115 protein-coding genes (1 of these 115 cut by a window edge) are annotated in these 112,921 nt (G+C 72.5%); 52 read left to right on the top strand and 63 right to left on the bottom strand.

Annotation, left to right across the window (positions count from 1 at the left end; all coding sequences use genetic code 11):
• The 19 genes from K329_RS0110280 to K329_RS0110190 form a co-directional block, all read left to right on the top strand.
• Positions 1 to 126, top strand: the final stretch of a protein-coding gene (locus tag K329_RS0110280; RefSeq protein WP_043642987.1) for a hypothetical protein. It extends 417 nt beyond the left edge of the window; only the last 126 of its 543 coding nucleotides appear in the window; its start codon lies beyond the left edge, outside the window; it ends in the stop codon at positions 124 to 126.
• Complete coding sequence (locus K329_RS0110275; RefSeq protein ID WP_028472970.1) at positions 126 to 452, top strand: hypothetical protein; 327 nt, start codon at positions 126 to 128, stop codon at positions 450 to 452. The genes K329_RS0110280 and K329_RS0110275 overlap by 1 nt, the downstream gene beginning before the upstream one ends.
• Complete coding sequence (locus tag K329_RS0110270) at positions 449 to 802, top strand: phage head completion protein (protein ID WP_028472969.1); 354 nt, start codon at positions 449 to 451, stop codon at positions 800 to 802. Before K329_RS0110275 ends, K329_RS0110270 begins: the two co-directional genes overlap by 4 nt.
• Positions 802 to 1,167, top strand: a complete 366-nt coding sequence (locus tag K329_RS0110265) for an HK97-gp10 family putative phage morphogenesis protein (protein WP_028472968.1) — start codon at positions 802 to 804, stop codon at positions 1,165 to 1,167. Before K329_RS0110270 ends, K329_RS0110265 begins: the two co-directional genes overlap by 1 nt.
• Entirely contained in the window at positions 1,164 to 1,604 is a 441-nt protein-coding gene (gene gp17, locus K329_RS0110260) for a tail completion protein gp17 (protein WP_028472967.1), read from the top strand. Before K329_RS0110265 ends, gp17 begins: the two co-directional genes overlap by 4 nt.
• 1 nt (position 1,605) lies before the next feature.
• On the top strand, positions 1,606 to 2,022 hold the full coding sequence (locus tag K329_RS0110255) for a phage tail tube protein (protein WP_028472966.1): 417 nt from the start codon (positions 1,606 to 1,608) through the stop codon (positions 2,020 to 2,022).
• Positions 2,019 to 2,228 (top strand): hypothetical protein, encoded by a 210-nt coding sequence (locus K329_RS0110250; RefSeq protein WP_028472965.1) that lies wholly within the window; start codon positions 2,019 to 2,021, stop codon positions 2,226 to 2,228. The genes K329_RS0110255 and K329_RS0110250 overlap by 4 nt, the downstream gene beginning before the upstream one ends.
• Before the next feature lie 87 nt (positions 2,229 to 2,315).
• Positions 2,316 to 2,705: a hypothetical protein gene (locus K329_RS0110245; protein WP_028472964.1), complete on the top strand. Its 390-nt coding sequence runs from the start codon at positions 2,316 to 2,318 to the stop codon at positions 2,703 to 2,705.
• 17 nt (positions 2,706 to 2,722) lie between these two features.
• Positions 2,723 to 3,010, top strand: coding sequence for a phage tail assembly protein T (locus K329_RS0110240; RefSeq protein WP_052336699.1), 288 nt, complete (start codon positions 2,723 to 2,725; stop codon positions 3,008 to 3,010).
• A gap of 3 nt (positions 3,011 to 3,013) precedes the next feature.
• Entirely contained in the window at positions 3,014 to 5,299 is a 2,286-nt protein-coding gene (locus tag K329_RS29500) for a phage tail tape measure protein (RefSeq protein ID WP_028472962.1), read from the top strand.
• Entirely contained in the window at positions 5,296 to 6,090 is a 795-nt protein-coding gene (locus K329_RS0110230) for a hypothetical protein (protein WP_028472961.1), read from the top strand. The genes K329_RS29500 and K329_RS0110230 overlap by 4 nt, the downstream gene beginning before the upstream one ends.
• On the top strand, positions 6,087 to 8,327 hold the full coding sequence (locus tag K329_RS0110225) for a hypothetical protein (protein ID WP_028472960.1): 2,241 nt from the start codon (positions 6,087 to 6,089) through the stop codon (positions 8,325 to 8,327). Before K329_RS0110230 ends, K329_RS0110225 begins: the two co-directional genes overlap by 4 nt.
• A gap of 1 nt (position 8,328) precedes the next feature.
• On the top strand, positions 8,329 to 8,802 hold the full coding sequence (locus tag K329_RS0110220; protein WP_028472959.1) for a hypothetical protein: 474 nt from the start codon (positions 8,329 to 8,331) through the stop codon (positions 8,800 to 8,802).
• Positions 8,799 to 9,071 carry a hypothetical protein gene (locus K329_RS0110215; protein WP_157571670.1) on the top strand — a complete coding sequence of 91 codons (273 nt, stop codon included), beginning with the start codon at positions 8,799 to 8,801 and terminating at the stop codon, positions 9,069 to 9,071. Before K329_RS0110220 ends, K329_RS0110215 begins: the two co-directional genes overlap by 4 nt.
• Positions 9,068 to 9,754, top strand: coding sequence for a collagen-like triple helix repeat-containing protein (locus K329_RS29495; RefSeq protein WP_211225825.1), 687 nt, complete (start codon positions 9,068 to 9,070; stop codon positions 9,752 to 9,754). Before K329_RS0110215 ends, K329_RS29495 begins: the two co-directional genes overlap by 4 nt.
• Before the next feature lie 14 nt (positions 9,755 to 9,768).
• Entirely contained in the window at positions 9,769 to 11,607 is a 1,839-nt protein-coding gene (locus tag K329_RS0110205; RefSeq protein WP_028472956.1) for an SGNH/GDSL hydrolase family protein, read from the top strand.
• A gap of 101 nt (positions 11,608 to 11,708) precedes the next feature.
• The gene (locus K329_RS29490) at positions 11,709 to 12,473 is read left to right on the top strand and encodes a hypothetical protein (RefSeq protein WP_052336697.1); all 765 of its coding nucleotides are present in this window, start codon (positions 11,709 to 11,711) and stop codon (positions 12,471 to 12,473) included.
• A complete protein-coding gene (locus K329_RS0110195; RefSeq protein WP_028472955.1) occupies positions 12,473 to 12,745 on the top strand; it encodes a hypothetical protein in 273 nt (90 codons plus the stop codon). The genes K329_RS29490 and K329_RS0110195 overlap by 1 nt, the downstream gene beginning before the upstream one ends.
• Positions 12,746 to 12,849: 104 nt before the next feature.
• The gene (locus tag K329_RS0110190; RefSeq protein ID WP_028472954.1) at positions 12,850 to 13,230 is read left to right on the top strand and encodes a hypothetical protein; all 381 of its coding nucleotides are present in this window, start codon (positions 12,850 to 12,852) and stop codon (positions 13,228 to 13,230) included.
• Between the two features lies 1 nt (position 13,231).
• Here K329_RS0110190 and K329_RS0110185 read toward each other — a convergent pair whose 3' ends face one another.
• The 3 genes from K329_RS0110185 to K329_RS0110170 all read right to left on the bottom strand — a co-directional run bounded on the left by K329_RS0110185 (position 13,232) and on the right by K329_RS0110170 (position 14,988).
• A complete protein-coding gene (locus K329_RS0110185; protein WP_028472953.1) occupies positions 13,232 to 14,023 on the bottom strand; it encodes a tyrosine-type recombinase/integrase in 792 nt (263 codons plus the stop codon).
• 190 nt (positions 14,024 to 14,213) lie between these two features.
• Complete coding sequence (locus tag K329_RS0110175; protein ID WP_028472952.1) at positions 14,214 to 14,651, bottom strand: hypothetical protein; 438 nt, start codon at positions 14,649 to 14,651, stop codon at positions 14,214 to 14,216.
• Positions 14,652 to 14,775: 124 nt separating this feature from the next.
• Entirely contained in the window at positions 14,776 to 14,988 is a 213-nt protein-coding gene (locus K329_RS0110170; RefSeq protein WP_028472951.1) for a dodecin, read from the bottom strand.
• A gap of 81 nt (positions 14,989 to 15,069) precedes the next feature.
• On the opposite strand from K329_RS0110170, the gene K329_RS26020 reads away from it, so the two are divergent.
• Positions 15,070 to 15,417 (top strand): DUF3099 domain-containing protein, encoded by a 348-nt coding sequence (locus K329_RS26020; protein ID WP_084541183.1) that lies wholly within the window; start codon positions 15,070 to 15,072, stop codon positions 15,415 to 15,417.
• Positions 15,407 to 15,625, top strand: a complete 219-nt coding sequence (locus K329_RS0110160; RefSeq protein ID WP_028472950.1) for a hypothetical protein — start codon at positions 15,407 to 15,409, stop codon at positions 15,623 to 15,625. Before K329_RS26020 ends, K329_RS0110160 begins: the two co-directional genes overlap by 11 nt.
• 35 nt (positions 15,626 to 15,660) lie before the next feature.
• Here K329_RS0110160 and moaA read toward each other — a convergent pair whose 3' ends face one another.
• Positions 15,661 to 16,743: a GTP 3',8-cyclase MoaA gene (gene moaA / locus K329_RS0110155; protein ID WP_084541182.1), complete on the bottom strand. Its 1,083-nt coding sequence runs from the start codon at positions 16,741 to 16,743 to the stop codon at positions 15,661 to 15,663.
• Between the two features lie 45 nt (positions 16,744 to 16,788).
• On the opposite strand from moaA, the gene K329_RS26015 reads away from it, so the two are divergent.
• The gene (locus tag K329_RS26015) at positions 16,789 to 17,676 is read left to right on the top strand and encodes an SURF1 family cytochrome oxidase biogenesis protein (RefSeq protein WP_052336695.1); all 888 of its coding nucleotides are present in this window, start codon (positions 16,789 to 16,791) and stop codon (positions 17,674 to 17,676) included.
• 27 nt (positions 17,677 to 17,703) lie between these two features.
• Here K329_RS26015 and K329_RS0110145 read toward each other — a convergent pair whose 3' ends face one another.
• A complete protein-coding gene (locus K329_RS0110145) occupies positions 17,704 to 18,459 on the bottom strand; it encodes an SDR family oxidoreductase (RefSeq protein WP_028472948.1) in 756 nt (251 codons plus the stop codon).
• Positions 18,460 to 20,349 (bottom strand): ABC transporter ATP-binding protein, encoded by a 1,890-nt coding sequence (locus K329_RS0110140; protein ID WP_043642984.1) that lies wholly within the window; start codon positions 20,347 to 20,349, stop codon positions 18,460 to 18,462.
• Between the two features lie 80 nt (positions 20,350 to 20,429).
• On the opposite strand from K329_RS0110140, the gene K329_RS0110135 reads away from it, so the two are divergent.
• The gene (locus K329_RS0110135) at positions 20,430 to 21,992 is read left to right on the top strand and encodes an adenylate/guanylate cyclase domain-containing protein (protein WP_245596515.1); all 1,563 of its coding nucleotides are present in this window, start codon (positions 20,430 to 20,432) and stop codon (positions 21,990 to 21,992) included.
• On the opposite strand, the gene K329_RS0110130 is transcribed toward K329_RS0110135, so the two are convergent.
• The 12 genes from K329_RS0110130 to K329_RS26000 all read right to left on the bottom strand — a co-directional run bounded on the left by K329_RS0110130 (position 21,965) and on the right by K329_RS26000 (position 33,597).
• Positions 21,965 to 23,563 carry an ABC-F family ATP-binding cassette domain-containing protein gene (locus tag K329_RS0110130; protein WP_028472945.1) on the bottom strand — a complete coding sequence of 533 codons (1,599 nt, stop codon included), beginning with the start codon at positions 23,561 to 23,563 and terminating at the stop codon, positions 21,965 to 21,967. The two genes, K329_RS0110135 and K329_RS0110130, sit on opposite strands and share 28 nt — an antisense overlap.
• 104 nt (positions 23,564 to 23,667) lie before the next feature.
• The gene (locus K329_RS0110125) at positions 23,668 to 24,570 is read right to left on the bottom strand and encodes a phosphotransferase (RefSeq protein ID WP_028472944.1); all 903 of its coding nucleotides are present in this window, start codon (positions 24,568 to 24,570) and stop codon (positions 23,668 to 23,670) included.
• Positions 24,571 to 24,975: 405 nt separating this feature from the next.
• A complete protein-coding gene (locus K329_RS0110115) occupies positions 24,976 to 25,593 on the bottom strand; it encodes an acVLRF1 family peptidyl-tRNA hydrolase (protein ID WP_028472943.1) in 618 nt (205 codons plus the stop codon).
• Positions 25,594 to 25,609: 16 nt separating this feature from the next.
• Positions 25,610 to 25,915, bottom strand: a complete 306-nt coding sequence (locus K329_RS31675; RefSeq protein ID WP_028472942.1) for a metal-sulfur cluster assembly factor — start codon at positions 25,913 to 25,915, stop codon at positions 25,610 to 25,612.
• A gap of 233 nt (positions 25,916 to 26,148) precedes the next feature.
• A complete protein-coding gene (sufU, locus tag K329_RS0110105; protein WP_028472941.1) occupies positions 26,149 to 26,616 on the bottom strand; it encodes a Fe-S cluster assembly sulfur transfer protein SufU in 468 nt (155 codons plus the stop codon).
• A 2-nt stretch (positions 26,617 to 26,618) separates the two neighbouring features.
• Positions 26,619 to 27,887 (bottom strand): cysteine desulfurase, encoded by a 1,269-nt coding sequence (locus K329_RS0110100; protein ID WP_028472940.1) that lies wholly within the window; start codon positions 27,885 to 27,887, stop codon positions 26,619 to 26,621.
• 45 nt (positions 27,888 to 27,932) lie between these two features.
• A complete protein-coding gene (gene sufC / locus K329_RS0110095; RefSeq protein WP_028472939.1) occupies positions 27,933 to 28,691 on the bottom strand; it encodes a Fe-S cluster assembly ATPase SufC in 759 nt (252 codons plus the stop codon).
• Positions 28,692 to 28,748: 57 nt separating this feature from the next.
• Positions 28,749 to 29,084, bottom strand: coding sequence for a non-heme iron oxygenase ferredoxin subunit (locus K329_RS0110090; RefSeq protein ID WP_028472938.1), 336 nt, complete (start codon positions 29,082 to 29,084; stop codon positions 28,749 to 28,751).
• 3 nt (positions 29,085 to 29,087) lie between these two features.
• Positions 29,088 to 30,272, bottom strand: a complete 1,185-nt coding sequence (sufD, locus tag K329_RS26010) for a Fe-S cluster assembly protein SufD (protein WP_157571694.1) — start codon at positions 30,270 to 30,272, stop codon at positions 29,088 to 29,090.
• A gap of 108 nt (positions 30,273 to 30,380) precedes the next feature.
• Entirely contained in the window at positions 30,381 to 31,808 is a 1,428-nt protein-coding gene (gene sufB, locus K329_RS0110080) for a Fe-S cluster assembly protein SufB (RefSeq protein ID WP_028472937.1), read from the bottom strand.
• Positions 31,805 to 32,518 carry a helix-turn-helix transcriptional regulator gene (locus K329_RS26005; protein WP_043642979.1) on the bottom strand — a complete coding sequence of 238 codons (714 nt, stop codon included), beginning with the start codon at positions 32,516 to 32,518 and terminating at the stop codon, positions 31,805 to 31,807. The genes sufB and K329_RS26005 overlap by 4 nt, the downstream gene beginning before the upstream one ends.
• Positions 32,519 to 32,631: 113 nt before the next feature.
• Positions 32,632 to 33,597 carry a peptidoglycan DD-metalloendopeptidase family protein gene (locus tag K329_RS26000; RefSeq protein ID WP_084541180.1) on the bottom strand — a complete coding sequence of 322 codons (966 nt, stop codon included), beginning with the start codon at positions 33,595 to 33,597 and terminating at the stop codon, positions 32,632 to 32,634.
• A gap of 123 nt (positions 33,598 to 33,720) precedes the next feature.
• Here K329_RS26000 and K329_RS0110065 point away from each other — a divergent pair, with 123 nt between their 5' ends.
• The 3 genes from K329_RS0110065 to K329_RS25995 are packed head-to-tail and all read left to right on the top strand — an operon-like array spanning position 33,721 to position 36,435.
• Entirely contained in the window at positions 33,721 to 34,680 is a 960-nt protein-coding gene (locus K329_RS0110065) for an ABC transporter ATP-binding protein (RefSeq protein WP_028472936.1), read from the top strand.
• Positions 34,677 to 35,480, top strand: a complete 804-nt coding sequence (locus K329_RS0110060; protein ID WP_052336693.1) for an ABC transporter permease — start codon at positions 34,677 to 34,679, stop codon at positions 35,478 to 35,480. The genes K329_RS0110065 and K329_RS0110060 overlap by 4 nt, the downstream gene beginning before the upstream one ends.
• A gap of 4 nt (positions 35,481 to 35,484) precedes the next feature.
• Positions 35,485 to 36,435: a COX15/CtaA family protein gene (locus K329_RS25995; protein WP_043642976.1), complete on the top strand. Its 951-nt coding sequence runs from the start codon at positions 35,485 to 35,487 to the stop codon at positions 36,433 to 36,435.
• An 18-nt stretch (positions 36,436 to 36,453) separates the two neighbouring features.
• Here the strand turns inward: K329_RS25995 and K329_RS0110050 are convergent, their stop codons facing one another.
• On the bottom strand, positions 36,454 to 37,374 hold the full coding sequence (locus tag K329_RS0110050; protein ID WP_028472934.1) for a heme o synthase: 921 nt from the start codon (positions 37,372 to 37,374) through the stop codon (positions 36,454 to 36,456).
• A 426-nt stretch (positions 37,375 to 37,800) separates the two neighbouring features.
• Here K329_RS0110050 and tkt point away from each other — a divergent pair, with 426 nt between their 5' ends.
• The 5 genes from tkt to K329_RS25985 all read left to right on the top strand — a co-directional run bounded on the left by tkt (position 37,801) and on the right by K329_RS25985 (position 44,598).
• Complete coding sequence (gene tkt, locus K329_RS0110045; RefSeq protein ID WP_028472933.1) at positions 37,801 to 39,903, top strand: transketolase; 2,103 nt, start codon at positions 37,801 to 37,803, stop codon at positions 39,901 to 39,903.
• Between the two features lie 61 nt (positions 39,904 to 39,964).
• Positions 39,965 to 41,068 carry a transaldolase gene (gene tal, locus K329_RS0110040; protein ID WP_028472932.1) on the top strand — a complete coding sequence of 368 codons (1,104 nt, stop codon included), beginning with the start codon at positions 39,965 to 39,967 and terminating at the stop codon, positions 41,066 to 41,068.
• Between the two features lie 11 nt (positions 41,069 to 41,079).
• On the top strand, positions 41,080 to 42,723 hold the full coding sequence (locus K329_RS25990; RefSeq protein WP_043642974.1) for a glucose-6-phosphate isomerase: 1,644 nt from the start codon (positions 41,080 to 41,082) through the stop codon (positions 42,721 to 42,723).
• On the top strand, positions 42,720 to 43,466 hold the full coding sequence (pgl, locus tag K329_RS0110030; RefSeq protein WP_028472931.1) for a 6-phosphogluconolactonase: 747 nt from the start codon (positions 42,720 to 42,722) through the stop codon (positions 43,464 to 43,466). Before K329_RS25990 ends, pgl begins: the two co-directional genes overlap by 4 nt.
• A gap of 163 nt (positions 43,467 to 43,629) precedes the next feature.
• Positions 43,630 to 44,598: a type IV toxin-antitoxin system AbiEi family antitoxin domain-containing protein gene (locus K329_RS25985; protein ID WP_052336691.1), complete on the top strand. Its 969-nt coding sequence runs from the start codon at positions 43,630 to 43,632 to the stop codon at positions 44,596 to 44,598.
• 147 nt (positions 44,599 to 44,745) lie between these two features.
• Here the strand turns inward: K329_RS25985 and K329_RS0110020 are convergent, their stop codons facing one another.
• The 11 genes from K329_RS0110020 to uvrA form a co-directional block, all read right to left on the bottom strand.
• The gene (locus tag K329_RS0110020) at positions 44,746 to 45,105 is read right to left on the bottom strand and encodes an RNA polymerase-binding protein RbpA (protein WP_028472930.1); all 360 of its coding nucleotides are present in this window, start codon (positions 45,103 to 45,105) and stop codon (positions 44,746 to 44,748) included.
• Between the two features lie 7 nt (positions 45,106 to 45,112).
• Positions 45,113 to 45,355, bottom strand: coding sequence for a preprotein translocase subunit SecG (secG, locus tag K329_RS0110015; RefSeq protein ID WP_028472929.1), 243 nt, complete (start codon positions 45,353 to 45,355; stop codon positions 45,113 to 45,115).
• A 78-nt stretch (positions 45,356 to 45,433) separates the two neighbouring features.
• On the bottom strand, positions 45,434 to 46,237 hold the full coding sequence (gene tpiA, locus K329_RS0110010) for a triose-phosphate isomerase (RefSeq protein ID WP_028472928.1): 804 nt from the start codon (positions 46,235 to 46,237) through the stop codon (positions 45,434 to 45,436).
• A complete protein-coding gene (locus tag K329_RS0110005; protein WP_043642972.1) occupies positions 46,237 to 47,448 on the bottom strand; it encodes a phosphoglycerate kinase in 1,212 nt (403 codons plus the stop codon). The genes tpiA and K329_RS0110005 overlap by 1 nt, the downstream gene beginning before the upstream one ends.
• Positions 47,448 to 48,443, bottom strand: coding sequence for a type I glyceraldehyde-3-phosphate dehydrogenase (gene gap, locus K329_RS0110000; RefSeq protein WP_028472926.1), 996 nt, complete (start codon positions 48,441 to 48,443; stop codon positions 47,448 to 47,450). The genes K329_RS0110005 and gap overlap by 1 nt, the downstream gene beginning before the upstream one ends.
• A gap of 141 nt (positions 48,444 to 48,584) precedes the next feature.
• Positions 48,585 to 49,571, bottom strand: coding sequence for a DNA-binding protein WhiA (gene whiA, locus K329_RS0109995; RefSeq protein WP_028472925.1), 987 nt, complete (start codon positions 49,569 to 49,571; stop codon positions 48,585 to 48,587).
• 84 nt (positions 49,572 to 49,655) lie between these two features.
• Positions 49,656 to 50,666 carry a gluconeogenesis factor YvcK family protein gene (locus K329_RS0109990; RefSeq protein ID WP_157571669.1) on the bottom strand — a complete coding sequence of 337 codons (1,011 nt, stop codon included), beginning with the start codon at positions 50,664 to 50,666 and terminating at the stop codon, positions 49,656 to 49,658.
• Entirely contained in the window at positions 50,663 to 51,532 is an 870-nt protein-coding gene (gene rapZ / locus K329_RS0109985; RefSeq protein ID WP_028472923.1) for an RNase adapter RapZ, read from the bottom strand. The genes K329_RS0109990 and rapZ overlap by 4 nt, the downstream gene beginning before the upstream one ends.
• Positions 51,533 to 51,613: 81 nt before the next feature.
• Positions 51,614 to 53,599: an excinuclease ABC subunit UvrC gene (gene uvrC / locus K329_RS0109980; RefSeq protein ID WP_028472922.1), complete on the bottom strand. Its 1,986-nt coding sequence runs from the start codon at positions 53,597 to 53,599 to the stop codon at positions 51,614 to 51,616.
• 73 nt (positions 53,600 to 53,672) lie between these two features.
• Positions 53,673 to 54,086: a Rieske (2Fe-2S) protein gene (locus K329_RS0109975; protein ID WP_028472921.1), complete on the bottom strand. Its 414-nt coding sequence runs from the start codon at positions 54,084 to 54,086 to the stop codon at positions 53,673 to 53,675.
• On the bottom strand, positions 54,083 to 57,190 hold the full coding sequence (uvrA, locus tag K329_RS25980; protein ID WP_043642969.1) for an excinuclease ABC subunit UvrA: 3,108 nt from the start codon (positions 57,188 to 57,190) through the stop codon (positions 54,083 to 54,085). Before uvrA ends, K329_RS0109975 begins: the two co-directional genes overlap by 4 nt.
• A 171-nt stretch (positions 57,191 to 57,361) precedes the next feature.
• On the opposite strand from uvrA, the gene K329_RS0109965 reads away from it, so the two are divergent.
• The gene (locus K329_RS0109965) at positions 57,362 to 58,063 is read left to right on the top strand and encodes an MBL fold metallo-hydrolase (protein WP_043642965.1); all 702 of its coding nucleotides are present in this window, start codon (positions 57,362 to 57,364) and stop codon (positions 58,061 to 58,063) included.
• A gap of 13 nt (positions 58,064 to 58,076) precedes the next feature.
• Here the strand turns inward: K329_RS0109965 and K329_RS0109960 are convergent, their stop codons facing one another.
• Positions 58,077 to 59,579 (bottom strand): fused MFS/spermidine synthase, encoded by a 1,503-nt coding sequence (locus K329_RS0109960; RefSeq protein WP_028472919.1) that lies wholly within the window; start codon positions 59,577 to 59,579, stop codon positions 58,077 to 58,079.
• Positions 59,576 to 60,130, bottom strand: coding sequence for a flavin reductase family protein (locus tag K329_RS0109955; protein WP_211225823.1), 555 nt, complete (start codon positions 60,128 to 60,130; stop codon positions 59,576 to 59,578). Before K329_RS0109955 ends, K329_RS0109960 begins: the two co-directional genes overlap by 4 nt.
• A 130-nt stretch (positions 60,131 to 60,260) precedes the next feature.
• On the opposite strand from K329_RS0109955, the gene K329_RS25975 reads away from it, so the two are divergent.
• Positions 60,261 to 61,535 carry an alpha/beta hydrolase gene (locus K329_RS25975; protein WP_052336688.1) on the top strand — a complete coding sequence of 425 codons (1,275 nt, stop codon included), beginning with the start codon at positions 60,261 to 60,263 and terminating at the stop codon, positions 61,533 to 61,535.
• The gene (locus K329_RS0109945) at positions 61,532 to 62,203 is read left to right on the top strand and encodes a class I SAM-dependent methyltransferase (protein ID WP_245596513.1); all 672 of its coding nucleotides are present in this window, start codon (positions 61,532 to 61,534) and stop codon (positions 62,201 to 62,203) included. Before K329_RS25975 ends, K329_RS0109945 begins: the two co-directional genes overlap by 4 nt.
• A gap of 28 nt (positions 62,204 to 62,231) precedes the next feature.
• On the opposite strand, the gene K329_RS0109940 is transcribed toward K329_RS0109945, so the two are convergent.
• The 4 genes from K329_RS0109940 to K329_RS0109925 form a co-directional block, all read right to left on the bottom strand.
• A complete protein-coding gene (locus K329_RS0109940) occupies positions 62,232 to 63,356 on the bottom strand; it encodes a prenyltransferase/squalene oxidase repeat-containing protein (protein WP_245596511.1) in 1,125 nt (374 codons plus the stop codon).
• The gene (locus K329_RS0109935; RefSeq protein ID WP_028473220.1) at positions 63,356 to 64,069 is read right to left on the bottom strand and encodes a class I SAM-dependent methyltransferase; all 714 of its coding nucleotides are present in this window, start codon (positions 64,067 to 64,069) and stop codon (positions 63,356 to 63,358) included. Before K329_RS0109935 ends, K329_RS0109940 begins: the two co-directional genes overlap by 1 nt.
• Entirely contained in the window at positions 64,056 to 65,339 is a 1,284-nt protein-coding gene (locus K329_RS25970) for a glycosyltransferase family 4 protein (protein ID WP_052336686.1), read from the bottom strand. The genes K329_RS0109935 and K329_RS25970 overlap by 14 nt, the downstream gene beginning before the upstream one ends.
• 100 nt (positions 65,340 to 65,439) lie before the next feature.
• On the bottom strand, positions 65,440 to 66,195 hold the full coding sequence (locus K329_RS0109925; protein WP_028472915.1) for a response regulator transcription factor: 756 nt from the start codon (positions 66,193 to 66,195) through the stop codon (positions 65,440 to 65,442).
• A 144-nt stretch (positions 66,196 to 66,339) separates the two neighbouring features.
• Here K329_RS0109925 and K329_RS0109920 point away from each other — a divergent pair, with 144 nt between their 5' ends.
• From K329_RS0109920 to opgC, 5 genes are read left to right on the top strand one after another with little or no spacing between them, the layout of a single operon-like run.
• Entirely contained in the window at positions 66,340 to 67,563 is a 1,224-nt protein-coding gene (locus K329_RS0109920) for a PP2C family protein-serine/threonine phosphatase (RefSeq protein WP_084541178.1), read from the top strand.
• The gene (locus K329_RS25965) at positions 67,563 to 69,632 is read left to right on the top strand and encodes a glycosyltransferase (protein ID WP_084541177.1); all 2,070 of its coding nucleotides are present in this window, start codon (positions 67,563 to 67,565) and stop codon (positions 69,630 to 69,632) included. The genes K329_RS0109920 and K329_RS25965 overlap by 1 nt, the downstream gene beginning before the upstream one ends.
• Positions 69,629 to 69,961 carry an STAS domain-containing protein gene (locus K329_RS0109910; RefSeq protein ID WP_028472913.1) on the top strand — a complete coding sequence of 111 codons (333 nt, stop codon included), beginning with the start codon at positions 69,629 to 69,631 and terminating at the stop codon, positions 69,959 to 69,961. The genes K329_RS25965 and K329_RS0109910 overlap by 4 nt, the downstream gene beginning before the upstream one ends.
• The gene (locus tag K329_RS0109905; protein WP_028472912.1) at positions 69,954 to 70,403 is read left to right on the top strand and encodes an ATP-binding protein; all 450 of its coding nucleotides are present in this window, start codon (positions 69,954 to 69,956) and stop codon (positions 70,401 to 70,403) included. The genes K329_RS0109910 and K329_RS0109905 overlap by 8 nt, the downstream gene beginning before the upstream one ends.
• A complete protein-coding gene (gene opgC, locus K329_RS25960) occupies positions 70,385 to 72,949 on the top strand; it encodes an OpgC domain-containing protein (protein ID WP_052336681.1) in 2,565 nt (854 codons plus the stop codon). Before K329_RS0109905 ends, opgC begins: the two co-directional genes overlap by 19 nt.
• Here opgC and K329_RS0109895 read toward each other — a convergent pair.
• Genes K329_RS0109895 through K329_RS25955 form a run of 3 tightly spaced genes read right to left on the bottom strand, consistent with a single transcriptional unit; the run spans position 72,936 to position 76,860 of the window.
• Positions 72,936 to 74,240 carry an MFS transporter gene (locus tag K329_RS0109895; protein WP_245596510.1) on the bottom strand — a complete coding sequence of 435 codons (1,305 nt, stop codon included), beginning with the start codon at positions 74,238 to 74,240 and terminating at the stop codon, positions 72,936 to 72,938. The two genes, opgC and K329_RS0109895, sit on opposite strands and share 14 nt — an antisense overlap.
• A gap of 56 nt (positions 74,241 to 74,296) precedes the next feature.
• Complete coding sequence (gene uvrB / locus K329_RS0109890; RefSeq protein WP_028472910.1) at positions 74,297 to 76,420, bottom strand: excinuclease ABC subunit UvrB; 2,124 nt, start codon at positions 76,418 to 76,420, stop codon at positions 74,297 to 74,299.
• A 47-nt stretch (positions 76,421 to 76,467) separates the two neighbouring features.
• Complete coding sequence (locus K329_RS25955) at positions 76,468 to 76,860, bottom strand: response regulator transcription factor (protein ID WP_052336679.1); 393 nt, start codon at positions 76,858 to 76,860, stop codon at positions 76,468 to 76,470.
• Positions 76,861 to 76,982: 122 nt separating this feature from the next.
• Between K329_RS25955 and K329_RS0109880 the strand changes: the two genes are divergently transcribed.
• The 3 genes from K329_RS0109880 (at position 76,983) to K329_RS0109870 (ending at position 79,758) form a co-directional block, all read left to right on the top strand.
• A complete protein-coding gene (locus K329_RS0109880) occupies positions 76,983 to 78,203 on the top strand; it encodes a phospholipase D-like domain-containing protein (RefSeq protein WP_043642962.1) in 1,221 nt (406 codons plus the stop codon).
• A gap of 107 nt (positions 78,204 to 78,310) precedes the next feature.
• Complete coding sequence (locus K329_RS0109875; protein WP_043642959.1) at positions 78,311 to 79,201, top strand: SDR family oxidoreductase; 891 nt, start codon at positions 78,311 to 78,313, stop codon at positions 79,199 to 79,201.
• Positions 79,198 to 79,758 (top strand): carboxymuconolactone decarboxylase family protein, encoded by a 561-nt coding sequence (locus K329_RS0109870; protein ID WP_028472907.1) that lies wholly within the window; start codon positions 79,198 to 79,200, stop codon positions 79,756 to 79,758. Before K329_RS0109875 ends, K329_RS0109870 begins: the two co-directional genes overlap by 4 nt.
• Before the next feature lie 39 nt (positions 79,759 to 79,797).
• Here K329_RS0109870 and K329_RS0109865 read toward each other — a convergent pair whose 3' ends face one another.
• The 10 genes from K329_RS0109865 to K329_RS0109820 all read right to left on the bottom strand — a co-directional run bounded on the left by K329_RS0109865 (position 79,798) and on the right by K329_RS0109820 (position 89,955).
• A complete protein-coding gene (locus K329_RS0109865; RefSeq protein ID WP_028472906.1) occupies positions 79,798 to 80,889 on the bottom strand; it encodes an MlaD family protein in 1,092 nt (363 codons plus the stop codon).
• On the bottom strand, positions 80,886 to 81,950 hold the full coding sequence (locus tag K329_RS0109860) for an MCE family protein (protein WP_028472905.1): 1,065 nt from the start codon (positions 81,948 to 81,950) through the stop codon (positions 80,886 to 80,888). Before K329_RS0109860 ends, K329_RS0109865 begins: the two co-directional genes overlap by 4 nt.
• On the bottom strand, positions 81,947 to 83,056 hold the full coding sequence (locus tag K329_RS25950) for an MCE family protein (RefSeq protein WP_157571668.1): 1,110 nt from the start codon (positions 83,054 to 83,056) through the stop codon (positions 81,947 to 81,949). Before K329_RS25950 ends, K329_RS0109860 begins: the two co-directional genes overlap by 4 nt.
• Complete coding sequence (locus tag K329_RS0109850) at positions 83,056 to 84,045, bottom strand: MCE family protein (protein ID WP_028472904.1); 990 nt, start codon at positions 84,043 to 84,045, stop codon at positions 83,056 to 83,058. The genes K329_RS25950 and K329_RS0109850 overlap by 1 nt, the downstream gene beginning before the upstream one ends.
• The gene (locus tag K329_RS25945) at positions 84,042 to 85,058 is read right to left on the bottom strand and encodes an MCE family protein (protein WP_043642955.1); all 1,017 of its coding nucleotides are present in this window, start codon (positions 85,056 to 85,058) and stop codon (positions 84,042 to 84,044) included. Before K329_RS25945 ends, K329_RS0109850 begins: the two co-directional genes overlap by 4 nt.
• A gap of 1 nt (position 85,059) precedes the next feature.
• Positions 85,060 to 86,136 carry an MCE family protein gene (locus K329_RS0109840; RefSeq protein ID WP_028472903.1) on the bottom strand — a complete coding sequence of 359 codons (1,077 nt, stop codon included), beginning with the start codon at positions 86,134 to 86,136 and terminating at the stop codon, positions 85,060 to 85,062.
• A gap of 7 nt (positions 86,137 to 86,143) precedes the next feature.
• A complete protein-coding gene (locus tag K329_RS0109835; RefSeq protein ID WP_052336676.1) occupies positions 86,144 to 86,965 on the bottom strand; it encodes an MlaE family ABC transporter permease in 822 nt (273 codons plus the stop codon).
• Positions 86,966 to 86,976: 11 nt separating this feature from the next.
• Positions 86,977 to 87,810 (bottom strand): MlaE family ABC transporter permease, encoded by an 834-nt coding sequence (locus K329_RS0109830; RefSeq protein ID WP_245596509.1) that lies wholly within the window; start codon positions 87,808 to 87,810, stop codon positions 86,977 to 86,979.
• Positions 87,811 to 87,820: 10 nt separating this feature from the next.
• Positions 87,821 to 88,768 (bottom strand): SCP2 sterol-binding domain-containing protein, encoded by a 948-nt coding sequence (locus K329_RS29485; RefSeq protein ID WP_052336674.1) that lies wholly within the window; start codon positions 88,766 to 88,768, stop codon positions 87,821 to 87,823.
• Positions 88,769 to 88,998: 230 nt separating this feature from the next.
• Entirely contained in the window at positions 88,999 to 89,955 is a 957-nt protein-coding gene (locus K329_RS0109820) for a DNA-3-methyladenine glycosylase family protein (protein WP_028472900.1), read from the bottom strand.
• Between the two features lie 80 nt (positions 89,956 to 90,035).
• Between K329_RS0109820 and K329_RS25935 the strand changes: the two genes are divergently transcribed.
• Positions 90,036 to 90,773, top strand: a complete 738-nt coding sequence (locus K329_RS25935; protein WP_043642953.1) for a TetR/AcrR family transcriptional regulator — start codon at positions 90,036 to 90,038, stop codon at positions 90,771 to 90,773.
• 90 nt (positions 90,774 to 90,863) lie between these two features.
• On the opposite strand, the gene K329_RS0109810 is transcribed toward K329_RS25935, so the two are convergent.
• Positions 90,864 to 92,147 (bottom strand): acetyl-CoA C-acetyltransferase, encoded by a 1,284-nt coding sequence (locus K329_RS0109810; RefSeq protein WP_028472899.1) that lies wholly within the window; start codon positions 92,145 to 92,147, stop codon positions 90,864 to 90,866.
• Between the two features lie 193 nt (positions 92,148 to 92,340).
• On the opposite strand from K329_RS0109810, the gene K329_RS0109805 reads away from it, so the two are divergent.
• Positions 92,341 to 93,678 (top strand): 3-oxoacyl-ACP reductase, encoded by a 1,338-nt coding sequence (locus tag K329_RS0109805; RefSeq protein WP_028472898.1) that lies wholly within the window; start codon positions 92,341 to 92,343, stop codon positions 93,676 to 93,678.
• The gene (locus K329_RS0109800) at positions 93,675 to 94,595 is read left to right on the top strand and encodes a MaoC/PaaZ C-terminal domain-containing protein (RefSeq protein WP_245596508.1); all 921 of its coding nucleotides are present in this window, start codon (positions 93,675 to 93,677) and stop codon (positions 94,593 to 94,595) included. The genes K329_RS0109805 and K329_RS0109800 overlap by 4 nt, the downstream gene beginning before the upstream one ends.
• Before the next feature lie 63 nt (positions 94,596 to 94,658).
• Here the strand turns inward: K329_RS0109800 and K329_RS0109795 are convergent, their stop codons facing one another.
• From K329_RS0109795 to K329_RS0109760, 8 genes are all read right to left on the bottom strand, one after another.
• Positions 94,659 to 95,540 carry an acyl-CoA thioesterase gene (locus tag K329_RS0109795; RefSeq protein ID WP_028472896.1) on the bottom strand — a complete coding sequence of 294 codons (882 nt, stop codon included), beginning with the start codon at positions 95,538 to 95,540 and terminating at the stop codon, positions 94,659 to 94,661.
• Between the two features lie 73 nt (positions 95,541 to 95,613).
• The gene (locus K329_RS25930) at positions 95,614 to 96,567 is read right to left on the bottom strand and encodes a PAC2 family protein (RefSeq protein ID WP_043642951.1); all 954 of its coding nucleotides are present in this window, start codon (positions 96,565 to 96,567) and stop codon (positions 95,614 to 95,616) included.
• Between the two features lie 122 nt (positions 96,568 to 96,689).
• Positions 96,690 to 98,177 carry an amino acid permease gene (locus K329_RS0109785; protein WP_028472895.1) on the bottom strand — a complete coding sequence of 496 codons (1,488 nt, stop codon included), beginning with the start codon at positions 98,175 to 98,177 and terminating at the stop codon, positions 96,690 to 96,692.
• A gap of 79 nt (positions 98,178 to 98,256) precedes the next feature.
• A complete protein-coding gene (dxs, locus tag K329_RS0109780) occupies positions 98,257 to 100,161 on the bottom strand; it encodes a 1-deoxy-D-xylulose-5-phosphate synthase (RefSeq protein ID WP_028472894.1) in 1,905 nt (634 codons plus the stop codon).
• A 77-nt stretch (positions 100,162 to 100,238) separates the two neighbouring features.
• Positions 100,239 to 101,201, bottom strand: a complete 963-nt coding sequence (locus K329_RS0109775; RefSeq protein WP_043642948.1) for an SMP-30/gluconolactonase/LRE family protein — start codon at positions 101,199 to 101,201, stop codon at positions 100,239 to 100,241.
• Between the two features lie 30 nt (positions 101,202 to 101,231).
• The gene (locus K329_RS0109770; RefSeq protein ID WP_028472892.1) at positions 101,232 to 101,603 is read right to left on the bottom strand and encodes a hypothetical protein; all 372 of its coding nucleotides are present in this window, start codon (positions 101,601 to 101,603) and stop codon (positions 101,232 to 101,234) included.
• 52 nt (positions 101,604 to 101,655) lie between these two features.
• Positions 101,656 to 102,066, bottom strand: a complete 411-nt coding sequence (locus K329_RS0109765) for a secondary thiamine-phosphate synthase enzyme YjbQ (RefSeq protein WP_028472891.1) — start codon at positions 102,064 to 102,066, stop codon at positions 101,656 to 101,658.
• A 68-nt stretch (positions 102,067 to 102,134) separates the two neighbouring features.
• Entirely contained in the window at positions 102,135 to 103,373 is a 1,239-nt protein-coding gene (locus K329_RS0109760; protein ID WP_028472890.1) for an MFS transporter, read from the bottom strand.
• Positions 103,374 to 103,462: 89 nt separating this feature from the next.
• Between K329_RS0109760 and K329_RS0109755 the strand changes: the two genes are divergently transcribed.
• Positions 103,463 to 104,047, top strand: coding sequence for an ArsR/SmtB family transcription factor (locus K329_RS0109755; protein ID WP_028472889.1), 585 nt, complete (start codon positions 103,463 to 103,465; stop codon positions 104,045 to 104,047).
• Positions 104,048 to 104,118: 71 nt separating this feature from the next.
• Positions 104,119 to 104,904, top strand: a complete 786-nt coding sequence (locus K329_RS0109750; RefSeq protein ID WP_028472888.1) for a GNAT family N-acetyltransferase — start codon at positions 104,119 to 104,121, stop codon at positions 104,902 to 104,904.
• 29 nt (positions 104,905 to 104,933) lie between these two features.
• Here K329_RS0109750 and K329_RS0109745 read toward each other — a convergent pair whose 3' ends face one another.
• Positions 104,934 to 105,248 carry a thiamine-binding protein gene (locus tag K329_RS0109745; protein WP_028472887.1) on the bottom strand — a complete coding sequence of 105 codons (315 nt, stop codon included), beginning with the start codon at positions 105,246 to 105,248 and terminating at the stop codon, positions 104,934 to 104,936.
• An 83-nt stretch (positions 105,249 to 105,331) separates the two neighbouring features.
• On the opposite strand from K329_RS0109745, the gene K329_RS0109740 reads away from it, so the two are divergent.
• The 5 genes from K329_RS0109740 to K329_RS0109720 are packed head-to-tail and all read left to right on the top strand — an operon-like array spanning position 105,332 to position 108,847.
• A complete protein-coding gene (locus K329_RS0109740) occupies positions 105,332 to 105,568 on the top strand; it encodes a hypothetical protein (protein WP_157571667.1) in 237 nt (78 codons plus the stop codon).
• Complete coding sequence (locus K329_RS0109735) at positions 105,561 to 106,625, top strand: hypothetical protein (protein ID WP_028472885.1); 1,065 nt, start codon at positions 105,561 to 105,563, stop codon at positions 106,623 to 106,625. The genes K329_RS0109740 and K329_RS0109735 overlap by 8 nt, the downstream gene beginning before the upstream one ends.
• A 10-nt stretch (positions 106,626 to 106,635) precedes the next feature.
• A complete protein-coding gene (locus K329_RS0109730) occupies positions 106,636 to 106,881 on the top strand; it encodes a hypothetical protein (protein WP_157571666.1) in 246 nt (81 codons plus the stop codon).
• The gene (locus K329_RS0109725; protein WP_028472883.1) at positions 106,878 to 107,834 is read left to right on the top strand and encodes a hypothetical protein; all 957 of its coding nucleotides are present in this window, start codon (positions 106,878 to 106,880) and stop codon (positions 107,832 to 107,834) included. The genes K329_RS0109730 and K329_RS0109725 overlap by 4 nt, the downstream gene beginning before the upstream one ends.
• A 23-nt stretch (positions 107,835 to 107,857) precedes the next feature.
• Positions 107,858 to 108,847: a hypothetical protein gene (locus tag K329_RS0109720; protein WP_157571665.1), complete on the top strand. Its 990-nt coding sequence runs from the start codon at positions 107,858 to 107,860 to the stop codon at positions 108,845 to 108,847.
• Between the two features lie 695 nt (positions 108,848 to 109,542).
• Here K329_RS0109720 and K329_RS0109710 read toward each other — a convergent pair.
• The 4 genes from K329_RS0109710 to K329_RS31235 form a co-directional block, all read right to left on the bottom strand.
• Positions 109,543 to 110,172, bottom strand: coding sequence for a hypothetical protein (locus tag K329_RS0109710; protein WP_028472881.1), 630 nt, complete (start codon positions 110,170 to 110,172; stop codon positions 109,543 to 109,545).
• A gap of 232 nt (positions 110,173 to 110,404) precedes the next feature.
• A complete protein-coding gene (locus K329_RS29480) occupies positions 110,405 to 111,220 on the bottom strand; it encodes a hypothetical protein (RefSeq protein ID WP_028472880.1) in 816 nt (271 codons plus the stop codon).
• Positions 111,217 to 111,744: a SigE family RNA polymerase sigma factor gene (locus tag K329_RS25915; protein ID WP_043642940.1), complete on the bottom strand. Its 528-nt coding sequence runs from the start codon at positions 111,742 to 111,744 to the stop codon at positions 111,217 to 111,219. The genes K329_RS29480 and K329_RS25915 overlap by 4 nt, the downstream gene beginning before the upstream one ends.
• Before the next feature lie 454 nt (positions 111,745 to 112,198).
• Positions 112,199 to 112,921, bottom strand: a 723-nt coding sequence (locus K329_RS31235; RefSeq protein ID WP_043642536.1) for a hypothetical protein, incomplete at its 5' end; no start/stop codon positions are given.

The following is a 112,921-nucleotide window of genomic DNA, read 5'->3' as shown; positions in this document are numbered from 1 at the left end:
GGCGACCGCCGCCTCGGTGAGCTGCGGTCCCGCACCCTCGGCGACCGCTCCGAGTCGTGGCGCGACCACCTGACGACGAGCAGCCAGAGCACCGTCCAGACCTTCCGCATCTTGAGGAGCCGATGATGAGCCAGAACCGCGCACCCTCCACCGCGACGACCCGCGCGCCGCAGACGGCCGCCGCGCCGTCGCCGTCGAGCGAGGCCACCGCCCCGCAGCCCGAGCAGACCTCGGACGCCACGCCGACCGACGAGGGCACCACCGACGAGACGCCCGACGCGCCGCCGTCCGACGACCCGACCCCGGCGCTCGAGGTGAACGAGGCCAAGCCGCCCGCCGGCCGGACCTTCGTGCACGACGACGGCGCGGTCACGACGTTCGCCGGCAAGGTGCCGATCGGCGTCGAGCGATCGAAGCGCTGGACCGAGCAGAAGCCCGACCCGGTCCAGTGACCGACCCGTGGTACGACCGCCGCGTCGAGCTCTGGCGGCCGACGTCGGTGCCGGACGGGCGCGGCGGTCGTGCCACGACGATGGCCCGGGTCGAGATCCCCGGCGCCGCCGGCGACCTGCTGGCCGTCAAGATCGACCAGCCCTCCGCGACCGAGCAGCTCGTCGCTGCGCAGTCGCAGTCCCGCCACACCCACAACGTCTACACCGACGGCGACGCCGACGTGCGCCGCGGCGATGAGCTCCGCGAGGGCGAGCGCACGTACCGCGTCGAGGCCGTCGTGCGCCCCTCGGAGCCGGTCTACACGAAGGCGCTGTGCGAGCTCGACCAGCACGAAGGGCAGCGAGCCTGATGGCCCGCCAGACCGTCACCATCGTCGGGCTCGACGACGTCCTCGCCGATATCCGCTCCATGGCCCAGCACGTCCAGGACGCCGCCGTGGAGGCGATCGACGTCGAGGCCGAGGCCATGGCCGACGACATGCGCGCGAACGTGCGAGTCGCGTCGGGCGACCTCAAGCGCGGCATCGAAGTGGAGCGCGCCGACGAGTTCACCCGGCACGTCGGCGTCCACAAGCCCGGCCTCTACTACGTCCAGTACGAGGAGTTCGGCACCAGCCTGCAGCCGGGCCACCCGTTCATGCGCCCGGCCGCCGAGCGGTCCGCGCAGCGCGCCGGCGACCGGGTCGCCGAGGCGATCCGGAGGGAGCTCGGATGACCCTCGTCTCGATCGACACGGTCGGCCCCGTCCAGCTCGCGATGTTCGCCCGTATGGCCGACGACGAGCAGCTGCGCGACCTACTCGAGGCCACCGAGGACGACCCCCGGATCTTCGACGCGTGGGCCCCTGGCCGCGCCTTCGAGCGGTACGTGAACCTCGGCGGGTTCATCGAGAACCCCCGCAACTGGCACGGCGGCCTCGGCGCCGAGACCGTCGCCGTCGTCGACGTGTGGGTGCGAGCGCACACCGACGGCCCGGGCCGCTCCATCGTCGGCCGCGTCAAGGCGCTGTTCGACCACCAGCCGATCGACCTCGGACCCGGCCTCGACGCCGTGTCCGTCAAGCACGAGCAGACGCTCGACCTCCGGGACCCCGACCCGGACCTGCGCCGCTACCAGCTGCGCATCCGCCTCACCATCGAACAGGAGAACTGACATGAGCGGACTCGACGGTTTCGGGACCTCCCTGGCGCGCGGCAACGGCGCGACCCCGGAGGTCTTCACCGTGATCGCTGGCGTGACCAACATCGGTGCGCCCGGCCTCTCCCGCGAGACGCTCGACGTCTCCGGGCACGACTCGCCCGGCGGCTACCGCGAGCACCTCGGCGGGCTCAAGGACGGCGGCGAGATCTCGCTCGACGTCAACTACAAGCCGTCCGCGCACGACCTGCTCGTCGCCGATCTCGACGACGAGGAGGCCCGCCGGTACAAGCTCATCTACCCCGAGGGCACCGAGTGGGCGGTCGACCTGATCCTCACCGCCTTCGAGGCGACCGCCCCGTTCGACGACAAGCTCACCGCGTCGCTGACCTACAAGGTGTCCGGCAAGCCTGACATCACGCCCGGCTCGTGAGCTGGGAGCACGACGACATCGACCCGGTGCCCCCGGCGCCGCGGCCGACGCCGCCCGACCCGGTGCCGGAGACCTCTCCCGACGAGGTGGTCGAGGCGGTCACCGTCATCGGCGAGCTGCGCGCGATCCGACGCGAGCTCGAGCTCATCCGCTTCATCGCTGAGAAGGCCGAGCGCGACGCCGCTCGAGCTGCCCGGCACCACTGACCGGCTCGCGGCGCTGGACTGCAGGGGCCGGCGCCGCGAGCCGCACCACCACCCTGCACCCCTGCCACCCTGTGAAGGAGAACGACCATGACCCTTTTGACCCGCGACCAGATCCTCACCTCGAACGACCTCCCGTTCGAGGACGTCGAGTGCCCCGAGTGGGGCGGCACCGTCCGCGTCTCCACCATCGCGGCCACGCTGCGCGACGAGTACGAGGTCGCCCTCGCCCGCCTGCGCCACGAGAAGTCCAAGAGCCCCAACATCCGTGCTCGGCTCGTCGCGCTCTGCATCACCGACGAGAACGGCGCCCGGCTGTTCAGCGACGACGACGTGATCAAGCTCGGGCTCAAGTCGTCGAAGGCGCTCGACCGGGTCTTCGACGTGGCGTCCCGCCTGAACGGGCTCACCCCCGAGCAGGCCAAGGAGCTTGAGGGAAATTTCGACGACGCCCAGAGCGAGCGTTCCACTTCCGACTAGCCGCTCATCTGGGCGGCATGACCGTCCGCGAGATGCTCGACCGGTTGACGTCGTACGAGCTCGCGGAGTGGGCGGCGTACGAGAAGGTGTCCGGTCCTCTCGGCCCCGCGCGGCTCGACCAGCTGGCGGCGCTCATCGCCTCCACGATCGCGAACGTCAACCGCGGCAAGAACAAGGCGCCTCACAAGCTGTCGTCCTTCGTCCCGAAGTGGGATCGGCCCCAGCAGTCGTGGCGCGAGCAGCTCTCGATGGCCCACCAACTCAACAGCGCGTTCGGCGGAACGGTCGCCGGCAAGGAGGTGTGACCCGTGGGTCTTCTCCAGAACCTCGTCATCGGCATCGGGCTCGACCCGGCCGGGATCGAGGAGGGCGCGTCTGAGGGCGAGGGCATGCTGCGCTCGGCCGCCGCCAAGTTCGCGGTGGCCGGCGCAGCGATCGGGGCGGCCACGGTCGCCGGGATCGTCGGCGCGATGAACATCGAGGCGGCGAACGACAAGCTCGCCGGGCAGCTCGGGCTCACCGAGGCGCAGTCGGCTCGGGCCGGCTCCGCTGCGGGCGCCGTGTACGCCGGCGCGTACGGCGAGTCGATGGAGGAGGTCAACACCGCGATCGGGTCGGTGATGTCGTCGATCGCCGGCATGCGCGACGCGAGCACCGCCGACCTCGAGGCCATGACCGAGAAGGCGCTCAACTTCGCGACCGCCTTCGAGGTCGACGTCGCCCGCGGGACCGAGGTCGCCGGACAGCTCATCACCAACGGGCTGGCGAAGGACGCGACCGAGGCGTTCGACCTGCTGGTCGCCGGCCTCCAAGCGGTGCCCATCGCGGCACAGGAAGGCGTCATCGACGCCGCGTCGGAGTACGGGACGTTCTTCAAGCAGGCCGGCATCGACGGTCAGGCGATGTTCGAGCTCCTCGCGCTCGGCGCGCAGCAGGGCGAGATCGGCATCGACAAGACCGGTGACGCGATCGGCGAGTTCACGAAGCTGATCACGGGTGACATGGCCCGCACCGAGCCGGTGATCGAGGGGCTCGGCCTGAACTACGGCGAGATGGCGAACGCGCTCGTCGCTGGCGGCGACCAGGCCGCGAGCGCCACCTCGGCGATCGTCGACGGCCTCCTCGGCATCGAGGACCCCGCGGCCCAGACCCGCGCCGCGCTCGAGCTGTTCGGCACACCGCTCGAGGACCTCGGCACCGACAAGATCCCCGCCTTCCTCAACGCGCTCTCCGGCGGGTCCGGCGCCCTCGATGACTTCACCGGCGCGGCCGACCGGCTCGACGAGGGCCTCGGCGGCAACGCCTCCGCTGCGCTGACCTCGTTCAAGCGCCAGGTCGAGGTCGCCTTCGTCAACTTCGTCGGCGGCAAGGCGCTGCCCATCGTGACCACGATGGCCCAGTTCCTCGCGGAGGAGTTCGGGCCCACCCTCAGCGCAGTCGCCGGATTCATGCGCGACGACCTCATGCCCGCCGCCGAGACGTTCTTCGGCTTCCTCTCCGAGCACCAGACCACCGTCACGGTCATCGCCGGCCTGATCGGCGGCGTCCTCGGTACGGCGCTGACCGTGTGGGCCGTGCGCTCGGTCGCGTCCGCCGCCACGAACACGATCGCGTGGTTCACGACCGCGACCGCGTCGACGGCAAGCGCCACCGTTCAGTCCCGCTCCGCGATGCAGGTCGTCGTCGGCTGGCTCTGGATGGGCACGCAGTCGCTCATAGCCGGCGCCCGCGTGGCCGCCGCGTGGGTCGTCGCGATGGGCCCGATCGGGTGGGCGATCGCCGCCGTCGTCGGTCTGGTCGCCCTCGTCATCTGGAAGTGGGACGAGATCAAGGCCGCCACCGGCAAGGTGTGGGACTGGTTCAGCGCCAAGATCACCGCCGTGTGGAACGCCGTCACCGGCTGGATCGGTCGGAAGGTCGGCGAGGTCGTCGGCTTCGTCGCTCGAGTGGGCGCCGTCCCCGGGATGGTCGGCGGCTACTTCGGCGACATGAAGGACCGCGCGATCTCGAAGGGCGCCGAGCTGGTCGCGTGGGTCGCCGGGATGCCGGGCTCCATCGTCTCGGGGGTCGGCGATCTCGGGGGGCTACTCCTCGACGCCGGCGCCGACATCGTCCGAGGTCTCTGGGACGGCATCTCCGGGATGGGCGACTGGATCGTCGGGAAGCTCGGCGACTTCGTCTCCGACGTCATCCCCGGCCCGATCAAGGACGTGCTCGGCATCGCGTCCCCGTCGAAGGTCACGGCCGAGCTCGGCCGCTGGACCGGCCGCGGTCTGGCCGACGGGCTGCTCGACACCGCGGGCGACGTGACCGCAGCGAGCAGCGCGCTCGCCGCGGCGGCCGTCCCCGAGCTCGCCTCCGTCGGCGCGTACGACATGCCCACCGCCCGTGTCGACGGCATGCGGTCGATCGACGGCGGCGGGCCCGGGGGCACCTCGAGCGGCGGGTTCACCGACGAGCAGATCGAGCGCATCGTCGCCGGGTTCCGCGAGGCCCTTGAGGACCTCGACATCGAGTCGCCCGTCTACGTCGGGGCCCGCGACGCCGGCCGCATCTTGCAGGTCGGTCAGACCGAGTTGGAGGCGAGCGAGTGATCACCGTCCCCCCGCAGCGCAGCACGGTCGGAGGCGGCCCCGACGTGCTCGACACGCAGTCGCCGTTCTACCTCCGGCTGTTCGGGCAGTGGCTCCACCTGCAGGGCATCAGCACGGGCTCGCAGCTCAAGCGGGACCGGGCGTCCGACGCGATGGTGTCGGTCGACGGCTACCGCACCGAGACGGCCGCACCGTCCGGGCCACGGACGTGGAGCATGTCGATGAGCTACGCGACCCCGGTCGGGACCATCGCCGCGCTCGAGCTGGCCTCAGCGAACCCGGGTGACGTGTGGTTCGTCGACCGCTCCCTGACCCGGCAGAACACGCTCGCCCCGGCCGACTGCCACGGACTCTGGGCGCCGGGAGCGACGGTCATCCTCGCCGGCGGCATCCCGCTCCCCGTGCTGGCCGCCGACCGCACCGTCACGATCCCGGTCCGCGCCGGCGTGACGACGTACGCCGCGCTCTGGACCACCCGTCCCGCCGGCACCGTCGTCGGCTCCGCAACCTGGCCCGGCGGCACCGCGGCGCTGACCGCACCAGGTGGCACCGCAGCGCAGCGCGCCGAGGTCGCGCTCACGCCCGACGCCGACGGGGTCCTCGAGCTGGCCGCGGTCGCCGGCACCACGGGCCTGCAGGTCACCGAGGACTACCTGCCCGACGTCTGGCACCCCGGCCAGCGGATGCCGACGCAGGTCGCCGTCGCCGACCCGGCCCGCACCCTGCAGCTGCTCGGCGAGCTGCGCCACGGACGGGCGTCGTACGCCCTCGAGGTCCGGGAGGTCGGATGAGCTGGACCGACCCCGGCCCGTCGTCGCTCGCGCCGACCGTGGTCGTCGACCTCGGTGCCCCGCTCGGCGTGCGCAACGTGACGTCGTACGACATCGAGCACGAGCTGCAGGGCGGCACCCTCACGGCCGCGACCCGGGCACGGTCCGGGTACTCCGTCGGCGCCGCGTCGATCACGATCGCGGTCGACCCGATGAGCAAGGTCCCGTGGTCGAAGGGCGCCGACCGGCTCCGCGCCGGCGGGGACGCCACGCTGCGCGCCGAGTGCCCCGGCCTCGAGCCGTTCCCCCTCGGCGCGTGGGTCGTCGCCCCCGTGTCCGGCTCGCTGACCAAGGTGGGCCGCACGGTCACCCTGCGCGAGAAGCAGTACGCCGGCCGGAAGGTCGCGAACCTGCTCCCCGCGCTGGCCGACAACGACGCCGACCCGGCGTGGATGATCGACACCCTCGCGCGGCAGTGCGGGTTCTGGTCAACGCCGGCGCCGGTCGAGTCGTGCGTGCTGTCGCTCCCTCTGAACGGCGCGGTCTGGGCCGAGGTCGGGAAGGACGCCTACCCCTCGACGAGCCCCGCCCGGTGGGGCGCCCTCGGCGGCGTCGTGGGCCCCACCGGTGGACCGTGGGGCGCCGAGGCCGGGTTCACCCCCGGCAGCGAGTGGGGGTCGACGCAGGGGTTCACGTGGCGCCTGTCCCGCGCGCTGCTCCACTCCGGGACGTCGCTCTACGTCACCGGCACCTTCGACGGCACCGCGTCGCTGCGGTTCCCCTCCTCGAGCGTGCAGGTCGAGATCCGCGCCGACATCGGGCAGGTCGCCGTACGCGGTCACTCCTCGCAGCCGTGGGCCACGACGTCGTACATGCCGGGACTCGACCCCCGACACCCGCAGCGGGTACAGCTCGAGATCCAGCGCGACGGCACGGTCACCGACCCGATGACCGACACCAACTCCGGGACCTTCGGGCCGACCCGGGTGCGGGCACGGTCCGCGCACGGCACCGCGTGGTCACCGTGGGCCGTCGACGTCTCGACCCGCTCGGACTACATCGCCCGGTCGATGTGGATCGAGGGCCCGGCCGACGCGACCGCCGGCGGCGTGCAGTGCACCCTCGCCGCCGACCCCGCGCTGTGGGCCCCGGTCACCGCGGACATCGACCCGCTCGGCGGCGTCGTCACCGCGCCGTGGCTGCCGGGCGACCTCGACCCGTGGTCGGGCATCCAGCAGGTCGCCGAGAAGTGGCTCGCCGGCGTGTGGCCCACCCGCGACGGCGTGCTCGTCGGCCGGGACCGGCACTACCTCGCGGGCGGCACCCCGGTCGTCGAGACCATCGACGTCGGCCGCCGCGTCGAGGACCTCCCGTGGACGATCGACCCGGCGAACGCGGCCGACCGCCTCGAGGTGACGTGGTCCCCGCCCGACGTCGTCGAGACGTCGTACGAGACCGAGGTCTTCGAGTCGCCCGAGCTCTGGTCGGCCGACGAGGCGATCCGCCTCAACCCCGGCCAGGTCGTCGAGCGGGTCGTCGACCTCGACCGCCTCGGCTTCATCAACGAGTTCTCGCAGTGGCGCCCGGTCTGGCAGTCGCCCCACCTCACGTCCCCGACGTGGGACGCCCGCTTCCAGCGAGGCGGCGGGGGCGGGCAGGTCCCGGCCGACGCGCTCGCCATCAGCACCCGGCAGGTGTCGGCCGGGCGGCTCATCATCCGCATCCGCAACCAGACCAACTCCGTGCTCTGGACCGTCGACGCCGAGGGCAAGCCCGCCCTCGTGCAGCGCGGTTACCGCCGCATCGACCAGGCGCAGCAGCTCATCGTCGAGCGAGGCGCCTCCGAGCACGACGCCCTGAACACGCTGACCGTCGACCTCGGTCGCCACGTGCAGCGCCGCCAGGACGCCGAGGAGATCGCCGACTTCGTGTGGTCGCGGGTGCAGACACCCGGCTACCGGGTCGACAACGTCCGCGTCGTACCCGACTGGACCCGGCACCCCGGGCAGGTCATCTACATCGCGCACGGCCGCTCGGGGCTGGCGTCGAAGGCGCTCGTCGCGAAGGTCCACCGGACCGGCGAGGCGGGCAAGGCCCGGCAGCACCTCGACCTCGTGCTGCTCGTCCCGACGTGGGCCGACTTCGCGGCGGTCTGGGCGGGCCGCACGTGGCACGAGTTCGCCGGGTTCTGGACGGGCCGCGCGGACAACGAGTGGTCGGCCTTCGCCGACGACCCCCTGCTGACGATCGGAGCATGACGTGCCCTTCACCCCAAACGGGATCTGGTATCCCGACGGCCAGGAGGGCGGCGACCCCGTCCGGGGCGCCCCCGACTTCGAGCAGCTCGCGAAGTCCGTCGACGCAGCGATCTCCCAGAGCGTCGTCGAGTCCGGTGCGGCGGCCGGCGGATGGGCCGCGACCGTCACCGTGCAGAAGTCGGGACGCCTCGTCACCATCGCGGGCGGCGTCCGGCCCTATCTCGGCCACCCCACGACGACGTACGTGACAGCGGCGTACCTCCCCGAGGGACACCGGCCCATGGCGAACGTCGCCACCCAGGCCGCGCCCGTCTTCAACAGCACGATCAACTACAGCTTCGTGTTCCAGCCCGACGGCCACATTCGGGTCCGGATCTCCGGCGCGCTGACCGGCGACCCCATGCCGACGCTCGTGTTCCCGCCCTCGTCGTGGCTCACCGCAGAGCCGGGGATTCCGGCGGGGGTTCCGGCATGAGCGAGCAGCCATCGGTCGGCGAGCTTGTGCGCCGCATGGAGGAGCAGGCGAAGTCCGTCGAGCGGCTCGTCGAGAAGGTCGACAACCTCGTCGAGAAGCTCTCCGACGACTACGTGTCGCGGCGCGAGCACGACCTCCGGGTCGGCCCTCTCGAGAAGCGCCTCGACAACGCCGACGCGTTCCGTCGGCAGGTCATGGCCGGCGCCCTCGTGGGGCTCATCGGCTACATCATCACGCTCGTCGTGCTCATCCCGGGAGTGCCGTCATGATGAAGATCAAGCCGCCCGTCCCCTCGTCCCGCACGATCTCCGTGCTGGCGTGGGTCACTGGCCTGTCGGCGCTCTGCCTCGTCGTGTGGCTGCTCGTCGAGCTCGGCCAGACCAACCAGCGGTTCGAGGTGGGCGCCGCCGACCGGCGCGACCTCCGCTCCCAGCTCGTCGACCAGCAGTCCGCGTCCGCCGCGCTGGCCGACCAGGTCGTCGACCTCGGCGAGGAGCCCGTCGTCGACCCCGCCGAGCCGCCGTCGGTGGCGACCCTGCTGCAGGGCTTGACCGGCGAAGTCGGCGCACGCGGCCCGGCCGGTCCGCGCGGTCCCATCGGTCCCATCGGGCCGCCCGGGGTGAGCGTGCCCGGCGAGCCCGGTGCGGCTGGTGAGCCCGGTCCCACGGGCGCCGCCGGGGTGCCGGGCGAGTCCGTGCAGGGCGCCCCCGGGGAGACGGGCCAGCCGGGCGCCACGGGCCCTGCAGGGCCGCAGGGAGAGCCCGGCCCCGCCGGAGCCACCGGAGCGCCAGGAGCGGCCGGCACGAGCGTCGTCGGCGTCTCGTGCTCGGGCGGTTCCGGCACGTTCGTCTTCACCTACTCCGACGGCACCACCCAGACCGTCACGTGCGCCGAGCCCGAGCCGGAGCCCGACCCCACCGACCCGCCGGGCCTCGACCCGGTCCTGCCCTGAGGAGCGACACCACCATGGCTCGACACACCTTCGGCGGCACGCTGGCCGACGTCGCCACCGCGCACGTCTCCGGCTTCCTCAAGCCCGCCGGCCCGATCGCCCTGTCACTCTGGTCGGCCAAGGTCGGCGGCGCGCCGGTCACCGACTTGCTGCTCGACGGCCAGCCGGTCACCGTCGTACGCGCAGGGTCGGAGGGCGACGTCCCGGCGTTCGAGGGCCCCGACGGCGTGACCCGTCTGTGGGTGCAGGTCCCCGGTCGCAGTGCGCGCCGGCTGCTGGCCGCCGCTGGCCTGCCCGGGGCGGACGGCCTCCCGGGCGTCAACGCGGTGCCCGCCGACCAGGCCGTTGGGACGTACCTGACGACCGATGGCAGTGCTGCGAACACGGCCCTGCATGGCGCGGTCGACGACGCGATCGACGAGGGTATGGCCCCTGGCGGCGTCATCCTTGAGGGCGTCACGCCGATCGCCCAGGCCGCCGCCTCGGACGCGATCGCGAACAACCCGAACGTCGTCACCCAGGCCGGGGCGGCGGCCGCCGCGGCCGCGTCGACCGCGGTCACCATCGCGGGCGTCTCCGACGGCTACACCGCCCCGCCCGCCACCCCGACCGTCACCCTCGGCACCCTGAACCCGGTAGCCGCGAACTTCGCTGGCGGTCGACGTGTCCTCATCGCGGTAGCCGACACCCACAAGATCACGCAGCCCTCGGTGCTCCGGTCGATGTCCGGCCGGGTCGCCAACGACGAGGCCGCCCGCACCATCGAGTTCTACGTCTACCGGCCCAACGGCTCGGGCGGCTACACGGTGGTCTACCGAGGCGGCGCCCAGGCAGCGGCGACGGCGGGGACCTACACGTGGACCCCGACGTCGTACCTACGGCTCCTGCCTGGCGACGTGCCGGGTGTCTGGACCGCGACCAACGTCGCTGCGAACGGCCTCTACTGGGCGGGCTCGGGTGGCCCCGCCATCGGGTCGGTCCTCTACCAGCCTGCCGTCAACTTCCCCGCCCCGGCGGTCGGGGACACCATCACCCCCGGCGCAGGGGCCAGCGACCCGAAGGTGCAGACGCAGTACCTCCCCGCGCTCACGTGGACCACCAGCCACGAGGCCGTCGTCGTGGCGTCGCGGTGGGCGAACCTGCCGGGCGGCTACCCGCGCCTCGACGCGGGCGGGAAGGTGCCCGCCAACCTGCTCCCCGGTGCCCGCGTCACCGGCCTGCCGATGATCGCGCTCGGCACGTCGGTGGTGGCCATCGCCAACTCCTACGTCACCCAGGCCGCTGCACAGTCAGGCGTGGCGCTCGACAACCAGGCCGTCGGCTCGTCCGGAATCGTGTGGGACGGCACCCGCGACCGCTCGCTCTCCGCGACCAAGGCCGAGCTCGAGGCCGCGTTCCCCGGGTGGGGCGGTCAGTCCTACGAGGCCCGGATCATCGACCGCATCGCGAACATCAAGCACCTGCACTTCGCGCACGGCTACAACGACCGTGACAAGCCGATCGGCACGCCCACCTCGACCGACCGGGCCACGCTGTACGGGGCGTACAACTACGTGCTCGGCAAGGTCTTCGAGGCCAAGCCCTCGATCACCGTGTCGTTCGAGACCCCCCACAGCCTCTACACCCCGGCCAACGAGGGCTACCACGCCACCACCGCGGCGGTGCGTACCGCGATTCTCGAGATCGGCCAGCGCTACGGCGGCCCCGTCTTCGACCTCACGCAGCACGGCCAGCTCGGGCAGTCCGGCGCGACCACCCGAACCACCGACGGCGTGCACCCGAACGCCGCGTGGAACGCCATGCTCGCGCCCGTGCTGGCCGCGTGGTGGAACGAGCACCTGCCGGTCGGCTGACCCGGCCCATCTGCACGGTTAGTCCGGCTCCACCCCACCCCACGGCCGCCCGGCCAGCACGACCGGGCGGCCGTTCCCATCCCTGCCTGAGGAGGCACCCCGTGACGATCCTCAACCTCGGCCAGGACACCTCCGGCCGCGACCTCCGGCTCGACGACACCACCCACCAGCGGATCCGGTGGGCCGAGAACCGCCTCGGCATCAAGCTCGTCATCGTCCAGGGCTCCTACGTCGAGGGCACCGAAGCGTCCGCCGGCACCCACGACGGCGGCGGCGTCGGCGACGTCCGCTCCAGGAACTTCTCCCACGAGGTGAAGCGGAAGGTCCTCACGGCGCTCCGCGAGGCCGGCCTCATCGCGTGGCTCCGCACCCCCGCCCAGGGCTTCGACGAACACATTCACTTCGTCGAACTCGCCTCGAAGACCCTCGCCCCGTCCGCCGCCCGCCAGGTGACCGCCTACCTCGCCGGCCGCAACGGGCTCAAGGACAACGACCCCGACGACGGCCCCGACGTCGAGGTCCCGACCGCACTCCCCACCGACGTCCAGGAGGACGACATGTCGCAGTACGAAGACCAGCTGAACGAGCTCCTCACCCTGGCGAAGCGCACCGACGCCCGGGTGCTCACCACCCAGGGCGCCGTCGAGAAGATCCACGGTCTGGTGCGCGACGTCGCGAAGGCCATCCCCAACATGAGCCGGTGGCTCGGCTACCTCATGAAGGGCGTCGAGGGCCAGGGCGCCAGCCTCACCGCGCTCGCCGCCCAGGTCGACGCCGCGCTCGCCTCGACGAGCGACCCGGCGCTCGTCGCCCAGCTCGAGCAGATCCGGACCGAGCTCGACGACGTGATCAAGGCGGCGAGCTGATGGGCCTCGGAGGGCTGGTGCTCGACCGGCTGCAGCGGCTGTCCCCGCACGCCCGCGCGGTCGTGTACGACGGCGTGCTCATCGTGGCTGGTCTGCTCGCGCTGCTGGTGTGGGTGCTCCCGGTCTTCGAGGTCGACGCGATCGGGCCCGTCGATCTCGACGAGCTCGGCAGCGTCGGCGTCGCCGCGGCGGCCGTGGCCGCGCTGCTCGCCCGGGCGAACACCCCCAAGCCGACCGGCGGCGACCACCGGGCGGACGTCCCGCCCGCCTGACCGCCGTACGCCACGAGCTGCGCCCCGTCCCCTCACGCAGGGGGCGGGGCGCTTTCGTGCGTTCCCGGCGCGGCGGCCACCCAGGGCCGCTAGCGTTGCCCGCCGTGAAGACCCTCTCGCGGACCGCCATTACCCTCACCGCCCTGCTCGCCCTCACCAGCTGCAGCGGAGGCAGCGACGAAGACACGACCGCCGACGAGTCCGGCCCCACGCTCCCGGACTGCACCTCGACGTGGGAGACGGGCGCCGTGCTCCCCGACCCCTACGAGGGCTGCGACGACGACGGCGAGACGGTCGCCCCGAAGTTCCTCGACTGCACGAACGGCAACGGCCGGTACGTGCAGTGGGACGGCGGCGTGGCGTACGCCCGCGAGGGCGCGCCCGTGATCGACCGCGCCGGCCAGCTCGCGATCATCTGCGACCCCGGGAACGAGGCGGGCGCCTACGCCACGCCCACCCCGACGGACGACTTCACCCGCGGCTGACCTACGCCGCGAGCGACCCGATCGCGTCACGCAGCTCGTCGTTCGTCACCCCGAGGTAGTGCTGCGTGGTCGCGACCGACGCGTGCCTCATCAACTGCTGGATCACGCGGATGTTCTTCCCGTTCCGGAGCAGGTTCGTCCCGAACGTGGCGCGGCACCGGTGGATCGAGCCGGTGAGCCCGAGGTCCCGGAACAGGTGCCGCACCCGCAGGCCCACCAGCTGCGCCGACACGTGGTCGCGGGCGTGGTGGGGCGACGGGAACCAGTAGCCGGCGCGCGGGTAGTGCTGCGCCAGCTCCCACAGGACCTCGTGGGTGGGGATCGCCTCGTCGGTGCCGCCCTTCCCGACGACGTACAGCATCGACTCTGTGATGTCCTCGCCCCGGAACTTGGCGATCTCGAACGACCGCAGACCGGCGTACGACCCCAGCAGAATCCAGGCGCGCAGGTTCCCCTCGGTCGCGCCGAGCACCAGCATGAGCTCCTTCTGCGACAGCGGCTTCGGCTTCGGTCGGGGACGGGGCCCGCGCCGGACCCGCGCGATTGGCGAGGCCTCGATCTGGCCGGTCTCGAGCATCCACCCGTAGACGCTCGTGAGGTGGTTGACGTACGTCGAGCGGGTCCACCCGGAGTGGGCGCCGACCCATCCGGCGGCGATGTCGGGGCCGACGTGCAGGGTGCCCCAGTCTCTCAGGCGGCCCTCGGCGAAGGTGCGGCGCTGCTTGATGGTGTTCTCGCTGAGCCCGCTTCCCCGCATCCAGCGTTCGAACTCGTCTAGGTCGGTGATCGTCATGTGCGCACCCCCGTGCGTCGCGGCGCCCTCGTGCCGGACGCCTCGGGATGCAGCGGGGACAGGCGTCAACGAGGTAACGATGCGCATCGTTACGACACGCGGGGGCGCTCGGGCGTGTCGCGGCGTGTCGCGACCCACGCGACGACCGGCGCCCACGCCAGGGCGAGCACGACGAGCACCAGGAGCGCGCTCACGCCGACACCGCCGCGAGATCGCGTGCAAGGCGCTCACGCCGCTCGTGGAGCTGGGCAAGCTCGGCGATGCGGGAGTCCGAGGGGAGGCGAGTCGCGAGGGGCGTGTTCACGACCGCGCCGTCCGTGGTCGACTCGCGGCGCAGGGGGTCGATCCGGTTCAGCCGAGCCTCGACCTCCTCGAGCTCAGCTGCGAGGGCGACACGGCGCGCGGGCGCGGCGGCCTGGGCCTTGGCGCGGCGAGCGTTCTCCCGCTCGACGGCCTTCTCGACGCGGGCGCGGGCAGCCTTCTCGTGACGGGCGCAGAGGTAGGTGGCGGGCTTACCGCACACGCGGTCTGCGGCATCCATCCACGCGACGCAGGTGCCGGCAGGGTAGTCGTCGGGGTGGCGCAGAGCGACGTGCGACGCGAGCGCCAGCAAGGTCGGCGCGCTCATGCCGCGACCGCCGTGAGCTGCGGGAGCGCACCGATCCGGCCGACCGACTTACTTCCGCGTACGCATAAGCGGACGCGCCGGGAGGCGGTGCTCCCGCGCGTCCGCCGCACGGCGGCGAGGAGGATCAGTCGTCCTCGAGGCGGAAGCCGACCTTGAGGGACACCTGGAAGTGGTCGACCTGACCGTCCTTCACGTGGCCGCGCACCTGGCTGACCTCGAACCAATCGAGGTGGCGGAGCGTCTTGCCCGCCCGCTCGACGCCGTTGCGGATCGCCTGGTCGATGCCCTCGGGCGACGTCCCGACGATCTCCGTGACGCGGTAGGTGCGGCTGCTCATCGCTGGCTCCTCGTTGGTGGTGCGGGTGGCGGCGCGGCGGCCGACCGGGATGGTTGATGCTAGCGACGTACAGTCGAGGGCATGCCGCCGCGCCCACGGAAGTCCACCAAGAACCGTGAGGTCCCCGTCCGCATCACGTCCGCGGGCGAGGCGCCGGAGGAAGAGCTCGACCACCGCCAACGCCGCTACATCATCGCGATGACGGTGCGCACGCTGTGCTTCCTCGGTGCGGTCGCGGTGGGCCCGGGCTGGCTGCGGTGGGTCCTGCTCTCCGGCGCGGTGTTCCTCCCCTACATCGCGGTCGTCATCGCCAACACGACGTCGCAGCGCACGGACACCTTCGAGGTCGAGGGCGTCGACGTGGCGGCCCTGCCGCCGGCGGCGACGACGTACCGCATCGAGAGCTCGGACGACCGCGGTGTTCTCTGAGTCCGACGGTCCCGACGAGGCGACCTGCTCCGCGCGGGGCTGCAAGCTGCCCGCGGTGTGGGGACTGCGCTGGAACAACCCCAAGCTCCACAGCCCCGAGCGGCGCAAGGTCTGGCTGGCGTGCGACGACCACCGGGCGTCGCTCTCGGACTTCCTCGGCGCGCGCTCGTTCCTCAAGGACGTCGTGCCGTACGGCGAGCTGGGCTGAGCCCCGCTCCCCCGCTCCGGACCGTCGGTGCGGCGTCAGCCGCCGATGGCGGACATCGGGCGCGTCGGCTGCAGGAAGCTCGGGTCGTCGATGCCGTGGCCCGGGGCCTTGCCCCACATGGCCGTACGCCAGCGGTCGACGATCTCGTCGTCGGACGCCCCGCCGCGCAGCGACGCGCGCAGGTCGGACTCGGTGCGCGCGAAGAGGCAGTTGCGCACCTGGCCGTCGGCCGTGAGACGCACGCGGTCGCAGTCGCCGCAGAAGGGGCGGGTGACCGAGCCGATCACGCCGACCCGTCCGGCGACGCCGTCGCCGGTGTCGACGAGGAACCGCTCGGCGGGCGCGCTGCCGCGGGCCTCGCCGTCGGGGCGCACGTCGTACACGGCCTCCAGCGACGCGAGGATCTCGTCGGCCGTGATCATGTGCTCCCGGGTCCAGGCGTGCTGGGCGTCCAGGGGCATCTGCTCGATGAACCGCAGCTCGTAGCCCCGCTCGAGCGACCAGCGCACCAGCTCGGGGGCCTCGGTGTCGTTGAGGCCGCGCAGCAGCACCGCGTTGATCTTGATCGGCGTGATGCCCGCGGCGACCGCGGCCTCGATGCCGGCGATCGCGTCGTGCATCCGGTCGCGCCGCGTGATGGTGGCGTAGGTCTCGGCCCGGATGCTGTCGAGGCTGACGTTCACCCGGTCGAGACCCGCCTCGGCGAGCGCGTCCGCCGTGCGGGCGAGGCCCAGTGCGTTGGTGGTGAGCGACATCTCGACCTCGGCCGAGCGCTCGCGCACCTGGCGCACGATGTCGACGAGGCCCCGCCGCACGAGCGGCTCGCCGCCCGTGAAGCGGACCTCCCGGATGCCGAGCCGCTCGATGCCGAGCACGACGAGGCGCACGACCTCGTCGTCGGTGAGGGTCTGCTCGGTGGCCATCCAGTCGAGGCCCTCGGCCGGCATGCAGTAGCTGCAACGGAGGTTGCAGCGGTCGGTGAGGGAGACCCGCAGGTCGGTGGCCACACGACCGTGCTGGTCGGCCAGCGGGGAGGCGCCACCGAGCGCGGTGGGAGGGAGGGAGGAGGGGAGGGTCGGCACGGGGAGGTGCACGACCTCGTCAGCGACGCCGGACATGCTGCCGAGTCTAGGTGGCACCCGGTCGCCGGATAGCCTCGACGCGTGGGCTCCTTCCGCTTCCTGCTGAGCCGGCGCTGGATCCTGTTCGGGATCGCCGTCGTGCTCCTCACCTACCTGGCCTGGATCCTCGGCCAGTGGCAGTTCCACCGCCTCGACGACCGCCGCGACCGCAACGCGGTCGTGGAGCGCAACGAGGGCGTCGACCCGGTGCCCGTCGAGGAGGTCCTCTCGCCCGACGAGCCCGTCGGGGCGGACGAGGAGTGGACCCACGTCAGCGTGACCGGCACCTACGTCGTCGACGACACCGTCGTCGTGCGCTACCGCACCCGCGACGGCGAGCCGGGCGTCGACCTGGTGGTCCCGGTCGAGCTGCCGTCGGGCCGGAGCGTGCTGGTCGACCGCGGCTGGCTCTCCACCGACAACAGCGGCAGCCTCAACGGCACCGACCCGAGCGCCCTGCCGGCACCCCCGTCCGGGGAGGTGACCGTGACCGGCTGGGTACGGCGTGACGCCGAGGGCAGCTCGACCAAGGTGACCGACCAGTCCACGCGCGCCATCTCGTCGGCCGTCATCGGCGAGGCGCTCGACCGTGACGTCCTCACCGGGTTCGTCGACCTCGCGGAGGAGAGCCCGGAGGCCGCCGAGCCGCTCTCCCCTCCCCCGCTGCCCGACCTCGACGACGGCCCGCACTTCTTCTACGGCCTGCAGTGGTGGTTCTTCGGGTTCCTCGCCGTCTTCGGCTTCGGCTACCTCGTCTTCGACGAGTGGCGCGGGGGCCCCGCCCGGCGCGACCGGCTCCGGGCCGAGCGCCGCCAGCGCGCCGAGCGGATGGAAGAGGCCCAGGCCGCCGCCCAGGCGCGCATCCTCGCCGAGCGCCGGGAGGCCCAGGCCCGGGCCCGCGACGCCCAGGAGACCCGCGAGGACGCCTGACGCGCCCCACGGCCGTCCCGCGCGGCGTCAGATCGTACGGAGCAGCCCGCCGTCGACGGGCAGCGCCACACCGGTCACGTACGACGCGGCCGGCGACAGCAGGAACGCGGCCGCACGCCCGAACTCCGCCGGGTCGCCGTGGCGTCGCAGCGGGATGGCCGCGAGAGCGGCCTCACGGTCGGCCGGGTCCTCGCCCCGGGCGGCCGCCAGCTCGACCAGGCGCTCGGTCTCGATGCGTCCGGGCAGCAGGGCGTTCACCCGGACGCCGGCCGGCCCGAGCTCGTCGGCCAGGTTCTTCGCCACCATCGCCAGCCCGGGACGCAGCCCGTTGCTGATCGCCATCGCCGGCAGGGGGCTGCGCACGCTGCTGGAGAGCACCAGGGCGAGCGCCCCGCCGTCGGCGAGGGCGGCACCGATCGTGCGGGCCAGCCGGACGGCACCGAGGAAGACCGTCTCGAAGGAGCGCGTCCAGTCGTCGTCGGTGGTGCCCAGCACGGTGCCGGGGGGCGGCCCGCCGACCGAGACCAGCGCACCGTCCAGCCGTCCCCAGCGCTCGAGGGCCGCGTCGACGAGGCGCTCCGGGGTCGCGGGGTCGCCGTTGTCGGCGACCACGCCCGTCGCGCCCTCGCCCAGCTCGGCGAGGGCCGTCTCGAGGGCGTCGCTCGAGCGGCCGGAGACGACGACCCGCGCACCGTCGGCGACGAGGGCGTCCGCGGTCGCCCGTCCCAGGCCCCGGGTGCCACCGGTCACGACGTACACGCGGTCGCGCAGCCGCAGGTCCACTCAGGCCTCCGTCTCGTGCAGGTCGTCGACGAGCTGGGTGCCGTGCAGCGTGGCGTAGAGCCCGCCCCGGGCGAGCAGCGTCGTGTGGGTGCCGCTCTCGACGATCCGGCCGTCGTCGACCACGAGGATCTGGTCGGCGTCGCGCACGGTGGAGAGCCGGTGGGCGATGACGAGCGACGTGCGGCCCGCCAGCGCGGCGGCCAGCGCCCGCTGGACGGCCTGCTCGGACTCGCCGTCGAGGTGGGCCGTGGCCTCGTCGAGCACGACCAGCGGCGGGGCCTTGAGCAGCAGCCGGGCGATGGCCAGGCGCTGCCGCTCGCCGCCGGAGAGGCGGTAGCCCCGGTCGCCGACGACGGTGTCGAGCCCGTGGGGCAGCGACCGCACGAGGTGGGCGATGCGGGCGGCCTCGAGGGCCTCCCAGACCTGCTCGTCGGAGGCCCCGGGGCGCGCGTAGCGCAGGTTCGCACCGATCGTGTCGTGGAACATGTGCGCGTCCTGGGTGACGTAGCCGACCGCGTCCTCCAGCGAGTCCAGGGTCAGCCCCCGCACGTCGTGGCCCGCGACCCGGACCGTGCCCTGCGTCGGGTCGTAGAGCCGCGCCACGAGGTGCGTGATCGTCGTCTTGCCGGCCCCGGACGGGCCCACCAGGGCGACCATCTGGCCGGGCTCGGCGACGAAGGTGACGTCGCGCAGCACGGGCTCGCCCTCGCCCGCGCGGTCGGTCGCCGCCACCTTCTCCAGCGTGGCCAGCGTCGTCGACGACGCGGAGGGGTAGGCGAACCCGACGTGGTCGAGCTCGAGCCGCACGCCCTCGACGCCGGCGGGCACCTTCAGCGGTACGGCGTCGGCGCGCTCGACCACGGTGGAGGGCAGGTCGAGCACCTCGAACACGCGCTCGAAGCTCACGAGGGCGGTCATGACGTCGATGCGCACGTTGGAGAGCCCCTGGAGGGGGCCCAGGAGGCGCAGGAGCAGCGTGGCGAGGGCGAGGAGCGTGCCGAGCGTCAGGTCGCCCTGGATCACGAGGTAGCCGCCCACGCCGTACACGAGCGCCGCCGCCAGGGCGGGCACGAGCAGCATGACGGAGGCGAAGAGCCGCGTCAGGAGCGAGATGCGGACGCCGAGGTCACGCACGACGGCGGCCTTGACGGCGAAGGACTCGTCCTCCTCGCCCCGGCGGCCGAAGAGCTTGAGCAGCATCGCGCCGCCGACGTTGAAGCGCTCGGTCATGGTGTTGCCGAGGTCGGCGTTGCCGTCCATCTGGCGGCGGGTGAGGCCCGCCAGCCGCGCCCCGACCCAGCGTGAGGTGGCGAAGAGGATCGGGAAGGTGACGAGGCACAGCAGGGTCACCTGCCAGCTGAGCGCGAGCATCGTGACCCCCACGACGATCGCGGCCACGCCGTTCGAGACCGTGCTGGAGAGCACCGTGGTGAAGGCCCGCTGGGCGCCGACCACGTCGTTGTTGAGGCGGGAGACGAGGGCGCCGGTCTGCGTGCGGGTGAAGAACGCGATGCCCTGGCGCTGCACGTGGGCGAAGACCCGCGTGCGCAGGTCGTAGATGAGGCCCTCCCCCACCCGGGCGGAGAGGTAGCCGCCGACGACGCCGAACAGGGCGTCGACGAGGGCGACGCCCACCATCGCCAGCGCGACGCCGACCACGACGTCCACGTTGCCGGCGACCACCCCGTCGTCCACGAGCTTCTGCACGAGGAGCGGGGTGACCACGACGAGCATCGCGTCGAGCACGGTGACCACGCCGAAGGCACCGAGGATCTTCTTGTGCGGGCGGGCGAATCCGAGGACCCGCCGCACCACGGCGGGATCCACCCGGTTGTCGACCGCCGAGCGGTCGGTGCGCAGGTGCCGCCAGGCCGCACCCATCCCCGTCATCCCAGACACAGCTCTCCCAACCGTCCGTCGCTCGTCGCTGTTCCCGGACACCGGGAGCGCGGAGCCCTACGATGCACCACGTGTCCAGCCGGAGTCCCTACGGTTCGTGGCTCCTGGGTGGTGCCGACCAGAGCCGGCGGGCCCTGCGCGTCCGGATCCAGCTGCTCCTGACGACGGTGCTGGTCGCCACCAACGTCATCGGCGCCCTCGTGGTCGGGGCCGTGCTGCTGCTCGTGAGGCCCGACGAGCCGCTCGACGGCGGGCTCCGGCTCGCGATGGCGATCGCGCTGCCGGTGTACGTCGGGCTGGCCGTCCTCCTCGGGGCCACCGTCATCACCCGACGCGTGCTCCGCGTGCTGCAGTGGGCCCGCGACGGCCGGGAGCCCGACGAGAAGCAGCGCCGGCGCGCGGTGCTCGTCCCCCGCTACGTCACGGCCCGCCAGGCCGGCCTCTGGTTCGTGGGCACCTGCCTGTTCACCGGCCTGGCCCTCGGGCTCCAGCCCAGCCTGGCGCTGACCATCGGCGTCGCCGTCGGGATCGCGGGCGTGGTGGTCTGCGCGATCGCCTACCTGCTCACCGAGTTCGTGCTGCGGCCCGTGACGGCCCGGGCCCTGGCCTCCGGGGTGCCGCCGGCCGGGCGGGGTTCCGGCGTACGTCGCCGCATGATCACGTTCTGGGTCCTCGGCACGGCGGTGCCGCTCAGCGGGCTCCTGCTCGTCGCGATCCTCGCGCTGGCCGGCGACGACCAGGTGAGCCGCACCCGGCTCGCGGTCGTGGCCCTGGTGCTCGGCGCGGTCGTGCTGCTCTTCGGGCTCCTCATCACGGGGCTCAACGCCCGCGCCGTCGTCGGCCCGCTCGCGTCGGTGCGCGACGCCCTGCGCCAGGTCGAGTCGGGCCGCTTCGACGTGGAGATCCCGGTCTACGACGCCACCGAGCTCGGCCTCCTGCAGGCCGGGTTCAACCGGATGGCCGCCGGGCTGCGGGAGCGCGAGCGCATCCGGGACCTCTTCGGGCGCCACGTCGGTCTCGACGTGGCCGAGGCGGCCCTGGGGAGCGACGTGGCCCTCGGGGGCGAGACCCGCACCGTCTCGGTGCTGTTCGTCGACCTGATGGGCTCGACCACGCTCGCGACCGAGCGCTCGGCCGCGGAGGTCGTCGACCTCCTCAACCGCTTCTGCGCCGTCGTCATCGACGAGGTCGACCGCCAGGGCGGGCTGGTGAACAAGTTCATGGGCGACGCGGTGCTCGCCATCTTCGGCGCCCCCGTCGAGCGGCCCGGCCACGCGGGGGACGCGCTCCGGGCGGCGCGGGCGGTGGCGCGTCGCCTGGCCGACGAGCTGCCCGAGATCCGCGCCGGGGTGGGCGTGGCCACCGGCGAGGCCGTCGCCGGCAACGTGGGTGACGAGCGCCGGTTCGAGTACACGGTGATCGGTGACGCCGTGAACCAGGCGGCCCGGCTCACCGAGCTCGCCAAGGCACGGCCCGGCCTCCTGCTGGTGTCGTGCGAGAGCGTCGACGCCGCGGACCCCGACGAGGCCGCCCGGTGGCGACCCGCCGGGTCCGAGGTGCTGCGCGGACGCAGCGAGCCGACGCCCCTCGCCGTACCGGCCGAGGATCAGGCCAGCGAGACCAGCTCGGCGTAGGACTCGTTCCAGAGGTCCTCGACGCCGTCGGGGAGGATCAGCACGCGGTCCGGCTCGAGCGCGCGCACCGCGCCCTCGTCGTGGGTGACGAGGATGATCGCGCCCTCGTAGCGACGGATCGCGTCGAGCACCTCCTCGCGCGACGCCGGGTCCAGGTTGTTGGTCGGCTCGTCGAGCAGCAGCACGTTGGCGCTGGAGACGACCAGCGACGCCAGGGCGAGACGCGTCTTCTCGCCGCCCGACAGCACGGCCGCGGACTTGTTGGCGTCGTCACCCGAGAACAGGAACGACCCCAGCACGGTGCGCGCCTCGGTGTCGGTGAGCTGCGGAGCGGCGCTCTGCATGTTCTCCAGCACGGTGCGCCCGGTGTCGAGCGTCTCGTGCTCCTGGGCGTAGTAGCCGACCTTGAGCCCGTGGCCCGGGATGACGGTGCCGGTGTCCGGCGGATCGACGCCGGCGAGGATCCGCAGCATCGTGGTCTTGCCCGCGCCGTTGAGGCCGAGGATGACGACGCGGGAGCCGCGGTCGATCGCCAGGTTGACGTCCGTGAACACCTCGAGCGAGCCGTAGACGCGCGACAGCTCGGCCGCGGTCAGCGGCGTCTTGCCGCACGGGGCGGGCGACGGGAACTTGATCTTGGCGACCTTGTCGGCGACACGCTCGCCCTCGATGCCGGCCATCATCTTCTCGGCGCGCTTGAGCATCGACTGCGCGGCCTGCGCCTTGGTGGCCTTGGCCCGCATCTTGTTGGCCTGGTCGGTGAGGGTCTTCGCCTTGTTCTCGGCGTTCATGCGCTCGCGCTTGCGGCGCTTCTCGTCGGTCTCGCGCTGGGTCAGGTAGTGCTTCCAGCCCATGTTGTAGACGTCGATCACGCAGCGGTTGGCGTCCAGGTGGTAGACCTTGTTGACCGTCTCGGCGAGCAGCGCGTTGTCGTGGCTGATGACGATGAAGCCTCCCTTGTGGGCCTTCAGGAAGTCGCGCAGCCAGATGATCGAGTCGGCGTCGAGGTGGTTGGTGGGCTCGTCGAGGATGAGCACCTCGGCGCCGGAGAACAGGATGCGCGCGAGCTCGACCCGGCGGCGCTGGCCGCCGGAGAGCGTCTTCAGCTGCTGGCCCAGGATGCGGTCCTCGATGCCCAGGCTGGCCGCGATCGTGGCGGCCTCCGCCTCGGCGGCGTACCCGCCCCCGGCGTGCAGCTCGGCGTCGGCGCGGGTGTAGCGCTTCATGCCGCGCTCGGCGACGGCGGGGTCGTCGGAGGCCATCTGCTCCTCGGCCTCGCGCAGGCGACGTACGGCGTCGTCCAGCCCGCGGGCGGACAGGATGCGGTCGCGGGCCAGCACCTCGGGGTCGCCGATGCGGGGGTCCTGGGGCAGGTAGCCCACGTCCCCGTTCGACACGACCTTGCCGGAGGCGGGCAGCGCGTCGCCGGCGAGGATCTTCGTGAGGGTGGTCTTGCCGGCGCCGTTGCGGCCCACGAGGCCGACCTTGTCGCCGGCCGCGACGCGGAACGAGACGTTCTCCATGAGGAGGCGGGCACCCGCACGGACTTCGACGTTCTGTGCGGTGATCATCGGGAGAGGACTCTACGGCGCGCCGCCGGAGGGCCCCGCATCCCGGAACGTGACGTGGGGCGCATCACGGGGACGTCTGCGTCACGCCGGCGGGACGTCCTCGGTCAGAGCAGGGCCTCGAGGTGGCCGAACTGGCGCTGCAGCGCCCGCAGGTACGGCGCCACGCTGGGGTGCCGGAACTTCCCCGCCAGCGCGCCCTCCCCGTCGGCCGCGCGGGCCAGGGCCCACTCGGCCCGGTTCAGCACCGTGTAGACGGCCGTCACCCGCGCGCCGAGGAGCGCCTGCTCGCGGGTCGCGAGCCCGGCCGGGAGCGCGGCGACGTACGCGTCCAGGAGCACGTCGAGCTCCTCGGGCGAGGAGAGCGCGAGGTAGCCGAGGTCGCCGCCCACCGGGCCGGTCCCGAGGGTCGACCAGTCGAGGGTGAGGATGTCGTCGCCGTCGCGGGCGGCGAAGTTCCCGGCGACCGGGTCGCCGTGCTGGAGCACCTGCGGCAGCGCTGCGAGCCGGCCCAGGTAGGTCGCCCGTCGCGACCAGAGCCGCTCCGCGACGTCGGCCACGGTCGTGCGGCCCAGGGTCCGCCAGCCCCCGTGGCGCTCGACGCGCCGCAGGCGGTCGTCGAGCTGTCCGCGCGCGAGCCACGGCACGTCCGGCACGGGGGTCGCCGCGAAGGCGCCGAGCCGGGAGGCGACGAACAGGCGGGGCAGGGTCTCGGGCGGCACCCAGGCGGTGCGGAGCGTGAGCCCCTCCGGGTCCTCGGCCACGTCCAGCACCGGGACGGCGCGGAGGCCGGCGGTCCGGTCGACCACTCCGGACACGGCCACGGCCCCGGCGCGGCGCCACCAGGCCGCGTGGGCCGGGTCGGAGAGCTCGGGGACCTCGTCGTCGACGGGCGCGACCAGGCGCTTCACCACGCTCGGCGGGTGCGTCGTCCGGTCGATCCAGACCCCTGCGGTGGAGGGGCCGAGGCCGCCGGGCAGCACCTCCCAGCCGTCGTCGGGCTGCCACATGCTCCGCAGTCTGGCAGAGCCAGGGGGCCGCCACCGCCCGGACACGCTGCCTGACCTGCGGTTTCGCCGCTGCCACGACGGGTACGACGGGGTCCGTGCGCTCCTCCACCCCTCGTCCGTCGCGTGTCCGCCGTCGACCGCTGGTGCTGGCCGCCGCGGTGCTGCCGATGGGGGCCCTGCTCACCGCCTGCACCGGCGACGGGTTCTCGGTCGGCGACGCCGTCGAGGGCCTGCCGACGGGCGACCACGAGGAGTTCGCCGTCGTGGTCGGTGACGTCGACCGGGCCGCCGAGCTGGCCGACCTGGACCGCCCGGCTCGCAGAGGGCGCCGTCCCGGCCGTGGTCTGGAGCATCCCCGCCCGCCGCGACCCGCTGTTCAGTCACACCGGCTGAGCACGAGGGTCGTCAGGACCCGTCGGCGTTCACGACCTCGACCCGAAGCCCCAGGGCCGAGGCCACCGCGCCCTCGAGCTCGGCACGTCGCGGCTCGGGCACGGGGAGCCACGGGTCGACCACGGCGTGCCGGGCGAGGCGCCGGTCCTCCAGCACGAGGGCGATCGCGGCGCGGTCTCCGCCCGTCACCAGGGGCAGGGGGCGCTCACCGAGCACGGCCACGGCGTGGTCGGTGGCGGCGTCGTACGCGGCCCGCGCCTGGTTGTCGCGCCGTCGGGCGAAGCGCTGCTGGCTCTGGCCGCCGGCCTTGCTGCGCCCCTGCACGTGACGCCGCCCGACCTTGCTCGCGACAGTGCGAGCGGCGGCCAGACGGGCAACGGCGAAGCCGCCCTTGCGGACGAGGAGCACGCCCCACGTCTCGGGCGCCTCCGCGGCGGTTCGGAACGCCGCGGCGTCCGCGGGGCCGGCGTACGAGCGGCCGAAGGGCAGGGCGGCGGCGAACGTCGACCCGTCCTCGCCGGTGCCGGCGAGACGGCCGTCGACGACCTCGGTCGTCACTCCCCCGTGGCGCTCGCCGAAGTTGGCCAGCCAGCGGTCGAGCCGCTCCGGCGGGACGACGACGTCGACCACGAGGGGGTCGCGTCGCTCAGACGTTGAAGCCGAGGGCGCGCAGCTGGTCGCGGCCGTCGTCGGTGATCTTGTCCGGGCCCCACGGCGGCATCCACACCCAGTTGATGGCCACGTCGTTGACGAGGCCCTCGAGCGCGGAGTTGGTCTGGTCCTGGATGACGTCGGTCAGCGGGCAGGCCGCCGACGTGAGCGTCATGTCGAGCACCGCGTTCGACTCCTCGTCGAGGTGCACGCCGTAGACGAGGCCGAGGTCGACGACGTTGATCCCGAGCTCGGGGTCGACGACGTCCTTCATGGCCTCCGTGACGTCCTCGATGCTCACGCTGCTGGAGCGGCTCGTGGACGTGCCGTTGGGGCCGTCGACCGTGACCGTGGTGGCCTCGGGGACGTCGGGCAGGTCGCTGTGGTCCGGGGCCGCGACGGCGGCCTCGGCCGGGGCGTCGGCGGACGGGGTGGCGGCGCCGCCGGAGGTCTCGAGCGCCTCGGCGGACGCGTCGGTCACCTCGCCGGTGACGGGGCCGTCCACGTTGGCGACGGTCTGCTGGTCGGGCTGGGTCATGATGCCTTCTCCTGGATGACTCGGGCCGTCGCGTCCTTCCACGCCATCCACGAGAGGAGGGCGCACTTGACGCGGGCAGGGAACTTGGCGACACCGGCGAACGCGATGCCGTCCTCGAGCACGTCCTCGTCCGGCTCGACGTTGCCACGACCCTGCATCAGGGTCAGGAACGACTCGTGGATCGCGAGGGCCTCGTCGACCGGCTTGCCGATGACGAGGTCGGTGAGCACCGACGCCGACGCCTGCGAGATGGAGCAGCCGACCGAGTCGTAGGACACGTCGGCGACCGTCTCGGCGCCGGGCTCGCCGGTGAGGTGCACCCGGAGGGTCACCTCGTCGCCGCAGGTCGGGTTCACGTGGTGGACCTCGGCCTCGTGCGGCTCGCGGAGTCCCTTGTTGTGGGGGTTCTTGTAGTGGTCGAGGATGATCTCCTGGTAGAGGGCATCCAGCTCAGTCGCGCTCACGCTCAACCCAACTTGAAGTAGGAACGGGTGTATTCCAGGGCCTCGACGAGCGCGTCGATCTCCGACGGCGTCGTGTAGAGGTACGACGACATCCGGGTCGACGACTGGACGCCGTACCGGGCGTGCGCCGGCTTGGCGCAGTGGTGGCCGGCGCGCACCGCGACCCCGCGGGAGTCGAGCACCTGGGCGATGTCGTGCGGGTGCACCCCGTCGACCTCGAAGCTGATCGCACCGCCGCGCTGCGTGGCGTCCAGCGGCCCGAGGACGGTCAGGCCGGGCACGGTGGCGAGGCCCTCGAGCGCGTACGCCGTGATGGCCTGCTCGTGCGCGTGCACCGCCTCCATCCCGAGGTCGGAGAGGTACTCCACCGCCGCGCCCAAGCCGACGGCCTCGACGATCGGCGGGGTCCCGGCCTCGAAGCGGTGGGGCAGACCGGCGTACGTCGACCGCTCCATCGTCACGGTCTCGATCATCTCGCCGCCGCCGAGGAACGGGGGCAGCTGCTCCATCAGGGTGCGTCGGCCCCACAGCACGCCGATGCCCGTCGGGCCGACGACCTTGTGGCCCGTGAACGCGATGACGTCGGGGCGCTCGGCCTCGTCCATCGCCGCCAGGTCGATCGGCAGCTGCGGCGCCGCCTGCGAGGCGTCGACGACGACGACCGCGCCGACCTCGTGCGCCTTGCGGGTGATCGCGGCGATCGGGTTGACGGTGCCGAGCATGTTCGAGACCCACGTCAGCGACACGATCTTCGTGCGCTCGGTGATGAGGTCGTCGATGCCCTCGAGGTCGAGGTGGCCGTCGTCGGTGAGGCCGAACCACCGCAGCGTCGCGCCCGTGCGCTGCGTGAGCAGCTGCCACGGCACGATGTTGGAGTGGTGCTCCATCTCGGTGATGACGACCTCGTCGCCCTCGCCCACCGCCAGGTCGCCACGGGCCCACGCGAACGTGTTGGCGACCAGGTTCAGCGCCTCGGAGGCGTTCTTCGTGAAGATCACCTCGTCGCGCGACGGGGCGCCGATGAACGCCGCCACCCGGTCACGACCGGTCTCGAAGGCCTCCGACGCCTCCGCGCCGAGCTGGTGCATCGCCCGCGCCACGTTCGCGTTGTGGCGCTCGAGGTGGTCGACCATCGTGTCGATCACGCACTGCGGCTTCTGCGACGTGTTGGCGCTGTCGAGGTACACGAGGGGCATGCCGCCCGCGAGGGTCCGCTCCAGGATCGGGAAGTCCTTGCGGACGACCTCGAGCTGCGGAAGCAAGCCTTCCATGGTGTCTCCTTCGATCCCGGGACTTCTCGGACGTGGTGGACGGACTCAGACGGCGGCGTTGACGTACTTGTCGTAGCCCTCGGCCTCGAGCTGGTCGGCCAGCTCGGGGCCGCCCTGCTCGGCGATGCGGCCCGCGACGAACACGTGCACGAAGTCGGGCTTGATGTAGCGCAGGATGCGCGTGTAGTGCGTGATGAGCAGGACGCCCTTGTCGCCGGCCTCGGCGAAGCGGTTGACGCCCTCGGAGACCGTCTTCAGGGCGTCGATGTCGAGGCCCGAGTCGGTCTCGTCGAGCACGGCGACCTTCGGGTTCAGCAGGTTGAGCTGGGCGATCTCGTGGCGCTTCTTCTCGCCGCCGGAGAAGCCCTCGTTGACCGAGCGCGTCGAGAACGTGGAGTCGAGACCGTTCTCGGCCATAGCCGCGTTGACGTCCTTGACCCACGTGCGCAGCTTGGGCGCCTCGCCGTCGATGGCGGTCTTCGCGGTGCGGAGGAAGTTCGCGACCGAGACGCCGGGCACCTCGACCGGGTACTGCATGGCGAGGAACAGCCCGGCGCGGGCGCGCTCGTCGACGCTCATCTCGAGCACGTCGTCGCCGTCGAGGGTGACGGTGCCGCTCGTGACCGTGTACTTGGGGTGGCCGGCGATCGAGTAGGCGAGCGTCGACTTGCCCGAGCCGTTGGGGCCCATGATCGCGTGGGTCTCGCCGTCCTTGATGGTCAGCGTGACGCCCTTGAGGATCTCCTTGGGGCCGTCCTCGGTCGTGACCGAGACGTGCAGGTCCTTGATCTCCAGCGTGCTCATATCTCTCTCATCTCCAGCTTCGGCAGTTCTCGGGTACGGCGCACGCGGCGCCGGTGGTCAGCTCGGCGTGACGCCGTTGAGCGTGGTGGCGACGTCGACGTACACGTCGCTGCCCCGCACCTCGACCGGGTAGGTGGCCACCGGCTCGGTGGCGGGGAGGCCGGTGGGGGCACCGGTCTTCAGGTCGAACAGCGAGCCGTGCAGCCAGCACTCGATGTGGCAGTCCTCGACCTCGCCCTCGGAGAGGGCGACGGCGGCGTGGCTGCAGAGGTCCTCGATGGCGTAGAAGTCGTCACCGTCGCGGGCGACCGCCACGTCGAGGTCCCCGACGGTGACGGCGTGGGCGGAGTCGCCCGCCACGTCGTCCACCGCGCAGACGCGCTCGAAGGCCATGCCTCAGCCGACCTTGTCGGCGAGCACGTGGCGCTCGAGCTCGGACTCGACGACCGCCAGCAGGCGCTCCTCGAGCTCGGGCACGCCGACCCGACGGATCAGGTCGTTGAAGAACCCGTGCACCACGAGACGTCGCGCCTCGGACTCCTCGATGCCGCGCGAGCGCAGGTAGAAGAGCTGCTCGTCGTCGAAGCGGCCGGTCGCGGACGCGTGGCCCGCTCCCTCGATCTCACCGGTCTCGATCTCGAGGTTCGGCACCGAGTCGGCCTGGCAGCCGTCGGTGAGCACGAGGTTGCGGTTCTCCTCGTACGTCTCGATGCCCTCCGCGACCTTGCGGATGAGGACGTTGCCGATCCACACCGTGTGGGCGCCCTGGCCCTGGAGCGCGCCCTTGTAGACGACGTTCGACTTGGTGCGGGGCGCGGTGTGGTCGGCGAAGATGCGGTGCTCGATGTGCTGGCCGGCGTCGGCGAAGTAGAGGCCGAGCAGCTCGGCGTCGCCGCCGGGGCCGGCGTACTCGACGTTCGTGGCCGTGCGCACGAGGTCGCCACCGATGGTGAACTCGCTGGCGCGCACGCGGGCGTCGCGGCCGACGCGGATGCCGGTCTGGCCGGCGTGCACCGAGCCGTCGGCCCAGTCGTTCACGGTCACGAGGTCGAGCTGGGCGCCGTCGCCGACGAGCACGGACGTCGCGTGGCTGTAGCGCGTGGCGCCCGCGTGCTCGATGAGGATGGTGGCCTTGGCGTGGCGACCGACGCGGACGACGAGGTGACCCCAGACGATCTGGTCGAGGCCGGTGCCCGTGAGGTTCAGGCGCACCGGCTCGTCGAGCTCGGCGTCGGCGGGCACGTCGAGGAGCATCGCGCCGTCACCGTGGGCGATCGCCAGGGCGGCGAGGCGGTCCGACGGCAGGAACTCGTCCAGGTCGCGCGCCTCCTCGGCCGTGATCGGCGTGAGGGTCACCCCGGCGGGGAGCGTGGACGACCACTCGAGGTGGGCGTCCGAGGCCTCGTCGTCGAGCAGCCCGCGCAGACGCTTGAGCGGCGTGAACCGCCAGATCTCCTCGCGACCGGTCGGCACGGGGTGCGCGGCCAGGTCGTACGACGGCTCGGGGTGGAGGTGGCTCAGCACCTTGCCGGTCTCCACGGCGTTGGACACGGCCTGCGCGTCGGCAGGCGTCTCGTCGATCACAGTCACGTCTCTCGTCTTTCGAACGTTGCGGGTGGGGCGGGAGGGCGCGGGACGCGCCGAGGGCGGGCACCCCGACCGAGGTCGAGGTGGCCCGCCACCGGTGCGTCAGCCGACTGCGCCCTCCATCTGCAGCTCGATGAGCCGGTTCAGCTCGAGGGCGTACTCCATCGGGAGCTCCTTCGCGATCGGCTCGACGAAGCCGCGCACGATCATGGCCATCGCCTCGTCCTCGGCCAGGCCGCGGCTCATCAGGTAGAACAGCTGGTCCTCGGAGACCTTCGAGACGCTCGCCTCGTGGCCCATCGAGACGTCGTCCTCGCGGATGTCGACGTACGGGTACGTGTCCGAGCGGCTGATCTGGTCGACCAGGAGCGCGTCGCACAGCACGTTCGACTTCGAGCCGTACGCACCCTCGTTGACCTGGATCAGGCCGCGGTACGACGTACGACCGCCACCACGGGCGACCGACTTCGAGAGGATCGAGCTCGAGGTGTGGGGCGCGGCGTGGACCATCTTGGCGCCGGCGTCCTGGTGCTGGCCCTCGCCGGCGAACGCGATCGAGAGGGTCTCGCCCTTCGCGTGCTCGCCCATGAGGTAGATGGCCGGGTACTTCATCGTCACCTTGGAGCCGATGTTGCCGTCGACCCACTCCATCGTCGCGCCGGCGTCGCACGTGGCGCGCTTGGTGACGAGGTTGTAGACGTTGTTCGACCAGTTCTGAATGGTCGTGTAGCGGACGCGGGCGCCCTTCTTCACGATGATCTCCACGACCGCGGAGTGCAGCGAGTCCGAGCTGTAGATCGGCGCGGTGCAGCCCTCGACGTAGTGCACGTACGAGTCCTCGTCGGCGATGATCAGGGTGCGCTCGAACTGGCCCATGTTCTCCGTGTTGATGCGGAAGTAGGCCTGGAGCGGGATGTCGACGTGGACGCCCTTGGGCACGTAGATGAACGAGCCGCCGGACCACACGGCCGTGTTCAGCGCGGAGAACTTGTTGTCACCGACGGGGATGACGGTGCCGAAGTACTCCTTGAAGAGCTCCTCGTGCTCCTTCAGCGCCGTGTCGGTGTCGACGAAGATGACGCCCTTCTCCTCGAGGTCCTCGCGGATCGAGTGGTAGACGACCTCCGACTCGTACTGCGCGGCGACGCCGGCGACGAGGCGCTGCTTCTCGGCCTCGGGGATGCCGAGCCGGTCGTACGTGTTCTTGATGTCCTCCGGCAGCTCCTCCCAGCTGGTGGCCTGCTTCTCGGAGGAGCGCACGAAGTACTTGATGTTGTCGAAGTCGATCGTCTCGAGCTCCGCGCCCCACTTGGGCATCGGCTTGCGGCCGAAGAGCTTGAGGCCCTTCATCCGCTGGTCGAGCATCCACTGGGGCTCGCTCTTCTTGCTCGAGATGTCGGCCACCACGGCCTCGTTCAGGCCGCGCTTGGCGGTCGAGCCGGCAGCGTCGCTGTCGGACCAGCCGAACTCGTAGCGGCCGATGCCGTCGAGGCCGGGGTTGAGCTCGTCGATGCTCGGTGAGGTCGTCATGCGGACGCTCCGTTTCGCTCGGGTTCGGTGGGACTGCTCGCGCGGGGGACCGCGGGGGGACGGGGGATGCAGGTGGTGCAGACACCGTCGCCGTGGGCGATGGTGGCGAGACGCTGCACGTGGCGGCCGAGGACGGCGCTGATGGCCTCCGTCTCGGCCTCGCACAGCTGGGGGAACTCGTGGGCCACGTGGGAGACGGGGCAGTGCTGCTGGCACAGCTGCTCGCCGATGGGCGACTCGCGCACGCTGGCGGCGTAGCCCTCGTCGGTGAGGACGGTGGCCAGCACCTCGGCGGGGCTGAGGTCGGGCGCCTCGTCGCGCACGCGGGCGAAGTCGCGCTCGATGAACGCGACCCGTCGGCGGGCGAACTCGAGGACGGCGTCGTCGCCGCCCGTCTCCGCCAGGAAGCGCAGGGCCTGGACGGCGAGGTCGTCGTAGGTGTGGTCGAACTGCTCCCGGCCGGTCTCCGTCAGGGCGAAGACCCGGGCGGGACGGCCGCGGCCGCGGGCACCACGGATGCGCTGCTCGCTCGCCACGACCACGGCCTCCTCTACCAGCTGGTCGAGGTGACGACGTACGGCGGCCGGCGTCAGGTCGAGCGCGGCGGCGAGGTCGGCCGCGGTGGACGGGCCGTTCTGGAGGATCGTCTGCACGACGCGCGCCCGGGTGGGTGCGTCGGCCTCGGCGCCACGGGCAGAACCCGCTCGCACCTGTCCTCCACTGATTTGCACAACACGAGTGTGACGTTAATGGGAGGGTGTGTTCAAGCAAGGGTGGCCTAACCCTCCTGCCTGGTCAGGGCACCCGGGAGCCGCGGCCGGACTCAGTCGTAGGAGTCGGCGTTCACCCAGCGGGCCACGCCCCGCCAGGACTCCGGTCCCATCGCCCCGTCGACGGGACCCGTGTAGCCGTGCGCGCCGGCGAGCCGCTGGAGCGCGGCGTACGTCTGGGACCCCGGTACCCCGTCGATCGGCCCGCCGTACCCGTGGTGCGCGGCGAGGTGCCGCTGCAGCGCCGACCACGTCTGGACGCCCGGGTCCCCGTCGATCGGGCCCGAATACCCCTCCTCGATCCGCATCGCGTTCTGGACGCGCCGCCAGAAGACCGTGCCGGGGACGCCGTCGGTGGCGGTGCTGGTCTTCGGGAGCCCGCCCCCGCCCCCTCCCCCGCCGAGCAGCTCGAGCGGGTTCCGCCGGACGCCGGACGGGTCGATCATGTGCCAGTGCACGTGCGGGCCGGTCGACGAGCCCGACCCCGGTGCGCCCGGTGCGCCGCCGGAGAGACCGACGACGTCGCCCTGGGCCACGGTCTCGCCGTTGCTCCGGCTGAACGCCGAGAGGTGCATGTACTGGGTCTTCCAGCCGTCCGCGTGCGTGATGGTGACCGTGTGGCCACCCGTGCCGTTCTCGGGGATGTTGCCGATCGTGCCGCCCGCGGAGGCGGGCAGCGCCGTACCGACGCCCATGCCGTAGTCGATGCCCCCGCTGGACCCCCGGGCCAGGTGCTCGGCCCACGTGCCGGTCACCGCGTAGCCCGCGAAGGGGTTCATGATGGCGACGGCGAAGGCAGGAGACGGAGCCAGGAGGCGGCCTCCCGCCCAGACGGCCACGGCGGCGCTGCCGACGCGGGCGGCCCCAGTGAGGAGCCCCCGGCGGGTCAGGGGCCGGACGGACCCCGCCCGGCCGGCGTCGGGAGCGGGGCCGTGGTCGCCGCAGGAGCACGGGCCCGGCGGCGGGACCTCGGCGGGACTGCTCGACGGGTGGGTGGGCAGGATGGTGCGCTTCCTCATGAGGACTCCCGAGAAGGGTCGTGGCGAGGTCGGTGGTGCGCCGTGCGGGCGCCCACCACGGTCCTGCTCCACCCTGCCGAGGCTGGGGCCCGACCACAACCCCTCGGCTCCTACACTTGCCCGGTGCCCGCCCCTGCTCCCGCCGTCGAGATCGACGGCCTGGTGATGCGGTACGGCGGGACCGCCGCGGTGGACGGCCTCTCGCTCACCGTCGCCACCGGCTCCATCACCGCGGTGCTCGGACCCAACGGCGCCGGCAAGACGACAACGCTGGAGACCTGCGAGGGCTACCGCCGCGCCCAGGAGGGCACCGTCCGCGTCCTCGGCCTCGACCCGGTCCGCGAGCGGCGCGCCCTCCTCCCCCGCATCGGCGTCATGCTGCAGGCCGGTGGCGCCTGGTCCGGCGTCCGCGCCGACGAGATGCTCCGCCACATGGCGTCGCTGCACGCCCACCCCCTCGACGTCGCCATGCTCGTCGACCGCCTCGGCCTCGGCGAGTGCGGGCGCACGCCGTACCGGAGGCTCTCGGGCGGCCAGCAGCAGCGCCTCGGTCTCGCCATGGCGCTGGTCGGCCGACCCGAGCTGCTCTTCGTGGACGAGCCGACCGCGGGCATGGACCCCGCCGTGCGGCGCACGACGTGGGAGCTGCTCGAGGAGATGCGCGACGCCGGCGTCACCACCGTGCTCACCACCCACTACATGGACGAGGCCGAGCACCTGGCCGACCAGGTGCACGTCATCGACCACGGTCGGCTCGTCGTCAGCGGCTCCCCGTTCGAGCTGACCCGGGCCACCGGCGCGTCGACGATCCGCCTCGTCGTGACCGAGCCCTTCCCGCCCGAGGCCCCCGCGTCGCTGCAGGAGGCGCTCGGCCCCGCGACGGAGGTGACGGCCATCGGTCCGCAGAGCCTGCTCATCACCGGGCCTGCCGACGCGTCCACCCTCGCGGTCGTCTCCGCCTGGTGCGAGCGTCACGGGGTGCTGCCCGAGTCGCTCTCGCTGGGCCAGCGCACTCTCGAGGACGTCTTCCTCCAGCTCACCGGGCGCGAGCTCGGCGACGAGGCCCTGGAGACGGCCCGATGACCCCCGCGTCCGGTGGTCCCGGCGCGGTGACCAGCCCGTTCTCCCCGGCGCCCGGCGCCGCGCCGTACCTGCGGCAGGTGCGCGCCCAGGCGCGCATGGAGACGCGGCTGATGCTCCGCAACGGCGAGCAGCTGCTGGTCGCGCTCGTCATCCCGATCCTCGCCCTCGTCGGCGGGGTCGTCGGCGCGGAGCGCGGCGGGATCGAGCTCGACGGCCGGGCGGTCGACGTGCTGACGCCCGGCGTGCTGGCCCTCGCGGTGATGTCGACCGCCTTCACCTCGCTCGCGATCGCCACCGGCTTCGAGCGGCGCTACGGCCTGATCAAACGCCTGGGGGCGTCGCCGCTCCCCCGCTCGGGCCTCCTGCTCGGCAAGATCGGGGCGGTGCTCACGGTCCAGGTCGTGCAGGCCGTCGTCCTCGTGGCCGTGGCCCTGGCGCTCGGCTGGAGCCCGTCGGGCGGCTGGGTCGCCCTGCCGCTCGCCCTGCTCGCCGCCGTGCTGGGCACCGCGGCCTTCGCCTCGCTGGGCCTCCTGCTGGCCGGGACGCTGCGCGCCGAGGCGACGCTGGCGATCGCCAACCTGGTCTACCTGCTGCTGCTCGTCGGCGGTGCGGTGCTGCTGCCCCGCTCGTCGTACGGTGGGGTCGGCGAGCTGCTGGCGGTGCTGCCGTCGGCCGCGCTCGGCGACGCCTTCCGCGCGGCCCTGGTCGACGGCTCGCTCGCCGCCGGTCCGCTTCTCGTCCTCGTCGTCTGGGCGCTCCTCGGCGCCACCGCCGCCACCCGTCTGTTCCGCTGGGAGTGACCGCATGACCTCGTCCACCACCGAGCGCCGCGACCGTCCGAGCGCCGGCCCGGGTGGTCCGACCTTCCTGGACCGCGTCGACGCCGCCGCCGCTCGGGGGCTCGTGCCCCTGGCGATCGCCAACCTCGTCGCGAACATCGCGATCGTGCTGACCGGTGGCGTCGTGCGCCTCACGGGCTCGGGGCTCGGGTGCCCCACCTGGCCGCGGTGCACCGACGAGTCGTACGTGCCGCACGGCAGCCTGGGCATCCATGGCGCGATCGAGTTCGGCAACCGCCTGCTCACCTTCGCGCTGGCGCTGATCGCGCTGCTCACCTTCCTCGCGGCCTGGCGCGCCCGTCGCCGCCGCGCCGCGAAGGTGGCCTTCGTCATCGGTCTCGGGATCCCCGCCCAGGCCCTGATCGGGGGCGTGACGGTGCTCACCGACCTCAACCCGTGGATCGTCGCGTTCCACCTGCTCGTGTCGCTGGCGATCGTGGCGCTCTGCGTGCGCCTGCTCGATCTCCTGCGCCACCCGGACGCCGGGACCGTCCAGCCGCCCCACGCGCCCGTCGTACGACGCACGGCGCTCGCCGTCTTCGTCTCCGGGTGGGTCGCGCTCTACCTCGGCACGGTGGTGACCGGCAGCGGTCCCCACGCCGGTGACGTGAACTCGCCCCGCACGGGGCTCGACCCGCAGCTCTTCTCGCACGTGCACGCGGCGTCGGTGTACGTGCTCGTCGCGCTCACGGGGCTGGCCCTCGTGGTCGCCCGCCGCAGCGGCGACGCGCGCCTCGTGCGGGCCGTCGTCGTCCTGCTGGGCGTGCTGGTGGCGCAGGGGGCCGTGGGCCTCACGCAGTACTTCACCGGGCTGCCCGAGGTGCTCGTGGCGATCCACCTCGTCGGCGCGGGCGTCTGCTCCGCCTGCCTGGCGTGGGTGCTGGTGCGAGCCACGCGTCGTACGACGCCTGCCTGACGCCGGGCCGCCGCTGCCTCAGAAGGGCAGCAGCGGGTCGATCGCGATGGCGACGAACAGCAGCGACAGGTACAGGTTCGACGTGTGGAAGAGGCGCATCGGCTTGATGACGCCGAGGTCCTCCGTGCCGCGCGAGCGGGCCCACATGCGGTGGGCCTCGACGAGGAAGACGGCGGCGAGCACGACGGCGGCGACCGGGTAGAACAGGCCCGTGTCGGCGACCGGCCACAGCAGCAGCGAGACGCCGGCCATCACCCAGGAGTAGAGGACGATCTGGCGGGCCACGACGTTCGCGGGCGCGACGACCGGCAGCATCGGGACGGCGACGTTCGCGTAGTCCTCGCGGTAGCGCAGTGCGAGCGCCCAGGTGTGCGGGGGCGTCCAGAAGAAGACGACCAGGAAGCAGATGACGGGCGCCCACGCGAGCTCGTTGGTCACGGCGGTCCAGCCGATGAGCGCGGGGAAGCAGCCGGCCGCGCCGCCCCAGACGATGTTCTGGGTCGTGCGGCGCTTGAGCACCATCGTGTAGACGAGCACGTAGAACGCGTTCGCGGTCACCGAGAGCGCGGCGGAGAGCGGGTTGACCCACACGAACAGCACGACGGTCGAGACGACGCCGAGCGTGAGACCGAAGACGAGCGCCGCGCGGGGCGTAACGATGTGGCGGGGCAGGGCCCGTCGCCGGGTGCGCCGCATCTGCTCGTCGATGTCGCGGTCGTAGACGCAGTTGAGCACCGACGCGGAGCCGGCCGAGAGGGCACCGCCGACGACCGTGGCGAGCACGAGGCCGAGCGGGGGCACGCCGCGGGCGGCGAAGAACATCACGGGGACCGTGGTGAGCAGCAGCAGCTCGATGACCCGCGGCTTGGTGAGGCCGACGTACGCCGCGACGACGTCCCGGAACGACGGCTTGCCGCTCGGAGCGGGCTCGTCGCGCACGCCGAGGTCGTCGGCGGTCTCCTCGACGCCCGCCGCGAGGGGGGCCGCCGGCAGGTCGTGGCGACCGTGGGCAGCGTCGTGGGCACGCTCGTCGGAGCGGTGGTCGTCGGTCACGGGATGCCCCGGTTCGGTGGAGGTGTGGGCGTCCGTTCCGTCGGTCGACCCGCCCGCGCGAGAGGCGGAGGAGGCCGACTGGCCGGTGTACGTCACGTAGGTCCTCAGGAGGGCTGCGCCCGGCCGGATCCCCGGGTGGGGTCCAGTGGGCGAACGGGTCGAATGCGGGGTCGAGTCTAGACCTTGCCACCAGTAGGCTCGGCATCACCCGTCGGTGCGCCCCACCGGTGGCCCGTCACGACGACGGGTACCGCCCTGGTGCCGGCAATCCGACCGCAGCGTCACCACCCCGCACCCCCCGAGAGGATCCTCGTGACCGAGACGAAGCTGGACTGGACCGACCTCGACCGCAAGGCGGTGGACACCGCCCGCGTCCTGGCGATGGACTCCGTCCAGAAGGTCGGCAACGGCCACCCCGGCACGGCGATGAGCCTGGCCCCGGCGGCGTACCTGCTCTTCCAGAAGGTCATGCGCCACGACCCGTCCGACCCGAGCTGGATCGGGCGCGACCGCTTCGTCCTCTCCGCCGGTCACTCGAGCATCACGCTCTACACGCAGCTCTTCCTCGGCGGCTTCGGCCTGGAGATCGAGGACCTGAAGGCCCTGCGCACCTGGGGCTCGAAGACCCCGGGCCACCCGGAGTACGGCCACACCGCCGGCGTCGAGGTCACCACCGGCCCGCTCGGCCAGGGCGTCGCGAACGCCGTGGGCATCGCGATGGCCGCCCGCCGCCAGCACGGCATCCTCGACCCCGAGGCCGCGGCCGGCGAGAGCCTCTTCGACCACCACGTCTACTCGATCTGCTCCGACGGCGACCTGCAGGAGGGCGTCAGCGGCGAGGCCAGCTCGATCGCCGGCACCCAGCAGCTCGGCAACCTCGTCGTGATCTACGACCGCAACCGCATCTCCATCGAGGGCGACACCGACGTGGCGTTCAACGAGGACGTCGCGAAGCGCTACGAGGCCTACGGCTGGCACGTGCAGACCGTCGACTGGACCAACGGCGGCGACCACTACGAGGAGGACGTGCCCGCGCTGTACGACGCCGTCCAGGCCGCGCGAGGCGTCACCGACCAGCCGTCGCTCATCGTGCTCGACACGATCATCGCCTGGCCCGCCCCGAACGCGCAGGGCACCGAGAAGGCCCACGGCAGCGCGCTCGGCGACGACGAGGTCGCCGCCACGAAGACGATCCTCGGCTGGGACCCCGAGCAGAAGTTCCAGGTGCCGACCGACGTGCTGGAGCACACCCGGGCCCTCTCCGAGAAGGGCGCCGCCTGGGGCCGCGAGTGGGACGAGAAGTACGCCGCCTGGGCGGAGGCCAACCCCGAGCTCGAGAAGCTGCTCCACCGCCTCAAGGCGCACGACCTGCCCGAGGGCCTGGTCGACGCGCTGCCGTCGTTCCCGGCCGACCCGAAGGGCGTCGCCACCCGTGCCGCGTCGGGCAAGGTCATCAACGCGCTCGCGCCGATCATGCCCGAGCTGTGGGGCGGCTCGGCCGACCTCGCCGGCTCGAACAACACCACCATCTCCGACGCCCCGTCGTTCATCCCCGCGTCGCGCTCGACGCGCGACTGGACCGGCGACCCGTTCGCCGGCCGCGTGCTGCACTTCGGCATCCGTGAGCACGGCATGGGCGCGATCATGAACGGCATCGCGGCCGACGGCCTGACCCGCGTCTTCGGCGGCACGTTCATGACGTTCTCCGACTACATGCGGGGCGCGGTCCGGGTGGCGGCGCTCAGCAAGCTGCCCGTGACGTACGTCTGGACCCACGACTCCATCGGTCTCGGCGAGGACGGCCCGACCCACCAGCCGATCGAGCACCTCGCCGCGCTGCGCGCGATCCCGGGCCTGGACGTCGTGCGCCCCGCCGACGCCAACGAGACCGCCGCCGCCTGGGCCGCGATCCTGGGCCACGACGACCGTCCGGCCGCCCTGGCGCTGTCGCGCCAGAACCTGCCGGTCTTCCCGCGCGGCGAGGACGGCTTCGCGACCACCGACGGCGTCGCCCGCGGCGCCTACATCCTCAAGGACGTCGAGGGCGGCGGTCAGCCCGACGTCGTGCTCGTCGCCACCGGCTCCGAGGTCCAGCTGGTCGTCGCCGCGGCCGAGCGCCTCGCCGAGGACGGCGTGCGCGCCCGCGTGGTCTCCGCGCCGTGCCTGGAGTGGTTCGCCGCCCAGGACGTCGCCTACCAGGAGAGCGTGATCCCGCCCACCGTGAAGGCGCGCGTCGCCGTCGAGGCCGGCATCGCGATGCCGTGGTGGCGTCTCGTGGGCGACCACGGCAAGGTCGTCTCGATCGAGACGTACGGCGCCAGCGCGTCGGCCGAGCGCCTCTTCGAGGAGTACGGCTTCACCACCGAGGCCGTGGTCAACGCGGCGAAGGACAGCCTCGTCACCGTCCAGGGCTGACCCGTCGGGCTCACGGCCCGGCCCCCCATCTGCACGTCCGCACCCCATCCAGGAGGCAGCAATGTCCGACCGTCTCAAGGCACTCGCTGACGCGGGTGTGTCCATCTGGCTCGACGACCTCTCGCGCGAGCGCATCGAGACCGGCAACCTCGCCGAGCTCGTGAAGGAGAAGTCGGTGGTGGGCGTCACCACCAACCCGTCGATCTTCGCGTCCGCCCTCTCCGACGGGGAGCGGTACGACGAGCAGGTCCGCCAGCTCGCCGCCGAGGGCGCCGACGTCGACACCACCGTGTTCGCACTGACGACCACCGACGTGCGCGACGCGTGCGATGTGCTCGCCCCGGTCTACGAGGCCTCGGGCGGTCAGGACGGGCGCGTGTCCATCGAGGTCTCCCCCGACCTCGCCTCCGACACCGACGCCACCTTCGCCTCGGCGAAGGAGCTGTGGGCCACCGTCGACCGCCCCAACGCGATGATCAAGATCCCGGCCACCACGGAGGGCGCGCCCGCGATCACCGACACCCTCGGTGAGGGCATCTCGGTCAACGTGACGCTGATCTTCGGCCTCGAGCGCTACCGCGCCGTCATGGAGGCCTACGTCACGGGCCTCGAGAAGGCCCGGGCGAACGGCCACGACCTCTCGAAGATCCACTCGGTCGCGTCGTTCTTCGTCTCCCGTGTCGACAGCGAGATCGACAAGCGCCTCGAGAAGGCCGACGCCGACAAGGAGCTGTTCGGCCGGGCCGGCGTCGCGAACGCCCGCCTCGCCTACCAGGCGTTCGAGGAGTTCTTCACCGGGGAGCGCTGGGAGGCGCTCGCCGCGGCCGGCGCCCACCGCCAGCGCCCGCTGTGGGCGTCGACGGGCGTCAAGAACCCGGACTACCGCGACACGATGTACGTCACCGACCTCGTCGTCGGCGACACCGTCAACACGATGCCGGAGAAGACGATGGACGCCTTCGCCGACCACGGTGAGGTCGAGGGTGACCTCGTCACCACCCGGTACGACGACGCGAAGGCCGTCATGGACGCCATCGCCGCCGCGGGCGTCGACTACGACGACGTGATCTCCGTGCTCGAGAAGGAGGGCGTCGACAAGTTCGTCACCTCCTGGAACGAGCTGCTGGAGACGGTCCAGGGCCAGCTCGACGGCGCGAAGTCCTGACGGGCGCGACGATGACGGACTGGAGCAGGGCGACCGGCACGACGTACGACCTCACGTTCGGCTACCGCGACGAGGCCCGCCTCGCCGAGGTGGTCGGCGAGCTCGCCACGGACCGCGTCGCGTCGCGGATCGCCGCGAAGGACGCCACGCTGTGGGGTCCCGAGGCGGAGGAGGAGTCGGCCAAGCGGCTCGGCTGGGTGGCGCTGAGCACCGCCTCCCGCGAGCTGGTGCCGCAGATCGAGGCGCTCCGCGAGGAGCTCCGCTCCGCCGGTGTCACGCGCGTCGTGCTGTGCGGCATGGGGGGCTCGTCGCTGGCGCCCGAGGTCATCTGCGGCGCCGCGGGTGTCGACCTCGGGGTGCTGGACTCGTCCGACCCCGACTTCGTCCGCTCCTTCGTGGGTGACCGGCTCTCCGAGACCGTCGTCGTCGTGTCGTCCAAGTCGGGCGGCACCGTCGAGACCGACAGCCAGAAGCGGGTCTACGAGCAGGCGTTCCGCGACGCCGGCATCGACCCCGTCGGCCGCATCGTCGTCGTCACCGACCCGGGCTCGCCCCTGTTCGAGTCCGCCACGGAGGCCGGCTACCGCGTGTTCGTGGCCGACCCGACGGTCGGCGGTCGCTACTCGGCCCTCACGGCGTTCGGCCTCGTGCCGTCGGGTCTCGCCGGGGCCGACATCGGCGGCCTGCTCGAGGAGGCCGAGGCGATCCGCCCCGCGCTCGAGGAGGACTCGGTCGACAACCCCGGGCTGCGGCTCGGCGGCCTGCTCGGCGCGGCCAACCTCGAGGGCGTCGACAAGCTCGTGCTCGCGTCGGCCGGGTCGTCCTACCCGGGCCTGGGCGACTGGATCGAGCAGCTCGTCGCCGAGTCCACGGGCAAGCACGGCAAGGGCATCCTGCCCGTGGTCGTCGAGTCCGTCGATGCGCCCAACTTCGCGCCCAGCACCCGGGACGAGGTGCTGGTGTCGTTCGGTCCGGACCTCGTGTTCGACACCCGTCCCCCGGCCTCCGGCTGGGGCGCCGCGGTGGACGCCTCGCTCGGTGCCCAGATGCTGCTGTGGGAGTACGCCACGGTCACGGCCGGCCGCGTCATCGGCATCAACCCGTTCGACCAGCCCGACGTCGAGAGCGCCAAGGCCGCTGCGCGGAGCATGCTCGACGGCGGGGGCGATGAGCGTTCGCCCGCGTTCGAGATCGGCGACGTGACCGTTTTCGCCTCCCCCGGCTGGCTGCCGGCGGGCGTCGGGTCGGTCGACGGTGCCGTGAGCGCGCTCCTGGCGCACCTCGACGGCGTCACGGGATACGTCGCGGTGCAGGCCTACCTCGACCGGTTCCGCGACGCGGACCTGGCCGAGGTGCGGGGCGGCCTCGCGGTGCGCACGGAGCGGCCGGTTACCTTCGGCTGGGGACCCCGGTTCCTGCACTCGACCGGGCAGTACCACAAGGGTGGCCCCGACACCGGGGTCTACCTGCAGATCACGGGGACGCCCGCGGAGGACCTCGCCGTGCCGGACCGCCCGTTCACCCTCGGCGAGTTCATCACCGCGCAGGCGGTCGGTGACGGCCAGGTGCTTGCCGACAAGGGCCGCCCGGTGCTCCGGCTGCACGTGACGTCGCCGAACGGCCTGGCGACGGTCCGCCAGGCGCTGGCGCCGTGACCGCGCCGCGTCGCGAGGTCTCTCCCGACGCCGGCGCCCTGGCGGCGACGGTGGCGACCGCTCTCCTCGAGCGGCTCGCCGCCGTCCAGGCCGAGGGGCGAGAGCCCCATGTCGGCCTGACGGGGGGAACCATCGCCGAGGCGATCCACCGCGAGGTCGCCCGGCTCGCGTCGGATGCCGGCGTCGACTTCGCCCGGGTCGTGTTCTGGTTCGGCGACGAGCGCTTCGTCGCGGCGGACTCACCCGAGCGCAACGCCGGCCAGGCGCGGGCAGCGTTCCTCGACGCGGTGGGCGCGACCCAGGTCCACGAGGTGCCGTCGTCCGACGACGCCGCCTCGGTCGAGGAGGCCGCAGCGGCGTACGGCGCTGCCCTGCGCGCCCACGGCGGTGGACGGTTCGACGTGCTCATGCTCGGCGTCGGGCCCGACGGACACGTCGCCTCGCTCTTCCCGGGCTACCCGCAGCTGGAGGCCACCGACGCGATCGCCGTCGCGGTCACCGACTCCCCCAAGCCCCCGGCGGAGCGTGTCACCCTCACCTTCGAGGCCCTCAACCACGCGTCGGCGGTGTGGTTCCTCGTGAGCGGCGACGGCAAGGCCGACGCGGTGGCGCAGGCCTGGGGCGGTACGGCGACGCACCCCGAGCCCGCCGACGCGAGCGCGATCCCCGCGGTCGGCGTGCGCGGCCACGACGACACCGTGTGGTGGCTCGACGAGGCAGCGGCCAGCCTGCTCTCACCCTGATCCGGCCCGAGTTGTCGGGTTTGCACGGTCCAGCGGTGCCGAGTTGTCGGGTCTGCACGGTCCAGCGGTGCCGAGTTGTCGGGTCTGCACCGGCCTCCGGGGAGTTGTCCACAGCCCGTGAACTCCTGGTGTCGGCGCTGCCTGCCTTGCGCAGCCTGTGGGCATGGCTCTCCACGCTCTCCAGTCCGCGCCCCTGCTCGACGACAGCTTCCCGATGCCCGTGACGTCGCCGTTCACGCCGCAGGCTGCGCGGCGGGAAGGCATCCCGCGCTCCTGGCTGACTCAGCTCGTCCGCTCGGGCCATCTCCGCCGTGTGGTGAAGGGCGTTTACGTCGCCGCCCAGGTTCCCGACAGCACGCATCTCAGGGTGCAGAGCCTCGCCCTCGTCGTGCCCCCGGATGCGATCGTCTGCGACCGCCACGCGGCCTGGCTCCATGGTGCACCGATGGTGCTCGCGCCGAACGAGCACCTCGAGCTGCAGCCGATTCGAATGTTCCGTCCGGCGGGTCACGAGCGGCTCAGGTCGACCCTCGCCGACAGCGGTCAGCGGGCCTTCTCCGCCGGTGACGTGGTCGACGTCGAAGGGCTCAGGGTCACGAGCGCGCTGCGTACGGCGTGGGACCTCGGGAGGGTCCGTCAGCGCGAGCACGCGTTGAGCGGTCTGGACGCCATGCTCAGGCTGGGGGTCTTCCCGAGGGACGAGCTGCTCGACGGGGTGGAACGGTTCAGGGGTGAACGGTGGATCACCCACCTCCGTGAGCTCGCACCGCTGGCCGACGGGCGGTCGGAGTCGCCGGGTGAATCGGTCTGTCGGCTGCGATGGATCGACATGGGCCTCGAGCCTCCCGACCTCCAGATCGAGATCCGCGAGGTCGGCGTGGTCGTCGTACGCCTGGATCTCGGCCGGAAGGCGGTGCGCTTCGCGGTCGAGTACGACGGGGAGGAGTGGCACTCGTCGGCCGAGCAGGTCGAGCACGACCGGGTACGGCGGACCTGGATGGCCGAGCACCACGGATACCTGGTGGCCCCGGTCCGGGCGAAGAACGTCTACGGGCCCGAGCGTGACATCGAGAGGATCATCGACGACGGGCTCGTGGCGGCGCGTGCTCGGTCAGGACGACGAGCTGCATAGAGCGACACGCCTACGCCACATCGTGCAGACGCGACAGCTCGGCACGATCCGAGCGTGCAGACGCGACAGCTCGACACGATCCGAGCGTGCAGACGCGACAGCTCGACACGATCCGAGCGTGCAGACGCGACAGCTCGGCCGAGGGCGTCAGAAGATCAGGTCGCCGTTGGCCCGGCGCGTGCGCAGCGTCGTGACCGCCTCGTCGAGGAGCACCTGGGCCTCCTGGTCGGAACGGCGCTCCTTCACGTAGGCGAGGTGCGTCTTGTACGGCTCGTTGCGCGGTGCCGCCGGTCGGTTCTCCGAGTCGAGGCTGGCGGGGAGGCCGCACTTGGGGCAGTCCCAGGACGCCGGGGCCTCCGCCTCGATCGCGAACGTGATCACCGAGCGGTGGTCGTGCGCACAGAAGTAGGTGACGGTCTGACGAGGGGCTGCCTCGCCGCGCTCCGCCTCGCCCATCGGTCCGGAACCGATGCGCATGCCTCGGACGGCGCCGCCGCTCCTGCCCATCGGGGCCTCAGACCTGGCCGTCGTAGGCCAGGAGCAGCCCGAGGGCGATGACGCTGGCGAACCAGATGATGCCGATGCCGATGGTGTAGCGGTCGAGGTTGCGCTCGGCCACCGACGAACCGCCGAGACCGGTCGAGACGCCGCCACCGAACATGTCGGAGAGACCGCCACCGCGACCCTTGTGCAGCAGCACGAGCAGGATCATCAGAGCGCTGGTGACCATCAGCACGATGGTGAAGAGGAGTGTCACGGTGGGCAACCTTACGTCACGAGCGGTGGTGGTCGGGCAGCGCACACGCGCTGCCCGACCACCTCCTGCGGAGCTGGGTCAGAGAACCGGCATGTCGTAGAACCGGCAGACGCCGCCGAACTCGTCGGCCTGCAGGCTGGCACCCCCGACGAGGGCGCCGTCCACGTCGTCCTTGACCATGATGCCGGCGATGTTGCCCGCCTTGACGGACCCGCCGTACAGCACGCGGACACCGTCGGCCGCCGCGTCGCCGTGGAGCTCGCGGATGCGGGCACGGATCGCCGCGCACACCTCCTGCGCGTCCTCCGGCGTCGCGACCTCGCCCGTGCCGATGGCCCAGACGGGCTCGTAGGCGACGACCAGGCCGGCGACCTGCTCGGCCGTGAAGCCCGCGAGCGAGCCCTCGACCTGCGCGAGCGTGTGGGCGACGTGCTCGCCCGCCTGGCGGACGGGCAGGCCCTCGCCGACGCAGACGATCGGCGTGATGCCGGCCGCGAGCGCCTTGACCGCCTTGGCGTTGACGACGGCGTCGGACTCGGCGTGGTACTCACGCCGCTCCGAGTGGCCCACCACGACGTACGAGCAGCCGAGCTTCGCGAGCATCCCCGCGGAGATCTCGCCCGTGTACGCGCCCGAGTCCTGCGTCGAGACGTCCTGGGCGCCGTACTTGATCTTCAGCCGGTCACCGTCGACGAGCGTCTGCACGGACCGCAGGTCGGTGAACGGCGGGACGACGACGACCTCGGCCTTGTCGTAGTCGTGCTTCTTGTCCGACAGCGTCCAGGCGAGCTTCTGGACCAGCGCCACCCCTTCGAGGTGGTTCAGGTTCATCTTCCAGTTGCCCGCCATGAGCGGCGTGCGGCCCTGCTTCTTCGCGGCCATCAGTCCTCCAGAACCTTCACGCCGGGGAGCTCCTTGCCCTCCAGGTACTCGAGGCTCGCGCCCCCGCCCGTCGAGATGTGGCCGAAGGCCGCCTCGTCGAAGCCGAGCGTGCGGACGGCCGCGGCCGAGTCGCCACCGCCGACGACCGTGAGGCCGTCGACCTTCGTGAGCGCCTCGGCGACCGCCCGGGTGCCGCCCGCGAAGGCCGGCACCTCGAACACGCCCATGGGTCCGTTCCAGAACACCGTCCGCGCGTCGGCCAGGGCCGCCGCGAACGTCGCGGCCGAGTCGGGCCCGATGTCGAGACCGAGCGTGCTCGCCGGGATGTTCGACGCCGGGACCACGATCGGGTCGGGGTCGGTCGCGCCCGTCGGGAACTCGCTGTCGACGACGATGTCGGACGGCAGGAGGATCTCGACGCCCGACTCCTCCGCGCGCCGCAGGTACTCGCGGCAGACGTCGAGCTGGTCGTCCTCGAGCAGGCTGCGTCCCACCTCGTGGCCCTGGGCCTTGAGGAAGGTGAAGACCATGCCGCCGCCGATGAGCAGCTTGTCGGCCTTGCCCAGCAGGTTGTCGATCACGCCGAGCTTGTCGGAGACCTTCGACCCGCCGAGCACGACGACGTACGGACGCTCGGGGTTCTCGGTGAGGCGACGCAGGACGTCGATCTCCGTGCCCACGAGGGTGCCCATGGCGTGCGGCAGGCGCTGCGCCACGTCGTACACGCTCGCCTGCTTGCGGTGGACGACGCCGAAGCCGTCGGAGACGAACGCGTCGGCGAGGGCCGCGAGCTGGTCGGCGAACGCACCGCGCTCCGTCTCGTCCTTGCTGGTCTCGCCCGCGTTGAAGCGGACGTTCTCCAGCACCGCGACGTCACCGTCGGCCAGGCCGGCGACGACGCCCTGGGCGCTCTCCCCCACCGTGTCGGTGGCGAAGGCGACCGGGGCGCCGAGCAGCTCGCCCAGGCGGGCGGCGACGGGACCGAGCGAGTACGCCGGGTCCGGCGCTCCCTTCGGCCGACCGAGGTGCGCCGTCACGACCACCCGGGCGCCCGCACCCGCGAGCGCCTGGATGGTCGGGACGCTGGCGCGGATGCGACCGTCGTCGGTGATCGTCGTGCCGTCGAGCGGCACGTTGAGGTCGGACCGGACCAGCACCCGCTTGCCCTGGACGTCGCCGAGGGCGCCCAGGGTGCCGTCGAGAACCGCCATCAGAGGCTGGTGCCGACGTGGCCGATCAGGTCAACGAGGCGGTTGGAGTAGCCCCACTCGTTGTCGTACCAGCCGACGACCTTGACCTGGTTGCCGATCACCTTGGTGAGCGGCGCGTCGAAGATGCACGACGCCGGGTCGGTGACGATGTCCGAGGACACGATCGGGGCGGTGGAGTACTTGAGGAAGCGACCGTCGGCGGCCTCCTCGATCACCGCGTTGACCTCCTCGACCGTCGTCTCGCGGCCGGCCTCGAAGGTGAGGTCGGTGGCGGAGCCGGTCGGGACGGGCACGCGCAGCGCGTAGCCATCGAGCTTGCCCTTGAGCTCGGGGAGCACGAGGCCGATGGCCTTGGCCGCACCCGTCGAGGTCGGGACGATGTTGAGCGCGGCGGCGCGGGCGCGACGCAGGTCCTTGTGGATGTTGTCCTGCAGGTTCTGGTCGGCCGTGTAGGCGTGGATCGTCGTCATGAGGCCCTTGACGATCCCGAACTCCTCGTGGAGCGCCTTGGCCATCGGGCCGAGGCAGTTCGTCGTGCACGACGCGTTGGAGATCACGTGGTGCGACGCCGGGTCGTACAGCTCGTGGTTGACGCCCATCACGATCGTGATGTCCTCGTTCGAGGCGGGGGCCGAGATGATGACCTTCTTGGCGCCGGCGTCGATGTGCGCCTTGGCCTTCGTGGCGTCCGTGAAGAAGCCGGTGGACTCGACGACGACGTCGACCCCGAGCTCGCCCCACTTCAGGTCCGCCGGGTTGCGCTCGGCGAACGCGTGGATCTCGCGACCGTCGACGACGATCGCGGACTCGGTCGACGACACCTCGGCGTCGAGGCGCCCGAGGATCGAGTCGTACTTGAGCAGGTGGGCCAGGACCGAGTTGTCGGTCAGGTCGTTGACACCGACGATCTCGATGTCGGCGCCCGAGGCGCGGACGGCCCGGAAGAAGTTGCGGCCGATGCGGCCGAAGCCGTTGATTCCAACGCGAACAGTCACTGCTTCTCGACTCCTAGAGGTGTGCACCTGGTTCGTGGCGGCTGCCGTTCGGCACCCTACCGCGCACCCCGTGGACCTCGAGGGTCCCGTCCGTACCCGTCCGTAGCCGGCCCGGGGGCCGCCTCTCGGTCGAGCGGACGGTCAGGCCTCCTCGGCCAGCATGTCGGGCGTCAGCGACGACTCCGTGTCGGGGATGCCCAGCTCCTCCGCGCGCTTGTCGGCCATCGCGAGGAGACGGCGGATGCGGCCCGCGATGGCGTCCTTCGTCAGCACGGGCTCGTGCAGCTGGCCCAGCTCCTCCAGCGACGCCTGCTTGTGCTCGAGGCGCAGGTGGCCGGCCAGCTTGAGGTGGTCGGGCACCTCCTCGGCCAGGATCTCCAGCGCGCGCTCGACGCGCGCACCCGCGGCGACGGCAGCGCGCGCGGACCGGCGCAGGTTCGCGTCGTCGAAGTTGGCGAGGCGGTTGGCGGTCGCACGGACCTCGCGGCGCATCCGCCGCTCCTCCCACGCCATCAGCGCCTCGTGGGCACCGAGCCGCGTCAGCAGCGCGCCGATGGCGTCACCGTCGCGCACGACGACGCGGTCGACGCCGCGCACCTCGCGGGCCTTCGCCTGGATGCCCAGCCGACGGGCCACCCCGACGAGCGCGAGGGCGGCCTCGGGGCCCGGGCACGTGACCTCGAGCGAGGACGACCGGCCGGGCTCGGTGAGCGAGCCGTGGGCCAGGAACGCGCCGCGCCACGCGGCGACGGAGTCGCAGCCACCCCCGGAGACGACCTGGGGAGGGAGGCCCCGGACCGGGCGGCCACGGGCGTCGAGGAGGCCCGTCTGCCGCGCCAGTGCCTCGCCGTCCTTCACCACGCGCACGAGGTAGCGGCTGCCCTTGCGGATGCCGTTGCCCTGCACCAGCACCACGTCGGAGTCGTGGCCGTAGACCTCCTTGACGTCCTTGCGGAGGCGTCGGGCGGCTGCCCCGGTGTCGAGCTCGGCCTCGACGACGATGCGTCCGGCGACGATGTGGAGGCCGCCGGCGAACCTCAGCAGCGACGCCACCTCGGCCTTGCGGCAACACGTCTTGGTGATGTGCGTGTTCGAGAGCTCCGCCTTCACCTGAGCCGTCATCGCCATGGGGCGCATCTTGCCACGGCGGTCAACGATCCTCCGCCTCGCACGGAGGCCCGTGGTCTGCACCACGGAGCCGACGACGACGGCTCAGGAGGTGGCCGGGCCCATCACCCGGGCGAACACCTCGGCCAGGCGCCGCGGGTCGTGGCGCGGGGTGCCGTCGCCGACCGCCACCGGCGCGACCTCGAGCCGGGCGCCGACGTCGGCCACCAGGCGCTCGAGGCGGTCGAGGGCCGCCGCGTCGGCCACGGTCGCCGGGTCGGCCACCACGACGTCGACGCGGAGGTCGGGCGCGTGCTCGAGCAGCGCGGCCAGGTGGTCCTCCGGGCCGTAGCCCGCCGTCTCGCCCGGCTGGCCCTCGAGGTTCAGCACCACCGCCACCTGGGCGGGCGTCTGGACGAGGGCACGACGCAGGTCGGGCACCATCAGGTGCGGGATCACCGACGTGTACCAGGAGCCCGGCCCCAGCACGACCCAGTCGGCGGCGCCGACGCTCGCGAGGGCCTCGGGACAGGCCTCGGGGTGCTCGGGGTCGAGCTGGATGCCGACGATGCGGCCGGCGGTGCTCGCCACCTCGACCTGGCCGCGCACGCGTCGTACGTCGTCGGGGGCCGACGGGTCGGCCCCGCGCACGTCGGCCGTGATGTCCATCGGGGTCACCGCCATCGGGAGCACCCGGCCCTGGGCGCCGAGGAGGCGGCCCACCCAGTCCAGGGCACGCACGTGGTCGCCGAGCTGCTCCCACAGCCCGACGATCAGGAGGTTGCCCACCACGTGGCCGTGCATGTCGCCGTCGCCGGCGAACCGGTGCTGCAGGAGGTCGGCCCACGTGCGGCCCCAGTCGTCGTCGCCGCAGAGCGCCGCCAGGGCCATCCGCAGGTCGCCGGGAGGCAGGACGCCAAACTCGCCGCGCAGCCGTCCGGACGAGCCGCCGTTGTCGGCGACCGTGACGACCGCCGTCAGGTCGCCCACGACCCGGCGGAGCGCCGAGAGGGAGGCGTGCAGGCCGTGGCCGCCGCCGAGGGCGACGACCGCGACGTCGGGCAGCAGCGCCGGCGCCGGTCCGAGGGACGGGCCGGCGGGCGTACGGCGGGTCACTCGCGTCCGAGGTCGCGGTGGGTGGCGCGCACGTCGTACCCCCGCGCGCGCAGCCGGGCCGCGATCTCCTCGGTCATCGCGACGCTCCGGTGCTTGCCCCCGGTGCAGCCGACCGCGATCGTCATGAAGCGCTTGCCTTCCGCCAGGTAGCCCTCGGCGACGGTCTCCAGCACGGGCAGGAACTGCTCGAGGAACTCCTCGGCCCCCGGCCGCCCCTTCACGTAGGCCGCCACGTCGTCGTCCTGGCCGGTCAGCGCCCGCAGCTCGGGCACCCAGTGGGGGTTGGGCAGGAAGCGCATGTCGGCGAGGTAGTCGGCGTCGACCGGGATGCCGTACTTGAACCCGAAGCTGACGACCCGCACCTTGAGGCGCATGGTGTCGGGAGTGCCGAACGCCTGCGCGACCCGCTTCGTGAGCTGGTGGACGTTGAGGCTGCTGGTGTCGATCACCAGGTCGGCCTCGGCGCGCAGCGCCGCCAGGACCTTGCGCTCGCGGTGCAGGCCGTCGAGCAGCCGGTCGCTGCCCTGGAGCGGGTGCGGACGGCGCGCGGCCTCCTGGCGTCGGACGAGCACCTCGTCGGAGGCCTCGAGGAAGACGAGCGTCGCCTGGCGGCCCGTCGCTCCCTCGGCCAGGTTGACCTGGAGGGTGTCGAAGAAGGAGCCCGACCGGACGTCGACGACGACGGCGATCGGCTGCTGCGAGCCCCGGTTTTCGTCGACGAGACGCACCACGTCGCGCAGCAGCGTCGGCGGCAGGTTGTCGACCACGTAGAAGCCGAGGTCCTCGAGCTCCTTCGCCGCGGTGCTGCGACCGGCACCGGTCATGCCTGTGACGACGACGAGCTGCCCGGACCCGGCCGGGAGCACGGTGGGCGCGGTCGCGCCGCTGGGCGTGGTCGCCCCGTCGGTCGTCGGCGTGCTCCGCGGGCCCTGCGTCTGCTCGCTCACTCAGCTCTCCTCGATCTCGCCCGTCGCGGTGTTGACCCGGACATTCTTGCCGCTCGCGCGACCGCGCGCGTCGTCCGCGGCCAACGCGTCCTTGATGGCCGCGGCCGTGGCCGGCCCCACGCCGGGCACCATCGCGATCTCGTCGACCTCGGCGGCGCGCAGCTTCTTCAGCGAGCCGAAGTGCTTGATCACGCTCTTGCGACGCACCTCGCCGAGGCCGGGCACGTCGTCGAGCACGCTCTCGACCATCGACTTCGAACGTCGCGAGCGGTGGTGGTTGATCGCGAAGCGGTGGGCCTCGTCGCGGATGCGCTGGAGCAGGTAGAGACCCTCGCTGGTGCGGGGCAGGATCACCGGGTCCTCCTCCCCCGGCACCCACACCTCCTCGAGCCGCTTGGCGAGACCCACCACGGGGATGTCGTCGATGCCCAGGCCGTCGAGCGCCGCCTGGGCCGCGGCGACCTGCGGCGGACCGCCGTCGACGACCACCAGCCCCGGGGCGTAGGCGAACTTGCGGGGGCGCCCGGTGTCGGGGTCGACGAGCATCGGACCGGAGGTCTCGTCGCCCGGCTTGATCTCGCTGGTGGCCTGCTCGTCGAGCAGCCGACGGAAGCGCCGCGTGATCACCTCGTGCATGGACGCGACGTCGTTCTGGCCCTCGACGCCCTTGATGACGAAGCGCCGGTACTCGCCCTTGCGGGCCAGCCCGTCCTCGAACACCACCATCGACGCGACGACCTCGGTGCCCTGCAGGTTGGAGACGTCGTAGCACTCGATGCGCAGCGGCACGTCGGACAGCTCGAGCGCCTGCTGGATCTCCTCCAGCGCCCGGTTGCGGGTGGTGAGGTCGCTCGCCCGCTTGGTCTTGTGCAGCGCCAGCGACTGCTGGGCGTTGCGGGCCACCGTCTCCTGGAGGGCACGCTTGTCGCCGCGCTGCGGCACCCGGATGGTCACGCGGCTGCCGCGCAGCTCGGTGAGGAGCGCCTCGACGGTGGCGACGTCGGGCGGCAGCTCGGGCACGAGCACCTCGCGGGGGATCGCGTCGCCGCGGTCGCCGGCGTACAGCTGGAGCAGGAAGCCCTCGACCAGCTCGGGGGTGCCGCCCTCGTCCATGCGGTCGGCGACCCACCCGCGCTGGCCGCGGATGCGGCCGCCGCGCACGTGGAAGATCTGGACGCCCACCTCGAGCGGGTCCTCCGCCAGGGCGACGACGTCGGCGTCGGTGCCGTCGCCGAACACCACCGCCTGCTTCTCGAGCGCCCGCTCGAGGGCTCCGAGGTCGTCGCGCAGCCGGGCCGCGCGCTCGAACTCCATGGCCTCGCTCGCGGCGTACATCTCGCGCTCGATGCGCTTCGTGAACGCCGCGGTCTGGCCGCCCATGAACGCGCAGAAGTCGTCGACGATGGCCCGGTGCTCGTCGGGGCTCACGTTGCCCACGCAGGGCGCCGCGCACTTGTCGATGTAGCCGAGCAGGCAGGGCCGCCCCACCTGCTGCGACCGCTTGAACACGCCGTTGCTGCAGGACCTCATCGGGAACACGCGCAGCAGCGTGTCGACCGTCTCCCGGATCGCCCAGGCATGGCTGTAGGGACCGAAGTAGCGGGTGCCCTTGCGCTTCGCGCCGCGACCGACGGTCACGCGGGGGAACTCGTCGGACACGGTGACGGCGAGCCACGGGTAGGACTTGTCGTCGCGGTACTTCACGTTGAAGCGCGGGTCGTACTCCTTGATCCAGGAGTACTCCAGCTGGAGCGCCTCGACCTCGGTGCCCACGACCGTCCACTCGACGCTGGCGGCCGTGGTGACCATCGTGGCCGTGCGGGGGTGCAGGTTCGCCAGGTCCTGGAAGTACGACGACAAGCGCGCGCGGAGGTTCTTGGCCTTGCCGACGTAGACCACGCGGTGCTTCGGGTCGCGGAACCGATAGACGCCGGGCTGCGTCGGGATCGAGCCCGGCGCGGGGCGGTAGGTGAGCGGGTCCGGCACGTCTACGACCCTACGTGCGGGCGCCGACAGCGACCGAGGTGTGCGGGGCCGACAGTGGGGACCGGTACGGCGCTCAGGCGAACACGACCTGGTCGCCGTCGAGCATGACCTCGACCGACGGCAGGGGCTCGTCGGCCGGACCCGACACCACGGCGCCGTCGGTGAGCGTGAACCGGCTCATGTGGCACTGGCAGACGATCTCCGTGTCGACGTTCGTCACGGTGCAGCCCTGGTGCGTGCAGATCGCCGAGAACGCCTTGAACGTTCCTTCCTCCGGCTGCGTCACGACGACAGCGGGATCACCGTCGACGATGACGCCGCCGCCGACCGGCACCTCGGCCGCGGGCACGATCGCCTCGCCGCGGGCCCCCTGGGGAGCCGAGACCTCCTCCTCGCCGCCGCAGGCGCCGAGCAGGGGGACCATGACCGTCGTACCGGCGGCCACCTGCACGAAGCGCCGACGGCCGAGCCCGCCCACGCCGCTCATGCCCGCCCCGCGGTGGTCGTGGACGCGGCGGCCTTGCGGGCCGTCGTCCCCTTCGCCGAAGTGGCCTTCTTCACGGTCTTCCTCGCAGTCTTCTTGGCGGTCTTCTTCGCCGGGGTCGTCGCTGCCTCCGCGGCCCGCGCCAGCACGGCCGCGTCCTCGGCCGCGGCCGCCTTCTTCGCCGCCGCCTTCTTGGCCGCCTTGCTCATCGGGATGCGCTCGACCGGGGCCGGCGGGTCGACGTCGGCGGAGGCCGTCGCCTCCTTGCCGGCGAGCAGCGTCTTCAGGAACTGGCCCGTGTGGCTCGCCTCCACACCGGCGACGTGCTCCGGCGTGCCCTCGGCGACGACGGTGCCGCCCCGCGAGCCGCCGTCCGGGCCCATGTCGACGAGCCAGTCCGCGGTCTTGATGACGTCGAGGTTGTGCTCGATGACGAGCACGGTGTTGCCCTGGTCGACCAGCCGGTCGAGCACGATGAGCAGGCGCCGGATGTCCTCGAAGTGCAGACCGGTCGTCGGCTCGTCGAGCACGTAGACCGTGCGCCCCGTCGAGCGGCGCTGCAGCTCCGTCGCGAGCTTCACCCGCTGGGCCTCGCCGCCCGACAGCGTGGTGCCGGGCTGGCCCAGGCGCACGTAGCCGAGACCGACCTCGACCAGCGTCTTGAGGTGGCGGTTGATCACCGGCACGGCGGCGAAGAACTCCACCGCCTCCTCGATCGGCATGTCGAGGACCTCGGCGATGGTCTTGCCCTTGTAGTGCACCTCGAGCGTCTCGCGGTTGTAGCGGGCGCCGTGGCAGACCTCGCACGGCACGTAGACGTCGGGCAGGAAGTTCATCTCGATCTTGATCGTGCCGTCGCCCGAGCACGCCTCGCAGCGGCCTCCCTTGACGTTGAACGAGAAGCGGCCCTGCAGGTAGCCGCGCACCTTCGCCTCGGGGGTCGAGGCGAACAGCTTGCGCACGTGGTCGAACACGCCCGTGTAGGTCGCGGGGTTGGACCGCGGGGTGCGACCGATCGGCGACTGGTCGACGTGGATGACCTTGTCGACGTGCTCCGTGCCGGTGATGCGGCGGTGGCGCCCCGGGACCGTCTTCGCGTTGTAGATCTGCTTCGCCAGCGACGTGTAGAGGATGTCGTTGACCAGCGTCGACTTGCCGGAGCCCGAGACCCCCGTGACGGCGACGAACATGCCGAGCGGGAACGTCACGTCGACGCCGCGCAGGTTGTTCTCCCGCGCGTCGACGACCGTCAGCTCGCGACCGCGGGTGCGCGGGCGTCGTACGGCGGGGACCGGGATCTCGCGGCGGCCGGAGAGGTACTGGCCCGTGATCGAGTCCGGGTGGTCGTAGAGGCCCTGCACGCTGCCCGAGTGGACGATCTGGCCGCCGTGCTCGCCGGCGCCCGGGCCGACGTCGACGACCCAGTCGGCCACCTTGATCGTGTCTTCGTCGTGCTCGACGACGATGAGGGTGTTGCCGAGGTTCTTGAGGCGCACCAGCGTCTCGATGAGGCGCTGGTTGTCGCGCTGGTGCAGGCCGATGGACGGCTCGTCGAGCACGTACAGCACGCCCACCAGCCCGGCACCGATCTGCGTGGCGAGCCGGATGCGCTGCGCCTCGCCGCCCGAGAGCGACCCGGAGGGCCGGTCGAGCGAGAGGTAGTCGAGGCCCACGTCGAGCAGGAAGCGCAGCCGCTCCTGGATCTCCTTGAGCACGTTGGCCGCGATCTGCTTCTCCCGCGTGCCCAGCTCGAGCGCGGCGAGGAAGTCGAACGACTCGTTGATCGGCATCGCGCAGACCTCGGCGATGTTGCGGCCGCCGAGGGTCACGGCCAGCACCACCGGCTTGAGGCGGGCACCGTTGCAGGTCGGGCAGGCGACCTCGCGCATGAAGCCCTCGAACCGCTCGCGGCTCGTGTCGGACTCCGCCTCCCGGTGACGGCGCGACACGTAGGCGCGCACGCCCTCGAACTCCGCGTGGTAGGACCGCTCCCGGCCGTAGCGGTTGCGGTGGCGCACGTGCACCTTCGTGCCGTGGCCGTCGAGGATCGCCTTGCGGGCGCGCTGCGGCAGCTCGTCCCACGGGGTGTTGAGGTCGAAGCCCATCTCGTCGCCCAGGGCGCCGAGCAGGCGGAGGAAGTAGTCGGCGACGTGCGCGCCCGTCCACGGCGCGAGGGCGCCCTCCCCCAGGGTCGCCGTCGGGTCGGGCACGACGAGCTCGGGGTCGACCTCCATGCGGGTGCCGAGGCCGGCGCACTGGGGGCACGCGCCGAACGGGGCGTTGAACGAGAACGAGCGCGGCTCGAGCTCGTCGAGCTCGATGGTGTGCTCGTTGGGGCACGCCATCTTCTCGGAGAACCGCATCTCGCGGCCCGGGTCGTCGTCGTCGAGGTCGACGAAGTCGAGGAGGACGAGGCCGCCCGCGAGACCGAGCGCGGTCTCGACCGAGTCGGTGAGCCGGCGCTTCGCCGACGCCTTGACGGCCAGGCGGTCGACCACGACCTCGATCGTGTGCTTCTTCTGCTTGTCGAGGGTCGGCGGCTCGTCGAGCGAGTGCGTCTCGCCGTTGACCCGGGCCCGCGAGAAGCCCTGCGTCTGCAGCTGGCGGAAGAGGTCGACGTACTCGCCCTTGCGGCCCCGGATCATCGGGGCCAGCACCTGGAAGCGGCGGCCCTCCTCCAACGTCAGCACCTTGTCGACGATCTGCTGGGGCGTCTGCCGCTCGATGGCCGAGCCGCAGACGGGGCAGTGCGGCTTGCCGGCGCGGGCGTAGAGCAGGCGGAGGTAGTCGTAGACCTCGGTGATGGTGCCGACCGTCGAGCGCGGGTTGCGCGAGGTCGACTTCTGATCGATCGAGACCGCGGGCGAGAGGCCCTCGATGAAGTCGACGTCGGGCTTGTCCATCTGGCCGAGGAACTGCCGGGCGTACGCCGACAGCGACTCGACGTAGCGGCGCTGGCCCTCGGCGAAGATCGTGTCGAACGCGAGGCTCGACTTGCCCGAGCCCGAGAGGCCCGTGAACACGATGAGGCTGTCGCGGGGCAGGTCGACCGAGACGTCCTTGAGGTTGTGCTCACGGGCGCCACGGATGATCAGCTGGTCGGCCACAGTGGTCCTTCGTCGAAGAGGTCGGTGGTGCCGCGGAACGCAGCCGTCGAACAAGTGTTCGGCACGTGCGGAGGAAATTCAACTCCTCGCACAGCTGTCCAGTTTCGCACGCGCGGACAAGGGGAGGTGCCCAGGTGCGCCACCGGCATGCGGGTGCCTAGCATCACGAGCATGACCTCCACCGACACCGCCGCCGGCCGCCCGCCCTACACCGGCGAGGTCGCCCCGGGCGGGGCCCCCGACGTGCGGGAGCTGCCGGGACTCACGATCACCAAGGTCGCCGTCGACCCGAAGATGTCGAACAACGCCTACCTCCTGCGCTGCACGGCCACCGGCTCGCAGGTGCTCGTCGACGCCGCGGCCGAGCCCGAGCGGCTGCTGCCGCTCATCGGCGAGAACGGCCTCGACGCCGTCGTCACGACCCACCAGCACTGGGACCACCACCGGGCCCTGGCCGACGTCGTCCGGGCCACGGGTGCCGCCACGTTCGTGGGCGCGGCCGACGCCGACGCGGTGACGGAGCAGACGGGCGTGCCCGTCAGCCGGCGCCTCCAGCACGGCGACGTGCTGCACGTCGGGAAGCTCGACCTCGGCGTCATCGCGCTGGCCGGCCACACCCCCGGCTCCGTGGCCCTCGTGTACGACGACCGCTCGGGCACCCCGCACCTGTGGACGGGCGACTCCCTCTTCCCCGGCGGCGTGGGCAGCACCTTCGGCGACGCGGACGCGTTCGCGATGCTCGTCGACGAGGTCGAGAACAAGGTGTTCGGCACGCTCCCGGACAGCACGTGGTTCTACCCCGGCCACGGCAACGACTCCACGCTCGGCGCGGAGCGTCCGCACCTCGCGGAGTGGCGCGCCCGGGGCTGGTGAGCCGCGCGGGTCGTCAGCTCGAGCGGTACGGCGTGAGCAGCTGGTCGACGGGCGCGTCGTCGTCGGTGAGCACCTCGGCGTCCCCCACCCAGTCGTCGAGGTCGCCGTCGCCCACGACGCGCCAGGAGCTCTCGCGCTCCCCCAGCCGCGCCTCCCAGGCGCGGAGGTCGAGCGGCTCCTGCGACGCCGCGACGACCAGGTTGCCGCCGTCGGTGCCGTCGAACGCGCCCGGCTCGGCGGCGACGGCCACGTGCGCGAACCGCTCGCGGAGCGTCGCGACCTCCGCCCGGGCGAACCCGAGCGGGCCGTGGTCGATCACGTTGAGCACGTAGACGCCCTCGGGTCGCAGGAGGCGATCGACCGCGGTGACGGCCTCCCGGGTCGTGAGGTGCCACGGCACGCTCACCCCGCCGAAGGCGTCGCCCACGACGAGGTCGCGCGACCCCGCCTCCACCCGCCCCAGGCCGAGCCGGCCGTCCTCGACGCGGACGTCGATCGACGCGTCGGGCTCGATCCCGAGCCGCTCGCGCCCGACCCGGATCACGCCCGCGTCGATCTCCGAGACCAGGCTCCGCGACCCGGGCCGCTCGGCCGCCAGGTAGCGCGGCACCGTCAGCGCCCCGGCGCCCAGGTGGTAGGCGTCGAGCGGCTCCTGGGCCGGGAAGCCCGTGTCGACCAGCGAGGCGATGGCCTCGACGTACGCGAAGTGCAGGTAGGTGGGGTCGTCGACGTCGACGTACGAGTGGCCGAGCCCGTCCAGCACGAGGAGGCGCCCGCCGTCACGCTCGGGGTCCGCCTGCACCTGGGCGCAGTGGTAGGTCGTCTCGGCGTCGCAACCGCCCGGGGCCACCTGGGTCAGCGCCGTCGCCCCGCCGAGGACGAGCACCAGGACCAGCGCCTCCCGGGGACGACGCCACCCGCGCACCCGCAGGTCGACGGCCACCGCCGCCAGCACCAGGAGCACGCCCAGGCCGAGCAGGATCGCGCTGACCGGCACCACCGAGATGAGCACGAAGCCCGTCACGACGGTGCCCGCGATGCCGCCCGCCGTGCCGATGCCCGAGAGCCGGCCCACGACGGCACCGGTCTCGGCCAGGTCGGTGAGCAGCAGCTTCGTCACCATCGGCGTGACGGCGGAGAGCAGGGCGGCCGGGACGAACAGGCACAGCGCCCCGGCCAGCAGCACCAGCGCGCCGTCGGCAGCGCCGCCGAGGCGGACGACGAGGGGCGTCACCCCGACCGCGAGGCCGGAGACGCCCAGCAGCGGTCCCAGGGTCCGTCGTGGCTCCGTCACGTCGGCCGCCCGACCCCCGGCCCAGGAGCCGAAGGCGATCGCGGAGAGGGCGATCCCGATGACGAGGGTGTTGGTCTCGAGGGTCAGCCCGATGTACGGCGCCAGCAGCCGCAGCGCCACGAGCTCGACGACCAGCACGGCCGCCGACGAGCCGAAGACCAGGACGGCACCGGTGCGCGGGGCGAGCGGGCGGTGCGCGGGGGCGGTGACCTCGTCGGTCACCGGGCGCTCTCCTCGCCGAGGATCCGGGCGTAGCGGCCCTGGTGGTAGAGCAGCGGGCCCGCGCCGGCGCCCGGACGGCCGTGCTCGACCGCGTGCACCCGTCCGACGACGACGTCGTGGTCGCCGCCCGCCTGGACGCTGACGACCGTGGCCTCGACGTGGGCGAGCGCACCGGCGAGCCGGGGTGCGCCGTGGCGTCCCGGGGTCCAGTCGAGGCCCTCGAACCGGTCGACCACGCCCCCGGCGGCCATCACGGTCGCGACGTCGGCCTGGTCGTCGGCGAGCACGTTCACGCAGAACGAGCCGACCCGTCGGATGCGCGGCCAGGTCCGCGAGGTGCGCGCCGGGCAGAACACCACCAGGGGCGGGCGCAGCGAGAGGCTCGCGAACGACTGCACGGTGAGCCCCACCGGCGTGCCGTCGGGCTCGACGGCCGCCACGACCACCACACCGGTCGCGAACGTGCCCATCACCTCGCGGAACCGGGGCAGGGACACGTCGGAGCCCGTCGGGCGACGCGGCGGGTCGGACGCACGGGGGCTCGGGGTCACGGCGCCATTGTCGCGCCCGCGGTCAATCGCCCCTCGCCCGACCCGTCCCCCGGTCGTCGCGGCGGCGGCCCGCGCCCACGGAGTGACCCGTGGGTAACAAACGGCCCGCGGTCGTCCTAGAGTCCTTCCCGTGGGACTCCTCCGCCGCCAGCTCGCCCTCGCCGCCCTCAGCACGAACGCGTTCCGGCCGCCGCACGGCATCCGGTCCGGCATCGGGGGGTTCGCCCTCGGCTGGCTCACCACCGAGCTGGCCCCCCAGCTGCTCGCCGTGACCGCCCTCGACGCGGCCACCCACACCCGGGGCGCCACCACCGACCGCCACCGCGCGGCGGGCCTCGCGCTGGCCGCGGCCAACGCCGCCGCCCTCGGCGTGATGGTCGTGCAGGCGCAGCGGGTGAAGCCGGCGGTCGAGGACGCCCTCGTCGAGGCGCTCGGCGTCGACTACGTCGAGCAGCTCGACGAGGCCCCCACGCCCGCCGACCTCGCCGTGCCGTGGCGCTCCCTCGTCAACCCCTTCCGCGTGCGCACGCCCGGCGTGCGCGTCGAGCGCGACATCGCGTACGCCGACGCCGGGCGCCGCACGATGCTCGACGTCTACGGCCCCGAGGAGCCCGTCCACCCCGACGGCGCACCCGTGCTCCTCCAGGTGCACGGCGGGGCGTGGGTGCTGGGCGCCAAGGAGGGCCAGGCCGTCCCGCTGATGAAGCACATGGCGGCCAAGGGCTGGATCTGCGTCTCGATCAACTACCGCCTCGCGGGCCGCGACCCGTTCCCGGCGCAGGTCGTCGACGTCAAGCGCGCGATCGCCTGGATCCGCGAGCACATCGGCGCGTACGGCGGCGACGCGTCCTACCTCGCGATCACGGGCGGCTCCGCGGGCGGCCACCTCGCCGCGCTCGCGGCCCTGACGCCGAACGACCCGGCGTACCAGCCGGGCTTCGAGGACGCCGACACCAGCGTCGCGGCCGCGATCCCCCACTACGGCGTCTACGACTTCGCCGGCGCCACCGGACTGCGGAACGCCGTGGCCATGCGCGACGCCTTCCTCGCCCCCAAGGTGGTGCACCGGCGCTTCGCCGAGGCGCCCGAGGTCTTCGAGGCCGCCTCCCCCGTGCTCCGGGTCAGCGCGGACGCCCCCGACTTCTTCGTGCTGCACGGCACCACCGACACGATGGTCTCCGTGACGCAGGCGCGGGCGTTCGTCGAGCGGCTCCGGGAGGTGTCCGAGCGCTCGGTCGTGTACGCCGAGCTGCCCGGCGCCCAGCACGCCTTCGACACGTTCCCGTCCATCCGCAGCGCCCACGTCGTCCGCGCCATCGACCGCTACCTGCACTGGCACTGGAACGGCTGGCGCGGGCACCCCGTCGGGGACTCCCCCGCCGAGGTCGCGGAGGAGCAGTCGTGAGCGCCCCGGCGGCGCCGGACGGGATGCCCGCCGACCTCCTCGAGCACGCGCTCGCCGCCACGGGCTTCATGCCCCCCGACGAGGGCCTGCTGCTGCACCGCTGGGCGCGCGAGCAGCTGCCGCACGGCGTCGTGCTCGAGATCGGCTCCTACTGCGGCAAGTCCGCGATCTACCTCGGGGCGGCGGCCCGCGAGGTCGGCGGCACCGTGGTGACGGTGGACCACCACCGCGGGTCGGAGGAGAACCAGGCGGGCTGGGAGCACCACGACGCCAGCCTCTTCGACGCCGAGTCGGGGCTCATGGACACGCTGCCGGTGTTCCGGCGCACGCTGGAGCGGGCCGGGATCGAGCACCTCGTCGTGCCCGTCATCGGGCGCTCGACGACGGTGGCCGCGTTCTGGCGCACCCCGCTGGCCCTGGTCTTCGTCGACGGCGGCCACGCCGAGGAGCACGCGCACAACGACTACACGGGCTGGGCGCGCTGGCTGGCCCGCGACGGTGTCCTCGTCATCCACGACGTCTTCCCCGACCCCGCCGACGGCGGACGCCCGCCGTACGACGTCTACTGCCGGGCCCTCGACTCCGGCGACTTCGTCGAGGTCGAGGCGCTCGGGTCGATGCGGGCGCTGCGCCGCGTGCGCGGGGACGCCGGGGACGCGGTGCGCTGACCGCGGGTCGCCGGCTGCCGAGGGCGGATCAGCAGCCGCAGTCGCCGACGACCTCGGCCGGGTGGGGTCCGAACGACGAGCCGTGCATGATGTCGGCGCCCGGCGTGGTGCCGCTCAGGGCGTCGGCGGCGAGGACGACGGCCGCCGCGGTGTAGGTGGTGCGCTCGTGGGGCCAGAAGACCTCGTCGGGCCAGACGTAGCCGGTGAAGTAGCCGCCGTCGTCGGCGCGCAGGTGCTGCATGTCGGCGAAGAGCACGAGGGCCCGCGCGCGGTCCCCGACCGCGTCGAGCGCCATCACCAGCTCGCAGGTCTCGGCGCCCGTCACCCAGGGGTTCGTGTCGACGCAGCGGATGCCGAGTCCCGGCACCACGAAGTCGTCCCAGCGGCGCGCGAGCATCACGTGGGCCGCCTCGCCCCGCACCGCGCCGCCGAGCACCGGGTAGTACCAGTCCATCGAGAAGGTCGCCTTGTCGAGGAAGGCGTCGGGGTGCGCCCGGATCGCGTGGCGCAGCCGACCGGCCGCCAGCTCCCACTCCGGCTGCGGCTCGTCGACGAGGTCGGCGAGGGCCAGGCCGGCCCGCAGGGACTGGTAGATGCTCGAGGACCCCGTGAGGAGGGCCTCCCCGCGGACGGGCCCGGGAGCGCCGTCCACCCACTCCTGCAACCAGTCGACGCCGCCGAACGGCAGCTGCATCCGGACCACGAAGTCCAGCGCCGCCCGGACCGCGGGCCAGCAGCGCTCGACGAAGGCCCGCTCGCGCCGTACGAGCCAGTGGTGCCACACGCCCACCGCCAGGTAGGCGCTCATGTTGGTCTCGCCCCCGTCGTCCTCGACGACGTCGCCCACGATGCGCACCGGCCACGTGCCGTCGTGGCGCTGGTGGGCGAGGCACCAGTCGTAGGCCCGCTCGGCCGCCGCGACTTCGCCGCCCACCAGCAGGGCCATCGCGGCCTCGACGTGGTTCCAGGCGTCGGTCTTGTCGCCCGGCGTCCACGGGATGGCCCCGTCGGGGTGCTGCATGGCGACGATCGATGCCGCGGTACGGCGCACGTCGTCCGCCGTCAGCACGCCCGGGACGGCGGGCACGGCGTCGGTCACGGCGGTCGACGTGCCGCTGCTCCCGGCGGCGGCGCCGTCCGGGCCGGTCGGCATCAGGCGGGCTTGCGGAAGTAGAGCACCATGCTCTTGCCGACCAGCGGGTCGAGCACGCGGCCCGCCAGTCGCAGGGCGCGGGGCTGCTTCATGATCTCCCAGACCAGCAGGCGGTGGTACGCCTTCGCGAGCGGGTGGTCGTCGTTGCGGACGCCGACCGCGCACTTGATCCACCAGTACGGCGTGTGCAGGCCGTGCGCGTAGTCGCGGCCCTCGAAGGTGACGCCGGCGTTGCTGATCTTCGAGATCAGCTCCTTGTCGGTGTAGATCCGGATGTGGCCGCCGGGGACGTTGTGGTAGTCCTCCGACAGCTTCCAGTTCACGATCTCGGGGAACCAGCGGGGTACCGAGACGGCCAGCGTGCCGCCGGGGCGCAGCACCCGGACGAGCTCGTCGATCGCCTGGATGTCGGCGGGGATGTGCTCGAGCACCTCGGCCGCGACCACCCGGTCGAACTCGCCGTCGGCGAAGGGCAGGCCGAGGGCGTCGCCCTCCTTGACGTCGGCCTCGGCGCCGGCCGGCACCTCGCCGGCCTCCTTCATCGCCCCGAAGAGGTCGCGCACGCCCGCGAGCTCGTCGGCGTCCTGGTCGAACGCGACGACGTCGGCCCCGCGGCGGTACATCTCGAACGCGTGGCGGCCGGCGCCGCAGCCCATGTCGAGCACGCGCTCACCGGGCTGGAGGCCCAGGCGGTCGAAGTCAACGGTCAGCACGGTGGGTGCCCTCCTGCTCGGGCCGTGCCCCACCCGCGTGGGCGGTGGTCACGGCGATGACGTCCTCGTACGCCGCGGCGGTCGCCCGGGCCACGGCGCTCCAGCTGAACTCGGTGAGGGCCCGCTCGCGCCCGGCGCGACCCATCCGCTCGCGACGCTCCGGGTCGTCGAGCAGGGCGGCGATGGCCAGCTCGAGCTCGCCGACGTCGCCGGGCGTGACCAGGTCGGCGCAGAGCCCGTCGGGGCCCACCACCTCGGGGATCGCCCCGGCGCGGGACACGACGAGCGGCGTCGCGCAGGCCATCAGCTCGGCGGTGGGCAGCGAGAAGCCCTCGTAGAGGCTGGGCACGCACGCGAGCTCGGCCGAGCCCATGATGCGCACCAGCTCGGCGTCGCTCACCCCGTGGACGAAGCGCACGGAGTCGCCGATGCCGAGGCGCTCGACGATCTTCTCGGTGGTGCCGCCCGGCTGCGGCTTGCTCACGAGCACCAGCTCGACGTCGCGCTCGGTGCGCAGCTTCGCGAACGCCTCGAGCAGCGTGCCGATGCCCTTGAGCGGTGCGTCGGCGCTCGCCATCGCGACGATGCGTCCGGGCACACGGGGCTCGGTGGGGGGCACGAAGACCTCGTCGACGCCCAGCAGGATGACGCGCACGCGCTCCGGGTCGACACCGAAGTCGGTGACGATGTCGCGCTTCGACGACTCCGACGGGGTCAGGACGAGGGTGGCCTGGCGAGCGACCCGTCCCTGCATCCGCAGGAAGCCGTACCAGCGCTTCAGCGACAGCTTCTTGCGCAGCGTCGGCGCCGCGGCCACGTCGATGCGGCGGTCGAAGGTGATGGGGTGGTGGATCGAGGTCACGACCGGCACGCCGGAGGCGGCGAGGTCGAGGATGCCGTAGCCCAGCACCTGGTTGTCGTGCACGACGTCGAAGTCGTCGAGGCGCCGGCCCAGCACGCGCTTGATCCGCTCGCTGAAGGTGCGGGGCTCCCCGAACCCCCCGGTCCACATGGTCGCGACCTCGCGGACGTCGACGAGGTCGCGCAGCTCGCCGAGCCGCGGCGTGCGGAACGGGTCCGGCTCGCGGTAGAGGTCGAGGCTCGGCACCGGGGTGAGGGTGACGCCCGGGTCCAGCTCGGGGTACGGCTGGCCGGAGAAGACCTCGACCTCGTGCCCCAGCGCCACCAGCTCGCGGCTGAGGTGGCGCACGTAGACGCCCTGACCGCCGCAGTGCGGCTTGCTGCGGTAGGACAGCAGTGCGACCCGCATCCAGCCCTCTCCCTCGTCTCGCCCCCGGTCGCCCCTCCGAGGGCGTGGCGAAAGGTTACCCGCGGGTCAGGTCGCCCGGACGCGGGGCCGTCCGGAGGCGTCAGTCGACGCCGAGCTGGTAGGCGACACCCTCGACGCTGCGGATCCACTCCCGGCGTCCGCCCAGCTTGCGGAGCTTGCGCCGCACGTTGCCGATGTGCACGTCGAGCAGGAAGTGCGACTCGCCGAAGTCGTCGGTCCAGACCGCCTTGACGAGGTCGCGACGGTCCCAGCGACGCCCCGGCTCCCGGGCGAGCACGGCCAGGATCTGCACCTCGACGGGCGTCAGCGGCAGCGGTACGGAGTTGAGCAGCGCCAGGCCGCGGTCGGGCACCACGACGAGGCCGTGGCCGGCGTCGATCACCTCCGGCTGCGCGTCCGCCGGGGGCACGGCGGCAGCGGAGCGCCCCGCCGTGCCCGTCGGGTCCCCCGCGTGCCGAGGGGTCCGGGGCCGGCGGAGCAGCGCGGCCGAGCGGGCCCGCAGCTCCTGGGGCGAGAACGGCTTGTTGATGTAGTCGTCGGCTCCGAGGTCGAGCCCGAGGAGCCGGTCCATCTCGTCGGTGCGGCCCGTCACCATGATGATGTAAGCGTCGCTGAACTGTCGGATGGCGCGGCACACCGACGTGCCGTCCATGTCGGGCAGACCGAGGTCGAGCGTCACGAGGTCGGGCGACTGGGCTCGTACGGACTCGATGGCGGCGGCCCCGCTCGAGGCCTCCGACACGTCGTGCCCGGCGCCCCGCAAGGTCGCGGCCACCAGGAACCGGACGTCGTCGTCGTCGTCCACCACCAGGACCGAGTGCGCCGCCGTGACCACGAGCCCCCCTCGTTCGTTCGCCGGATGATCCATGACGCGCCGCATGTGCCGTCTGCCTGCGGGTACGTGGCTTTCACGTTACCTTGTTAAAACCTTGTCGACGTACCGCTGGTACCCACGATCGACGCCATTCGGGGGGCGGCCTTGACCTTGCACGACGACCACATCGGTGCACCTGCGGAGCAGAGGCGGCAGCGTGCCGTCGACAGCCTGCACGACGCGCTGCACGGCGACAACGACCGTCTGGACCGGATCACGCGGCTGGCCCGCTCGGTCTTCGGCGTCGCAGCGACGTCGGTCACCGTCCTCGACCACGACCGGGCGTGGTTCCCGAGCGAGAGCGGCCTCGGGATCGCCGAGATGCCGCGGTCGCAGACCCTGTGCGACACCGCCCAGGCGGGCGACGAGACCCTGGTCGTCGAGGACGCCCGGGCGGACCCACGGTTCCGCCACCTCGCGCCCGTCGCCGACGGGTCCCTCGTCTTCTACGCCGGCCGGCCCCTCCACGACCACCTCGGCAACGTCGTCGGCACCTTCTGCCTCTTCGACGGCGCCGCCCGCACCCTCGACGCCGAGCAGCGCCGTACGTTCGACGACCTGGCCGCGTGGGCGGAGCAGGAGCTCGTCGCGTCGTCCGAGATGGGCCAGGCGCGCCAGGTGCAGACGTCGCTGTTCCCCTCGCAGCCGCTGGAGAGCGGCCCCTGGAGCGTCGACGGCATGTGCCTGCCGGCGCTCGCGGTGGGCGGGGACTGCTACGACTTCGGGCTCGGCGGCGGCGTGCTCCACGTCGGCGTCGGCGACGTCATGGGCAAGGGCACCAGCGCCGCCCTCCTCGGGGCGGGCGCCCGCGCGGCGATCCGCGCCACCCACGGAGCCGTGACCGCCGGCGCCGACCTCGGGGTGATCGCCACGCAGGTCGCCCGGAGCCTCACGCCCGACCTCGAGCGGTCGGAGTCGTTCCTCACCGTCTTCGAGGCGGCCGTCGACCTGGAGGACGGCTGGACCCGCTGGGTCGACGCCGGCTCGGGGCTCGCGGCGCAGGTCTCCGCCGACGGCACGATCACCTACCTGACGGGCGACGACCGGCCGTTCGGCGTGCTGCCCGACGACCACTGGACCGAGCACACGACCACCCTGGAGCCCGGCGACCGGCTCGTCGTCATCAGCGACGGGGTGCTCGACCTGGTCGAGGACCAGGCCCTCGTCTGGGAGGACCTCGCCGTGGCCACGCGGGCCGCCGCCACCCCGGCCGACCTCCTCGCCGAGGTGCGGCGCTGGGCCGAGGTGCGGCCGCCGCTCGACGACGTCACCGTGCTCGCGGTCTTCCGCGCCGCCGACACCGGTCCGGACGTGGAGGACTCGGCCTGATGAGTCGACGGCTCCTGCTGCTGCGCGGGATCGTGCTCGTCACCGCGATCCTCGGGCTCAACTACATCGTCTGGCGCTGGCTGTTCTCGGTGCACTGGTCGGCCTGGTGGATCGCCGTCCCGCTCGTGATCGCCGAGACCTACAGCCTCGTCGACTCGCTGCTGTTCGGGATGACCATGTGGCGGCTGAAGGAGCGGGGCGAGCCGCCGCCGGCGACGCCCGACCAGACCGTCGACGTCTTCATCACGACCTACAACGAGCCCCTCGACCTGGTGCTGGACACCGCCCGCGCCGCGGTCGCGATCCGCTACCCGCACCAGACCTGGATCCTCGACGACGGCAACCGCCCGGAGATGCGCGACGCCGCGGCCGAGCTCGGCATCGGCTGGATCACCCGCTCCCCGGACTGGGCGGGCATGCCGCGCCACGCCAAGGCCGGCAACCTCAACAACGCGCTCCAGGCCACGGACGGCGAGTTCCTGCTCATCCTCGACGCCGACCAGATCCCCAGCCCGGACATCCTCGACCGCACGCTCGGCTACTTCGACGACGAGAACGTCGGTCTCGTCCAGACCCCGCAGTACTTCGTCAACGTGCCCGAGAGCGACCCGCTCGGCAGCCAGGCGCCGCTCTTCTACGGCCCGATCCAGCAGGGCAAGGACGGCTGGAACGCCGCGTTCTTCTGCGGCTCCAACGCCGTCATCCGGCGCGAGGCGCTGATGCAGATCGGCATCACGCGCTACGTGCACGAGATCGGCGTCGGCGTCGATCGCGCGCTGCGCTCGGCCCGGTCGGTGCTGACGGCCGCCCGCAAGGACCTCGGCGACGACGAGGTCGGCGTGCGCAAGGCCATCGACGACGTCCTGTACGACGTGGGCCGCACCCGACGGGAGATCGCCCGCGGCGGAGCGCTGCTGGACGCGACGTACAGGTTCCAGACCCGTGTCGCCGAGATCCGGCGCCAGCTCGTCGCGGCCGACCTCCAGCTGGTCTCCGCCGACCTCGACCTCATCGCCGAGCTCGACCAGCTCGCCGGGATGAGCGACCAGTCGCTCGCCACCGTCAGCCTCGAGGCGCTCGACCGGGCGACCGCGCGCGACCTCTCCCCGCTCGGTGCCATCGAGGCCGTCGAGGCGCTCATCCGCGCGGTCGACGTCGACCGCAGCGACGAGGCGATGCCGGTGATGCCCATGGCGACGATCTCGGTCACGGAAGACATGGCGACGTGCATGCGCATGCACGGGCTCGGCTGGCGCTCGGTCTACCACGACGAGGTCCTGGCCCACGGGCTCGCGCCGGAGGACCTCGAGTCGATGCTCACCCAGCGGCTCCGCTGGGCCCAGGGCACTGCGCAGGTGATGTTCCGCGAGAACCCGCTCGTGCAGAAGCGGCTCTCGTGGCCCCAGCGGCTCATGTACTTCGGCACCATGTGGAGCTACCTCTCGGGCTTCGCCGCGCTCGTCTACATCGCGGCCCCGGTCATCTACCTGACGCTCGGGGTCCTGCCGGTCCAGGCGTTGAGCACCGACTTCTTCATCCGCCTCGTGCCGTTCCTCGTGGTCAACCAGCTCCTGTTCTTCGTCGCCGCCAACGGGCGGCCCACCTGGCGGGGACAGCAGTACTCGCTCGCCCTCTTCCCGGTCTGGATCAAGTCGGTGACCTCGGCGTTCGGCAACGTCTTCCTGCGCCGCGACCTCGACTTCTCGGTCACGCCGAAGGAGCGCAAGGAGTTCGCGGTCGCCCGGTGGGACCTCGTGCGACCCCAGCTGATCGCCATGGGCGCGCTGGCCCTCGCCGGCGTGGCGGGCGTCGTACGCCTCGCCGTCGGCCAGGCCTCGTGGCTCGGCACCAGCCTCAACCTGGTCTGGGTCGTCTTCGACCTCGTGATCTTCTCGGTGATCATCCGGGCCGTCCGGTACCGCGGCTTCGAACCGCCCGACTCCCGGCCCCCCGACCCGTCCCCGTCCGACGCGTCCCCGACGCGCGCCGTGGCCCCCGCCCGGCAACCTGACCGACAACCCGCCCGGCAACCCGCCTCCCGGCGCGGATCGCACAGAGGAGAGAGATGATCGAGCTCGACGTCACCACCGACCGGGGCATCGCCGTGGTGGTCCCCCGCGGCCGTCTCAACATGGTCGCCGCCCGCCAGCTGAGGCAGGTGCTGGCCGACATCATCACCGGCGGCACCTCGCGGATCGTGGTCGACCTCGCCGAGACGACGTTCCTCGACTCGTCGGGGCTCGGGGCACTGATCGGCGGGCTCAAGTCCGCCCGGCAGGCCGGCGGCGACCTGCGCATCGCCCGCCCGACGCCCGAGGTCATGACGGTCTTCACCCTCACGAACATGGACAAGGTGCTGCGCCCGCGCGACGACGTCGGGAGCGCCTTCGATGTCTGAGACGCGTCCGGACGGCGACGCGGACGGCACTGCCCTGCGTCTCGACCTGCCGGCGGCGCCGGAGGCCCTCGACGACGTCCACGACCAGCTCGACCTCGTCTGGGAGCGCCACGACGACGTCTCCGTGGCCGACCGGTTCCGCTTCCTCACCGCGGTGATGGAGATCCTGGGCAACGTCGCCGAGCACGCCTACCGGCCCGACGTCCGCGCGCCCCAGCGGCGGCTCGAGCTGGTGGTCACCGTCACCGCCGACGAGCTCGTGGCCACCATCAGCGACAACGGGGTGCCGGTCAGCCTCGACCTGAGCACCGTGACGATGCCGGACGAGGACGCGGAGTCCGGCCGCGGCCTGGCCCTCGCGCTCGCGGCCCTCGACGACCTCGACTACGAGAGGTCGGGGGACCGCAACCGCTGGAGGCTGCAGTGCGTACGACGCGACTGAGCCCCGCCGTACGCCTGCTGCTCGGGCTCGTCGGCCTGCTGCTCGCCCTCGGGCTGCTGGCCGTGCCGTCGCCGGCGGTCGCGGCCGACGACGACGCCCCGCCGGCGCTGCCGGACGCCGGGAGCCCGTGGTTCGGCCCGAGCCTGGACTGGACGTCGGACTCGGCCGCCGACTACGAGGACCGGCTCGGCCGCTCCCCGTCGCTCTACACCCAGCGCGTCAACTACCCGCTGGGCGACGACGACCGCACCTACCTGCGGCAGTTCGTGGAGCAGGCCGCCACGCAGGGCGCCGTGGCCGTCGTCAGCCTGGAGCCCGTCGTACCGCTGACGGAGCTCACCGCCGATGACGCCTCCGACCTCGCGGACCAGCTCGTCGAGCTGCACGACCAGCTCGACACCTACTTCCTCGTGCGGTTCGCGCCCGAGATGAACGGCACCTGGTACGCCTGGGGCCAGCAGCCGCTCGCCTACGTCGACGCCTTCCGCACGGTCGCGGACGCGGTCCACGACGCGACGCCCCACGCGGCGATGGTCTGGTCGCCCGTGTACGGCGCGGGCTACCCCTACGGCGCGGCGTACGGCGACGTCGACCCCGACCGGGTCTCCGAGGTCGAGACGCTCGACACCGACGGCAACGGCCGGCTCGACGAGGGCGACGACCCCTACGGGCCCTACTGGCCCGGCACCGACGCCGTCGACTGGGTCGGGCTGACGCTCTACCACTTCGGCCCCGACCGCGGCCGCGTCGACAACGACCTCGACCCCGCCGAGGGCGGCCGGACCGGCGACGAGGAGTCGAGCGAGGGCTTCGAGCTCGACCGGGTGCCGGCCGAGGACGCCTACGTCGACCGGCTCGAGGAGCAGTACAACTACGTCGGCGACGGCGACCGCGCGCCCTTCTACGAGCGCTTCGCCGAGGCGAACGACCTCCCCATGCTCGTCGAGACCGGCGCTCTGTGGATCCCGGACGACGCGGGCGACCCCGAGCTGGACATCAAGCAGGGCTGGTGGCGCCAGGTGTTCGCGGCCCAGGCGGACTACCCGCTCGTGCGGGGCTACTCCTGGCTCGAGCAGGAGCGCCCCGAGGCGGAGGCCCAGGAGCGGGTCGTCGACTGGCGGGCCACCCGCACCGACGAGCTCACCGACGCCCTCCGGCCCGACCTCGTCGACGCCGACGTGCGGATGGGCCCCGTCACCCGGGTGCTCGACCAGCAGGCGGCCAACGAGGCCACCGCCCAGGGCCGCCAGCCCGCGCCCGACGAGATCGGCGCCGAGATGGGTTGGATCGTCTTCTGCGTCGCCTTCCTCGCCGTCGCCTTCGTGCTGGCGGGCGCCGCCGGCCGGTGGCTCCCCTCGTGGCGCTACCCGGACGAGCACGACCCGCGCGACCGCCGGCTCGACCTGTTCCGCGGGTGGATCATCCTGGCGGTGGTGATCACCCACATCGAGGTGGCGAGCCCCTACTCCTACGTGACGCTCAACGCGGTCGGGGCCATCACCGGTGCGGAGATGTTCGTGCTCCTCTCCGGCGTGGTGCTGGGCATGATCTACCTCCCCACGGTGCGCAAGCTCGGCGAGTGGCCGACCGCGGTCGTCATGTGGCGACGCGCCCGCAAGCAGTACGTGGTGGCCCTCGTCGTGGTGATGCTCGTCTACCTGCTCGGCCTGCTGCCGTTCATCGACGCGACGGTGATCACGACCTTCACCGACCGCGGCACGGGCGAGAACGGCGAGGTCGTGGCGGGTCAGGTCTACGACCTCTACGCCAACGCGCCGCGGCTCTTCGACTACCCGCCGCCGTGGTACGCCGTCCAGCAGTTCCTGCTGCTCGAGATGGGGCCGTGGGTCTTCAACATCATGGGCCTGTTCGTGGTCTTCAGCCTCGTGCTGCCCGTGATCATGTTCTTCGTCAAGCGCGGCCTGTGGTGGCTGGTGCTGGCCGTGTCGTGGGCGCTCTACGTGTGGAACGCCGTCGCCGAGGTGCACCCGCTCCCCTCGCAGTTCGAGGCCGTCTTCCCGCTCCTCACCTGGCAGGTCGCCTTCACCCACGGCCTCGTGGTCGGCGTCTACCGCCGCCAGATCACGAAGGCCCTCGTCTCGCACGCCGGCAAGATCGCCTGCTCGGTGTTCGTCCTCGGGTACGCCGGCGCCCTGGTGTGGCTGTGGCTGGCCCACACGTACGGCTACTCGGCCTCCCCGTTCCCGGAGGGCTCCTACGGGTGGCTGTACGAGAACGCCTACACGCGGGTCTTCCTGCAGCCCGGCCGACTGCTCGACCTGGTGCTGATGGTCGTGGTGGCGTACGCCGTGCTGACGACGATGTGGAAGCCGATCGACAAGCTCATCGGGTGGTTCTGGATCCCGCTCGGCCAGGCCAGCCTCTACGTCTTCATCGTGCACGTGTTCTTCGTGCTCGCCGTCGGCAACATCCCGGGCCTGGACCGGGGGTCGGTCTGGCAGGGCACCCTCGTGCACACCGCCGTGCTGGCCCTCATCTGGCTGATGGTGCGCAAGAAGTTCCTGTTCTCCGTCATCCCCCGCTGAGGTCGGGACGGGCCCGGGCCACGAACGCGCGGGCCCGTCCGCGGTAGCGCCACACCTGCACCAGGCCGACGGTCCACAGCACGTACTGCAGGCTCATCGCCCAGCGGAAGGCCTCGGGCGTGTACGACGTGCCGCTGCCCGGCGTGCGCCAGTCCAGCACGAGGCCGATGCCGACGACGAGGAGCAGGCTCGCGTAGAAGCCGCCCTGGTTGATGATCCCGGTGGCGCTCGAGAGCCGTTCGTCGGGGTTGGAGGTGCGGCCCACGTCGAAGCCGATCATCGACGCCGGTCCGCCGATGCCCGTGACGACGACGAGCACCAGGAGCACCCCGAACGGCGCGTTGCCCGGCCAGGCGAGCACGACGGTCCAGACGGCGACGATCGACCCCACGATGGTGAGCACCATCGTGGAGCGCTCGTAGGGGTAGGCGCCCACCAGCCACCCCAGCACCGGGCCCGCCACCATGATCGCGAGGACCAGCACCGTCAGCAGGAGGCCCGCCTCGTCGGGCGTGCGCCCCTCGCCCCGCACGAAGAAGGGATACCCCCACAGCAGGCTGAGCGTGGTGGCGCTGAACTGGGTCGAGAAGTGCATCCAGAAGCCCAGGCGGGTGCCGGGCTGGCTCCACGAGGCGCCCAGGCTGCGTCGTACGGCGCCCAGCGACATCGCCTCGCCCCGCAGGCTCCGCACCGACGGGGCGTCACGGACCACGACGACCAGGCCGAGCGCGAGCACCAGCCCGAGGCTGGCCGCCAGGAGGTAGGCCCGCTCCCACCCGAGGGTGCCGAGGGCCCACGTCATCGGGACCGCCGCGGCAATGGCGCCGCCCTGGCCGAGCGTGCCCGTCAGCTGGGTCATGAAGGGGATCTGGCGCAGCGGGAACCAGCTGCTGACGAGACGCAGCACGCAGATGAAGGTGAGGGCGTCGCCGACCCCGACGAACGCCCGGGCCAGGAGGGCGAGCACGAACGAGTCGGCGAAGGCGAACGCCGACTGGGCGGCGACGAGCACGAGCGTGCCGGCGAGCAGGACGCGCCGCGGCCCGAACCGGTCGATGAGCAGCCCGACGGGCACCTGCATGACGGCGTACACGAGCAGCTGCAGCATCACGAACGTCGAGAGCTGCGCCGCGGAGATGCCGAAGCGGTCGGTGGCCGCGAGCCCGGCGACGGCCAGGGAGGAGCGGTGGAAGACCGCGAGCAGGTACGTCGCCAGCCCGATGCTCCAGACGACGAAGGTCCAGCGTGGCCGGGGTTCTCTCACGGGCCGCTGACCTGCGTCGTCGCTCACTGCGGCGATGTTACGCCGAGCCCTCCGGTCGTCTCCGGCGGCCCGGCCGCGGCCGGCTACTTGCTGGCCTCGAGCATCTGGCGCAGCTCCTTCTTCAGGTCGGAGATCTCGTCGCGCAGCCGGGCGGCGAGCTCGAACTGCAGCTCGGCGGCGGCGGTCTTCATCTGGTCGCTGAGCGACTGGATGAGCGCGGCGAGCTCGGCGCTCGGCATGCCCGCCACCCCGGCGTTGCGCTCGGCCGAGCGCTCCCCCAGCACCGGCACGGGCTGCCGGGCCTTGACCCCGCCGGCACGGCCCTTCTGCCCGACGTCGGCCCAGGTCTGCAGCAGCGCCTCGGTCGTCTCGTCCTCGCGGGCCAGCATCTCGGTGATGTCGGCGATCTTCTTGCGCAGCGGCTGGGGGTCGACGCCGTGGGCGGTGTTGTAGGCGACCTGCTTCTCCCGGCGCCGGTTCGTCTCGTCGATGGCCGACTCCATCGAGGGCGTGATGCGGTCGGCGTACATGTGCACCTGGCCCGACACGTTGCGCGCCGCGCGGCCGATGGTCTGGATGAGCGACTTGTCGGAGCGCAGGAAGCCCTCCTTGTCGGCGTCGAGGATCGCGACGAGCGAGACCTCGGGCAGGTCGAGGCCCTCGCGCAGGAGGTTGATGCCGACGAGCACGTCGTACGACCCCAGTCGCAGGTCGCGCAGCAGCTCGATGCGCTTGAGCGTGTCGACCTCGGAGTGCAGGTAGCGCGTGCGGATGTCGGCGTCGAGGAGGTAGTCGGTGAGGTCCTCCGACATCTTCTTCGTCAGCGTGGTCACCAGGACGCGCTCGTTGCGCTCGACCCGCGTGCGGATCTCGCCGATCAGGTCGTCGATCTGGCCCTTCGTCGGCTTCACCACGACCTCGGGGTCGATGAGGCCCGTCGGGCGGATGATCTGCTCGACGACGTCGCCGCCGACCTTGTCGAGCTCGTAGTTGCCCGGCGTGGCCGAGAGGTAGATCGTCTGGCCGATGCGCTCGAGGAACTCCTCCCACCGCAGGGGCCGGTTGTCCATCGCGCTCGGGAGCCGGAAGCCGTGGTCGACGAGGTTGCGCTTGCGCGACATGTCGCCCTCGTACATGCCGCCGATCTGCGGGACCGCGACGTGGGACTCGTCGACGACGAGCAGGAAGTCCTCCGGGAAGTAGTCGAGGAGCGTGTTCGGCGCCGTGCCGCGGCTCCGGCCGTCCATGTGCATCGAGTAGTTCTCGATGCCCGAGCAGCTGCCGACCTGGCGCATCATCTCGATGTCGTAGGTGGTGCGCATGCGCAGGCGCTGGGCCTCGAGCAGCTTGCCCTGCCGCTCGAAGGCGGCCAGCTGCTCGGTCAGCTCCTCCTCGATACCGGTGATGGCGCGCTCCATGCGCTCCGGGCCCGCCACGTAGTGGGTGGCCGGGAAGACGTACAGCTCCTGGTCCTCCGTCAGCACCTCGCCGGTGATCGGGTGGAGCGTCATGAGCCGCTCGATCTCGTCGCCGAAGAACTCGATGCGGACCGCGTGCTCCTCGTAGACCGGGAAGATCTCGAGCGTGTCGCCCCGCACCCGGAACGTTCCCCGGGTGAAGGCCATGTCGTTGCGCGTGTACTGGATCTCCACCAGGCGGCGGAGCACGGCGTCGCGGTCGTGCTCCTGACCGACCCGCAGCCGGAGCATGCGGTCGACGTACTCCTGCGGGGTGCCGAGGCCGTAGATGCACGACACGGTCGAGACCACGATGACGTCGCGCCGCGTGAGCAGCGAGTTGGTCGTGGAGTGGCGCAGCCGCTCGACCTCCTCGTTGATCGAGGAGTCCTTCTCGATGTAGGTGTCCGTCTGCGGGACGTAGGCCTCGGGCTGGTAGTAGTCGTAGTACGACACGAAGTACTCCACCGCGTTCTGCGGGAAGAGCTGGCGCAGCTCGTTCGCGAACTGGGCGGCGAGGGTCTTGTTGGGCTGCAGCACCAGCAGCGGTCGCTGGACCTGCTCCGCCACCCAGGCGACCGTGGCCGTCTTGCCCGTGCCGGTGGCACCCAGCAGCACGACGTCGTCGACGCCGTCCTCGATGCGCTGGGTGATCTCGACGATGGCGGCCGGCTGGTCGCCCGCCGGCTCGTAGTCGGAGACCACCTTGAACGGCGCCACCCGGCGCTCGAGATCGGTCACTGGTCGCATGCTTCGAGCCTACGGCCAGCCACCGACAACGGCGCAGGAGCAGGACCTCAGCCGTCCGTAGCGGCGCCGTCCGCCCGTGCGGCGAGGACCTCGGCGACCCTCGTGCGCAGGGCCTTCGGGGAGAACGGCTTCGCCATGAAGGCGTCCGCACCGCTCTCCAGACCGACGTCGCGGTCCGTCCGCTCGTCCCGCGCCGTCAGCATCAGCACGTACGCGTCGCTGAACTCGCGCAGCCGGCGGCAGGTCTCGAGACCGTCGATGTCGGGCAGGCCGAGGTCGAGCGTCACGAGCGCCGGCTCGATCTCGCGGGCCATCTCCAGCGCCTGGGTCCCGCTGGAGGCCTGGTGGACGTCGAGGTCGAGCTGCCCGAGCACCATCACCAGCAGCTCGCGGATGTCGGGGTCGTCCTCGACGACCAGCACGCGCGTGCGCTCTGCCATCCTGCGTCTCCTCCGTGTCGGGTGGTCGGCCGACGTGGCCGTCACCGGCTGCCCGGGGTCGCACCGGTCGGTAGGTTGTCCCCGTGAGTCCTCGCAGCGCCTCGGCCGACCGTATCCTCCGGATGCTGCGACGGACGCTGCTGGGCATCTTCGTGGTGCAGTTCGCGCTCGCGATCGGCATGACGCTGGTCGACTCCTACCGGCGCCGGGGCAAGAAGCCGAAGCCGTTCCCCACGACGGCGCCCTCCACGGTCGACATCGGCGACGGCAGCATCACGACGTACACCTACGGCCAGGACCTGTACGACGACATGCTGGCCGCGATCGCCGGTGCGCGCCGCCGCATACTGCTGGAGACCTACATCTGGAAGGGCGACGAGGTCGGCGAGCAGTTCAAGAAGGCGCTCGCCGACGCCGCGGCCCGGGGCGTCGAGGTCTACTGCATCTACGACGCCTTCGCGAACCTCGTCGTCTCCCCGCGCTTCAAGCACTTCCCGCCCGGCATCAAGGTCATCCGCTACCCGGTCTACAACGCCGGCTGGCGTGTCTTCGACCTCCGCCGCTACGGCCGCGACCACCGCAAGATCCTCGTGGTGGACGACGAGGCCGGCTTCGTCGGGGGCTACAACATCGGCACGCCGTACGCGACCGAGTGGCGCGACACGCACGTGCGCATCACCGGCCCGGGGGTCTGGGACCTCACCCGCACCTTCGCCGACTTCTGGAACCTCCACCGCCACAAGCGCTTCCGCGCGAGCGAGCGTCCGCTCCTGCTGGAGACGGCGTCGGTCTGGGAGCCGCGCATCCGGTTCCACCGCAACATCCCGCGCCTGTGGATGTTCCCCATCCGCTCCATGTACCTCGAGGCCATCGACCGGGCCACCCAGAACATCTGGATGACCCACGCGTACTTCATCCCCGACCAGGACATCGTCGACGCGCTGCGCCGCGCCGCCTCCCGGGGCGTGGACGTGCGGATCCTGCTCCCCCACAAGTCCAACCACGTCGTGGCCGACTGGATCTCCCGCGGCTACTTCTCCCAGCTGCTCGACTCCGGGGTGCGCATCTTCCGGTTCCGGGAGGCGATGGTGCACGCCAAGACGTCGACGATCGACGGCAGCTGGTCGACCGTGGGCACCGCGAACATCGACCGGCTGAGCCTCCAGGGCAACTACGAGATCAACGTCGAGGTCATCGACTCCCGGATGGCGGCCACCCTCGAGGAGATCTTCCGCACCGACCAGGGCCACTCGTGGGAGCTGCGCAGCGACGAGTGGGAGGCCCGCTCCGCCCACCGCAAGTTCACCGAGTTCGTGCTCGCCCCCCTGCGCCCGCTGCTCTGAGGCTCGTCCGTGGCGGGCCGCCACGGGTCGGTGATCTGTGACACGCTGTGACAACGCCTGTCACGTCACTGCGGCCCGGGGCCGCGTACCGCCCAGGAGGCCGCCGCATGCTCCCCTCGATCCGACGCCCCCGGAGCCTGTCCGGGGCCGAGGTCTTCCTCACCGGCGCCGCCAGCGGCATCGGCCGGGCCACCGCCCTGCTGGCCGCGGCCGAGGGCGCCCGCGTCCACCTCACCGACCTGCACGCCGAGCCGCTCGAGACCGTCGCCGCGGAGGTACGGGCCCGCGGTGGCGCGGTGGGCCACGTCGAGCCCGCCGACGTGTCCGACCACGCGGCCGTGGTCGCCCTCGGTGGGCGGCTGACCGCGGCGTACGGCGCGATGGACGTCGTCATGAACATCGCCGGCATCTCGGCCTGGGGCACGGTCCGCTCGCTCGAGCACGACCACTGGCGGCGCCTCGTCGACGTGAACCTGATGGGGCCGATCCACGTGATCGAGACTCTCGTGCCCCCGATGGTCGACGCGGGGCGGGGCGGAAGCCTCGTCAACGTCTCGTCGGCCGCCGGCCTCATCGGCATGCCCTGGCACGCGGCCTACAGCGCCAGCAAGTTCGGGCTCCGCGGCGTCTCCGAGGTGCTCCGCTTCGACCTCGCCAAGCACGGCATCGCCGTCAGCCTCGTCTGCCCGGGCGGGGTCGCGACCCCGCTCACCGAGACCGTCGTCATCGCCGGCGTCGACACGTCCACCCCCCGCTTCCGCCGGCTGCTCGGCCGCTTCCGGGGCCACGCGGTCACCGCCGAGCAGGCGGCCGAGGCGATCCTCGACGGGGTCCGCCGCCGCCGCTACTGGGTCTACACGTCGGCCGACATCCGGCTGGTCCACCTGCTCCAGCGCCTCTGCCCGCCGGCGTACGCCCTCGCGATGCGCGGCTTCGGGTACGCCGCCAACCGGGCCCTGCCCGACGTCGAGGCCGCCCGTCGGACGGAGGCGTCGTGAACCTCCCGGACTCCCCCGCGCCCCGCATCACGCCCGGCGGCCGTCGGGACGTCGGCCTCGTCACCTGGGCGTTCGCCCACGCGGCCGGCCGGGTGACGGGCACCCGGCCGCCCGCGGTCTTCCTCACGCTCGGTCGTCACCGCGGCCTGTTCCGCGGCTGGCTCCACTTCGCGGGCCGGCTCATGCCGGGCGGTCGGCTGCCGCGACGGGAGACCGAGCTCGTCATCCTGCGGGTGGCGACCCTGGCCGGCAACGAGTACGAGCTGACGCAGCACCGCCGTCTGGCGCGCCGTGCCGGGCTCGGGGCCGCCGAGATCGAGCGCGTGACCGCCGGGCCCGACGCCGACGGCTGGTCGGCCCGCGACCGCCTGCTCCTCGAGGCCACCGACGAGCTCCACGCCACCGAGGACCTCGGCGACGCGACCTGGTCGCGCGTGCACGCCGAGCTCGGCGACCGCACGACGATCGAGCTGCTGCTCCTCGTGGGCCACTACCGGATGCTGGCGACCGCGCTCACGACCCTGCGGGTGCAGCCCGACGCCCCTCGTCGCCGCTGAGCGCGGGACGAGGGGCGTCGACGGGACGGTCGCTGGACGTCAGCGGTCGAGCGCCGGCGGGGCGTTCTGGGCGCCCCGGCGCACGGGCCCGTCGACGGCGCAGGTGCCGTCGAGGTAGAGCTCCTCGCGCTCGCCGACGCGCGGGTCGGCCCGGAAGTCGCGGTAGTCGCACTCCTCCGCGCCCTGCAGCCAGAGGTCGACGTTGAGCCAGCCGTCCTCGAAGGCGCTCGCGAACCTCGTCATGCCGTAGGTGATGGCGTCGGGCGTGGCCCGCAGGTGCGGCTCCCGGTCGTAGACCACGTCGCCCGCGGCCTCGAGCTGGGTGAGCAGCGGCGGCAGCACCGGCCTCAGGTCGTTGACGAGCAGGCTCACGTTCGCGAAGTCGCCCGGGGCCCGGCGCAGCACCTCCCGGAACGTCGGGTCGAAGCTGCGCAGGTACGACGCGAGCGTGCGCGCCGCGGCCGAGAACCGCTCCAGCCGGGGCTGGTTGGCCTCCAGCAGCTCGCCGACGGTCTCGCCGTTGTCGAGCAGGCGCTGCGTCTCCGGGAGCACCTCGTCGAGCGTCGCCGAGAGGTTGTCGGTGGCGTTCAGGAGGGTGTCGAGGTCGTCGCCGACCCCGTTGGTGGCCGCCCCGAGCTCGCGGAGCACGACCCGCAGCTCGTCCTCGTCGATGACCTCGATGAAGCCGTTGAGGCTGTCGGCGGTCTCCGCGAAGGAGACCGGGACGTCCACGGCCTCGGCCCCGATGGTGTCGCCGTCCGCGAGGTAGGGGCCGTCGGCCGTCTCGGGCCGGAAGTCGAGGTACTGCTCGCCGACCGGCGAGAGGCTGCGCACCTGGGCCTCGGAGGACGACGGGATCTCCGCGCCCCCCGAGAGGCTCACGGTGGCGGTGACGCCCCCGTCGGGGTTGACGCGCAGCTGGTCGACCGTGCCGACCCGCACGCCGCGGTACGACGCGGCCGAGCCCTCGAAGAGCCCGCCGGTGCGGGGCAGCTCGACCGAGATCTGGTCGGGCCTCCCGGTGAGGGGCAGGTTGAGCACCTCGGTGAGGAGGTAGCTCACGCTGAGCGCGAAGACGGCGACGAGGCCGATCACGCTCAGCCAGAGCTTGTCGGGCAGCAGGCGCTTCATGGTGTCTCCGAGGGGATCGAGCCGCCGAGCAGGTCCTCGAGGCCCGGCAGCGGAGAGCTGAGCACCGACGTGACCCTGAGCTTGAAGTACAGGTTCAGGTAGTCGTTCGGCACGCGGTCGTCGAGCGTCGCGGCGAAGGTCGCCAGGTCGTCGAGGGCGGGCAGCAGGTCGTCCTCGGCCGCGAGCACGGTGTCGAGCACCGGCCCGAGCTCGTCGACGATCATCGTGAGGTCCTCACGGGTACGGCGCACGAGGCCGTCGGCCGTGATCGCCAGGCCGTCGGCGCTCCGCAGGAGCGTCGCCAGCTCGTCGGTGTTCTCGGTCAGCGTCCGGGCGGCCGGCCGCAGGTCCGTGAGCGCACGGTTGATGGTCTCCTCGCGCTCGTCGAGCGTGACCGACGCGCTCACGAGGGCGTCGAGCACGCGGTCGATCTCCTGGGTGGAGGCGAGCGCCTCCGCGAGGAAGACGTCCGTCTGCTCGAGGAGCCCGCGGGTCGCTCCGACCCGACCGTCGAGCGCGGTGTTGAGCTCGCTCACGATCGTCTGGATCTGGCCCAGGTTGCCGCCGTTGACGAGGAGGGAGGCGGACGCCAGCCCGTCCTCGACGGTCGGCGCGACGAAGGTGCCCTCGGCCGGCACGACGTCGCCCTCGGCCATCATCGTGGTGCCCCCCTCGGCCGGCGTGACCTCGACGTACACCTCGCCGAGCGCGGTCGTGTAGCGCAGCCGGAAGGTCGACCCCTCGGGGATCTCGACCTCCTCGTCGATCGCCATCGTGATCTTGGCCCGGTAGTCGTCCGGGACGATCTCCACGACCCGGCCGACGGGCACGCCGCCGAGCTTCACGGTGGCCCCCGACGGGAGGTTGAGGGCGTCCTCGAAGGTCGCGCTCAGCGTGTACTGCCCCGCGCTGACCACGGTGGGGCGCAGCGGGTCGGCCACGCTGCAGCCGGCACCGACGACACCGACGGCCATCGCCAGCACGACCGCGCGCTGCACGGCGCGTCGACGCAACCGCGCCGGACGGGAGGCGCTCGTGCGCCCGAGGATCGTCGTCGTCATCCGCCCAGCCCTCCCAGCAGCTCGCCCAGGTCGTCGAGGAGCGACAGCAGGTCGGGGCTCGTGCCGAGCTGCGCGCAGACGTCGAGCGGCAGCGCCGCCAGGGTCTGGCAGAGCGCCTCGGTCACCGGTTGCACCGGGGAGAAGTACTGAGGCGGCAGCTTCACGAGCACCCGGTTGTCGTCGGTCACCGTGTTGCCCACGTTCTCGAAGGCCAGGGGCAGCGTCTCGAGCGTGCGCTCGAGCTCCGTCCGGTGCTCCATCAGGTTCTCGACCACGCGGGTCAGGCCGCGCGAGGTGTTGACGATCGCCGACCGGTTGTCGACCGAGAACTGGCCGAGCTGGTTGAGCGCGTCGCTGAGGGCCACGAGGGTGTCGCCGAAGTTCTCCCGCTCCTCGGAGAACAGCTCGGTGGCGTCCGTGACGCTCTCGAGGAACTGGTTGATCGTCTCCTGGTTGGCGGCCAGCATCGTCGTCAGCGCGTCGAGGTCGGTGATCGTGCCCGCCACGTCGTCGCTGCTGCCCGAGAGCGCCTCGGCGGCCGCGGCGAACTGGACGATGGTGTCGTTGAACTGCTGGCCACGCCCCGACAGCGTCCCGGCGCCCACCTCGAGCAGCCGGTTGAGCGTGTCGGCGTTGCCGTCGGGCCCGCGCAGGCCGTCGCTGAAGGTGCGGAGCGTCTCCAGCACCTCGTCGAACTCGATCGGGGTGCGGGTGCGCTCGAGCGGGATGCGTGCGCCGTCGGCCAGCCGCGGTCCCTCCTCGAAGGCGGGGGTCATCTCGACGTACCGGTCGGTCGCCACCGAGCGCGACATCACGACGGCGCCGGCGGTCTCCGGCAGGGTCTGGCCGTCGTCGATGCGCAGCGTCACCTCGACGATCTCGCCCTTGGGCTCGATCTCGGTGACCTCGCCGATGCGCACGCCGAGCACGCCGACCTCGTTGCCGACGAACAGGCCCGACGTGGTCGCGAACTCCGCGGTCACCGTGAGGCTGCCGTCATCGGAGGCCGAGCAGCCGCCGGTGCCGAGCAGGAGCGCGCCGACCAGCAGGCCGGCCGCGGTCGATCGCACCCGTCGCGTACGACTCGGGGTCCAGGTCTCGCTCATCACGCGCACACCCTCTCGATGACGCACTCCAGGTTGTCGGGGAGCGCACCCGGCGCGTACTGCGCCAGCCACGGTCCGGTGCCGGACGAGTTCGTGAAGTAGGTGGCGGTCGCCGGCAGCATCTCCAGCGCCCGGTTGAGCGTGTCCTCGTGCCGTTCCAGCACGGCGACCGTGACGTCGAGGTCGCGCAGCGTGGGCTGCACCGCCGCCTCGTTGTCCTGGATCACGCCCGCGAGCTGGGTGCCCAGCTCCTCCATGTCGGTGAGCAGCTGCCGGATGGCGTCGCGCCGTACACGGAGGGTGTCGAGGATCAGGTCGCCCTGCTCCATCAGCGTGATCAGGTCCGGCGTCGACTCGGTGAGCTGGCGCGTCACCTGGCGCGCCGCACCCAGCAGCGTGTCGAGCTGGCCGGAGCGCTCCACGACGACGCCGGAGAGGGCCTCCACACCGTCGAGCGCCGGGCCCAGGTCGTCGCCGGCGACACCGAGGGTCTCGGTCAGCTGGGCCAGCGACTGCTCGATGCCCACCGTGTCGAACTCCCCGAGCTCGCCGATGCCGTCGTCGATCACGTCCTGGAGGTTGTAGGGCACGCGCGTCTGAGCGACCGGGATCGTGTCGTCGGCGAGGTCCTCCTCGCCGGCCGGCGTCACCAGGAGGTAGTGGGTGCCGAGCAGGGTCGCGACCTTCACCTCGGCACGCGTGTCCGCGTTGAGGTCGATGGCCTTGTCGATGGTGAAGGTCACCCGCACGGCCTGGCCGTCGAGCTCGATGCCCGTGATGTCGCCGGAGCCGACGCCGGCGACCTGCACCTCCTCGCCGACCCGGAGACCGCCGGTGTTCTCGAGCATCGCCGAGTAGGTCTTCGTGCCGATGGAGAGTCCGGACGCCGCCCCGATCAGCGCAGCGATGAACGCCAGCACGGCGAAGCCGATCAGGCCCACCTTGTAGCGGCTCACGTTGCCGAGGCTCAACTTCTTCTTCTTGCTCACTGGCACGCCTCCGAGTACGGGCCGGCGGGTCCGGGGACCCACACGGTCGCTCCGAGCACCTCGACACCGAGGTTGCAGATGTAGATGTTCAGGTAGGCGCCGTACGACATCGAGCGGCCGTAGCCACCGAGCAGGAGCGGCAGCGACTCCACCGTGCGGGCCACGCGGTCCTGCTCGCGGGCCAGGAGCGCGGCCGTGCTCTGCAGGCTCGCCACGTCGCGGGCGAGGGGCGCCCGGATGTCGGTGAGCAGCGCCGACGTCGAGTCGACGAGGCTGCCGAGGTTGTCGATCGAGTTCGCGAAGGTCTCGCGCTCGGCCGCCAGCCCGGTGAGCAGGTCGCGCAGCTGCACCACGGTGGCGTCGAAGTTGTCGGACTGCTCCTCGAGGTTCTGGAGCACCGGGGTCAGGTTGGCGAGCACCTGGCCGAACACCTCGTCCTTGCCGGCGAGGTAGCTGGTGGCCTCGGCGGTGTTCTGCAGGAGCGACTCGACGGTGCCGGACTCCCCCTGCAGGACCGCGACGATGTTGGAGGCGAGCTCGTTGATCTCCGCCGGCTCCAGGATGCGGAACAGCGGCTCGAACCCGTTGAGCAGCACGGTGAGGTCGAACCCGGGAGAGGTGCGGTCGGGACCGATCACGTCGTCGGGGTCGAGCACGTCGCCGCGGTCCTCCGCCGGCGCGGTCAGCGCCAGGTACCGCTGGCCGAGGAGGTTCTGGTAGCGCAGCGCGACCTCGGTCGCGGCGTACACCTCCTGGTCCTCCCGCAGGGAGAACGTGACCATGGCCTGGTTCTCGTCGCCGAGCCGCACCTTCTCGACGCGGCCGACCTTGACGCCCGCGACGCGGACGTCGTCGCCCTCGCGCAGGCCGCTGACCGCGGTGAACTCGGCGGTCCACTCGCGGGTGTCTCCCCCGACCGTGTTGGTCATCATGCGGAACAGCCCCACGAACAGGACGACCGCGACGAGGGCGAAGATCGAGAACTTGACGAGGGTGGACTTGAGCCCGGTCACGTCAGCACCCCCCGCCGGCGAGGTCGCCGTAGCGCGGGCAGTCCGCCGCGCCGTACGGGCGGGGCCCGGTGAGGACCAGGTTGGCGTCGATCCGGAGGTAGCGGCCGTAGCTCATCGCCTCGGTGAAGGCCCTTCCCATGTCGGCGGCGGCGAGGACCGCGGTCACGACCTGGTCCCGCTCGTCGTAGAGGACGTCGACCACGACCGCCGTGCGCAGCAGCGTGTCGACCAGCGCCTGCTCGTTCTCGTCGAGCAGCGCCTTCGTGTCGTCGAATGTGCCCGACCCGTTCGCGACCAGGGCGGTGAAGTCCTGCTCCTGCTCGATCAGGGCGCGGGCGGCCACGAGCGCGTCGTCGGTGGCGGCGAACAGGTCCGGGGCGTACTGCTCGAACGCCTCAAGGTTGCTCGAGAGCAGCTCGAGGTTGCGCCGGACCTGGGGGAACTCGGGGTTCAGCTCGGTGAGGTAGCCGCCGAGCCGCTCGATCGTCTGCCCCAGCTGCTCGCCGTTGCCGTCGAGGGCCTGCGAGAGGTTGCGGAGGGTCGTGGCCAGGTCCGCCGGGCCGAGGGCCGTGACGATGCTGTCGATGCTGTCGAGCACCTGCTGCAGCTCGAGCGTCTCCTCGGTGGTGTCCTGGGCGATCGTCTGGCCCTCCGAGAGGAGGCCGTCGCCCGTGCCGGCCGAGACGAGCTCGACGAACGAGGTGCCGAACACGGTCGCGGGCAGGACCCGGGCCATCACGTCGTCGGGCAGGTCCTTCGAGATCTCCGGGTCGAACTGCACCCCGAGCTCGATGCTGGGCCGGCCCGCGGTGGTCTCGATCGGCTCGCCGAAGCCGATGCTGCGCACCTGGCCGACGACGACGCCGTCGTACTTCACGTCGGCACCCTCGACGAGGGAACCGCCCGCGTTGTCGAGCAGGACGGTCGCGTCGAAGCGCTCGAGGAACGCACCTCGGCCCACGAGCACCAGCAGCCCGACCACCACCGCCATCACGGCGATGCCGATGACGCCGCGGATCGCGAGCGTGGCCCGGCCGGGCTCGCGGCTGTTGCCCCTCAGGAGCTCCATGATCTTCATGCGCGCCTCACCCCGTGATCCGGAAGCCGGGGTCGTTGCCCCAGAACGCCAACGTCAGCAACATGTTCATGAGGACGACGACGACGATGCTCGCGCGGATCGCGCGGCCGGTCGCCTCCCCCACGCCCTGCGGTCCGCCGCCGGCGTTGAAGCCGTACCAGCAGTGGATCAGCGAGACGAGCAGCGCGAACACGACGATCTTCACCATCGAGAAGAAGACGTCCCGACCCGAGATGAAGATGTCGAAGTAGTACTCGTAGGTGCCCGACGACTGCCCGAACACCACGACGACCGCGAGCTGCGACGCGATCCACGACCCGATGAGGCCGATGAGGTAGAGCGGGAGGATCGCGAACATCGACGCGAGCACCCGGGTGGTGACCAGGTAGCGCAGCGGGTGGACCGCCATGACGCCGAGCGCGTCGATCTCCTCGTGGATCCGCATCGAGCCGAGCTGGGACGTGAAGCGGCAGCCCACCTGCGCGGCCAGGGCCAGCGCGGCGATCAGCGGCGCGAGCTCGCGCGTGTTCACGGAGGCGGAGACGAAGCCGGTGAGGGGCGCGAGACCGACGAGCTCGAGGCCGTTGAAGCCCTCGATGCCCAGCGACGTCCCGGCCGACAGCGACAGCAGGACCATCACCCCGACCGTGCCGCCACCGACGATGATCGCGCCGGACCCCCAGCTGATGTCCATCAGCTGGCGGAGCACCTCCTTGCGGTAGTGCACCAGCGTGTAGCGGATCGCCAGGACGGCGCGCACCGCGAAGGTCACGAAGTCACCGATGCGGGCGAGCCCGTCGGTCGGGCCCGAGAGCAGCTTGGAAGCCATGGTCGTTCCCCTCACGCGATCCGCTGCGGCACGAGCATGACGTAGGCCTGCGTGAGCCCGACGTTGACGACGGACAGCAGGATGAAACTCAGCACCACGGCCTGGTTCACCGCGTCGGCGACGCCCTTCGGGCCGCCGGAGGCGCCCAAGCCCTTGTGGGCGGCCACGATCGTGGCGATGAAGCCGAAGATCGCCGCCTTGAACTCGGCCAGCAGCAGGTCGGTCGGCTGCGCGAACGAGACGAACGAGCCGAGGTACGTGCCGGAGCTGACGTTGCCGCCGCCGACGTTGAGCACGTAGCCGGTGGCGATGGCGGTGACCGCGACGATCACGTTGAGCAGCAGCGCCACCACGATCGCCGCGAAGAGCCGGGGCGCCACGAGCCGGTTGACGGGGTTGATGCCCATCACCCGCAGCGCGTCGACCTCCTCGCGCACCGTGCGCGCGCCGATGTCGGAGCAGAGTGCGGAGCCGACGGCGCCCGCGATCATCAGCGAGGTCACCAGGGGCGCGCCCTGGCGCAGCACGCCGATGCCGTTGACGGCGCCGCTGAAGGAGATGGCACCGATCTGGTTGGCGACCCCGCCGATCTGCACCGACACGATCACGCCGAACGGGATCGCGACCATGATGGTGGGCAGGAGCGACACCTTGGTCATGAACCACGCCTGGAACAGCGCCTCCTGCCAGGAGAACTTGCGCTGCACGATGTCGACGAAGATCGCTCGCGTGGCCTCGATGGCCAGGATGATCATCGCCCCGGTCGTGCTGATGCCGGCTTGGAATCGACCCCGGAGGTCGCTCACGAGAGCGAGGCCGGGGACGGCGCGGCTGGTTGCGGACACGTCGGGCTCCTCAGCTCGGACGGGGGATGTCGATGGCGGAGCTGAGCAGGAGGGCCTTCGCCCGGTCGCCCCGCACCCGCAGGAGGCCGCGCAGGACCCCCGTCAGCGGGTTGAGGTGGCCGGTGGCGACTCGCAGGAAGTCCTCGCCGCTGCAGGTGATCGTGGCGTCGCGGTGCTGATCGACGCTCTCGTCGGCACCCGCGGGGCCGACCAGGGGGTACGTCGTGGCCACGCCGTCGGCGAGCTCGACGACGTACCGGTCGTGACCGCCGCCCGGCGCGCCCGCGAGGCGGAAGACGACCGCCACCCGGAGCCGGCTCGGCACCCGGGGGCTGAGGTGCTCCGGCAGCCGCCGGAAGACCTCGTCGAGCACGACGGGGCGGAAGGGGCCCGTCATCACCGCGCGGAGCTGGTCGGTGGGGACGCCCCGGAGCACGGTGGCGACGGCCACCGGGTCGAGCGCGCCCGGGTCGACGAGCGGGGCCACGCGGTCGGGCACCCGCAGCACCCGGCCGGCGGCGAGGACGGCGATCTCCTCGCCGACGAGCGTGAGGCGACCGGCGAGCAGCTCGAGGACCGCGTCGCGCTCGTCGGTGACGAGCCGGGCGAACCGGAGCACGCTCGTACGGATCGTGACGCGTCGGGCACGGGCGGAGGGACGGACCTCGCCCCCCAGCACCACCACGCCGCCCCGGTCGACGAGCAGCGACGCGGTGTGCACCAGGGCTCCGCGCCGCTCCAGCTCGAAGCGGAGGACGACCTCGGGACCGTCGTACGTGTCGGTGGTGGAGTGCGCGACCACGACATCGAGGAGGCGTCCGACGAGCCGCGCCCCGTCGGGCCCGGTGAGGGCCTCGAGCAGCGCAGCGTCAGGCGTCGCGCGGAGGGCGTCCAGCAGGGCGGCGGACGGCAGGCTCACCGCGCCGGTCGGGAAGCGGTCGGTCGCGGACGTGCTCAAGCCGTCACCGAACGCCCGGTCCCACGGGGGACCTGGCGTCGGATCGACACCGACGGCACTGCACGACGACGACACACGTTGGACTCCGTTCCACTCCCTCAAGCGGTTCACTGGGGTAACGCAGGGTTCACCATAGGGTTACGCAGGTCACAAGGCCATACCGACCGGTAACCCGAGACGGGTGAGCACCTGTGCACCGAACACGGAGGCGTCGGGGACCGTACCGGCGGTCAGGGCGCGGGCCGGCGCCAGGCGCGACCGGTCGCCGGGAGGTGGGCGCGGGGCGCCATCCGGGCGCCGTGGCGCGGGCGGTGCAGCCCGGCCATCGCGAGCAGCTCCGGCACCCGGCCCCGGTGGGGGCGGTAGGGCTCGAGGAGCTCGGCCATGCCGTCGTCGTCGACCGGGGTGCCGGTGAGGGCCCAGCCGACGTCCTTCGCCACGTGGTAGTCGCCGAAGCTCACGGCGTCGGCGTCGCCGTGGGCGCGACGCCGCACCTCCGCGGACGTCCACACCCCGATGCCCCGCACCGACCGCAGGCGCCGGTCGACCTCCGCGGACGGCAGACCGGTCGACCTCTCCAGGCCGTCGGCCACGCGGGCGGCGGTGACAAGCGTGCGGGAGCGGGCCGGATCGATGTGGAGTGCCAGCCACTCCCAGGAGGGCACCGCGGCGACCGCGGCGGCCGTCGGGGCCACGTGCAGCCGCGGCCCGTCGGTCGGGCCCGGCGCCGGCTCGCCGTGACGCCGGACGAGGGCGGCGTAGCCCCGGAACGCCTCCTGCCCGGTGACCTTCTGCTCGATCACCGCGGGCACCAGCGCGTCCATCACCAGGCCGCTGCGGCCGAGTCGCCACGCACCGAAGCGTCGCCAGGCCTCGGCCACCTGGGGGTGGTGGGGCACGAAGCCGGCCACGTCGTCGTCGGCGCCCAGCAGGCCGGGCAGTGCGTCGAGCAGCCACGCGGCACCGTCGCCCCAGGCCCGGGCGACGACCTCGCCCGCCGCGGGCCGCGCACGGACCCGCACCGTGGCCGGGCCGAGGGGGGTGCGGAAGGTGCGCCAGTGCGCGCCGTCGGAGGTGATCGCGTAGGTCGGGTCGCCGGCCCCGTGCCGCTGCTGGCGCAGCACCGTCGCCACGGGGCACGCCCACCCGGGACGCCACACCCGTTCCTCGCCGACCTGCCCGCCCATGGCACGGAACGGTAGTCGGCGCCGCCGACAGACGCGTGTGCAACGACTGTGCAACTGCGTGTTGCACTACGATGCCCCGCATGACCTCGGTAGCGCCCGACCCCGCCGGCCGCAGCACGGGCACCGCGAGCGGCGCCGCCGCCGACGGCCCGACCGACCGCCGGCGCTCGGCGGCCGCGTCCCGCCGCCGGGCGCGTGAGCGCGAGATCCTCGAGGCCACCCGCCAGCTGTTCGACGAGCGGGGCGTGCGCGACGCACAGATCGAGGACGTCGCCCGCGCCGTCGGCATCAACCGGGCGATCGTCTACCGGCACTTCACGGGCAAGGAGGAGCTCTTCGCCCTCACCCTCGTCGGCTATCTCGACGAGCTCCGTGAGGCGCTCGCGGGGGGTGCGGCCACCGAGGGCACGGCCGCCGTCCGCCTGGAGGCGGTCGTCAGCGCCTTCATCGACTACGGCATGGCCTACCCGGCCTTCGTCGACTGCGCCCAGACGCTCATGCGACGCACCGGCACCGAGCTGCTCGACGAGATCAGCGAGAGCGCGCTCCTGCGCCTCGGACGCGGCATCTCCGGGTGCCTGGCCGTGCTGAGCGGAGTGCTGGAGAACGGCGTGCGGTCCGGCGAGTTCACCGTGGCCGACCCGATCCTGCTCTCCAACACGCTCTACGCCAGCGGCCTCGGCGCCCTCCAGCTGGCCCGCGTCGGCATCCTGGTCAAGGAGGCGGCGCCCGGCATCCCGACCGTCTCGAGCATCTCGACCGAGCAGGTCCGCGCCTACATGGTGACCTCGGCGCTGGCGCTCGCGACCACCCGCTGACGCGCCGTACGCACCCGCCGTACGCAGCCGGGCCGGCGACCTCCCCCAGGGGAGACCGCCGGCCCGGTCGTGCGGACGGGACGCGTGGGGTCAGGGGCGCTCGAGGATCGCGGTCACGCCCTGGCCGCCGGCCGCGCAGACCGAGATGACGGCCTTGCCGGAGCCCTTCTCCGCGAGCAGCTTGGCGGCGTTGGCGATGATCCGGCCGCCGGTCGCGGCGAACGGGTGCCCCGCACCCAGCGACGAGCCCTTGACGTTGAGCTTGGCGCGGTCCACGGAGCCGAGGGGTGCGTCGAGCCCGAGACGCTCCTTGCAGAACACCGGGTCCTCCCAGGCCGCCAGCGTGGAGAGCACCTGGGAGGCGAAGGCCTCGTGGATCTCGTAGAAGTCGAAGTCGCCGAAGGCGTGGCCCTCGCGCTCCAGCATCCGCGGCATCGCGTAGGCCGGCGCCATCAGCAGGCCCTCGCCGCCGTGCACGTAGTCGACGGCCGCCGTCTCGTAGCCGGTGAGGAACGCGAGGACGGGCAGGCCCTTCTCCTTCGCCCACTCCTCCGACGCCAGCAGCACGACGGAGGCACCGTCGGTGAGGGGCGTCGAGTTGCCGGCCGTCATGGTGGCGGCCTCGCCCCGGCCGAAGACCGGCTTCAGCTTGCCCAGCTTCTCGGCGGTGGAGTCGGCCCGGAGGTTCGTGTCGCGCTCCACGCCCCGGAACGGGGTGATCAGGTCGTCCTGCCAGCCGGCGTCGTACGACGCGGCCAGCTTCTGGTGCGACGACGCCGCCAGCTCGTCCTGGGCCTCGCGGCTGATCTGCCACTCCAGCGCGGTGAGGGCCTGGTGGTCGCCCATGGAGAGGCCGGTGCGCGGCTCGCCGTTCTGCGGGATCGTCGGCACGATGTCGCCGGGACGGATCTTCGCGAGGGCCGCGAGACGACCCTTGAGGTCCTTCGCCCGGTTGGCCTGCAGCAGGACCTTGCGGAGGTTCTCCCCCAGCGCGATGGGCGCGTCGGAGGTGGTGTCGGAGCCGCCGGCGATGCCGACCTCGATCTGGCCGAGGGCGATCTTGTTCGCGACCTGGATCGCGGCCTGCAGGCCGGTGCCGCAGGCCTGCTGGATGTCGGTGGCCGGCGTGGTGGGCGCCAGCTTCGAGCCGAGCACCGACTCGCGGGCGAGGTTGAAGTCGCGCGAGTGCTTGAGCACCGCACCGGCGACGACCTCCCCGACCTGCTCGCCCTCGAGCCCGAAGCGCGTGACGAGGCCGTCGATGGCGGCGGTCAGCATCTCCTGGTTGGAGGCGTCGGAGTAGACGGAGTTCGAACGGGCGAACGGGATGCGGTTGCCGCCGATGACGGCGACCCGCCGGGTCTGAGCCTGCATGGGTTCTGCTCCTGATCCTTGACGTGGCTGCGCCTATCCTGGCGACGTCCGGGCCGTGGCGACAAGCCCCCTGAGGGTCAGGTCACGAACGGTGGACACAGAGTTACACTACCTGTTACTTACTGGCCGGTAGTCTCTTCGCCACCAGCATGCCAGTCGCACCGACCACTCGCGCACCGGAGGACCTCCCACCATGACCGACCGCTACCAGGGTTTCGTGTCGACCCCCGTCGGCAAGTTCCTCGCCAAGAACCTCGGCCTGCCCAGCCCGATGCGGCTCGACCGCTACACCGAGGGCGCCCCGCTCGTCGCGGGCACGGTGCTCCTCGGCGGCGCCGGTCGCCTCGCGGAGCAGCTGCCGGAGGTGCTGGGCGACCTCGGCATCACCTCGACGACCGTCCGCGACGAGGACGCGACCTACCAGGCGCTCGTCTTCGACGCCACGGGCATCACGGCCTCGCCCGACCTGCACGCGCTGCGCGACTTCTTCACGCCCGTGCTCCGCAGCCTCGCCGCCTGCCCCCACGTCGTCGTCCTCGGCACCCCGCCCGAGGCCACCTCGTCGGCCGAGGAGCGCGTCGCCCAGCGCGCGCTCGAGGGCTTCACCCGCTCGCTCGGCAAGGAGATCGGTCGCGGCGGCACCGTGCAGCTCGTGTACGTCGCCCCGGGCGCCGAGGCCGCGGTGGACTCGACCCTCGCCTTCTTCCTCTCCCCCAAGTCGGCGTACGTCTCGGGCCAGGTCGTCCGCGTCGGCACCGTCGGCTCCACCACGGCCGAGCCCGTCGCCGACTGGAGCCGTCCCCTGGCCGGCAAGACCGCGCTGGTCACGGGCGCGAGCCGCGGCATCGGCGAGCAGATCGCCCGCGTGCTGCACCGCGACGGCGCGACCGTCATCGGCGTCGACGTGCCGCAGGCGGCCTCCGACCTGGTGGCGCTCGTCAAGGAGCTCGACGGCGACCACATCGCCCTCGACATCACGGGCAAGGACGCCCCGCAGCGCATCGCGCACCACGTCAAGGAGAAGCACGGCGGGGTCGACATCGTCGTCCACAACGCCGGCATCACGCGCGACAAGAAGCTCGCGAACATGAAGGAGGACCGCTGGGACTCCGTCATCGCGGTCAACCTGACGGCCCCGGAGCGGATCACCGCCGAGCTGCTCGCCCAGGGCGCGGTCAACCCGAACGGCCGCATCGTCGGGGTCGCCTCCATCGCCGGCATAGCGGGCAACGTCGGCCAGACCAACTACGCGGCCTCCAAGGCCGGGGTCATCGGCTTCGTCGACGCGCTCGCTCCCGAGCTCACCGACGGCATCACCGTCAACGCCGTCGCCCCGGGCTTCATCATCACGGCGATGACGGCCGCCGTACCGTTCGCGACGCGCGAGGTCGGTCAGCGGCTGAACGCCATGGCCCAGGGTGGTCTGCCCGTCGACGTCGCCGAGACGATCGCCTGGTACGCCTCCCCCGGCTCGACCGCGGTGAACGGCAACGTCGTCCGCGTCTGCGGCCAGATGATGCTGGGGGCGTGACCGTGGCACGCACCCCGTCCTCCGGCCCCGCGGGCGCCGACGCACCGGCCAAGGAGCTCTCGGGCAGCACCGGCGGACTGTCCGTGCTCGCCCGTGCGGCGCTGCCCGCGCTGCCCGTCGTCAACCGCCTCCCGGGCGTGCGCAAGAGCAGCGCGTCCGGCTTCACCGGCCTCGCGTTCACCCGCCCGGCCGTGGTCGTCGAGCGGTCCGAGGTCGACGCGTACGCCGCGGTCTGCGGCTTCCCGGTCAAGGACACCGCCCCGCTGTCCTACCCGCACATGCTGGCGTTCCCGCTGCACATGGCCATCATGAGCGACCCGGCGTTCCCCTACCCGGCCATCGGCACGGTGCACCTCGAGAACTCGATCACGGGGCACCGCCCCGTGCAGGTGGGCGAGACGCTCGCCGTACGCACGGCGGTCGGAGCGCCGCGGCCGCACCCCAAGGGCAGGGTGCTCGACTTCGTCACCACGGCGTACGTCGGGGACGACCTCGTCTGGGAGAGCACGTCGACCTACCTGCGGCGCGGCGCGGGCACGAAGGACGCGCCGTTCGGCACGACCTTCGAGGACGTCGCCCCCACGGGCGCGCGGTGGCGGCTCGGCGCCGACCTCGGGCGTCGCTACGCCGCGGTCTCGGGCGACCACAACCCGATCCACCTCTACCCGCTGACCGCCAGGGCGCTCGGCTTCAAGCGGCAGATCGCCCACGGCATGTGGAGCAAGGCCCGCTGCCTCGCCGCGCTGGAGAACCGACTGCCCGACGCGGTGACGGTCGAGGTGTCGTTCCGCAAGCCGATCTTCCTGCCCGGCACGGTCGCGTTCGGCTCGCGGCCGACCGACGACGGCTACGCGTTCTCGCTGTCGGACCCCCGCAGCGGCAGCTTCCACCTGCTGGGGCGCACCACGGCGCTCTGACGGACCCGCGTCCCCCGACCCATCGCCGGGTCGGGGGCCGCGACCCGCGCGGGGTCGGCCGGCTCAGGCCTGAGGAAGCCGTGAGGGGTCGGTGGGACGGATGAGGCCCTCCTGGGCGACGCTCGCCACCCTCTCCCCCGCCTCCGTGTAGATGCCGGCCAGGGCGAGGCCCCGGGCACCCGCCGACGACGGCGACTCCTGGTCGTAGAGCCACCAGCGGTCCGCCCGGAACGGGCGGTGGAACCAGACCGTGTGGTCGAGCGACGCCGGCATGACCGTCGGCGAGTTCAGCGTGATGCCGTGGGGCACGAGCGTCGCACCGAGCAGCGTGAGGTCGCTCGCGTAGACGAACGTGGCCTGCTGCAGCGCCCGGTCCTCGGGGATGTCCCCGTCGACGCGCACCCACATGCGCGCCCGGGCGGGGTGCTCGGGGTCCTTCGGCAGCCCCATCCCGGTGATCCCGACGTACCGCACGTCGAGGGCCGACCACTCGCGCTTCCACTGCTCGACGTCGGCGTCGTCCGCCTGCGAGCTGATGATGTCGGCGAGCTTGATCGCCTCCGACGGCGGCGCGACCTCGGGCGCGGCCGCCTGGTGGCTCAGGCCCTCCTCCTCCACGTGGAAGCTGATCGTCACGTAGAAGATGTCGCGGCCGTGCTGGCGTGCGACCACCCGGCGGGTCGAGAACGACCGGCCGTCGCGCAGGTTCTGCACGTCGTACACGATCGGCACGTGCGGGTCGCCCGGCAGCAGGAAGTAGGAGTGCAGGGAGTGCGCCGAGCGGTCGTCGGGCACCGTGCGGCACGCGGCGACGAACGCCTGGGCGGCGACCTGCCCGCCGAAGACGCGTTGCCGCGAGGTGTCGGGCTGGCGCCCGCGGAACAGGTTGACGTCGATCGTCTCGATGTCGAGCAGGTCGAGCAGCTCGGCAGCGTTCTCGGTCATGCGGACGCCTTTCGGTACGGCGGGGTGGCGCGGGTGACGGTCGGGTCGGTGGTGCGGGTGGTGGCCGGGCCGGTCAGGAGCGGTCGTCGGCCTGGTCGGGCCCGTCGAGGCCCGCGAGGAACTGCTCGAACTGGCGGCCGATCTCCTCTCCCGACGGGATCGGGGTGTCGGGGGCGAGCAGGTTGGAGCCCTGCTCCTCGGCGCGGTGGAACGTGTCGTACTGGCGCTCCAGGCCCAGCACGACCTCGCGCACGTCGTCGTGGTCGCCGAGGTAGTCGGCGACCTCCGCCTCGGTGGTCTCCGCGGCGGCCTTCAGGTCGTTGAGGTCGATCGTGAGGCGGGCGACGCGCTCGACGTACTCGAGCAGCGCGACCGCGGCGCGCGGGTAGCCCATCTGCGCCAGGTAGTGCGGCACGTGCACGACCGCGCCCTGGAGGACGTGGCCCCACTCGCCGAGGCGCACCTCGAGCAGCGCCTGCGCGCTGGAGGGCACCCGCAGCTCGCCCTGCCAGGCGGACACGCCCGTGACCAGGCTGGTGTCGTTGGCGTGCTCCGTCAGGGCTACCGGACGCGTGTGGGGCACCGCCATCGGCACCGCGGCGAGCGTGATCACCTTGGCGACGTCGAAGCGCTCCACGACGGCACGCACCGCGCGGGCGAACGCCTCCCAGCGGATGTCGGGCTCGGGGCCGAGCAGGAGCAGGTACGGCGACCCGCCCGCGTCGCGCTGGAGCCGGACCACGAGGCGCGGGGCCGCGTAGTCCTCGTAGTGGTCGCGCACGAAGGAGATCGGCGGTCGCCGGGCGCGGTAGTCGTAGACCTCGTCGACGTCGAAGGTCGCGACGACCCGGCCGGCGTCGTCGGCCAGCAGGTGCTCCGCCGCCAGGACCGAGGCGCGGCCGGCGTCGAGTAAGCCCTCCAGCGCGACGACGAGCACCAGGGGCTCGTGCTCCGCCCCGAGGGTCTCCCGCTCGTCCAGCTCGGGGACCTCGTCGACGATGTGGACCAGACGCTCTGGGGCGCTCACTGAACTCTCCTCGGCTTGCGGGTGCTGCGTGCGGCGAGGGCCAACGGTAGTCGGCCCCGGACACCCGCCCGGTGGGCAGGCGGTCCAGGGCCAACCGTGGCGGGACCCGATTGCTTCCCGCGCTACTTGCCCGCGGCCGCCGCCTCCACGGCGAGGTTGCTGCGACGCGAGCCGTACGCGAAGTACACGACGAAGCCGATGGCCATCCAGACCGCGAAGCGCACCCAGGTCTCGCCGGTCAGGTTGAGCATCAGGTAGCCGCAGAGCAGCACCGAGAGCGACGCGACGACGGTGACCGCCGGGGTGCGGAAGGCCCGCGGCAGGTCGGGGCGCGTGCGGCGCAGGATGACGACACCGATGCTGACCAGGATGAACGCGAAGAGCGTGCCGATGTTGACGAGCTCGCCGAGCGTCTGGAACGGCACGAAGCCGCTCATGAGGGCGACGGCGACACCGGTGATCATCGTGATGCGGTACGGCGTGCCGAACTTCGGGTGGACCTTCGCGAGGCCCTTGGGCAGCAGGCCGTCGCGCGACATCGCGAACGCCACCCGCGTCTGGCCCATCATGAGGATCATCACGACGACGGTGAGCCCGATGCAGGCGCCGATGCCGATGAGGTCGGCGATCCAGCCCTGGCCGACGGCCTCGAAGGCGTCCGACAGCGGCGCGGCGCTCTCCGGGTCGATGTCCTCGTAGCTCTGCATGCCGGTGATGACCAGGCTGACCGCGATGTAGAGGCCCGTCACGATCGCCAGCGACGAGAGGATGCCGATCGGCACGTTGCGCTGGGGGTTGACGGTCTCCTCGGCCGTGGTGGCCACGACGTCGAAGCCGATGAAGGCGAAGAACACGATCGACGCACCCGCGACGACGCCGGCCACGCCGTACACGGCGGGGTCGAGCCCGAAGATCGACGAGATCAGCGGGGTGTGCCAGAAGCCGCCCTCGGCCTCGCTGGCCGGCTGCGACGGCGGGATGAACGGCGAGTAGTTCGACGCGCTGATGTAGCCGATGCCGGCGATGATCACGATCGCCACGACGGCGAGCTTGATGGCCACGACGACCTGGTTGATGCGGCTCGACAGCTTGATGCCGCCGATGAGCACGCCCATCACCAGCAGCGAGATGATCACGGCCGGCAGGTTGACGACGCCGTCGCTGGCGCTGGTCAGCTGGCTCGGGATCGCGAAGGCGGTGCCCTCCAGCAGGCTCACCAGGTAGCCGGAGAAGCTCGTGGCCAGCGCGGCCGAGCCGACCGTGAACTCGAGCACGAGGTCCCAGCCGATCGTCCACGCCACCAGCTCGCCGACGGTGGCGTAGCTGAAGGTGTAGGCGCTGCCCGCGACCGGCACGGTCGAGGCGAACTCGGCGTAGCAGAGCGCGGCGAGCGCGCAGGCCACGCCGGCGATGGCGAACGACAGCGCGATCGCCGGGCCGGAGTTGGAGGCGGCCACGGTGCCGGTGAGCACGAAGATGCCGGCGCCGATGATGACGCCCACCCCGAAGACCGTCAGGTCGACGGCAGTCAGGTTCTTCTTCAGCTGGTGCTCGGGCTCTTCGGTGTCGGCGATCGAGCGCTCGACGGACTTGGTACGGAGGACGTTCACGCCGGGACCGTACGCCCCCGGTGGGCCGCGGCGCGAGTACGCGCAGGGGTGTTTCGCGCCGCGGGTCGGCCGGCTCGGGTCAGCCGGTGCGGTCGACGTCGACGAGGTGGCCGCCGTCGGCCAGCGCGGTGATGTCCTCGACGCAGACCCGGGCGAGCGTCTGGGCGTCGAGGCCGATCCGCTCCAGGATGACCCCGCGCTTCGCGTGGTGGAGGAACTCCTGCGGGATGCCGTGCACCCGCACGGGCGTCGTCACCCGGGCGTCGTTCAGCGTGCTCAGCAGCGCGGCGCCCACGCCGCCGACGCGGCCGTTGTCCTCGACCGTCACGACCAGGCGGTGGGAGCGGGCCAGCTCGACGAGGGCGGGAGACACGGGCATGACCCAGCGGGGGTCGACCACGGTCACGCCGATGCCCTGGGCGTCGAGCCGCTCGGCGACCTCGACGGCCGTCGTGGCCATCGCGCCGACGGCCACGATCAGCACGTCCTCGGCCCCCGTGCGGACGACGACGTCGACGCCGTCGCGGTGCTCGAGGGTGGGGATGTCGGCCGGCGGCGGCCCCTTCGGGTAGCGCACGACGGTCGGTGCGTCCTCGACGTCGACCGCCTCGGCGAGCAGCTCGCGCAGACGGGTCGCGTCGCGCGGGGCGGCGAGCCGGAGACCCGGCACCACCTGGAGCACCGACATGTCCCACATGCCGTTGTGGCTGGCGCCGTCGTCGCCGGTGACCCCGGAACGGTCGAGCACGAACGTGACGCCGCAGCGGTGGAGGGCGACGTCCATCAGCACCTGGTCGAAGGCCCGGTTGAGGAACGTGGCGTAGACGGCGACGACGGGGTGCAGCCCGGCGAGCGCCATGCCGGCGGCCGAGGTCGCGGCGTGCTGCTCGGCGATGCCGACGTCGAAGGTGCGGTCGGGGAAGCGGCGGGCGAAGGCGTCGAGCCCGACCGGGTGGAGCATCGCCGCCGTGATGCCGACGACGTCGGGGCGGCGCTCGCCGATGGCGACGATCTCGGAGGAGAACACGTCGGTCCAGCCGGGCGCCTTGGGGTTCTCGACGCCCGTGCCGACGTCGAACGGCCCGGGCGCGTGGAACTGGTCGGCCTCGTGGCGCTCGGCCGCGTCGTACCCGTGCCCCTTGCGCGTCAGAGCGTGCACGATGACCGGTCCGTCGAAGCGCTTCGCCTGGGTCAGCGCGTGCTCGAGGGCGTCGCGGTCGTGGCCGTCGACCGGCCCGACGTACTTCAGCCCGAGGTCCTCGAAGAGCCCCTGGGGCGCGATGGCGTCCTTCAGGCCCTTCTTGATGGCGTGGAGCGCGTCGTACGCCGCCGGGCCGACGCCGGGCACCGCGGTGAGACGGCGCTTGACGAGGTCGAGCACGTTCTCGTAGCGGGGGCTGGTGCGCAGCGCGGTGAGCGCGGTCGCGAGCCCGCCGATGGTCGGGGTGTAGGAGCGCTCGTTGTCGTTGACGACGATCACCAGGCGGCTGTCGTGGGAGATCGCGATGTTGTTCAGCGCCTCCCAGGCCATGCCGCCCGTGAGGGCGCCGTCACCGATCACGGCGACCACGTGCCGGTCCTCGCCCTGCACGGCGTAGGCCTTCGCGAGGCCGTCGGCGTAGCTGAGCGCGGTGGAGGCGTGGGAGTTCTCCACGATGTCGTGCGCCGATTCCGCCTGGCTCGGGTAGCCCGAGAGGCCGCCCTCCTGCCGGAGCGTGTCGAACTGGCCGGCCCGGCCGGTGAGCAGCTTGTGGACGTAGGTCTGGTGGCCGGTGTCGAAGACGACGCGGTCGTGGGGCGAGGCGAAGGTGCGGTGGATGGCCAGCGTCAGCTCGACGACACCGAGGTTGGGCCCGAGGTGGCCACCCGTGCGCGCGCAGGTCGCGACGAGCACGTCGCGGATCTCCTGGGCGAGCTCGTCGAGCTGGGATGCGGTCAGTCCGCGGAGGTCCTCCGGCGTCGTCACCGACTCCAGGTAGCCCATCTGCTGCGTCCTTCCGTTGCCCGTCCGTGCTGCTCGACCCCGGTCGAGGGCCGTCGGCCGAGTGTATCGGGGTGGCCTCAGAGGTCGACGTACGCGACGGCGGCCTCGTGGAGGCTGCCCAGCCACACCCGTCCGTGGTGCTCGCGCACGCCCGTCACCATGTGGAACGCGCGGCGGGCGGCGGGCTCGTCGACCACCACGTCGTGCACCCGACGGCCGTCGCCGTCGAGCGCCAGGACGCGGATGGTGCGCTTCGGCGCGGGCTGCAGCCGCTCGGGGATGCTCGTCACGCCGCGTCGGACCCACAGCGGAGCCCGCTGCACGGTGCTGACGACCGGGTCCGTGGGACTGGCGAGGGTCACCCAGACGAGGCCGTCGCTGCCGCGGGCGATGTTGTCGGGATAGCCGGGGAGGTCGTCGGCGAGCAGGTCGCGCTCCCCCGCCCGCGGCCCGGTGAGCCAGCGCCGCACGACGGTGCGCAGCGAGGTCTCGGCGACCGCCACCCACGACTCGTCGGCCGCGAGCGCGACGCCGTTCGCGAAGGCGAGGCCGTCGACCAGCACGTCGACGACGCCGGCGGGGGTACGGCGCAGCAGCCGCCCCGTCCGGGTCAGGCGCACCAGGTCGTGCTTCCACTCGTCGATGCCGTGCAGCAGGGACGAGTCGGAGAAGTAGATCGTGCCGTCACCCGCGACCGCCGCGTTGTTGCAGAACTTCATGGGCCGGCCGTCGACGTCGCCCACCAGCACCTCGACGCCACCGGAGCGTGGGTCGACCGCGAGCAGGCCCCGTCGGGCGTCGCACACGAGCAGCCGACCGTCGCCGAGCAGCTCGAGCCCCAGGGGCCGACCGCCGGTGTGGGCGATCCGGGAGATGTGCCGGGCGTCGTGGCTGATGCGCAGGACGGCGCCGTCCTCCGTGCCGGTGAACACGGCCCCCTCGTCGGCGCCGTCGGTGCCCACGAGGACGTCCTCCGCGCCGTACCCGGGCACCTCGACGATCCGCAGGCGGCTTCCGGTCACGTGGCGCGCGTCACTCATCGGGCCAGTCTGGACCACGGACGAGCCCGTTCACAGGCGGGCGCGGAACCGGCGCCCGCGTGCCGCCTCCTCGACGAGGCGCACCGACCGACGCACGCCGAGCAGCCGCGCCTCCTCCACCTGCCAGGTCAGCACCACGGCGTCGATCCCCGGCTCGTCGAGCAGGCCGGCGAAGGTCGTGCGGGTCTCGGCCAGCCCGCGGCGTACGGCGACCACGCTGCCCTCCACGTGCAGCACCGCGAAGCGGGCCAGCACCACGAGGTGGCGGCGCAGCTGCTCGTGCAGCCGGTACTCCGGAGGGCAGAGGTCGAGCAGCCAGCGGTGGGCGGTGGACTCCCAGTCGGGAGCACCGGGGGGCCGCACCTCCCCCGGCCAGCCCGGCGGGGCGACGTACTCGGGCACCGGCCCACGGTATCACCCGAATCGAACAGGTGTTCGACGCCGGAGGGGTCGGTCAGCCCGCGAGGAAGGAGAACCGCACGTCGCGCACGGTGTTGTCGACGTTGAGGTCGACGAGGCAGAGGCTCTGCCAGGTGCCGAACGCCATCGCGCCGTCGATGACGGGGATGCTCGCGTACGGCGGGACGAGCGCCGGGAGCACGTGGGAGCGACCGTGGCCGCGGGACCCGTGCCGGTGGCGCCAGCGGTCGTCGGCGGGCAGCAGGTCGCCGAGGGCGGCGAGCAGGTCGTCGTCGCTGCCCGCCCCCGTCTCGAGGATCGCCAGGCCCGCGGTGGCGTGGGGCACGAAGACGTGCAACAGGCCCTCGCGGGCCCCGACGTCGGCGAGGAACCGGGCGGCGTCGGCGGTGAGGTCGAGGACGACCTCGCGGCCGCCGGTGGTGAAGGACGTGGTGCGGGACTCCATGACCCCGATCGTGCCGCACGCGCCCAGCGCGTCCCGCCACCGCGCGGCGCGCCCCACGGGCCGTCCGCTCAGGCGGTCGCCTCCGCCGCGGCGATGCGGGCGTTCGTGACCTGGCCGAGGAGCGGCAGCAGCGTGAGCGACAGCCCGGCGGCGAGCAGGAACACGAGGTCGAGCCCGGCGACCTGGGCGACGAGGCCGCCGAGGGCGGCACCGATCGGCATCGTGCCCCACGCGAGCAGGCGGTAGGCGCTGTTGAGGCGGCCGAGGAGCGCGTCGGGGGTGATGCGCTGGCGGAGCGACACCGTCACCACGTTCCACACCGCGATGGTGAGCCCGTTGAGCGCGAAGAGGCCACCGACCAGCACCACGTCCGTCGTGACGGCGGGCGCGCCGAGGGCGACGGCCCCGACGGCGATGCACAGCAGCAACGAGCCCGAGCGCCCGAGCACGCGGGCGACCCAGGGCGCCGCCAGGGATCCCACGACCGCGCCGACGGCCCCGGCCGTCAGCAGCAGGCCGTACCCGGGCTCGGTCAGACCGAGCGGCGAGCCCGGCCCCACGGCGTAGAGGACGAAGACGGCGAAGACCGCGCTGGATCCGAGGTTGAGCACGCCGACCATCACGGCGAGGGTGCGCAGCACGGGGTTGCCGACCAGGAACCGCAGACCCTCACCGATGTCGGCGCGCAGCGTCGTGCGCACGGCGCGCTCCACCCGGAAGGTGCCCCGCACGAGCGCCAGCGCGCCGATGGCGGCGATCCACAGCAGGGCCGGTGCGCCGAGCGCGACCCAGAGGCCGGCCGCGACGAGCAGCCCGCCCAGGGGAGGACCGACGAACTGGTTGGCGGTCAGCTCGGCGGCGTAGAGGCGGCCATTGGCCCGGTCCAGCGCGCCGCGCCCGACGACCTGCGGGAGGATCGACTGCGAGGCGGTGTCGTAGAACGTCTCGGTGACACCGACGACCAGCGCCACGACGTACAGCAGGGCGAGCGAGTCCAGGCCGCCCAGCCAGGTCAGGGAGAGCACGGTCACCGCGAGCACACGGACCGCGTTCGCGGCCAGCATCGCCCGCCGCCGGTCGACGCGGTCGGCGATCGCTCCTGCCGGCAGGGCCACCAGCAGCCACGGCAACGTGAGGGCCAGCGCCACCCCGGCCACCAGCAGGGGCTGGTCGGTCACCCGCACGGCCGCGAGCGGGAGCGCGATCTTGAGCACTCCGTCGGCCAGGTTCGACAGCGTCGAGGCCGTCCACAGCCACCAGTACGACGCGGAGAGCCCGGCAGAGGGCGCGGCGACCGGTGGGCTCATGGCAGCACCCTACGAAGTGGTTGGAGTTCTGCCAATCACTGAGGCGAGCCCCCTGGCTGGTCGGTCGGGACGTGCGTACGGTGGGCCGCGTGGACGCCGACCCCGCCGTGCCCGACCGCCGCCCCGCGACGGTCGCCGAGGCGCGGGCGCTCGCCCACCCGGTGCGGCTCCGCATCCTGCGGCTGCTCGGCGAGACCGACCTGACGAACCGCGAGCTCGCCGACGTGCTCGGGCGCGACCCGGCCACCGTGCTGCACCACCTCCGGCAGCTCGTGGCCGCCGGTTTCGTGGAGCCCCTCGACGTACGACGCGGTCGGCGCAACGCCCGGGAGCGGCCCTACCGGTCCACCGGCCGGTCGTGGTGGCTGTCGGCCCCCGAGGAGGAGACGCCGGCGGGCCCCCTCAGCGAGGGCCAGCGCGGGGCGACAGCCGCCCTCGCCGCCCTCCGGGACGAGCTCGACGACGCCGGGGGCGACGCCGTGGTGGGCATGGCACGGTTCGTGCTCCACCTCTCCCCGACCGACCTGGCCCGCCTCGACGCCGAGCTGCTCGAGGTGCTCGACCGCTGGCAGCTCGGTGACGCCGAGCGGCGCGACCAGCCGGCGTACGGCGGGTTCGTGCTGCTCCACGAGCTGCGTCCGGGTGTCGGACCCGGGAGCCCGGCCCCCGACTGAGGGTCTGTGACGCTCGTCGCGTCGGTCCGGCTCGGCCCCGGGAGCGCACCGCACCGCCCTACAGTCCGCGCATGGAGGTCATCTCGCTCGGCTGGCGCACCGACCTGGCGCTGCTCGAGCTCGCCGGGTCGACCGTCGAGCACCGCAGCACCCACGTGGTCGTGCGCACGCCGGCCAGCCCGACGTACGCCGGCGGCAACTTCGTGCTGCTGCGCCGGGCGCCCCTGCGCCGGGACACGACCGACTGGCTGCGCCGGTTCACCGCCACGTTCCCCGCCGCCACCAGCTACGCCTTCGGGATCGACGACCCCGAGGTCTCGGGCGACGACCTGCAGACCTTCGGACGCCACGGCTTCGACGTCACGACCGCCACGGTGATGACGGCCCGCGCCGTCCGGGACCCCTCGCGCACCTACCCCGGCGCCCTGCTGCGCCCGCTCACGACCGCCGACGACTGGGAGCAGCGCGTCGACCTCGCGGCGGCCTGCGAGCTGTCCGACGCCTCCCGCGCGTTCCGGGCCTTCGCCGTACGGCGGGCCGCCCTCAAGCGGGGCCTCTCCGACGCGGGTCGGGGACGCTGGTGGGGCGCCTTCGCCGGCGGGCACCTCCTGGCCGCCGTCGGCCTGGTCGACGTGGGCGCCGGCCTGGCCCGCTTCCAGGAGCTCGAGACGCACCCCGAGGCACGGGGCCGGGGCCTCGGCACGTCGCTCGTGCACCACGCCTCGGCCGCGGCGCTGGCGCGTCCGGAGATCAGCACGCTCGTGATGGTGTCCGACTCCCCCGCCGCGCGTCGGGTCTACGAACGGGTCGGGTTCGTGGCCACCGAGCGGCAGGCGCAGGCGTCGCGCCGCACCTGACCCACCGCTCCCCGCGCGGCAGGAGGGGGCTAGGCGGACGCGTCGTCGACCGCGAGCGCCGCGTCGATGCGCTCGACCTTGGCGTCGAGCTGACCCGTCCACCCGGGACGGATGTCGGCCTTGAGCACGAGGCTGACGCGCGGCGCGACCTCGGCCACCACGTCGACGGCCTGCTTCACGACGGCCATCACCTCGTCCCACTCCCCCTCGATCGTCGTGAACATCGCGTCCGTGCGGTGCGGGAGACCGGAGGCCCGCACCACCCGGACGGCGGCGGCCACCGCGCGGGTGACACCGCCGTCGGCGTCGGCGACGGAGGGGCTGATGCTGAAGGCGACGAGCATGGCCCCAGCATGCCTCCCCCTCCTCCCGGCAGCGCCCGCGAGGGTGTGTCCCCGCCAGGTTTCCCGCCAGTAGGGTGACCGCCATGTCACGACCCTCCCTCGAGACGCTGGCCTCCCGGCTCGACCTCCCGGTGGCGTCCCTGGCCGTCCTCGAGGCGTGCACGGACGACGAGCTGGCGGTGCTCGACGAGGCCGTCGCGCTCGCCGTGATGGCCGAGGACCAGGCGGTGGAGCACGGCCTCGACGCCGCCGTCCGGTTCGTCCCCCGTCCGTTGCGGGGCCGGGCGCGCAAGCTGGTCTTCGGGAGCGAGCGTGGCTGACGACGCCCGCGACGCCGCCACCCGGCTGGCCACGCGGATCGAGATCGCGAAGCTCGCCCACGAGCTCGACCTGGGCGCCGACGAGCTCGCCTTCCTCGAGGACCGCGACCCGCAGCCGGTCCGGCGGCTGCGCCAGGACGTCTCGGCCGCCCTCTACGCCCGCCACGAGACCCGGTTCCGTCGGCTCGCCGCCCTCAGCGCCGCCGTGCCCGTGACGATCGCCGTGAAGGCCGCCCAGCTCGCGGTGGGCCCCGTGGTGAGCGCCCGCATCGCCGCGTCGATGCCGCCCGACGAGGCCGTCCGGATGGCAGGCCGGTTCTCCCCCGACTTCCTCGCCGACCTGACGCTGTCGCTCGACCCCACCCGCGTCGAGGCGATCATCCGCGAGCTCGACCACGACCTGGTCACGAAGGTCGGCCGCCTCCTGCTCGCCCGCGGCGAGCACCTCGTACTCGGTCGGTTCGTGTCGCTGGTCGACACCGCTCCTGCTCTGGCCGTGGTCGACGGGGCGAGCCCGGGCGACCTGCTGCAGGTGGCCCTCTACGCCGAGGACCGGTCGGCGCTGTCGGTGCTCGTGCTGGCCCTCCCCGTCGAGGTGGTCGCGGCGACCATCGACGACAGCCACGCGACGGGCACGCAGACCGACGCCCTCACCCTGCTCACGTCGCTGGACGACCCGGCGCGGACCCGGGTGATCGCCGCCCTGGCCACGCTGCCGGCCGACCGCCAGGACGGGTTCCTCCGTGCCGTGGTCGCCATGGCCGCCTGGCCCGAGGTGCTGCCGGGCGTCGGCGGGCTCGACGACGAGGCGCTGGGCGTCCTCGCCAACGGGCCGACGACGGCCGACGCCGCCGTGCTCGACGAGGTCGTCGCCGCGGCCCGCGCCCTCGACCGCCCCGACCTCCTCGCCCGGCTGCTGCTCGCGCTCGACGCACCCCACCGGGAGCAGCTCGCCCGCGCCCGGGTCGTCCGGGACGCCGACCTGGTCGCCTGGGTCCGCGACGGCGCGGGCGACGACGCCGCCCGGGTGGACGCCCTGCTCGCCGACCTGGCCTGACGCGACCGTGGTGACCTCCGTGCCCCCGCCGCTCGACCGCATCGCGTCGCGCCTCGACGTCGACCCGGAGGAGATCGCGTTCCTCGGGCGGTTCGACGACCTGCAGCTCGAGCTCCTCGACACCGCGCTCGGCATGGCGCAGCACACCGAGGACCTCGAGGTGCGCCGCAGCATGCGCGACGCCGTCGGCTTCGTGCCCGCCGTGCTGCGGCGCCGGGTGATCGCCACCCTCTTCCCCCGGGACGCCCCCGCGTGAGCGCCGCGAGCCCCGCCCGGCCCGCCGGGCCCGTGCACGACGGCCGCAGCCGGGTCGAGCTGGCCAAGCTGCGTCACGAGCTCAGCCACGACGGCGACGACACGACCCTCGACTTTCTCGCCGCGCTCGCGCCGAACGAGGTGCGGCTGCTGCGGGAGCGGGCCGCCGCGGCGCGCTTCACCCGGCACGAGGGTCGCTTCGCCCGGCTCGCCGGCCTCACCCGGCTGCTGCCGGTAGCCCTGTGCGCCCGGGCGGCCGAGGCGGTGCTGGGTCCGTTGGTGAGCGCGCGCACCGCGTCGGTGATGGAGCCCGAGGACGCCGTGCGGCTCGCCTCCCGGATCTCGCCCGACTTCCTCGCCACCCTCACGACCTACCTCGACCCCGCCCGCAGCGCGGCCATCGTCCGCGAGCTCCCGGAGCCGCTGCTCGTCGCCGTCGGCCGCCGCATGCTGGCCCGGGGCGAGCACCTGGCCCTGGGCCGGTTCGTCGGCGTCGTGCCCACCGACGCCAACCTCGCGGTCGTGCACGACGCCCCCGGACTGGCCCTCCTCGAGATCGCGCTCTACGCCGAGGAGCCGGACGCCCTGGACGCGGTCGTCGGCGCCCTGCCGGACGACGCGCTGCGCCGCATCCTCGTCGACGCCGTCGACGAGGGCCGGGCCGACGACGCGGTGCTGCTGCTGGGCAACGTGGGCCTCGACGCCCGGGCACGGGTCTTCGAGCTGCTCCCGGAGCTCGCCGAGGGCCACCAGCGGGCGCTGGTGCGCGCCGTCGTACGACGTGGCGCCTGGACGGAGGTGCTGCCGGTCCTCTCCCTCATCACGCCCGCCGCGCTCCAGCACCTCGTGCGGGTGCCGGAAATCGCGGATCCGGCGCTCCTGGCCGCGCTGGTGCCGCAGGATGGGGACGTGCCCCTCACCCCCGCCGTACCGCCCCCGTGGCCGGCCTCCTGACCCGCCCGCCCGCTGTCCGGGCGGTGACGAGGGAGCTCGGCGTCGACGTCGCGCGCGGGGTGGCCGTCGTGTCGATGTTCGTCGCCCACTTCGCCCCGGTCGCGGGCCCGGGCGAGGTGCTCAACCTCAGCGAGTACCTGACCGCCCCGCTGTTCGCTCTCCTCATCGGCTGGGGCGCCCAGCTGGGCCGTGGGCGGGAGCGGGAGGCGTGGTCCGTCGTGGTGCGCGCGACGGTGCTCGTCGTCGTCGGCCTGCTGCTCGAGCGGGCCGGGGCGCAGATCGTCGTCGTGCTGGTGTGGCTGGGCCTGCTCACCCTGCTGGCCGGGGTGCTCGTGCGGCTGCACACCGTGCTCGTCGCCGCCGTGGGCGTCGCCGTCTTCGTCGCGGCCCCCCGCGCGCTGGAGCAGGCCCGGGAGTGGGTGCTCGAGCGGCTGATGGCGGGGCAGCCCACCGACGGGTTCCTCGGCGAGACGCTCGAGCTCACGGTCGCCGGGCCGTACTACCGCCTCAGCGGCCTGCTGCCGCTCGCCTGCCTGGGGATCCTCCTAGCCCGCCACTCCGGCCGCATCGTCACCACCGTGACGCTGCTGGCGGCCGCGGTCGGCGCGGTGGCGCTCGCCGGTGCCCAGGCGGCCGACGAGGTCCAGATGGCGCCCTACACCGGCACCCAGCTCGTCATGGTCTTCGAGGTCTGCCTCGTCGTCGCCGTGGTCCAGGGGTGCCGCACCGTCGCCCCGCTGCTGGGCGGCTTCGGCCGCCTCAGCGCCACCGTCGGCGCGATGACGCTGTCGCTGTACGTCGCGCAGGTGCTCCTCGCCGCCTGGTACGTCGCCGACCGCCCCCTCGAGTTCCGCGACGACTCCTGGTGGGTGCTGGGCGGCATGGTCGTCGGCTCGTACGCCCTCGCGGCGGCCTGGCCCCGCGTCGTACGGCGTGCGCCCTGGTCACGGGGACCGCTCGAGGGGCCGGTGCGCGCGCTCGTCGAGGTGCCGGTGCCGGGCCGCTCGCGCTAGGTGGTCAGTCGGGCGGCACGGACGCGCAACCCCGACGCGGGGTGTTCCGTACGCTGCCGCGAGGCGTGGAGAAGGGCTTCCGGCTCCGCCGCACCTGGGGTTCAACGACCACGCTGACGTGGTGCCGGACGAGCACCGTGCTGCTCGGGGGACGCGATGAGTTGGATCCGGGCCACCGTGGGCGCCGTCGGCGGCGCCGGTGCGTGGGGCTCGCCCTCAGTGCTGTGACGGCAGTTCCGGCGCTTGCCGTCGTCCTCGATCGCCTCGACGACGAGCGCGGGGACGCCTCTGGCGACTACGGAGTGGGACTCCCCTACGGCCCCGGCGTCACGCCCGCTGTCGACGTCAGCAGCGTCGACGTGGAGTGGGCCACCGTCCAGCAGGTCGGGAGCGACTACCTGGTCGAGCCCAGAATGTCTTCGTCTACGTCCGCGAGTACTCACGATCGGACGATCGGCGTGACCTCAACGTCGCTGAATGGTGCTGACGCGCCAGACCGCTGTCGGTCCGCGCACGGTCTCGAAGTCCGAACGTCGGGTCTCCGACACGGCCAACGACATTCCCTGACGGTCGATCCGCCCTACCGATGCCCCCGGCCACCACGGTTCGAGGCACAAGCCAGTCCTCGACCACGGTCGGAGCCGGGAGGGTCCCTCCAGTTCCTCCTATCGCCCCGGGGCTCCACCTCGCTGCTCCTAGGGTGCGGTGGTGGCGTTGTCGATGAACTGGCGCCTGACGGCTGGGTTGGGTCGGTTGTCGACGATCTTCTGCCCGACCCAGCGCGTCGTGACCTCGATATCGTCGACGACGTTGACGTCGTCGATCTCGCATCGGTTGTCGAAGCGGAAGAGGACGTACTCCTGGGTCGTCGACCAGGTGACGGGCAGGCTGTACGAGGTTCCCGTCGGGTACGGGGTGCATGAGGATTCGGCGATGGGGGCGCCTGGGCGTTCACCCCAGGACAGGTAGCCCCATCCGGGAAAGGCGTCCATGCTAATGATCTGGGATGCGCGCCGGTCGACCGATCGGCTGTACCCGAAGAGGTCGTCGATGTTCAGCCGGACGTAGGTGACCGCGTCGGTGCGTGCGACCTCGATGCTGCGGATGTCGATGCTGCCGGGCAGGGCACGGCTGTCGGGTAGCGGTGGCGGGGTGAAGGCTGGACCGGCGCTGTCGTACTCGGCGAGCTGGATGTCGTTGCGGGCGTCCGGGTAGGTCCCAGAGGTGATGGGCTCTGTTGCATGGGCCGGACCGGCCAGGGTGGCGAGTGCCGTCACGCTGAGGACCGTGAGCAGCGAGAACGTTCTCGCGAAGCGTGTGCGCATGATTCTTCTCCTCGTGCATCTAGGTGAGAGTGCTGTGAGTGGAGCCCGTGCAGAACGGGGGCGTCGACCGGTGGGCGGCCGGTGGAGGTTCCCGAGCGCCGGGCCCGGTGGCGCCGGGCCCGATGGCGCCGCGCCCGCGGGTGTTCGGACGTGGGCGCGCGGCGAGGACACCAGACGCACCATCGACGCGCATCGGGGGCAGTGCCGACTCCTTCGAGGCATGGGCAGGGGGTCAGAACGGTGCGGGGGGTCGAAGCCGCTCGTCGCCGCTGATCGCGAGCAGCTCGGACTCCTCGAGCGTGAAGCTGGTGATCGGGTCGAAGCCGGAGAACGCGAGGAACGACGAGATCCGCAACCGCAGGACTGTCCCGTCGGTACGGCGCACGGCGACGCTGCGGGGCATGGGGGCGCTCGCGGACTGCTCGGTCACCACGACGGCCTCCAGCACCCCGTCGGGCAACGCGTCCTCGAGGGGGACGCAGCCGGGACGATCGGCGATCTCGCCGAAGAGGGCCTCGCAGGTGAGCGGCGTGGAGGTCGGGTAGAAGTCGACCAGCAGGCTCCCCCGTCCGTCCTGGCCCGCCTCGGCCCACGGCAGCTCCATTCCCCACGATCGCGGGAGCCCGTCGATCGTCTGGGTGCGGTTGTCCCACACCGTCGTCTCCGGAACCTCGCCCACCCGCTCGGCGCCCAGGAGATCAGCCAGCGCGTCGCGTACCGACTGGTGGTCCGTGGCCTGCTCCTCTTCCTTCTCCGTGCTCGGTGTCTCAGTGGGCGTATCGATGGTCGCGTCGGTGGGTGCGTCGGTGGGTGCGTCGGTAGCCCGATCCGCCGGAACTGGTGCGTCATCGCCCCCGGGCGGGACGAGCATCCAGCCGAGACCGACGGCCAGGACGACCGCTGACGCAACGGTGGCTGAGCGCAGACGTCGACGGCGTGTCCGGAACCGGTGGACGCGGTCCAGGTCGTCGACCACCGGCACGAAGGGCACCGGCACGGAGGCGAAGAGGTCCTGGGCCAGCTGCTCGTCGGACGTGGGGTGGTTCATCGCTGCCCTCCGAGGGAGTCGTGCGGGGTGTGGTGTGGGGCCTCGAGAGCGCGGCGCAGTCGCGCCAGACCGTCGGAGGTCTGGCTCTTGACGGTGCCCTCGCTGATGCCGAGCTCGGCTGCCGTGTCCGCGACCGAGAGCCCCCACAGGTGTCGGAGCACGACCACGGCCCGCTGACGTGGCCCGAGGTCACGCAACGCGGCAAACAACAGGTCACGGACCTCGGGCTCCACCCCCGTCGGCACCGACACCTGGGTGTGCGAGGCCGGAAGACCGACCCTTTCGCGCCGCCACGGTCGGCGGGTCTCGTCGAGGTGGGCGTTCACCACGACCCGTCGGGCGTAGGCGTCGGGCGTCGAGGTCCGCACCACCCGCGGCCAGGCCACATAGAGCTTCGCCAACGCGGCCTGCACGACGTCCTCGGCGCGGTGGTGGTCGCCTCCCAGCAGGTAGGCCGATCGATAGAGATACCCCCTCCTCGCGGCCACCCAAGCGGCGAAGTCCTCGTCGCGTGTCCGTGCCATCAGTCCCCCATCACCGTCGCTCCTGCCCGCTCCTCCCCTAAAGACGGAACCCGGACCACAACGGTTGGGCGCCGACGCGAACCCACACTCACCGGGTACCTGGCCGGCCCCGGACGATGAGCCCCTGGACGAGCCGGGGAGGCCCGTCGAACCCCGAGGTCACCCGCGGTCGGACGCGCCGACATCTCACCTGGCGCCCACGGTGTCGAGCAAGAACACGCGCTACGACCGTGACGACGCGCGGTCGAGCACCACCCCGCCGCCATGGCGGCAGCCCACGCGGGTCACGCCACCACCGCCCGGCTCGTGGACGCCATGCGATCGCTGCCCACGCAGCAGTTCGTCGAACGACCTGACCGACAGCCGTCGTCGACCCGCACAGCCGCCGTCTGCCGGACGCTCCACACGATGCCCGATCGTCCCCGGTGGGGGCGGTCGATGCGGCGGCTGCAGATCAGCGCACGGTGAAGGTCCTCGTCACCGTCGACGGCAGGACGTTGCCGTTGCCGCGGTGGTCGATGACGGCGCGGTAGGTCCCGCGAGGAAGCGCCGGCAGCCGGAACATGTGGTCGACCGTGCGCGGGTGCGACTCCCGGACACCCGAGTACCAGACCCCGCGATTGCCTTCGTACAGCTTGACCGTCATCCTCCCCGGCTGCGGTACCCCGACGGTGCTGGCGCTCCCGTGGTGAAGGCCCTGGACGCGGAGCAGGCCGGTGTAGCGGGGGGTGGATGTCCGCACGAACGACGACCCGACCCATGCCCGACCGCGGTCGACCTGCATGCGGTGCGTGACGCTGAGACCATCACCGGCGCGACCGTCGGTGTCGAGGACGAACGTGGCCTGGTGCGCCCCCACGGTGACCTGCTCCGGGGCGTACGCGAGTCCCTGCTCGGTGCCGCCGGGGGTGTCGTCGTACTCGTAGTCGGTGCGCCGGACGATCCGTTCGATCGTGTTCGTCTTTCCGGTGAGGTCGTCGATCGAGGTGAGCGTGCCGCACCAGCTGGCGACGCCCTCGGCGACGACGTTCAACGCGACGAAGGGGAACTGGGCGGGACCGGCCCCTTCCATGTACGGCCACCGCGTGGGGGCGTTCAGCGCGAGTCGCGGCGCCTCGGGTGCGGTCAGGAGGGAGGTGTCGACCTCGGGCAGCGACAGCTCGACCTGGGACCCCTC

This window comes from Nocardioides alkalitolerans DSM 16699 (assembly GCF_000426525.1).
Taxonomy (GTDB): Bacteria; Actinomycetota; Actinomycetes; order Propionibacteriales; family Nocardioidaceae; genus Nocardioides; species Nocardioides alkalitolerans.
Note: the sequence above shows the minus strand (reverse complement) of the source record. Positions and strands in the feature narration are given on the sequence as shown.

Excerpts from the sequence above, each read along its gene's own strand:
- K329_RS0110275 (WP_028472970.1), top strand. The coding sequence starts at position 126 with ATGAGCCAGAACCGCGCACCCTCCACCGCGACGACCCGCGCGCCGCAG.
- K329_RS0110265 (WP_028472968.1), top strand. The coding sequence starts at position 802 with ATGGCCCGCCAGACCGTCACCATCGTCGGGCTCGACGACGTCCTCGCC.
- gp17 (WP_028472967.1), top strand. The coding sequence starts at position 1,164 with ATGACCCTCGTCTCGATCGACACGGTCGGCCCCGTCCAGCTCGCGATG.
- K329_RS0110255 (WP_028472966.1), top strand. The coding sequence starts at position 1,606 with ATGAGCGGACTCGACGGTTTCGGGACCTCCCTGGCGCGCGGCAACGGC.
- K329_RS0110245 (WP_028472964.1), top strand. The coding sequence starts at position 2,316 with ATGACCCTTTTGACCCGCGACCAGATCCTCACCTCGAACGACCTCCCG.
- K329_RS0110240 (WP_052336699.1), top strand. The coding sequence starts at position 2,723 with ATGACCGTCCGCGAGATGCTCGACCGGTTGACGTCGTACGAGCTCGCG.
- K329_RS0110225 (WP_028472960.1), top strand. The coding sequence starts at position 6,087 with ATGAGCTGGACCGACCCCGGCCCGTCGTCGCTCGCGCCGACCGTGGTC.
- K329_RS0110215 (WP_157571670.1), top strand. The coding sequence starts at position 8,799 with ATGAGCGAGCAGCCATCGGTCGGCGAGCTTGTGCGCCGCATGGAGGAG.
- K329_RS29495 (WP_211225825.1), top strand. The coding sequence starts at position 9,068 with ATGATGAAGATCAAGCCGCCCGTCCCCTCGTCCCGCACGATCTCCGTG.
- K329_RS0110205 (WP_028472956.1), top strand. The coding sequence starts at position 9,769 with ATGGCTCGACACACCTTCGGCGGCACGCTGGCCGACGTCGCCACCGCG.
- K329_RS0110195 (WP_028472955.1), top strand. The coding sequence starts at position 12,473 with ATGGGCCTCGGAGGGCTGGTGCTCGACCGGCTGCAGCGGCTGTCCCCG.
- K329_RS0110185 (WP_028472953.1), bottom strand. The coding sequence starts at position 14,023 with ATGACGATCACCGACCTAGACGAGTTCGAACGCTGGATGCGGGGAAGC.
- K329_RS0110175 (WP_028472952.1), bottom strand. The coding sequence starts at position 14,651 with ATGAGCGCGCCGACCTTGCTGGCGCTCGCGTCGCACGTCGCTCTGCGC.
- K329_RS0110170 (WP_028472951.1), bottom strand. The coding sequence starts at position 14,988 with ATGAGCAGCCGCACCTACCGCGTCACGGAGATCGTCGGGACGTCGCCC.
- K329_RS26020 (WP_084541183.1), top strand. The coding sequence starts at position 15,070 with ATGCCGCCGCGCCCACGGAAGTCCACCAAGAACCGTGAGGTCCCCGTC.
- moaA (WP_084541182.1), bottom strand. The coding sequence starts at position 16,743 with ATGTCCGGCGTCGCTGACGAGGTCGTGCACCTCCCCGTGCCGACCCTC.
- K329_RS0110140 (WP_043642984.1), bottom strand. The coding sequence starts at position 20,349 with ATGACGGGGATGGGTGCGGCCTGGCGGCACCTGCGCACCGACCGCTCG.
- K329_RS0110130 (WP_028472945.1), bottom strand. The coding sequence starts at position 23,563 with ATGATCACCGCACAGAACGTCGAAGTCCGTGCGGGTGCCCGCCTCCTC.
- K329_RS0110125 (WP_028472944.1), bottom strand. The coding sequence starts at position 24,570 with ATGTGGCAGCCCGACGACGGCTGGGAGGTGCTGCCCGGCGGCCTCGGC.
- K329_RS0110100 (WP_028472940.1), bottom strand. The coding sequence starts at position 27,887 with ATGGAAGGCTTGCTTCCGCAGCTCGAGGTCGTCCGCAAGGACTTCCCG.
- sufC (WP_028472939.1), bottom strand. The coding sequence starts at position 28,691 with ATGAGCACGCTGGAGATCAAGGACCTGCACGTCTCGGTCACGACCGAG.
- K329_RS0110090 (WP_028472938.1), bottom strand. The coding sequence starts at position 29,084 with ATGGCCTTCGAGCGCGTCTGCGCGGTGGACGACGTGGCGGGCGACTCC.
- sufB (WP_028472937.1), bottom strand. The coding sequence starts at position 31,808 with ATGACGACCTCACCGAGCATCGACGAGCTCAACCCCGGCCTCGACGGC.
- K329_RS26000 (WP_084541180.1), bottom strand. The coding sequence starts at position 33,597 with ATGAGGAAGCGCACCATCCTGCCCACCCACCCGTCGAGCAGTCCCGCC.
- K329_RS0110060 (WP_052336693.1), top strand. The coding sequence starts at position 34,677 with ATGACCCCCGCGTCCGGTGGTCCCGGCGCGGTGACCAGCCCGTTCTCC.
- K329_RS25995 (WP_043642976.1), top strand. The coding sequence starts at position 35,485 with ATGACCTCGTCCACCACCGAGCGCCGCGACCGTCCGAGCGCCGGCCCG.
- tal (WP_028472932.1), top strand. The coding sequence starts at position 39,965 with ATGTCCGACCGTCTCAAGGCACTCGCTGACGCGGGTGTGTCCATCTGG.
- K329_RS25990 (WP_043642974.1), top strand. The coding sequence starts at position 41,080 with ATGACGGACTGGAGCAGGGCGACCGGCACGACGTACGACCTCACGTTC.
- K329_RS25985 (WP_052336691.1), top strand. The coding sequence starts at position 43,630 with ATGGCTCTCCACGCTCTCCAGTCCGCGCCCCTGCTCGACGACAGCTTC.
- K329_RS0110020 (WP_028472930.1), bottom strand. The coding sequence starts at position 45,105 with ATGGGCAGGAGCGGCGGCGCCGTCCGAGGCATGCGCATCGGTTCCGGA.
- tpiA (WP_028472928.1), bottom strand. The coding sequence starts at position 46,237 with ATGGCCGCGAAGAAGCAGGGCCGCACGCCGCTCATGGCGGGCAACTGG.
- K329_RS0110005 (WP_043642972.1), bottom strand. The coding sequence starts at position 47,448 with ATGGCGGTTCTCGACGGCACCCTGGGCGCCCTCGGCGACGTCCAGGGC.
- whiA (WP_028472925.1), bottom strand. The coding sequence starts at position 49,571 with ATGGCGATGACGGCTCAGGTGAAGGCGGAGCTCTCGAACACGCACATC.
- K329_RS0109975 (WP_028472921.1), bottom strand. The coding sequence starts at position 54,086 with ATGAGCGGCGTGGGCGGGCTCGGCCGTCGGCGCTTCGTGCAGGTGGCC.
- K329_RS0109965 (WP_043642965.1), top strand. The coding sequence starts at position 57,362 with ATGACCTCCACCGACACCGCCGCCGGCCGCCCGCCCTACACCGGCGAG.
- K329_RS0109940 (WP_245596511.1), bottom strand. The coding sequence starts at position 63,356 with ATGCCGACCGGCCCGGACGGCGCCGCCGCCGGGAGCAGCGGCACGTCG.
- K329_RS25970 (WP_052336686.1), bottom strand. The coding sequence starts at position 65,339 with ATGCGGGTCGCACTGCTGTCCTACCGCAGCAAGCCGCACTGCGGCGGT.
- K329_RS25965 (WP_084541177.1), top strand. The coding sequence starts at position 67,563 with ATGAGTCGACGGCTCCTGCTGCTGCGCGGGATCGTGCTCGTCACCGCG.
- K329_RS0109910 (WP_028472913.1), top strand. The coding sequence starts at position 69,629 with ATGATCGAGCTCGACGTCACCACCGACCGGGGCATCGCCGTGGTGGTC.
- K329_RS0109905 (WP_028472912.1), top strand. The coding sequence starts at position 69,954 with ATGTCTGAGACGCGTCCGGACGGCGACGCGGACGGCACTGCCCTGCGT.
- uvrB (WP_028472910.1), bottom strand. The coding sequence starts at position 76,420 with ATGCGACCAGTGACCGATCTCGAGCGCCGGGTGGCGCCGTTCAAGGTG.
- K329_RS25955 (WP_052336679.1), bottom strand. The coding sequence starts at position 76,860 with ATGGCAGAGCGCACGCGCGTGCTGGTCGTCGAGGACGACCCCGACATC.
- K329_RS0109880 (WP_043642962.1), top strand. The coding sequence starts at position 76,983 with ATGCTGCGACGGACGCTGCTGGGCATCTTCGTGGTGCAGTTCGCGCTC.
- K329_RS0109875 (WP_043642959.1), top strand. The coding sequence starts at position 78,311 with ATGCTCCCCTCGATCCGACGCCCCCGGAGCCTGTCCGGGGCCGAGGTC.
- K329_RS0109865 (WP_028472906.1), bottom strand. The coding sequence starts at position 80,889 with ATGAAGCGCCTGCTGCCCGACAAGCTCTGGCTGAGCGTGATCGGCCTC.
- K329_RS0109860 (WP_028472905.1), bottom strand. The coding sequence starts at position 81,950 with ATGACGACGACGATCCTCGGGCGCACGAGCGCCTCCCGTCCGGCGCGG.
- K329_RS25950 (WP_157571668.1), bottom strand. The coding sequence starts at position 83,056 with ATGAGCGAGACCTGGACCCCGAGTCGTACGCGACGGGTGCGATCGACC.
- K329_RS0109840 (WP_028472903.1), bottom strand. The coding sequence starts at position 86,136 with ATGAAGATCATGGAGCTCCTGAGGGGCAACAGCCGCGAGCCCGGCCGG.
- K329_RS0109835 (WP_052336676.1), bottom strand. The coding sequence starts at position 86,965 with ATGGCTTCCAAGCTGCTCTCGGGCCCGACCGACGGGCTCGCCCGCATC.
- K329_RS0109820 (WP_028472900.1), bottom strand. The coding sequence starts at position 89,955 with ATGGGCGGGCAGGTCGGCGAGGAACGGGTGTGGCGTCCCGGGTGGGCG.
- K329_RS25935 (WP_043642953.1), top strand. The coding sequence starts at position 90,036 with ATGACCTCGGTAGCGCCCGACCCCGCCGGCCGCAGCACGGGCACCGCG.
- K329_RS0109810 (WP_028472899.1), bottom strand. The coding sequence starts at position 92,147 with ATGCAGGCTCAGACCCGGCGGGTCGCCGTCATCGGCGGCAACCGCATC.
- K329_RS0109805 (WP_028472898.1), top strand. The coding sequence starts at position 92,341 with ATGACCGACCGCTACCAGGGTTTCGTGTCGACCCCCGTCGGCAAGTTC.
- K329_RS0109795 (WP_028472896.1), bottom strand. The coding sequence starts at position 95,540 with ATGACCGAGAACGCTGCCGAGCTGCTCGACCTGCTCGACATCGAGACG.
- dxs (WP_028472894.1), bottom strand. The coding sequence starts at position 100,161 with ATGGGCTACCTGGAGTCGGTGACGACGCCGGAGGACCTCCGCGGACTG.
- K329_RS0109775 (WP_043642948.1), bottom strand. The coding sequence starts at position 101,201 with ATGAGTGACGCGCGCCACGTGACCGGAAGCCGCCTGCGGATCGTCGAG.
- K329_RS0109765 (WP_028472891.1), bottom strand. The coding sequence starts at position 102,066 with ATGGAGTCCCGCACCACGTCCTTCACCACCGGCGGCCGCGAGGTCGTC.
- K329_RS0109760 (WP_028472890.1), bottom strand. The coding sequence starts at position 103,373 with ATGAGCCCACCGGTCGCCGCGCCCTCTGCCGGGCTCTCCGCGTCGTAC.
- K329_RS0109750 (WP_028472888.1), top strand. The coding sequence starts at position 104,119 with ATGGAGGTCATCTCGCTCGGCTGGCGCACCGACCTGGCGCTGCTCGAG.
- K329_RS0109745 (WP_028472887.1), bottom strand. The coding sequence starts at position 105,248 with ATGCTCGTCGCCTTCAGCATCAGCCCCTCCGTCGCCGACGCCGACGGC.
- K329_RS0109740 (WP_157571667.1), top strand. The coding sequence starts at position 105,332 with ATGTCACGACCCTCCCTCGAGACGCTGGCCTCCCGGCTCGACCTCCCG.
- K329_RS0109710 (WP_028472881.1), bottom strand. The coding sequence starts at position 110,172 with ATGCGCACACGCTTCGCGAGAACGTTCTCGCTGCTCACGGTCCTCAGC.
- K329_RS29480 (WP_028472880.1), bottom strand. The coding sequence starts at position 111,220 with ATGAACCACCCCACGTCCGACGAGCAGCTGGCCCAGGACCTCTTCGCC.
- K329_RS25915 (WP_043642940.1), bottom strand. The coding sequence starts at position 111,744 with ATGGCACGGACACGCGACGAGGACTTCGCCGCTTGGGTGGCCGCGAGG.